At 60.8% G+C, this 110664-nt stretch carries 111 protein-coding genes and 4 tRNA genes (2 of these 115 only partly in view); 72 read left to right on the top strand and 43 right to left on the bottom strand.

The features are described from left to right. On the top strand, window positions 1-26 hold the 3' end of the coding sequence (gene pspG / locus PG898_RS07495) for an envelope stress response protein PspG (RefSeq protein WP_005331057.1). Its footprint begins 193 nt before the window's first position; only the last 26 of its 219 coding nucleotides appear in the window; its start codon lies beyond the left edge, outside the window; the stop codon is at window positions 24-26. Window positions 27-96: 70 nt separating this feature from the next. On the opposite strand, the gene PG898_RS07490 is transcribed toward pspG, so the two are convergent. Next, a complete protein-coding gene (locus PG898_RS07490) occupies window positions 97-441 on the bottom strand; it encodes a GIY-YIG nuclease family protein (RefSeq protein WP_270823604.1) in 345 nt (114 codons plus the stop codon). Next, window positions 438-1331, bottom strand: coding sequence for an EamA family transporter RarD (gene rarD / locus PG898_RS07485; protein WP_182786696.1), 894 nt, complete (start codon window positions 1329-1331; stop codon window positions 438-440). The genes PG898_RS07490 and rarD overlap by 4 nt, the downstream gene beginning before the upstream one ends. 102 nt (window positions 1332-1433) lie before the next feature. Between rarD and PG898_RS07480 the strand changes: the two genes are divergently transcribed. Further along, the gene (locus tag PG898_RS07480) at window positions 1434-2015 is read left to right on the top strand and encodes a uracil-DNA glycosylase family protein (protein WP_270823682.1); all 582 of its coding nucleotides are present in this window, start codon (window positions 1434-1436) and stop codon (window positions 2013-2015) included. A gap of 1 nt (window position 2016) precedes the next feature. Here the strand turns inward: PG898_RS07480 and PG898_RS07475 are convergent, their stop codons facing one another. Further along, window positions 2017-2874, bottom strand: a complete 858-nt coding sequence (locus PG898_RS07475; RefSeq protein WP_042649980.1) for a DMT family transporter — start codon at window positions 2872-2874, stop codon at window positions 2017-2019. Window positions 2875-2965: 91 nt separating this feature from the next. On the opposite strand from PG898_RS07475, the gene PG898_RS07470 reads away from it, so the two are divergent. Then, complete coding sequence (locus PG898_RS07470) at window positions 2966-3883, top strand: LysR substrate-binding domain-containing protein (RefSeq protein ID WP_042649979.1); 918 nt, start codon at window positions 2966-2968, stop codon at window positions 3881-3883. 107 nt (window positions 3884-3990) lie between these two features. On the opposite strand, the gene znuB is transcribed toward PG898_RS07470, so the two are convergent. Both znuB and znuC read right to left on the bottom strand, forming a co-directional pair. Beyond that, window positions 3991-4770: a zinc ABC transporter permease subunit ZnuB gene (gene znuB, locus PG898_RS07465; RefSeq protein ID WP_270823605.1), complete on the bottom strand. Its 780-nt coding sequence runs from the start codon at window positions 4768-4770 to the stop codon at window positions 3991-3993. A 20-nt stretch (window positions 4771-4790) separates the two neighbouring features. Beyond that, window positions 4791-5555 carry a zinc ABC transporter ATP-binding protein ZnuC gene (znuC, locus tag PG898_RS07460; RefSeq protein WP_182786690.1) on the bottom strand — a complete coding sequence of 255 codons (765 nt, stop codon included), beginning with the start codon at window positions 5553-5555 and terminating at the stop codon, window positions 4791-4793. A 94-nt stretch (window positions 5556-5649) separates the two neighbouring features. On the opposite strand from znuC, the gene znuA reads away from it, so the two are divergent. Then, window positions 5650-6573 carry a zinc ABC transporter substrate-binding protein ZnuA gene (znuA, locus tag PG898_RS07455; protein WP_182786688.1) on the top strand — a complete coding sequence of 308 codons (924 nt, stop codon included), beginning with the start codon at window positions 5650-5652 and terminating at the stop codon, window positions 6571-6573. 77 nt (window positions 6574-6650) lie between these two features. Next, window positions 6651-7325, top strand: coding sequence for a transglutaminase-like cysteine peptidase (locus PG898_RS07450; protein WP_041206463.1), 675 nt, complete (start codon window positions 6651-6653; stop codon window positions 7323-7325). Here the strand turns inward: PG898_RS07450 and PG898_RS07445 are convergent. Both PG898_RS07445 and PG898_RS07440 read right to left on the bottom strand, forming a co-directional pair. Next, the gene (locus PG898_RS07445; RefSeq protein ID WP_270823606.1) at window positions 7320-8261 is read right to left on the bottom strand and encodes a TAXI family TRAP transporter solute-binding subunit; all 942 of its coding nucleotides are present in this window, start codon (window positions 8259-8261) and stop codon (window positions 7320-7322) included. The two genes, PG898_RS07450 and PG898_RS07445, sit on opposite strands and share 6 nt — an antisense overlap. Next, window positions 8258-9556, bottom strand: a complete 1299-nt coding sequence (locus tag PG898_RS07440; protein ID WP_182786685.1) for a LapD/MoxY N-terminal periplasmic domain-containing protein — start codon at window positions 9554-9556, stop codon at window positions 8258-8260. The genes PG898_RS07445 and PG898_RS07440 overlap by 4 nt, the downstream gene beginning before the upstream one ends. Before the next feature lie 270 nt (window positions 9557-9826). Between PG898_RS07440 and mepM the strand changes: the two genes are divergently transcribed. Then, complete coding sequence (gene mepM, locus PG898_RS07435) at window positions 9827-11164, top strand: murein DD-endopeptidase MepM (RefSeq protein WP_270823607.1); 1338 nt, start codon at window positions 9827-9829, stop codon at window positions 11162-11164. 66 nt (window positions 11165-11230) lie between these two features. On the opposite strand, the gene PG898_RS07430 is transcribed toward mepM, so the two are convergent. Beyond that, complete coding sequence (locus PG898_RS07430) at window positions 11231-12175, bottom strand: D-2-hydroxyacid dehydrogenase (protein ID WP_270823609.1); 945 nt, start codon at window positions 12173-12175, stop codon at window positions 11231-11233. Between the two features lie 161 nt (window positions 12176-12336). Between PG898_RS07430 and PG898_RS07425 the strand changes: the two genes are divergently transcribed. Further along, entirely contained in the window at window positions 12337-12918 is a 582-nt protein-coding gene (locus PG898_RS07425; protein ID WP_042649972.1) for a YjaG family protein, read from the top strand. A 65-nt stretch (window positions 12919-12983) separates the two neighbouring features. Here PG898_RS07425 and PG898_RS07420 read toward each other — a convergent pair whose 3' ends face one another. After that, window positions 12984-13463, bottom strand: a complete 480-nt coding sequence (locus tag PG898_RS07420) for a MarR family winged helix-turn-helix transcriptional regulator (protein ID WP_025325615.1) — start codon at window positions 13461-13463, stop codon at window positions 12984-12986. 163 nt (window positions 13464-13626) lie between these two features. Between PG898_RS07420 and PG898_RS07415 the strand changes: the two genes are divergently transcribed. Together PG898_RS07415 and PG898_RS07410 are read left to right on the top strand one after the other, a co-directional pair. After that, window positions 13627-14154: a hypothetical protein gene (locus PG898_RS07415; RefSeq protein WP_025325616.1), complete on the top strand. Its 528-nt coding sequence runs from the start codon at window positions 13627-13629 to the stop codon at window positions 14152-14154. A 9-nt stretch (window positions 14155-14163) separates the two neighbouring features. Then, the gene (locus PG898_RS07410) at window positions 14164-15762 is read left to right on the top strand and encodes a BCCT family transporter (protein ID WP_171272729.1); all 1599 of its coding nucleotides are present in this window, start codon (window positions 14164-14166) and stop codon (window positions 15760-15762) included. Between the two features lie 74 nt (window positions 15763-15836). Here the strand turns inward: PG898_RS07410 and mutS are convergent, their stop codons facing one another. Both mutS and PG898_RS07400 read right to left on the bottom strand, forming a co-directional pair. Then, window positions 15837-18407, bottom strand: a complete 2571-nt coding sequence (gene mutS, locus PG898_RS07405; RefSeq protein WP_270823610.1) for a DNA mismatch repair protein MutS — start codon at window positions 18405-18407, stop codon at window positions 15837-15839. Window positions 18408-18670: 263 nt separating this feature from the next. Then, the gene (locus PG898_RS07400; RefSeq protein WP_042649970.1) at window positions 18671-19078 is read right to left on the bottom strand and encodes a Spy/CpxP family protein refolding chaperone; all 408 of its coding nucleotides are present in this window, start codon (window positions 19076-19078) and stop codon (window positions 18671-18673) included. A 245-nt stretch (window positions 19079-19323) separates the two neighbouring features. Here PG898_RS07400 and pncC point away from each other — a divergent pair, with 245 nt between their 5' ends. From pncC to PG898_RS07355, 9 genes are all read left to right on the top strand, one after another. Then, complete coding sequence (pncC, locus tag PG898_RS07395; RefSeq protein WP_041207091.1) at window positions 19324-19815, top strand: nicotinamide-nucleotide amidase; 492 nt, start codon at window positions 19324-19326, stop codon at window positions 19813-19815. 80 nt (window positions 19816-19895) lie between these two features. Continuing rightward, on the top strand, window positions 19896-20957 hold the full coding sequence (gene recA, locus PG898_RS07390) for a recombinase RecA (protein WP_005324574.1): 1062 nt from the start codon (window positions 19896-19898) through the stop codon (window positions 20955-20957). A 40-nt stretch (window positions 20958-20997) separates the two neighbouring features. Beyond that, window positions 20998-21498, top strand: coding sequence for a regulatory protein RecX (locus PG898_RS07385; RefSeq protein ID WP_043128912.1), 501 nt, complete (start codon window positions 20998-21000; stop codon window positions 21496-21498). Window positions 21499-21778: 280 nt separating this feature from the next. Next, window positions 21779-24403, top strand: coding sequence for an alanine--tRNA ligase (gene alaS, locus PG898_RS07380; RefSeq protein WP_171275374.1), 2625 nt, complete (start codon window positions 21779-21781; stop codon window positions 24401-24403). A gap of 16 nt (window positions 24404-24419) precedes the next feature. Further along, window positions 24420-25667: an aspartate kinase gene (locus tag PG898_RS07375; RefSeq protein WP_005332431.1), complete on the top strand. Its 1248-nt coding sequence runs from the start codon at window positions 24420-24422 to the stop codon at window positions 25665-25667. A gap of 93 nt (window positions 25668-25760) precedes the next feature. Beyond that, window positions 25761-25949 (top strand): carbon storage regulator CsrA, encoded by a 189-nt coding sequence (gene csrA / locus PG898_RS07370; protein WP_005315760.1) that lies wholly within the window; start codon window positions 25761-25763, stop codon window positions 25947-25949. A 213-nt stretch (window positions 25950-26162) separates the two neighbouring features. After that, window positions 26163-26255 (top strand) — tRNA-Ser (locus PG898_RS07365). A 4-nt stretch (window positions 26256-26259) separates the two neighbouring features. Beyond that, window positions 26260-26336 (top strand) — tRNA-Arg (locus PG898_RS07360). A gap of 10 nt (window positions 26337-26346) precedes the next feature. After that, window positions 26347-26423: transfer RNA gene (locus PG898_RS07355), tRNA-Arg, on the top strand. A 365-nt stretch (window positions 26424-26788) separates the two neighbouring features. Here PG898_RS07355 and pbpG read toward each other — a convergent pair. The 6 genes from pbpG to pepA form a co-directional block, all read right to left on the bottom strand. Further along, the gene (gene pbpG / locus PG898_RS07350) at window positions 26789-27616 is read right to left on the bottom strand and encodes a D-alanyl-D-alanine endopeptidase (RefSeq protein ID WP_270823613.1); all 828 of its coding nucleotides are present in this window, start codon (window positions 27614-27616) and stop codon (window positions 26789-26791) included. A 136-nt stretch (window positions 27617-27752) separates the two neighbouring features. Then, window positions 27753-28418, bottom strand: coding sequence for a DedA family protein (locus tag PG898_RS07345; RefSeq protein WP_005332433.1), 666 nt, complete (start codon window positions 28416-28418; stop codon window positions 27753-27755). Between the two features lie 18 nt (window positions 28419-28436). Next, entirely contained in the window at window positions 28437-29729 is a 1293-nt protein-coding gene (locus PG898_RS07340) for a hemolysin family protein (protein ID WP_043128915.1), read from the bottom strand. Between the two features lie 243 nt (window positions 29730-29972). Further along, window positions 29973-32825: a valine--tRNA ligase gene (locus PG898_RS07335; protein WP_270823614.1), complete on the bottom strand. Its 2853-nt coding sequence runs from the start codon at window positions 32823-32825 to the stop codon at window positions 29973-29975. A 65-nt stretch (window positions 32826-32890) separates the two neighbouring features. Next, window positions 32891-33346 (bottom strand): DNA polymerase III subunit chi, encoded by a 456-nt coding sequence (locus tag PG898_RS07330; protein WP_270823615.1) that lies wholly within the window; start codon window positions 33344-33346, stop codon window positions 32891-32893. Between the two features lie 156 nt (window positions 33347-33502). Continuing rightward, a complete protein-coding gene (gene pepA / locus PG898_RS07325; RefSeq protein ID WP_041206455.1) occupies window positions 33503-35014 on the bottom strand; it encodes a leucyl aminopeptidase in 1512 nt (503 codons plus the stop codon). A 172-nt stretch (window positions 35015-35186) separates the two neighbouring features. Here pepA and lptF point away from each other — a divergent pair, with 172 nt between their 5' ends. Next, a complete protein-coding gene (gene lptF, locus PG898_RS07320; protein ID WP_005332438.1) occupies window positions 35187-36299 on the top strand; it encodes an LPS export ABC transporter permease LptF in 1113 nt (370 codons plus the stop codon). A gap of 25 nt (window positions 36300-36324) precedes the next feature. Further along, window positions 36325-37395, top strand: coding sequence for an LPS export ABC transporter permease LptG (gene lptG, locus PG898_RS07315; RefSeq protein ID WP_171277177.1), 1071 nt, complete (start codon window positions 36325-36327; stop codon window positions 37393-37395). 83 nt (window positions 37396-37478) lie between these two features. Here lptG and PG898_RS07310 read toward each other — a convergent pair whose 3' ends face one another. Then, a complete protein-coding gene (locus PG898_RS07310) occupies window positions 37479-37997 on the bottom strand; it encodes an RDD family protein (RefSeq protein WP_005332441.1) in 519 nt (172 codons plus the stop codon). A gap of 142 nt (window positions 37998-38139) precedes the next feature. On the opposite strand from PG898_RS07310, the gene PG898_RS07305 reads away from it, so the two are divergent. The 4 genes from PG898_RS07305 to PG898_RS07290 all read left to right on the top strand — a co-directional run bounded on the left by PG898_RS07305 (window position 38140) and on the right by PG898_RS07290 (window position 42841). After that, window positions 38140-38224 (top strand) — tRNA-Leu (locus PG898_RS07305). 970 nt (window positions 38225-39194) lie between these two features. Further along, window positions 39195-40622 carry an ammonium transporter gene (gene amt, locus PG898_RS07300; protein WP_270823617.1) on the top strand — a complete coding sequence of 476 codons (1428 nt, stop codon included), beginning with the start codon at window positions 39195-39197 and terminating at the stop codon, window positions 40620-40622. 234 nt (window positions 40623-40856) lie between these two features. Then, window positions 40857-42209, top strand: a complete 1353-nt coding sequence (gene rlmD / locus PG898_RS07295; protein WP_270823618.1) for a 23S rRNA (uracil(1939)-C(5))-methyltransferase RlmD — start codon at window positions 40857-40859, stop codon at window positions 42207-42209. 122 nt (window positions 42210-42331) lie between these two features. After that, window positions 42332-42841, top strand: a complete 510-nt coding sequence (locus tag PG898_RS07290; protein WP_226172973.1) for a GNAT family N-acetyltransferase — start codon at window positions 42332-42334, stop codon at window positions 42839-42841. A gap of 233 nt (window positions 42842-43074) precedes the next feature. Here the strand turns inward: PG898_RS07290 and tppF are convergent, their stop codons facing one another. After that, window positions 43075-43692 (bottom strand): type IVa pilus pseudopilin TppF, encoded by a 618-nt coding sequence (tppF, locus tag PG898_RS07285; protein ID WP_226171262.1) that lies wholly within the window; start codon window positions 43690-43692, stop codon window positions 43075-43077. A 39-nt stretch (window positions 43693-43731) separates the two neighbouring features. Between tppF and PG898_RS07280 the strand changes: the two genes are divergently transcribed. The 7 genes from PG898_RS07280 to deoD all read left to right on the top strand — a co-directional run bounded on the left by PG898_RS07280 (window position 43732) and on the right by deoD (window position 50883). Continuing rightward, a complete protein-coding gene (locus tag PG898_RS07280; protein ID WP_270823619.1) occupies window positions 43732-44523 on the top strand; it encodes a TatD family hydrolase in 792 nt (263 codons plus the stop codon). 209 nt (window positions 44524-44732) lie between these two features. After that, window positions 44733-46007, top strand: coding sequence for a NupC/NupG family nucleoside CNT transporter (locus PG898_RS07275; protein ID WP_042649780.1), 1275 nt, complete (start codon window positions 44733-44735; stop codon window positions 46005-46007). A 123-nt stretch (window positions 46008-46130) separates the two neighbouring features. Continuing rightward, window positions 46131-46301 (top strand): XapX domain-containing protein, encoded by a 171-nt coding sequence (locus PG898_RS07270; protein ID WP_005332215.1) that lies wholly within the window; start codon window positions 46131-46133, stop codon window positions 46299-46301. A 390-nt stretch (window positions 46302-46691) separates the two neighbouring features. Next, on the top strand, window positions 46692-47465 hold the full coding sequence (gene deoC, locus PG898_RS07265) for a deoxyribose-phosphate aldolase (protein ID WP_043128921.1): 774 nt from the start codon (window positions 46692-46694) through the stop codon (window positions 47463-47465). Window positions 47466-47537: 72 nt separating this feature from the next. After that, window positions 47538-48869 carry a thymidine phosphorylase gene (gene deoA / locus PG898_RS07260; protein ID WP_270823620.1) on the top strand — a complete coding sequence of 444 codons (1332 nt, stop codon included), beginning with the start codon at window positions 47538-47540 and terminating at the stop codon, window positions 48867-48869. A 14-nt stretch (window positions 48870-48883) separates the two neighbouring features. Further along, on the top strand, window positions 48884-50092 hold the full coding sequence (locus PG898_RS07255) for a phosphopentomutase (RefSeq protein WP_005332223.1): 1209 nt from the start codon (window positions 48884-48886) through the stop codon (window positions 50090-50092). A 77-nt stretch (window positions 50093-50169) separates the two neighbouring features. Beyond that, window positions 50170-50883, top strand: coding sequence for a purine-nucleoside phosphorylase (deoD, locus tag PG898_RS07250; protein WP_005332225.1), 714 nt, complete (start codon window positions 50170-50172; stop codon window positions 50881-50883). Between the two features lie 353 nt (window positions 50884-51236). Here deoD and PG898_RS07245 read toward each other — a convergent pair whose 3' ends face one another. From PG898_RS07245 to PG898_RS07235, 3 genes are all read right to left on the bottom strand, one after another. After that, window positions 51237-52178: a DUF2950 domain-containing protein gene (locus PG898_RS07245; protein ID WP_081805783.1), complete on the bottom strand. Its 942-nt coding sequence runs from the start codon at window positions 52176-52178 to the stop codon at window positions 51237-51239. Beyond that, a complete protein-coding gene (locus tag PG898_RS07240; protein ID WP_270823621.1) occupies window positions 52178-53869 on the bottom strand; it encodes a DUF3300 domain-containing protein in 1692 nt (563 codons plus the stop codon). The genes PG898_RS07245 and PG898_RS07240 overlap by 1 nt, the downstream gene beginning before the upstream one ends. 506 nt (window positions 53870-54375) lie before the next feature. Next, window positions 54376-55014 carry an AhpA/YtjB family protein gene (locus PG898_RS07235; RefSeq protein ID WP_270823622.1) on the bottom strand — a complete coding sequence of 213 codons (639 nt, stop codon included), beginning with the start codon at window positions 55012-55014 and terminating at the stop codon, window positions 54376-54378. 126 nt (window positions 55015-55140) lie between these two features. On the opposite strand from PG898_RS07235, the gene serB reads away from it, so the two are divergent. Together serB and PG898_RS07225 are read left to right on the top strand one after the other, a co-directional pair. Then, window positions 55141-56145, top strand: coding sequence for a phosphoserine phosphatase SerB (gene serB, locus PG898_RS07230; protein ID WP_270823623.1), 1005 nt, complete (start codon window positions 55141-55143; stop codon window positions 56143-56145). 28 nt (window positions 56146-56173) lie between these two features. Continuing rightward, window positions 56174-57079, top strand: a complete 906-nt coding sequence (locus tag PG898_RS07225; RefSeq protein WP_171272669.1) for an alpha/beta fold hydrolase — start codon at window positions 56174-56176, stop codon at window positions 57077-57079. Window positions 57080-57137: 58 nt separating this feature from the next. On the opposite strand, the gene PG898_RS07220 is transcribed toward PG898_RS07225, so the two are convergent. Next, the gene (locus tag PG898_RS07220) at window positions 57138-59504 is read right to left on the bottom strand and encodes a PilZ domain-containing protein (RefSeq protein WP_268433777.1); all 2367 of its coding nucleotides are present in this window, start codon (window positions 59502-59504) and stop codon (window positions 57138-57140) included. 100 nt (window positions 59505-59604) lie between these two features. Between PG898_RS07220 and radA the strand changes: the two genes are divergently transcribed. Then, the gene (radA, locus tag PG898_RS07215; RefSeq protein WP_043128928.1) at window positions 59605-60969 is read left to right on the top strand and encodes a DNA repair protein RadA; all 1365 of its coding nucleotides are present in this window, start codon (window positions 59605-59607) and stop codon (window positions 60967-60969) included. Window positions 60970-61026: 57 nt separating this feature from the next. Here radA and PG898_RS07210 read toward each other — a convergent pair whose 3' ends face one another. Next, window positions 61027-61410 carry a PilZ domain-containing protein gene (locus PG898_RS07210; RefSeq protein WP_041207087.1) on the bottom strand — a complete coding sequence of 128 codons (384 nt, stop codon included), beginning with the start codon at window positions 61408-61410 and terminating at the stop codon, window positions 61027-61029. Window positions 61411-61512: 102 nt separating this feature from the next. Further along, window positions 61513-61995, bottom strand: a complete 483-nt coding sequence (gene rsd / locus PG898_RS07205) for a sigma D regulator (protein ID WP_270823624.1) — start codon at window positions 61993-61995, stop codon at window positions 61513-61515. 338 nt (window positions 61996-62333) lie between these two features. Between rsd and hupA the strand changes: the two genes are divergently transcribed. Continuing rightward, on the top strand, window positions 62334-62606 hold the full coding sequence (hupA, locus tag PG898_RS07200) for a nucleoid-associated protein HU-alpha (RefSeq protein ID WP_005305063.1): 273 nt from the start codon (window positions 62334-62336) through the stop codon (window positions 62604-62606). 113 nt (window positions 62607-62719) lie between these two features. Beyond that, window positions 62720-63145, top strand: a complete 426-nt coding sequence (locus PG898_RS07195; RefSeq protein ID WP_042649818.1) for a hypothetical protein — start codon at window positions 62720-62722, stop codon at window positions 63143-63145. Window positions 63146-63220: 75 nt separating this feature from the next. Here the strand turns inward: PG898_RS07195 and PG898_RS07190 are convergent, their stop codons facing one another. Both PG898_RS07190 and dusA read right to left on the bottom strand, forming a co-directional pair. Next, window positions 63221-63370, bottom strand: coding sequence for a hypothetical protein (locus PG898_RS07190; protein ID WP_005332250.1), 150 nt, complete (start codon window positions 63368-63370; stop codon window positions 63221-63223). Window positions 63371-63372: 2 nt separating this feature from the next. Further along, window positions 63373-64359 carry a tRNA dihydrouridine(20/20a) synthase DusA gene (gene dusA, locus PG898_RS07185; protein WP_171275398.1) on the bottom strand — a complete coding sequence of 329 codons (987 nt, stop codon included), beginning with the start codon at window positions 64357-64359 and terminating at the stop codon, window positions 63373-63375. Between the two features lie 136 nt (window positions 64360-64495). On the opposite strand from dusA, the gene zur reads away from it, so the two are divergent. The 3 genes from zur to PG898_RS07170 are packed head-to-tail and all read left to right on the top strand — an operon-like array spanning window position 64496 to window position 65638. Next, on the top strand, window positions 64496-64954 hold the full coding sequence (gene zur, locus PG898_RS07180; RefSeq protein WP_041206428.1) for a zinc uptake transcriptional repressor Zur: 459 nt from the start codon (window positions 64496-64498) through the stop codon (window positions 64952-64954). Continuing rightward, a complete protein-coding gene (locus tag PG898_RS07175; RefSeq protein WP_005332255.1) occupies window positions 64944-65405 on the top strand; it encodes a chemotaxis protein CheX in 462 nt (153 codons plus the stop codon). The genes zur and PG898_RS07175 overlap by 11 nt, the downstream gene beginning before the upstream one ends. Before the next feature lie 5 nt (window positions 65406-65410). Then, window positions 65411-65638, top strand: a complete 228-nt coding sequence (locus PG898_RS07170) for a hypothetical protein (RefSeq protein WP_005332257.1) — start codon at window positions 65411-65413, stop codon at window positions 65636-65638. Between the two features lie 88 nt (window positions 65639-65726). Here PG898_RS07170 and brnQ read toward each other — a convergent pair whose 3' ends face one another. Continuing rightward, entirely contained in the window at window positions 65727-66989 is a 1263-nt protein-coding gene (brnQ, locus tag PG898_RS07165) for a branched-chain amino acid transport system II carrier protein (protein WP_270823687.1), read from the bottom strand. A gap of 236 nt (window positions 66990-67225) precedes the next feature. After that, window positions 67226-67936 (bottom strand): tRNA1(Val) (adenine(37)-N6)-methyltransferase, encoded by a 711-nt coding sequence (locus PG898_RS07160; protein ID WP_139743691.1) that lies wholly within the window; start codon window positions 67934-67936, stop codon window positions 67226-67228. A 128-nt stretch (window positions 67937-68064) separates the two neighbouring features. Between PG898_RS07160 and srmB the strand changes: the two genes are divergently transcribed. Beyond that, a complete protein-coding gene (gene srmB / locus PG898_RS07155; protein ID WP_270823625.1) occupies window positions 68065-69288 on the top strand; it encodes an ATP-dependent RNA helicase SrmB in 1224 nt (407 codons plus the stop codon). A gap of 191 nt (window positions 69289-69479) precedes the next feature. Here srmB and yaaA read toward each other — a convergent pair whose 3' ends face one another. The 3 genes from yaaA to tapT are packed head-to-tail and all read right to left on the bottom strand — an operon-like array spanning window position 69480 to window position 72456. After that, window positions 69480-70253, bottom strand: coding sequence for a peroxide stress protein YaaA (yaaA, locus tag PG898_RS07150; RefSeq protein WP_270823626.1), 774 nt, complete (start codon window positions 70251-70253; stop codon window positions 69480-69482). A gap of 32 nt (window positions 70254-70285) precedes the next feature. After that, a complete protein-coding gene (locus PG898_RS07145) occupies window positions 70286-71395 on the bottom strand; it encodes a PilT/PilU family type 4a pilus ATPase (RefSeq protein ID WP_270823627.1) in 1110 nt (369 codons plus the stop codon). Window positions 71396-71421: 26 nt separating this feature from the next. Continuing rightward, window positions 71422-72456: a type IVa pilus ATPase TapT gene (gene tapT, locus PG898_RS07140; RefSeq protein WP_041206426.1), complete on the bottom strand. Its 1035-nt coding sequence runs from the start codon at window positions 72454-72456 to the stop codon at window positions 71422-71424. 39 nt (window positions 72457-72495) lie between these two features. On the opposite strand from tapT, the gene PG898_RS07135 reads away from it, so the two are divergent. From PG898_RS07135 to PG898_RS07115, 5 genes are all read left to right on the top strand, one after another. Then, complete coding sequence (locus PG898_RS07135; protein WP_042649789.1) at window positions 72496-73197, top strand: YggS family pyridoxal phosphate-dependent enzyme; 702 nt, start codon at window positions 72496-72498, stop codon at window positions 73195-73197. A gap of 159 nt (window positions 73198-73356) precedes the next feature. Further along, window positions 73357-74184 (top strand): pyrroline-5-carboxylate reductase, encoded by an 828-nt coding sequence (gene proC, locus PG898_RS07130; protein ID WP_270823628.1) that lies wholly within the window; start codon window positions 73357-73359, stop codon window positions 74182-74184. 23 nt (window positions 74185-74207) lie between these two features. Then, entirely contained in the window at window positions 74208-74759 is a 552-nt protein-coding gene (locus PG898_RS07125; RefSeq protein WP_025325667.1) for a YggT family protein, read from the top strand. Beyond that, window positions 74759-75067, top strand: coding sequence for a DUF167 family protein YggU (yggU, locus tag PG898_RS07120; protein ID WP_043128939.1), 309 nt, complete (start codon window positions 74759-74761; stop codon window positions 75065-75067). Before PG898_RS07125 ends, yggU begins: the two co-directional genes overlap by 1 nt. Before the next feature lie 4 nt (window positions 75068-75071). After that, window positions 75072-75491: a DUF4426 domain-containing protein gene (locus tag PG898_RS07115; RefSeq protein ID WP_041206420.1), complete on the top strand. Its 420-nt coding sequence runs from the start codon at window positions 75072-75074 to the stop codon at window positions 75489-75491. Between the two features lie 78 nt (window positions 75492-75569). On the opposite strand, the gene PG898_RS07110 is transcribed toward PG898_RS07115, so the two are convergent. The 3 genes from PG898_RS07110 to PG898_RS07100 form a co-directional block, all read right to left on the bottom strand. Next, window positions 75570-76400, bottom strand: a complete 831-nt coding sequence (locus tag PG898_RS07110) for a CPBP family intramembrane glutamic endopeptidase (protein WP_270823629.1) — start codon at window positions 76398-76400, stop codon at window positions 75570-75572. A gap of 195 nt (window positions 76401-76595) precedes the next feature. Further along, window positions 76596-76892: a hypothetical protein gene (locus PG898_RS07105; RefSeq protein ID WP_005332293.1), complete on the bottom strand. Its 297-nt coding sequence runs from the start codon at window positions 76890-76892 to the stop codon at window positions 76596-76598. Window positions 76893-76942: 50 nt separating this feature from the next. Then, entirely contained in the window at window positions 76943-77317 is a 375-nt protein-coding gene (locus tag PG898_RS07100; RefSeq protein ID WP_005332296.1) for a YacL family protein, read from the bottom strand. A gap of 348 nt (window positions 77318-77665) precedes the next feature. Here PG898_RS07100 and PG898_RS07095 point away from each other — a divergent pair, with 348 nt between their 5' ends. The 7 genes from PG898_RS07095 (at window position 77666) to PG898_RS07065 (ending at window position 85080) form a co-directional block, all read left to right on the top strand. Next, window positions 77666-78781: a sugar diacid recognition domain-containing protein gene (locus PG898_RS07095; RefSeq protein ID WP_270823630.1), complete on the top strand. Its 1116-nt coding sequence runs from the start codon at window positions 77666-77668 to the stop codon at window positions 78779-78781. A gap of 119 nt (window positions 78782-78900) precedes the next feature. Further along, window positions 78901-80163: a GntP family permease gene (locus tag PG898_RS07090; RefSeq protein WP_025325674.1), complete on the top strand. Its 1263-nt coding sequence runs from the start codon at window positions 78901-78903 to the stop codon at window positions 80161-80163. Window positions 80164-80172: 9 nt separating this feature from the next. Beyond that, window positions 80173-81306: a glycerate kinase gene (locus tag PG898_RS07085; RefSeq protein ID WP_270823631.1), complete on the top strand. Its 1134-nt coding sequence runs from the start codon at window positions 80173-80175 to the stop codon at window positions 81304-81306. A 217-nt stretch (window positions 81307-81523) separates the two neighbouring features. Then, entirely contained in the window at window positions 81524-82087 is a 564-nt protein-coding gene (locus PG898_RS07080) for an NnrU family protein (protein WP_043128944.1), read from the top strand. 59 nt (window positions 82088-82146) lie between these two features. Continuing rightward, window positions 82147-82683, top strand: a complete 537-nt coding sequence (locus tag PG898_RS07075; RefSeq protein ID WP_268422604.1) for a glutathione peroxidase — start codon at window positions 82147-82149, stop codon at window positions 82681-82683. Between the two features lie 82 nt (window positions 82684-82765). Then, entirely contained in the window at window positions 82766-83701 is a 936-nt protein-coding gene (locus PG898_RS07070) for a LysR family transcriptional regulator (protein ID WP_270823688.1), read from the top strand. Window positions 83702-83883: 182 nt separating this feature from the next. Further along, a complete protein-coding gene (locus PG898_RS07065) occupies window positions 83884-85080 on the top strand; it encodes a NupC/NupG family nucleoside CNT transporter (protein ID WP_270823633.1) in 1197 nt (398 codons plus the stop codon). A gap of 328 nt (window positions 85081-85408) precedes the next feature. Here the strand turns inward: PG898_RS07065 and PG898_RS07060 are convergent, their stop codons facing one another. Both PG898_RS07060 and arfB read right to left on the bottom strand, forming a co-directional pair. Continuing rightward, window positions 85409-85903, bottom strand: a complete 495-nt coding sequence (locus PG898_RS07060) for a methylated-DNA--[protein]-cysteine S-methyltransferase (protein ID WP_270823634.1) — start codon at window positions 85901-85903, stop codon at window positions 85409-85411. 27 nt (window positions 85904-85930) lie between these two features. Then, on the bottom strand, window positions 85931-86347 hold the full coding sequence (gene arfB / locus PG898_RS07055; protein WP_270823635.1) for an alternative ribosome rescue aminoacyl-tRNA hydrolase ArfB: 417 nt from the start codon (window positions 86345-86347) through the stop codon (window positions 85931-85933). A gap of 201 nt (window positions 86348-86548) precedes the next feature. On the opposite strand from arfB, the gene glnK reads away from it, so the two are divergent. The 5 genes from glnK to PG898_RS07030 all read left to right on the top strand — a co-directional run bounded on the left by glnK (window position 86549) and on the right by PG898_RS07030 (window position 91837). Further along, window positions 86549-86887: a P-II family nitrogen regulator gene (glnK, locus tag PG898_RS07050; protein WP_005332325.1), complete on the top strand. Its 339-nt coding sequence runs from the start codon at window positions 86549-86551 to the stop codon at window positions 86885-86887. Between the two features lie 232 nt (window positions 86888-87119). Next, entirely contained in the window at window positions 87120-88127 is a 1008-nt protein-coding gene (locus PG898_RS07045; protein WP_270823636.1) for a Fe(3+) ABC transporter substrate-binding protein, read from the top strand. A gap of 39 nt (window positions 88128-88166) precedes the next feature. After that, window positions 88167-89792 (top strand): ABC transporter permease, encoded by a 1626-nt coding sequence (locus tag PG898_RS07040; protein WP_270823637.1) that lies wholly within the window; start codon window positions 88167-88169, stop codon window positions 89790-89792. Between the two features lie 29 nt (window positions 89793-89821). Beyond that, window positions 89822-90853: an ABC transporter ATP-binding protein gene (locus PG898_RS07035; RefSeq protein WP_270823638.1), complete on the top strand. Its 1032-nt coding sequence runs from the start codon at window positions 89822-89824 to the stop codon at window positions 90851-90853. Between the two features lie 78 nt (window positions 90854-90931). Further along, complete coding sequence (locus tag PG898_RS07030) at window positions 90932-91837, top strand: Dyp-type peroxidase (protein WP_270823639.1); 906 nt, start codon at window positions 90932-90934, stop codon at window positions 91835-91837. 78 nt (window positions 91838-91915) lie between these two features. Here the strand turns inward: PG898_RS07030 and argR are convergent, their stop codons facing one another. Further along, window positions 91916-92386, bottom strand: coding sequence for a transcriptional regulator ArgR (argR, locus tag PG898_RS07025; RefSeq protein ID WP_005308670.1), 471 nt, complete (start codon window positions 92384-92386; stop codon window positions 91916-91918). Window positions 92387-92586: 200 nt separating this feature from the next. On the opposite strand from argR, the gene PG898_RS07020 reads away from it, so the two are divergent. From PG898_RS07020 to PG898_RS06995, 6 genes are all read left to right on the top strand, one after another. After that, complete coding sequence (locus PG898_RS07020) at window positions 92587-93327, top strand: ATP-binding cassette domain-containing protein (RefSeq protein ID WP_042649804.1); 741 nt, start codon at window positions 92587-92589, stop codon at window positions 93325-93327. A gap of 24 nt (window positions 93328-93351) precedes the next feature. Further along, the gene (locus PG898_RS07015) at window positions 93352-94089 is read left to right on the top strand and encodes a transporter substrate-binding domain-containing protein (RefSeq protein WP_005332335.1); all 738 of its coding nucleotides are present in this window, start codon (window positions 93352-93354) and stop codon (window positions 94087-94089) included. Between the two features lie 3 nt (window positions 94090-94092). Next, window positions 94093-94743 (top strand): arginine ABC transporter permease ArtQ, encoded by a 651-nt coding sequence (gene artQ, locus PG898_RS07010; RefSeq protein WP_005332336.1) that lies wholly within the window; start codon window positions 94093-94095, stop codon window positions 94741-94743. Between the two features lie 2 nt (window positions 94744-94745). Further along, a complete protein-coding gene (gene artM, locus PG898_RS07005; RefSeq protein WP_270823640.1) occupies window positions 94746-95408 on the top strand; it encodes an arginine ABC transporter permease ArtM in 663 nt (220 codons plus the stop codon). Window positions 95409-95650: 242 nt separating this feature from the next. Further along, window positions 95651-96586 carry a malate dehydrogenase gene (mdh, locus tag PG898_RS07000; RefSeq protein ID WP_041206414.1) on the top strand — a complete coding sequence of 312 codons (936 nt, stop codon included), beginning with the start codon at window positions 95651-95653 and terminating at the stop codon, window positions 96584-96586. Between the two features lie 443 nt (window positions 96587-97029). Further along, complete coding sequence (locus PG898_RS06995) at window positions 97030-97620, top strand: tetratricopeptide repeat protein (RefSeq protein ID WP_139751261.1); 591 nt, start codon at window positions 97030-97032, stop codon at window positions 97618-97620. Window positions 97621-97706: 86 nt separating this feature from the next. Here PG898_RS06995 and hmpA read toward each other — a convergent pair whose 3' ends face one another. Next, a complete protein-coding gene (gene hmpA, locus PG898_RS06990; RefSeq protein WP_042649808.1) occupies window positions 97707-98900 on the bottom strand; it encodes an NO-inducible flavohemoprotein in 1194 nt (397 codons plus the stop codon). A 111-nt stretch (window positions 98901-99011) separates the two neighbouring features. On the opposite strand from hmpA, the gene PG898_RS06985 reads away from it, so the two are divergent. Next, the gene (locus PG898_RS06985; RefSeq protein ID WP_041206413.1) at window positions 99012-99479 is read left to right on the top strand and encodes an Rrf2 family transcriptional regulator; all 468 of its coding nucleotides are present in this window, start codon (window positions 99012-99014) and stop codon (window positions 99477-99479) included. 31 nt (window positions 99480-99510) lie between these two features. Here the strand turns inward: PG898_RS06985 and PG898_RS06980 are convergent, their stop codons facing one another. Next, entirely contained in the window at window positions 99511-100791 is a 1281-nt protein-coding gene (locus tag PG898_RS06980; RefSeq protein WP_041206412.1) for an HlyC/CorC family transporter, read from the bottom strand. 40 nt (window positions 100792-100831) lie between these two features. Continuing rightward, entirely contained in the window at window positions 100832-101623 is a 792-nt protein-coding gene (locus PG898_RS06975; RefSeq protein WP_042649821.1) for a cytochrome C assembly family protein, read from the bottom strand. A gap of 286 nt (window positions 101624-101909) precedes the next feature. Between PG898_RS06975 and ffh the strand changes: the two genes are divergently transcribed. The 5 genes from ffh to rplS all read left to right on the top strand — a co-directional run bounded on the left by ffh (window position 101910) and on the right by rplS (window position 105427). After that, window positions 101910-103289 (top strand): signal recognition particle protein, encoded by a 1380-nt coding sequence (gene ffh / locus PG898_RS06970; protein WP_042649809.1) that lies wholly within the window; start codon window positions 101910-101912, stop codon window positions 103287-103289. A 179-nt stretch (window positions 103290-103468) separates the two neighbouring features. Then, window positions 103469-103717, top strand: coding sequence for a 30S ribosomal protein S16 (gene rpsP, locus PG898_RS06965; RefSeq protein WP_042649810.1), 249 nt, complete (start codon window positions 103469-103471; stop codon window positions 103715-103717). 24 nt (window positions 103718-103741) lie between these two features. Then, window positions 103742-104263, top strand: a complete 522-nt coding sequence (gene rimM / locus PG898_RS06960) for a ribosome maturation factor RimM (protein ID WP_005332346.1) — start codon at window positions 103742-103744, stop codon at window positions 104261-104263. Between the two features lie 34 nt (window positions 104264-104297). Beyond that, complete coding sequence (gene trmD / locus PG898_RS06955; RefSeq protein ID WP_011704631.1) at window positions 104298-105047, top strand: tRNA (guanosine(37)-N1)-methyltransferase TrmD; 750 nt, start codon at window positions 104298-104300, stop codon at window positions 105045-105047. A 32-nt stretch (window positions 105048-105079) separates the two neighbouring features. Next, window positions 105080-105427 (top strand): 50S ribosomal protein L19, encoded by a 348-nt coding sequence (gene rplS / locus PG898_RS06950; RefSeq protein ID WP_005313505.1) that lies wholly within the window; start codon window positions 105080-105082, stop codon window positions 105425-105427. A gap of 93 nt (window positions 105428-105520) precedes the next feature. Here rplS and PG898_RS06945 read toward each other — a convergent pair whose 3' ends face one another. Then, complete coding sequence (locus PG898_RS06945; protein ID WP_025325698.1) at window positions 105521-105850, bottom strand: isoamylase early set domain-containing protein; 330 nt, start codon at window positions 105848-105850, stop codon at window positions 105521-105523. 83 nt (window positions 105851-105933) lie between these two features. After that, on the bottom strand, window positions 105934-106608 hold the full coding sequence (gene mutH / locus PG898_RS06940) for a DNA mismatch repair endonuclease MutH (protein WP_270823642.1): 675 nt from the start codon (window positions 106606-106608) through the stop codon (window positions 105934-105936). A 732-nt stretch (window positions 106609-107340) separates the two neighbouring features. Between mutH and rppH the strand changes: the two genes are divergently transcribed. The 3 genes from rppH to lgt all read left to right on the top strand — a co-directional run. Further along, a complete protein-coding gene (rppH, locus tag PG898_RS06935; protein WP_025325700.1) occupies window positions 107341-107868 on the top strand; it encodes an RNA pyrophosphohydrolase in 528 nt (175 codons plus the stop codon). Window positions 107869-107881: 13 nt separating this feature from the next. Next, window positions 107882-110161, top strand: coding sequence for a phosphoenolpyruvate--protein phosphotransferase (ptsP, locus tag PG898_RS06930; protein WP_270823644.1), 2280 nt, complete (start codon window positions 107882-107884; stop codon window positions 110159-110161). Window positions 110162-110228: 67 nt separating this feature from the next. Continuing rightward, a protein-coding gene (gene lgt / locus PG898_RS06925) for a prolipoprotein diacylglyceryl transferase (protein WP_041207083.1) crosses the window boundary here: on the top strand, window positions 110229-110664 show its 5' portion. It continues 392 nt past the right edge of the window; only the first 436 of its 828 coding nucleotides appear in the window; the start codon lies at window positions 110229-110231; the stop codon falls past the right edge of the window.

Raw genomic sequence — 110664 nt, 5'->3', positions numbered from 1 at the left:
GCAAGCAGTCGAACACCTACCGTTAAGCCTCCCTGCTATCGGATCCTTCCTTGGCCGCTGCTCCCAGCGGCCTTTTTTATGGCGGGAGCGACTGGTTCAGGGGGATGGATTGATGGGGGCCGTATCGGCGCTCAGCCAGGGTTGGCTCCAGTCGTGCCAGAGTCCGGGGTCGAGCACCAGGCGCTCCTTGAATGCCTTGGTCTGCTGCTTGAGGCGATACTCGAGGCGCAGCGCCGCGCCCTTGTCCGCCACCCCCTGGCGCCAGACCAGGGTCAGCGGCCCCTTGCCACGCAGCGCTCGGGCACCCTTGCCGCTCTGGTGCTGGCGCAGTCGCCGCTCGGGATCCGTGCTGATCCCCGCATAGAGCGAGCCCGCGCCGGTACGCACCAGATAGATAAACCAGTTATTTGCAGGTTTATCGGTACAGATGTCCGTTGTCATGACTCTTTCCACTGGACCCGGTCGCGCCTGAGCCGATGCAGGGGCAGCAGGCTCACCAGCAGGCCGGCCCAGACGAAGGCGAAGCCCACCGACTTCACCGGATCCGGGATCTCCCCAAACCAGAAGATGGCGAGCAGGAAGGCGAGGCTCGGCTCTATGTATTGCAGCAGCCCCACAGTGCTCATGCGGGTGCGTGCCACGGCGTAACAGAACAGACCTACCGGCAGCAGGGTCGCGGGGGCGCTGCCCATCAGCAGCAGCTTGTCGCTCCAGTCCCCGGCCATGAACTGGCTCATGCCGTGCAGGCCCAGCCAACCGAGGATCAGCAGGGCGACCGGAAGTTGAACCAGGGACTCGAGATAGAGGCTGACACCGGCATCGTGGCGCACCTTCTTCTTGATGAGACCGTAGAAGGCGAAGTTGGCACCCATGATGAGGGAGAACCAGGGCAGCTCGCCGTAGGAGAACAGCATGTAGGCCAGCCCCGCCAGGGCCAGGGCGACCGCCAGATGTTTCTGGGGGGTGAGCCGCTCCTTGAGGAAGAGCACGGCGAAGGCGATGTTGAACAGCGGCGTCATGAAGAAGGCGAGGCTGGTGGCCAGCACCTGGCCCGTGGTCAGGCACCAGGTGAACATGCACCAGCTGATGGACATGATGGGGCCCGCCAGCAGGATGAGGCCGAGCTGGCGGGGCTCGCTGCGCAGGCGTGCCCAGGGTACCCGTACCCCGAGCAGCAGGAAGAGGCCGCCCAGCAGGACAACAGACCAGAGCACCCGGTGGGAGAGCAGCTCCCACATGTTGATCTCGGGCATGAACTGGTAATAGAGGGGCAGCATGCCCCAGAGCACGAAGGAGAGGGCCGCACTACCGGGGCCCAGCCAGTTCTTCATCGCTTTCCGTTTATTAAATTAAACAAATGTGGCCGCATGATAAGTATCTGCCGCCGGTTCCACAAGCGGGATCCTGCCGGAAAGTCTGTTACCATCGGTACCATGAACCGACTCGATATCCTGTTTGAACAGATCCGGGCCTGCCGCCTGTGCGAGGCTCACCTGCCGCTCGGCCCGAGGCCGGTGATCCGCGGTAGCGAGCGCGCTCGCCTGTTGATCATCGGGCAGGCGCCCGGTACCCGTGTCCATGCCAGCGGCATCCCCTGGGATGACCCCTCCGGCGATCGACTGCGCCAGTGGCTCGGGGTCGACAAGGCCACCTTCTACGACGAATCCCGCATCGCCATCATGCCGATGGGGCTCTGCTACCCCGGCAAGGACAAGTCGGGGGATCTGCCGCCGCGCCCAGAATGTGCGCCCACCTGGCACGACAAGGTGTTGATGCTGTTGCCCAACATAGAGCTGACCCTGCTTATCGGCCAGTACGCCCAGCACTACTACCTGCGTGATGAGGGCAAGGACTCGCTCACCGAGACGGTACGCAACTGGGCTGACTATGGCCCGGCCTGGTTGCCGTTGCCGCATCCGTCCCCGCGCAACACCTTCTGGCTCAAGAAGAATCCCTGGTTCGAGCAGGAGGTGATCCCTCATCTGCAGCAGAGGGTTGCCCCCTTGCTGCTTTGATTCAGACCGCCGGCTCTGCCAGCGGTTTTGACTTGCCGCGCGCCATGGCGACCAGCGGCAGTATGATGCACAGGCACCCCAGCAGCAGCGGCAGACCGGGCTGCTCGTCGAACAGCCAGACCCCGATGGCGACAGCCATCAAGAGGCCGGTGTACTCCGCCGAGGCGATCTTGCTCGCCTCCGCCTTGCGATAGGCCACCACGCACAAGCCCGCATAGACCATGATCAGCGCCGAGGAGCCGAAGGCGGGCCACCACATCTGCCACTGCCAGTTCCCCCCTTCCCACCAGGCCAGCGCCAGAATGAAGGGCATGCTCAGCACGTTGGTGAAAAACAGGGTCTGGGCGATGGGCTGCTTGAGCGGGATCCGCTTGATCAGCAGGTTGTTGACCGCCATGGAGAGCGCCACCCCGAGCGCCGCCAGGGCGGCCCAGTTCACCTCGGTCGGGCGCAACACGATCAGTACCCCTATGAAGCCGATCAGCGCCGTCAGCACCTTCTGGCGCGACAGTGCCTCCCCCGCCAGCCACACCGCCAGCGGCACCATCAGCAGGGGGGCTGCATAGAAGAGGGCGTTGGCGGTGGCCAGTGGCAAGCGGGTGAGGGCGACCACCATCAGGCAGACACCGACCGCCCAGATATGGGCCCGCAGCAGGTGCCACTTGATGGCTACCGGCGGGTTGCGCCGCCAGGACCAGAGCAGCCAGGGCGCCAGCAGGAGGGCGGCGGAGAGCTGGCGGAAGAAGACGAACTGGAACACCGGCTGGCTCGGCTCCAGCACCTTGACCAGCGCATCGGAGAAGACCGCCACCATGTTGCCCAGCACCAGATAGAGGATGCCTATTCCGACTGCGTTCATACCACCTCCAGATTCAGATGAGGTGAGGGTAGCCCGTGCCTAGTTATCCAGTAAAATGATAAAAAATCACCATGCATGAGAATTTTGGATAATGAAGCTGCCCCCCCTGCGTGCCGTTCAATACTTCGAGGCGGTTGCCCGCCTGCTCAGCTTCTCCCGCGCGGCCCTGGAGCTGAATGTCAGCCAGAGCGCGGTCAGCCACCAGATCCGCCTGCTGGAGGACTTTCTGGGGGAGCGGCTGCTGTTGCGCCAGGGTCGGCTGTTGTCGTTGACGCCCCAGGGGGAGATTTATTTCGAGGGGATCTCCGCCGGGCTCGGCCAGATCGCCCAGAGCAGCGAGCAGTTGCGCGGCGGCGGCGAGATGCGGGTGCGGCTCGCGGTCTACAGCTCGTTTGCGGTGAAGTGGCTGATCCCGCGTCTGGCGGGGTTGCGCCAGCTCTACCCAGAACTGGATCTGAGTCTGGAGATGGTGGCGGAGGACCCCGAACTCTCCGATCGGGTGGCGGATGGCTTCATCACCGTCTCCCCCGAGGGGCCCGGCTACCTGCACGATCTGCTTTACCGGGAGCGGCTGATGCCAGTGTGCAGCCGGCGCCTGTGGCAACAGGTGGAGGGAGAGTGGCCCGCGGCCTTGTGGCAACTACCGCTGCTCTCCATCCAGGCGATCTACAAGGAGAAGGGGGAGGACTGGCGGCGCTGGGCCGAGGTGGGCGGGCTGACCATCCCCCCCGAGGCGAGGATGCACCACTTTAGCCACATCCTGCTGGCGCTGGAGGCCGCCAGCTGGGATCAGGGGGTGGCGCTCATCAACGACTACATGTTGCAGCCGGAGGATCCCGGTCTGGTACGATTGCCGCTGCACGCCCTCGAAACCGGCGACAACTTCTATTTCGTTTGCAAACGCTCGCGCGCCCATGAACCCGCCATCAGCCGGCTGCGACAGTGGCTCTGGCAGGAGGCGCAGGCGAGCCTGCGTCCCGGGGAGAGCGAGCCCCTCAGACGTGTTTGACCTGGCTCGGGATAAAGAGGCTGGTGGTACAGACCTGGATCAAGGTGCCGTACTTGGGAGTCTCCTGATAACGTTGGAGAGCCCACCGTTATCAGGAGCTTTGGTGTTTAAGCTCGTTTGAACTGGCTCAGGATGAAGAGGCTGGTGGCACAGACCACCACCGAAGGGCCCGCCGGTGTGTCCTGGTACCAAGAGAGGGTCAGCCCACCCAGCACGGCGAGACAGCCGATCAGGGCTGCGAAGCCGGCCATCTGCTCCGGCGTCTGGCTGAAGCGGCGGGCGGTGGCGGCGGGAATGATCAGGAGCGAGGTGATAATAAGCGCCCCGACAAACTTCATCGCCACGGCGATCACCAGGCCAATCAACAGCATCAGCACGCAGCGCAGCACGTCGACCCGCACCCCTTCCACCCGCGTCAGCTCCTCCGAGATGGTCATGGAGAGCAGGGGATCCCACAGCCGCCACAGGGTGAGCAGCACCAGGGCTCCGCCGCCGTAGATCCAGAGCAGATCCATGGGCTGCACCGAGAGCAGGTCGCCGAACAGGTAGGCCATCAGATCCACCCGCACGTTGTCCATGAAGCTCAAGGTGACGAGACCCAACGACAGGGCGCTATGGGCCAGGATGCCCAGCAGGGTATCGGTCGCCACCTGCTGGTTGCGGCTCATGATCACCAGCAGCATGGCCATGGCGAGGCAGCAGACCACCACCGCCAGGGTGAGATCCACCTGCAGCAGTATGCCGAGTGCTATGCCGAACAGGCAGGCATGGGAGAGAGTGTCGCCGAAGTAGGCCATCTTGCGCCACACCACGAAGCTGCCGAGGGGCCCGGCCAGCAGGGCGATGCCGAGGCCGGCCGCGAGGGCATATAACAGAAAGCTGTCCACTTGAATGTCCTTAACTGCGCTTATGGATTGCGAGACGGCAGGCGGATGACGGGGGCCTGCGGCTCATGATGATGGTGTTCGCCGTCGCAGTGGTGATGGTGGGTATAGACCGCCAGCACCTCCCGCTCCGGCCGCCCGAACAGGCGGGCGAACTCGGGGTGGCGTGCCACGCTTTCCGGCTCGCCGTGACAGCAGACGTGGCGATTGAGGCAGATCACCTCGTGGGTGCTGGCCATCACCAGGTGCAGATCGTGGGAAACCATCAGCACGGCGCAGTGGAACTCTGCGGCCAACTGGCTGATGAGGGCGTAGAGCTCGATCTGGCCCGTGATATCCACCCCCTGGACCGGCTCGTCCAGCACCAGCAGCTCGGGCTTGACCAGCAGGGCACGGGCCAGCAGCACCCGCTGCATCTCGCCGCCGGAGAGCTTCTGCATCCGGTTGTCCAAGAGCTCCTGGGCGCCGACCCGCTCCAGCGCTTCCTCGATGGAGAGGCGGTTGTTCTTGCCGAGCTGCAGGAAGCGGCGCACCGTCAGCGGCAACGTGGGATCCAGATAGAGGCGTTGCGGCACATAGCCGACCCGCAGATCGCGACGGCGAATGATCTTGCCGGAGTCCGGGTTGAGCAAACCCAGTACCAGCTTGCTCAGGGTGCTCTTGCCCGCCCCGTTGGGGCCGACCAGGGTGGTGATTTTGCCTTTGTTCAGGGTAAAGGAGACCTTGTCGAGCACGGACCGTCCGTCAAACGACAGACAGACCTCTTTCAGCTCCACCAGTTGGGTCATGACAGCTCCGGGGTTTACAGCCTGTGAGAGTTATAATATAACAACAGCATTGGTTTGTTATGTTATCACACACTCACTTCCTGACGAGATATCTATGCGAATTCTTACACTGATCACTGCCCTGCTGGCAGTGAGTCTGCCTGTCCGTGCCCTCGAGGTGCTGACCACCATCAAGCCCCTTGGTTTTATCGCGGCCGCCATCACCGATGGCGTGAGTGAGCCCAACGTCTTGCTGCCAACCGGCGCCTCTCCCCATGACTTCTCCCTGCGTCCTTCCGATATTCGCAGCATCAACGACGCCGATCTGGTGGTGTGGGTCGGCCCCGAGCTGGAAGGTTTCATGACAAAGCCTCTTGCAAAGCACCCCCATGCGCTGACCCTGACTCAGGTGCCGGACATGCCCCTGTTCAACTACGTGACTCAGAAGAGCCACAACGACCACGATCATGAACACGAGGCCCAAGCACACGGTGAGCATGATGAAGGGCATGAGGGACATCACCATGAGGGGGTGGATCCCCACCTCTGGCTGGGTCCGACCCAGGCCAAGGTGATTGCCAAGGCGATCGCGACCGAGCTTGGCAAGCAGGATCCGGCCAATCAGGCCCGTTATGCCGCCAACCTCGCCGCATTCGATGCCAAGGTGGACGCCAAGGACGAGGTGATCGCCGGCCAGATGAAGGCGGTGAACCAGAAAGGCTATTTCGTGTTCCACGAGGCCTATGGTTACTGGGAGCGTCACTACGGCATGAGTTCCAAGGGACACTTCACTGTGAGCCCTGAGCGTCGTCCCGGCGCCAAGACGCTGGTAGAGATCCGCAAGGCGCTGGAAGAGAAGCAGGCACGCTGCATCTATGCCGAGCCGCAATTCTCGCCAGCGGTGATCGAGTCGGTTGCCCGCAACACCGGGGCCAAGGTGCTGTTGCTGGATGAAGTGGGCGAGGGGGTTCCGCTTGGTCCTGATTCTTATCTGCAATTCATGCAACAGCTGGCCGACGCCTTCGCTCAGTGCCGTTGAGTCACCCCCAGGCTTGCCCGATGGGGTAGCCGCGGCCAACTATACTGACCTCCAGCGTCTGATATGGAGTGTCAGTTATGAGATGGTTGCTTGTCCCCACCTGCACGCTGGTAGTGTTGAGTGCCAACGTGCAGGCCTCCCGCCTCTCCGAGCACCTTGCCAGCCCTGAGCTGAAGGTCAAAATGCAGGAAGTGTATGGTGCCCGGGCCATCCAGCGCGCCGAGGCCTTTTCACGCCTGCTCACACCCAGGGCGGGTACGACGGATCAGCAGAAGCTGGAACTGGTCAACAACTACTTCAACAATCTGACCTACAGCGAGGATCCCAGGCTATGGGGAGATGAGGACTACTGGGCCAATCCGCTGGAATTTATCGGGGCCAGGGGGGGGGACTGCGAGGATTACAGCATCTCCAAGTACTACACCCTGATGGAACTCGGCGTCGACGAGAAGAAACTGCGGCTGGCCTATGTGAAGGCGATCCGCTACAACCAGTTTCACATGGTTACGCTCTACTTCCCGACGACCAAGTCCGATCCCTTGGTGCTGGACAACATCAACGGTCGTATCCTGCCCGGCAGCCAGCGAAATGATCTGCAACCCGTGTACAGTTTCGATGCCAAGAGCATCTGGGTCATGAAGTCACGTCGTGAGGGAACCCTGGCCGGGAGTGCCGATCGCCTGACCCAGTGGACGTCGATGCAGAGCCGCTTCTCCAGCGAGCATCTGCGTGCTCCCCGTCGCCAGCTATAGCTTGCCTGCGGCTTTCAACTCCTCGAAATACCTCGCTGCCCCCGGATGCTGAGTGACGCTGAGCACCGGGCCTGTTTTGTTGCGCGCCTTGTGAAACAGGTTGGCATAGCCATAGGTCTGCTCGTTGAAGCTGGTCTGCTGGCTCAGCATCGCCTTGGTCAGGCGATAGACATCCTTATCCGGCGTGATGGCATTGGTCACCAGAGTGGCGGCGATGGCAAAGGTGGGGGTGGCTTTTAGATTGCCGGGATAGATGCGGGCCGGTATCTGACTGCGCTGATAATATTTGACGCCTTGCAACAATTGCTCCCGGATTGTGCCCTCGACGGACATGAAACGGATGGCACAGCGCTTGGATGTCTCCAGCACGATCCGGTTGGGGTGACCCATCACCAGTCCATAGGCATCGATCTGTTTGCTGCACAAGGCTTCGGACAGATTGGCCACGCTCTTCAGATCGAGATCCTGTTCCTTTGCCCCCAGCACGCTGAACAGTGCCAATGCTGTTTGACGGGTACCCGAATTCTTCAGCCCCATGTCGATGGGGGCCAGCTTGAGTTGCTCCAGGGTGGTGATATCGCCATCGGCCCGCACCACTATGGTGAAAGGCTCGGCATGGGTGGCAAAGAGGGTTCTCAATTCGGGCTGGGGTTGCCTGGCAAATGGCCCCGTGCCCTGACTGGCCTGATAGAGCCAGTCAGATTGGACGAGGGCGTAGGGGATCTCTCCGGCTTGCAGCAGACGCAGATTTTCGATGGAGCCCGAACTGGCCTGCGGTTTGCACTGCACTGTGGGGTCGCTCTTGTGAGCCAGCCGGCAGAATTCCTTGATGACCTGGTAATAGATGCCCTGTTCTCCTCCCGTGCCAATGGTCACGGATACTGCGTGCAGACTGGGCTGCCACAACAGGGCAAGCAATAGGATGGGGAGTTTCATGATGCCTCCTGGCGGGCATAGCCATCGATACCCCAGCTGCGCAGGGTGTCCACATCGTTGATGTCACCGGCTTCTGCCAGCAGGGTATAGCCGGAGGCGTGCAGGCACTGGGAAAGCAGGTTCCAGTAGAGGGGGGCCTGAGTCAGCTGGCAACTGATGAAGACTGGCTTGATGGGGTCGAGCTTTGTCAGGTTGTCGTTGTTCATGGGCACATTGCTGAATGCCATCTCGATCCCCAGAGCCTGAAGTGCCCCCAGACGCTCCTCAGCCATGGGAGGGAAGCTTGTCAGATCCCAGCGCCAGTCCAGAATTTTTCCCCTAGCGCTGGCCAAGGAGGATGCAAACTGTGCCCAGTCAGGATGATTGAGCAGGCTGAGGGGGAGCTGGATCCCTTCCGTCTTCTGGGTCAGCCAGTCGTGGATCAGCGTCCGGATTTCATCCGGCGAGCTGTCTGTGGTGGGGGGGGTCTTGGGCAGCAACCGGCTATACAGTCGGATGTGTCCTTGAGTGGAGAAAAAGTGTTGCAGATACATGCCGTTGGCGATGTCGGTCAACCCAGTGAGTTTCTGATGAGCCCGAAGACTGTCATGTTTACCGAGCTGGGTGATCTTGAGTCTTTGCTGCAGCAGATCTCGTTTACGCTCGGAGACCAGTTGATTGATGGAAGCCACGACCTCCTGCAGCTCACGAAGCCATGGAGTTGGCAGAGTACCGCTGAACTGGCGTTTGCGGATCTGCACCAGTTGCAGGCTGACTTGTTCGAGAGGGCGCAACAGGCGGTTGCACACCCAGGTGATGACCAGAGTGAATACCAGCAGACCCGCGAGCAGTGCCAGCCCGGTGCGGCTGATGGCGTTCCAGAGGTGCTGGTAGGCATACCCTTCGTGTCCTTCGAGGGTGAGGGTGCCCAGAATGCGCCAGCCATCGGTGAGTTCCTGCTCGACCTTGACCGGTGGCATGTGGACGACAGTCGGCAGCCAGACGGGAATATTTTGCTGGGCCGTGTGGAAGACTTTCTGGAACAGCAACTGGCCATCGGGATCCAGCAGTGTGACCGAGCTGACGAAACCGCCATCGAACATGGCGTTGACGATGGTTTCCGCCAGCACCTTGTCGTCGTTGAGCAGGGTACCTTGCAGCACCAGGCCGAGTGCCGTGATGGCCGTCTCCAGGTTGGCCGACATCTGATCGAGGATGGATTGCCGTACCGTGGTGATCTCCAGCATGAGCAGCAGGATGGCACCTATGGCGAACAGGATTAGAATGATTACATTTAACAATCTTGCCAATGACATACCCACTCCCTGGAAATGTTTTTGCAACATCTGGCCGCCCGGGGGTGAACGCAACCGGACTTGGTTCTTAAAAATAGAAAAAATTGGCTGAAAAAGGCGATCATTTCTGCCCATGCGAGAAGGTTATGCATAAAATGTGAGTTTCGTGCATATCGTGATGAACTTTTTGTAAGTATTTGGGTCTAAAACCCAGATATTCGGTTTTCATAATAAAAAATCATAAAAACAGACCCACAACTACCACCCTTAGATCTAATAACAGGATAGCGGATGAAACGTCTCCGTCCCTTGGTAGCGCAGGCTGCCAACTGGGAACCCCCGGTTCCCCGCAAACATTTTTATGCCATGCTATTGCTCACGGCCATGACGCTGTCAGCGGTAGCCGTATTGCCGGCTCCAGGTGATATCCTTGAGCGGCCATTGCGTCTGGAGTTGCCCATTGCCACCACTGGTACCGCAACCAACGAAGACAACACCGACTTCAACGACATCCCCGACCACGAACTGGTGGAAGCAGCGGCGCCGGAAGATGACATTCCGGCCGACGGCACGCCCCAGTGGCAGGATTATCGGGTACGTAACGGCGAGAATCTGACCACCATCTTCAACAATCTCGGCCTCTCCACCACCACCCTCTACAAGGTGCTGGATGCGGATGCCAAGAATAATCTGGCCCGTCTCAAGCCCGGTCAGACCATCGAGTTGCTGATCGATCAGGACAACATACTGCAGCAGCTGAAGATCCGTCTGAACATCAAGCAAACCCTGGTGCTGGAGCGAACCGATGACACTTACAGCGCCAACATGCTCAATGAAGAGGTTGAGTGGCAGCAGAAGAGTTATGACGGCGTCATCAATGGCAGCTTCTACGTCAGCGCCCGCAACGCGGGGATCCCGGCCAACCACATCCAGAAGATTGCCAACCTGTTCCAGTGGCGCCTGAATTTTGCCAAGGATCTGCAAAGAGGCGACAAGTTCAAGGTGTTGGTGAGACAGGAGACGGTCGAGGGCAAGAGCACGGGCAACACCCAGCTGCTGGGAGTGGAAGTGTTCAGCCAGGGTAAGACGGTATCGGCCTGGCTGTCGGAAGATGGCAACTATTATGACGGCCAGGCGAACAGCCTGGAGCGAGGTTTCCGCCGTTACCCGACCCATAGTCGCTATCGGGTCAGCTCCAACTTCAACCCGGCCAGGCGCCATCCCATTACCGGTCAGGTTCGCCCCCATGAGGGGACTGACTTTGCCCTGCCGGTGGGGACGCCCGTGATGGCGACCGGCGACGGTGTTGTGCTCAAGGCGACCCGTCACCCCCTCGCGGGCACCTATGTGGTGATCAAGCATGGTCGTACCCTGATGACTCGCTATCTGCATCTGAGCAAGCTGCTGGTCAAACCCGGCCAGAAGGTGAAGATGGGAGACAAGATAGCGCTCTCCGGCAACACGGGCCGCTCTACCGGCGCTCATTTGCACTATGAGGTGCGGCTCAACAACCGTCCGGTGGATGCCATGAAGGTCAAGCTGCCGATGGCGGAACCGCTTTCCGGCAAAGACAAGCGCCAGTTCCTTGCCAAGGTGAAGAGCTATCGCAAGGAGATGGAAGCGAGTTAATCCCCTCTCTCCGGATACCAAAAGGCCCTGCCAATCTGGCGGGGCCTTTTTGTTGGAGGCCTGGGCTCAGTAGCCCTTGTCGAAGTCGATGCGGCCATCGAGCTGTTGACCGTCAATGAAGCGGATGTAGTTGCGTATGAAGATCTGGGCCACATCTTCCGGGAAGCTGTAGGCGCTGTTGTGGGGAGTGAGTATGAGATTGGGCTGATGCCAGAGCGGGCTGTCGGCGGGCAGGGGCTCCTGCTCGAACACATCCAGCACAGCCGTACCAAGCTTGCCGCCGCGCAATGCCGCCAGCAGGTCGCCTTCATGGACGGCATTGCCCCGGCCGACGTTGAAGAAAATGGCGCCCGGTTTGCAGTGATTGAACCGATCGGTGGTGAACAGATGGCGGGTCTCGCGGGTCGCCGGCAGTACGCTGACGATGACGTCTGCCTGGGCCAGCATCTTGTTCAGCGCCGGCAGCTGATACACCTGATCAAAGCCCGCGCGCTCATTGCCACCGTGGCTGATGCCGAGCACTCGCATGCCGAAGTGCTTGGCGGTGTGGGCGATGTGCTGACCTATGCTGCCGGTGCCCAGGATCAACATGGTGCGTCCCTTGAGCCCCAGGTAGGGATGGCTCTGCCACAGTCGCTGTTGCTGCTGCTCGCGGTAGAGTGGCAACTGTCGCGACAGGCTGAGCAGGTGGCCGAACACATACTCGCTCATCAGCGGCCCGAAAATGCCGCGCACATTGGTGAGCAGGTAATCACGGCGGCAGCTGGCATCCAGCAGCACGTCGACCCCGGCGTAGGTGGACTGGAGCCAGCTCAGCCTGCCGGCTTTGGCCAGCAGGGGTCTGGCCCGTGCCGGCTCAGCCATCAGGATATGGGCATCACCGATCAGCTTCTCGGCGTCGCTCTGGTTGTCGGCCCGCAGTATGTGCAAATGAGGAAGGCGGGCGGCCTTGAGCAGGCGTTCATAATGGTTGTTGTCCTGGCTGAGCAGAAGCAGGGTACGTTGACTCATACTCTTGTTCCTTATCATGTTTACGGCACGGAGGAGGAGGGGTCTGTCCTCATCTTACCCCAGTTGATCGGGCAAGATAGTCGACCAGGGCGCTTTTTCGTTTTCGCCACGCCCCTCGTGGGCTACAATCTGCCCCACATTTTGCAAAGGATCCGACTCCAGTGTTTGGTGACAAGTTTTATAAGCGACTGGCCGAGCTACAGCCTTGGCAGCAGACCGTCTACACCCTGGCGCTGGCAGAGCGCATGTATCCCAACTATGCGCTGTTTACCCAGGCCTCTGGCTTCGGGGATGCGAAGGCATTTCGCCACGCGTTGGATCAGATGTGGAATTACCTGACGGTTAAAGGTTCCCGCGTCAATCTGGGAGCGATCCTGGAGGCGTTTGAAGTCTATATTCCCGAGCCAGGCAAATTTGAGTCTTACGGCGCCTATCCGGCGCTGGATGCCTGTGTGGCGCTGGGTTGCGCCTACAACTCGGTGATCTGCCGGGTGGGTGAAGAGGCCAATGATGCCAGCCATGCTTCGGTCGGTACCGTGGCCGGTTTCATCGAGATGCTGGAAGAGCGGGATCTCAGTGACGAAGAGCTCTACGAGCATGAATACATGGAAGCCGAGCTGGAGTTCCAGGTCGAGTTGCTCAAACGGGTCGCCCATGAGCGCGACAGTGATCGTATCCTGGCCATTCGCACCTTCGCGGCCCAGGACGGCGTCTCCAACATAGGCATCAGCCTGGAAGAGTGATCTCTCCGCACGCTTCCCATAAAAAAAGCTCCCATTCGGGAGCTTTTTTTATGGCCGTCGTTTGTTCAGGCGCGCTCTTCGGTGAGCGGCCTGACGCTCAGCACGGGTGCCGCGTCGATGCCGTCGGCATTCATCATGGCCGAGATCCGTTGCAGGGAGGAGAGCAGCAATCCCTGTTCCCAGTTCTCCAGGGCCTGGAAGCGCTGGATGAAGCTCTCCTGCAGCGGGGTAGGGGCCTGGGCGAGCAGGGCGCGCCCCGCGTCAGTCAGTGTCGCATGCACCTTGCGCTTGTCGGTCTCGCTGCGGATGCGCTGCACCAGCTGGCGGCTCTCGAGCCTGTCCATGATGGTGGTCGCGGTGGCCTGGCTCATGTTGGTGTGATCGGCGAGCTGGCGCATGGAGATCTGGCCAAGCTCGTTGATCCCCTTTAGCAGCAGGAGCTGTGGCGAGGTCAGCCCGGCCTCCTTGATCAGGCGCTTGGAGTGCATGTCGATGGCACGGATGATCTGGCGCAGAGCAATCAGCACTTCATCATGTTTTTCCATTGAGTCGGGGTCATCGCAGGGCTGTGGAGAGGCGCAAAATTCTCCGCCTAATCCACAACAAGGTCAATATAGTTTTTGGTGTAATCATTTCTGCTCTAATGAATTTTATGTTAGGTTATTAGACAATTGCCGCATTTAAACCCGATATTTGAGGAGTGACATCATGAATGACGACCTGGATATCAAGTCCCTGGTTGCCGACCTTCGCGTGGTCAGGGTCCGCTATGAACTGCCTGACACCTCGGCTTTCGTGCGTTATCAGCCCGCCTATGACGAGGATCCCAACAACCTGCAAGTGCATCACTATGATGGTGAGCTGCCGCTTTCCTGCAGCGACACAGGTTCTTTCAGTCTAAAGGAGTTGGTGAACGAATTGCGTTACGCCTATGTGCTGGTGCACCTCTTCCCCGACGAGAGTGCCATGAACTTCTACCTGGCCGGTCTGGACAATGGTCTGGCCCAGCTCGAGTTCATCGGTGGCTCCTATGACTTCAACCGGCTCTGGATCACCAGCGGGGTCTCCAGCCTGGGGGTGCCCATGGCCATCTTCCTCGGCAAGCGTCACGCCGTGAATGGCCAGCCTTCGGTCACCCTGGTGGATCACCGCGAGCGGGTGGCGGGTCGACTGGTCTATCGCGCCATCGGTGGTGCGGGGGATCACGTGGGTGAAGATTTTTTCAACAATGACTAAGGAGGCCAGATGAGAGCAACCAAAGGGCTATTGAAAGGCCTCAATCCCACCATGGCCATGACGGCCCTGACCGTCGTGACCCTGTTCCTGTTGTTCGGGGTGTTTGACCCGGATACCGCGGGAACCTGGTTCACCGGCGCCAAGGACACCATCATTGCTGGCTTCAAGTGGTACTACATTCTGGTGGTTGCCCTGTTCCTGTTCTTCGCCGTCTACCTGATGTTCAGCCGTTTTGGCAGCATTCGACTGGGCGACGACGACCAGGTACCGGAGTTCGGCTACTTCGCCTGGTTCTCCATGCTGTTCAGCGCAGGCATGGGCATAGGCCTGGTGTTCTGGAGCATCGCCGAGCCCATGTATCACCTGCAGGGCAACCCCTTCGTCACCGAAGGGATGACGCCGGAAGCGGCCCAGATGGCCATGCGCCTCACCTTCTTCCACTGGGGTCTGCACCCCTGGGCCATCTATGTGATCGTCGGTCTGTCGCTGGCTTTCTTCAGCTACCGCCGCAAGTTGCCGCTGGCCATTCGCTCCGTGCTCTACCCCATTCTCGGCGAGCGGATCTACGGCTTCTGGGGCCATGCCGCCGACGTGCTGGCGGTGTTCGGTACCGTGTTCGGGGTAGCGACCTCCTTAGGGCTTGGCGTCTCCCAGATGAACACCGGCCTCAACCAGATGTTCGGCATGGAAGTCTCCCAACACAGCCAGCTCTGGCTCATCGGCGGCATCAGTCTGATCGCCACCCTGTCGGCCATCTCCGGCGTGGGGCGCGGGGTGAAGATCCTCTCCGAGCTCAACATCTGGCTCAGCGCCTTCATCCTCGCTCTCTTCCTGGTGCTGGGACCGACCACCTACATCCTCAACGCCTATGTGCAGAACATCGGCGACTACCTGCAGAACATCGTCAAACTGAGCTTCTGGACCAACACCGAAGCCAACGGTACCTCGGCCTGGCAATCGAGCTGGACCGCCTTCTACTGGGGTTGGTGGATAGCCTGGGCCCCCTTCGTCGGCATGTTCATCGCCCGCATCTCCAAGGGGCGCACCATTCGCGAGTTCGTACTCGGCGTACTGCTGGTGCCCTCCCTGCTCGGCATGTTCTGGCTCACAGTGTTCGGCGGTACCGCGATGCATCTGGAGCTGTTCGGCGGCGGTGGCGTGGTGGCGGCAGTCAATCAGGACGTGACCCTGGCGCTCTACAAGACGGTGGAACTGATGCACTGGGAGACCTTCGGCTGGATTGCCAAGGGGGTGCTGACCCTGCTTATCTGCACCTACTTCATCACCTCCAGCGACTCGGGGACGCTCGTGATTACGACGCTGCTCTCCATCGGCGATCAGGATCCCCCCGTGCTGCATCGCGCCATCTGGGGACTGGGTCAGGGGCTGGTGGCGGCCATCTTGCTGGTTTCCGGCGGCCTGGCGGCCCTGCAGGCGGCCAGCATCATAGCCGCGCTGCCCTTCTCGCTGATCATGCTGGCCATGTGCTATTCGCTGATGCAGGGGCTCAAGCAGGAGAGCCAGCACCAGTTCGAATACCGGCAGAAGCTCAAGCGTCATCCCGGCTCGGTCAATCTGAGCCTGCTGGATCGCATAGGCCCGGGCTGATGGCCCACTGCCAACCAGGAAAAAAAGGGGAACCTCGCGGTTCCCCTTTTGCATGCTTGCGCGGCGGCGGATGCTTACAGCATCTGCTTGAGGCGATAGAGCAGGTCCAGTGCCTGACGGGGGGTCAACTCGTCCGGGCGCACCGCTTCCAGCTCTTCCACCACCGGATGGGGTTGCGGGGCGAGAGGCACCGGAGCCGGGCGGCTTTCACCGGCGGCGACCGGGGTGGCGCTTTCCAGCTCGTGCAGTTTGTGACGGGCCTGCTGGATCACCGATTTCGGTACCCCTGCCAGCGCCGCCACCTGCAGACCGTAGGAGCGGCTGGCCGCCCCTTCCTGCACCGCATGCATAAAGGCGATGGTGTCGCCGTGCTCCACCGCATCGAGGTGGACGTTGGCCAGCCCGCTCATCAGCTCGGGCAGGCGGGTCAGCTCGAAGTAGTGGGTGGCGAACAGGGTGTAGGCGCCAATCTTGCTCGCCAGCTGTTCGGCGCAGGCCCACGCCAGCGACAGGCCGTCATAGGTGCTGGTACCGCGGCCAATCTCGTCCATCAGCACCAGGCTGCGGGCGGTGGCGTTGTTGAGGATGTTGGCGGTTTCGGTCATCTCCACCATAAAGGTGGAGCGGCCTGAGGCGAGATCGTCCGATGCTCCGATCCGGGTGAAGATGCGGTCGATGGGGCCGATGCGGGCGCTGTCGGCGGGCACGAAGGCGCCGATATGAGCCAGCAGCACGATCAGTGCGGTCTGGCGCATGTAGGTGGATTTACCGCCCATGTTGGGGCCTGTGATGATCAGCATCCGCCGCTCCCGTTCCAGCCGGATGGGGTTGGCGATAAAGGGATCGCTCATCACCTGCTCCACCACCGGATGGCGGCCCGCTTCGATCAGGATCTGATCCTCATCTATGAGGGTGGGGCAGCGGTAGTCCAGGGTCTCGGCTCGCTCGGCCAGATTGGCCAGCACGTCCAGCTCCGCCAGCGCGGCGGCGGACTCCTGCAGATCGCCGAGGTGGGGCAGCAGGGCGTCGAGCAGCTCTTCGTAGAGCCGCTTCTCCAGCGCCAGCGCCTGGGCCTGGGCGGTGAGCACCTTGTCCTCGTATTTCTTCAGCTCATCGATGATGTAGCGTTCGTTGTTCTTGAGGGTCTGACGGCGGATGTAGTGGGCCGGCACCAGATGGCTGTTGGCGCGGCTCACTTCGATATAGAAGCCGTGTACCTTGTTGTAACCGACCTTGAGGGTGTTGATGCCGGTCAGCAGCTTCTCCCTCTCCTCGATGCGGGTGAGGCTGGCGGTGGCGCCGTTGGCCAGATCCCGCAGCTCGTCCAGCTCCTGATTGAAGCCGTCACGGATGACGCCGCCATCGCGGATCAGCACCGGCGGCACCTCCATCACCGCGCGCTCCAACAGGTCGAGCAGCTCGGGGAAGGTGCTGGCGCGCTCGGCCAGCTGTTGCACCGCTTCGTGCTCGTTGTCCGCCAGCAGGCGTTGCAACTCGGGCAACTGGGCGAAGGCCTGACGCAGGCGGGTGAGGTCGCGCGGACGAGCCGAGCGCAGGGCGAGACGGGCCAGCACCCGCTCCACATCCCCCACCTGACGCAGCAGGTTACCCAGCTCGTCGTAGAGGTTCTGCTCGATGAGCTCCTTGATGGTGCTCTGGCGACCTTTGAGGATCACCCGATCGCGGATCGGCTGGTGGATCCAGCGCTTGAGCAGCCGGCTGCCCATGGGGGTAGCGGTGCGATCCAGCACCTCGGCCAGGGTATTTTCGTAGCCACCGGCCAGATTCTGGGTCAGCTCCAGATTGCGGCGGGTGGCGGCATCCATGATGACGGCGTGATCGGGCTGCTCGAGGCGCACGCTGCGGATGTGGGGCAGGGCGGTGCGCTGGGTATCTTTCACGTACTGCATCAGGCAGCCGGCGGCGCACAGGGCGGTCTCGCTCTGCTCGACGCCAAATCCCACCAGATCCTGGGTGCCGAACTGTTGGCAGAGCAACTTGCGGGCGGTGCCCAGTTCAAACTCCCACTCGGGGCGGCGGCGCAGGCCGCGGCGGCCCTCGACGTGGCGCAGGAACTCGAACGATTCGGGATAGAGCAGCTCGGCCGGATTGGTGCGCTGCAGCTCTGCTAGTAAAGTCTCTTCCTTGTCGAACTGGTTGATGAAGAAGCGGCCGGAGCCGATGTCCATGGTGCCGTAACCGAAGCGGCGGCCATCGTGATAGACGGCGGCGATCAGGTTGTCCTGCCGCTCGCTGAGCAGCGCCTCATCGGAGACGGTGCCCGGGGTGATGATGCGAATGACCTTGCGCTCCACCGGCCCCTTGCTGGTGGCGGGATCCCCCACCTGTTCGCAGATGGCGGCGGATTCACCGAGCTGCACCAGCTTGGCCAGATACCCCTCGATGGCGTGATAGGGCACCCCCGCCATGGGAATGGGACTGCCCGCGGACTGGCCGCGCTTGGTCAGGGATATGTCGAGCAGTTGGGACGCCTTGCGGGCATCGTCGTAGAACAGCTCGTAGAAGTCGCCCATCCGGTAGAACAGCAGGATCTCCGGGTTCTCGGCCTTGAGGCCAAGGTACTGCTGCATCATGGGGGTGTGGGCGCTCAGGTTGGCGCTGGTGGCTTGGTGCTGTGCTGTCATGTTCTATTCCAGAAGGTGCTCTTGCGGGCAAGCGTCTGCCGTAATGGGTCTGAATCTGGTGGCCATTCTACATGGTCGGGCCGAGATGGTGAGGGGTTATCTCGCTTTGGGGAAGGCTGTCCTGGGGTTTCACTGGCGTGGGAGGGGAGTGACAAGCCGTGTCGGGAGGGCGGGGGCGGGGCATTGTGCGCAAGGCGTGGAAGGGGAAACAAGATCCCCGCCATCAGCGCGGGGATTGGCATCACAGAAACGGGAGCCGTCTCTCAATACATGGCTTCGTTGCCACTGAGCATCTCGTGCAGCTTGGTTTTCTGCTCCGGGGTCAGCACCTTGCTGACTTCGAACAGGTAATGGGCACGGTAGTAGCGGGCCTCGGCCTGCACGTTGCTGATGGTCTGCAACTGCTTCTTGGCGGCCGCCTCGTCCCACTTGCCGGTCTTGATCATGTTGATGATGACGTCCTGACCGATGGCGTCGAGCTTGACCGCGCCGAGCTCTTTGGCCGCCTGCTCACGCAGGCTCTTGATCTGTTCAACCTGTGCGCTGGAGAGGTTCAGCTCTTGCGCCAGGGTGGTTTCGCTCTGCAGCTCGGGGGCGCTCTCGGCGGCGAAGGTATTGGTGGCAAAACAGATCGCCAGGGCAGTCATGGCGACTTTAAATTGATGCTTCATCTGCTTTCTCCAGTATCCAAAAAGATAGAAACCGCATACAGGGCGGTGCCTGCTGATTATAGGAAGCCCCCATGTACTGGAGCTTAAGCGTGGGTGACTTGCCACTGTGGCACGCTTGCGCCAAATGCTCGGCAGGGCCATGCTGGTCGCTGACGCAGCCGCTCCCGGGTAGGTTGCTCGTGATTCGGGGCAACTGCATAATGACCCCCATGTTTCCCCCGAAAGGGATCAGAGAGGGCATGAGGATGGGGCTTGAGGCAGAGATCGACCGTCTATCCCGGGAGCTCGGCGAGGCATTGCTGGCGCGAGGCTGGCTGGCCGCAACGGCGGAGTCCTGTACCGGGGGCGGGGTCGCCACGGCCATCACGGATATTGCGGGCAGCTCAGGCTGGTTCGATCGCGGCTTTGTTACCTATACCAACGAAGCCAAGCAGCAGATGCTGGGGGTGAGCATCGACAGCCTGCTGCGCCATGGCGCCGTCAGCGAGGCCGTGGTGCTGGAGATGGCCAGAGGGGGCCTCGCCCGTTCCGATGCCGGGATCTGCGTCGCCATCAGCGGCATCGCCGGGCCCGGTGGTGGCAGTGACGACAAGCCGGTCGGCACCGTCTGGTTCGCCTGGGCGGATCGCACAGGCCGTCATCACTCCCTGCTAGCCCGTTTCGATGGCGACCGCCATCAGGTGCGCCAGCAGGCGGTCAGGCAGGCCTTGTCCGGACTGCTGGCTCTGCTCAGATAAATTGGGCTTGATACTGTATGCATAAACAGTATACTTAGCCCAACTTCACTTCTTCATCACGATTCCCAGCGGAGATTGGCATGGATCAGAACAAACAGAAGGCACTGGCGGCTGCGCTGGGCCAGATCGAAAAGCAGTTTGGCAAAGGCTCCATCATGCGTCTGGGCGACAGCAAGACCATGGATATCGAAGCTATCTCCACCGGCTCCCTTTCCCTGGACGTGGCGCTGGGCATCGGTGGTCTGCCGTGCGGTCGCATCGTCGAGATTTACGGTCCGGAATCGTCAGGTAAAACCACTCTCACCCTGCAGGTGATCGCGGAAGCCCAGAAGAAAGGCAAGACCTGTGCCTTCGTCGATGCGGAGCACGCGCTGGATCCCATCTATGCCGCCAAACTGGGGGTCAACGTCGACGACCTGCTGATCTCCCAGCCGGATACCGGTGAGCAGGCGCTGGAGATCTGCGACATGCTGGTGCGCTCCAACGCTGTTGACGTCATCATCGTCGACTCGGTGGCAGCCCTGACGCCGAAAGCGGAAATCGAAGGCGAGATGGGGGATTCCCACGTCGGCCTGCAGGCCCGCCTGATGTCCCAGGCCCTGCGCAAGCTGACCGCCAACATCAAGAACGCCAACTGCCTGTGCATCTTCATCAACCAGATCCGGATGAAGATCGGCGTCATGTTCGGCAGCCCCGAGACCACCACGGGTGGTAACGCGCTCAAGTTCTACGCCTCCGTGCGTCTGGATATCCGTCGCATCGGTGCCATCAAGGAAGGTGACGAAGTGGTCGGTAACGAGACCCGCGTCAAGGTGGTCAAGAACAAGGTGGCCCCGCCCTTCAAGCAGGCCGAGTTCCAGATCTTCTACGGTGCCGGCATCTCCAAAGAGGGCGAACTGGTGGACTTGGGCGTCAAGCACAAGCTGATCGACAAGGCCGGCGCCTGGTACAGCTACAACGGCGAGAAGATCGGCCAGGGCAAGGCCAACGTGATGAAGCTGTTCGCCGAGAACAAGGTGATGGCTGCCGAGGTGGAAGCCCGCCTGCGTGAACTGCTGCTCTCTGGCGCCGTGCCGGTCGAGAAGCCGGTGGCCGCGGTCGCCGAAGAGTTTGAAGACGAAAGCGAACAAGAGTTCGAATAAGGAACAAGGAAGGCCGGGTTGATACCCGGCCTTGTCATTTATGGTCGATGAATCTTCCCCCGAACCCGTTGAACTCTCCTTTGAAGAACGGTTTGCCGCCGCCCGCGCCTTTGCCATGCGCAGTCTGGCTCGCCGCGAGAGCGCCGAGTCGGAGCTGGCCAAGCGGCTGCGGCTGCAGGGCTTCAATGAAGAGGTGATCGAGGCCGTTGTCGAGTATTGCCGTGGCTACAACTGGGTCAATGACGATCGGTACGGCGCCATGGCGGTGCGGGCCGGTGCGGCCAAGGGCCATGGTCCCATCAAGATCCGCTTCGATCTGCGCCGCAAGGGGCTGGATGATATGCAGATCGACGCCGCCTTTGACCAGCCCGAACTGGACTGGTTCGAACTGGCGTTCGTCCTGCTCGAGCGGCGTGCCAGAGTCGCCGATCTCGGTGATTTCAAGCTGCGGATGAAATGGCTCAAGTATTTGCTTGGGCGGGGTTTTACCCAGGAGCAGGCGCGTTACGCCATCTCTGCCATGCAGCAGGGGGACGAATAACGGGTTGGTTCTGGCCATGGTGCTGTCTGGTGGCGTGATCCTCCGGCGCGTGAGATGGGAGGGGCATTTCCCCCGTTTTATCCTGCCTCTGAGGGCCATGGCGCCATGATCCGCCACCCAGCCGACTCCCCTTTCCGCCTGCGCTTGTCAGGTGTTCTGCTGCAGCCCCGTCCATTGGGGGCTTTTTCACCCGTGACGGGCCCGCGCGTTTTACTTTACCCCGCAGAAAACTTACATTATTGCGATTAAAAGTCCGTATCCGAATCAAGCAGGATTTTCCATGTATATGTCCACGTCAGAGTTACGCTCAGCGTTCCTCGAGTATTTCCGCTCTCAGGGGCACCAGGTTGTCTCCTCCAGCTCGCTGGTGCCGCACAACGATCCGACCTTGCTGTTCACCAACGCAGGGATGAACCAGTTCAAGGACGTGTTCCTTGGCGCAGACAAACGTGGCTACAACCGTGCAACCACGGCCCAGCGCTGTGTACGGGCTGGCGGCAAGCACAATGACCTGGAAAACGTCGGCTATACCGCTCGTCACCACACCTTCTTCGAGATGCTGGGCAACTTCAGCTTCGGTGACTACTTCAAGCAGGACGCCATCCGTTTTGCCTGGGAATTCCTGACCGGTACCCTCAAGCTGCCCAAAGAGCGCCTGCTGGTGACCGTCTATGAAACGGACGACGAAGCCTTCAACATCTGGGCCAATGAAATCGGCGTGCCCACCGATCGCATCGTGCGCATCGGTGACAACAAAGGCGCCGCCTTTGCCTCCGATAACTTCTGGCAGATGGGCGATACCGGCCCGTGCGGCCCCTGCACCGAGATCTTCTACGACCACGGCGACCACCTCTGGGGTGGCCCTCCCGGCTCACCGGAAGAAGACGGCGACCGTTTCATCGAGATCTGGAACGTGGTCTTCATGCAGTTCAACCGTCAGGCCGACGGCACCATGGAGCCGCTGCCCCGTCCTTCCGTGGACACCGGCATGGGTCTGGAGCGCATCTCCGCCATCATGCAGGGTGTGCACTCCAACTACGAGATCGACATCTTCCAGGCGCTGATCAAGAAGGCGGCCGAGATCGTCGGCACCGAGGATCTGAGCAACCAGTCCCTGCGCGTCATCGCCGACCACATCCGCTCCTGCGCCTTCCTGGTGGCTGACGGCGTCATGCCTTCCAACGAAGGCCGCGGCTATGTGCTGCGCCGCATCATCCGCCGCGCCGTGCGTCATGGCCGCAAGCTGGGGGCCACCGAGATCTTCTTCTACAAGCTGGCTGCCGAACTGGCGGTGCAGATGAAGGACGTGGCTGCCGAACTCATCGCCCAGCTGCCGCTGGTCGAGCGCGTGCTGCGCATCGAGGAGGAACAGTTCGTCCGCACCCTGGACCGCGGCCTGCTGCTGCTGGAAGACGTGCTGGCGAACCTCGGCGATGCCAAGGTCATTCCGGGCGAGGTGGTGTTCAAGCTGTATGACACCTATGGCTTCCCGGCGGATCTCACCGCCGACGTGGTACGCGAGCGCGAGATCGGTATCGACGAGGAAGGCTTCAAGGCCGAGATGGAGAAGCAGCGCGCCCGTGCCAAGGAAGCCTCCAGCTTCGGGGTGAACTACAACGAGGTGTTGAAACTCGATTTCGAAACCCCATTTACCGGTTACAAGCAGCTCAGCGAAAAGACGACCGTGGTCGGCATCTACAAGGATGGCGTCGAGGTGAACGGTCTCATCGCTGGCGAAGAGGCTGTGGTGGTGTTGGCGGAGACCCCCTTCTACGCCGAATCCGGTGGTCAGGTGGGCGACAGTGGCATTCTGAAAGTGGATGACGGCATCTTTGCCGTGACCGATACCCAGAAAGCTGGCAAGGCCATCATTCACAAAGGTTATCTGGAACTGGGCACCCTGGAGAAGGGCGCAGAGGTGGAAGCCGTGGTCGATGGCGAGCGCCGTCAGGCCATCGCCCTGAACCACTCGGTCACTCACCTGCTGCACGCCGCCCTGCGCCAGGCGTTGGGGGACCATGTGACCCAGAAGGGTTCCCTGGTCGGTGCGGAGCGCATGCGTTTCGACTTCTCCCACTTCGAAGGCCTGACCATGGCGACCATTCGCCGGGTCGAGGAGCTGGTCAATGCCCAGATCCGTGCCAACCACGATGTCAGCACCGAGCTGATGGATCTGGAGGCCGCGAAGTTCGCCGGCGCCATGGCCCTGTTTGGCGAGAAGTATGAAGATGATGTCCGCGTCGTGCGTATGGGGGATTACTCCACCGAGCTGTGTGGCGGTACTCATGCCAAGCGCACCGGCGACATCGGCTTCTTCAAGATCATCGCCGAGAGCGGCATCGCCGCAGGGGTGCGTCGTATCGAAGCGGTCACCGGCAAAGGTGCCATCGATTTCATGCACCAGCTGGGCGAGCAGATCGAAGAGGCGGCAGCCCTGGTGAAGGGGGATCAGTTCTCCATCGCCGACAAGGTTCGCCAGATGATGGACAAGGCAAAGCTGATGGAGCGCGAGCTGGAACAGCTCAAGGCCAAGCTGGCGGCGCAGGCCGGCAGCGACCTGCTGAGCCAGGTCATCGAGATCAATGGCCAGAAGGTGCTGATTGCTGCGCTGGAAGGTGCCGATCCCAAGTCCCTGCGCGGCATGCTGGACGAGTTGAAGAATCAGATGAAGTCCGGTGTCGTGCTGCTGGCAACCAGCAGCGAGGACAAGGTCAACCTGATCGCCGGTGTGACCAACGATCTGACCGCCAAGGTGAAGGCTGGTGAGCTGGTCAATCTGGTGGCCCAGCAGGTGGGTGGCAAGGGTGGTGGTCGTCCTGACATGGCGCAGGCGGGTGGTACCCAACCTGCTGCGGTGCCGGCGGCCCTGCAATCCGTTCACTCCTGGCTGGAAGAGCGCCTGTAAACGGGCGAGGTGATCTGTGGCACTCTATGTACAGAAGTACGGCGGCACCTCGGTCGGCACGCTGGAGCGGATCGAGGCGGTGGCTGATCGCGTTCAGCTGAGCCGCGCCCAGGGGCATGATGTGGTGGTGGTCGTCTCCGCCATGTCGGGCGAAACAAACCGGTTGCTGGGCATGGCCCAGCAGCTGGATCCGGATGCCAACCGGCGCGAGATGGATGTGCTGGTCTCGACCGGTGAACAGGTCACCATAGCGCTGCTGGCCATCGCGTTGAACAAACGGGGTTGTCCTGCGGTCTCAATGACCGGTGATCAGGTTCGTATCCACACTGATTCCGCCCATGGCAAGGCGCGCATCACCCAGATCGACACCGAGCAGGTTCAGGCCGAGCTGGGTGCGGGCAAGGTGGTGGTGATCGCCGGCTTCCAGGGCCGTGATGAGCACAACGCCATCACCACCCTGGGGCGAGGTGGTTCGGACACCACGGCGGTTGCCGTGGCGGCCGCCATCAAGGCCGATGAATGCCAGATCTTTACCGATGTGGATGGGGTCTATACCACGGATCCGCGCATCGAGCCCAAGGCACGCCGCCTCTCCACCATCACCTTCGAGGAGATGCTGGAGATGGCGAGCCTGGGGGCCAAGGTGCTGCAGATCCGTTCGGTGGAGTTCGCGGGCAAGTACCGCGTACCGCTGCGGGTGCTGTCGAGTTTTGTCGACGGAGAGGGAACCTTAATCACATATGGAGGTGAGAGGATGGAAGCACCCCTGGTATCCGGCATTGCGTTCAACCGCAACGAGGCTAGCCTGACCATTCTGGGTGTGCCGGACAGGCCGACGGTGGCCGCGCAGATCCTGAATCCGATCAGCGACGCCAACATAGATGTCGACATGATAGTGCAGAACACCATGGGGGATGGCACCGCCGACTTCACCTTCACGGTGAATCGCGATGACTATCGCCGGGCCCGCGCCCTGCTGGAGGAGACCGCCACCCTGTTGGGGGCCGCCTGTGTGCAGGGTAACGGGGAGATCGCCAAGGTCTCCATCGTCGGGGTCGGCATGTGGAATCATCCCGGGGTCGCGCGCACCATGTTCAAGGTATTGGGCGAGGAGGGGATCAACATGCAGTTGATCTCCACCTCTGAAATCAAGATATCCGTGGTGATTGACGAGAAGTACCTGGAGCTGGCCGTGCGTTCGTTGCACTCAGCGTTCGGGCTGGATAATGAGCCTCATGAGCAGCCCTTGGGGAACAATCCCTGATTGATTTAGTTTCAACCATTTACCATATCGGTATCTTTGTAAGATAATGGCGCATATCGATATAAATACAAAACAGGATACAGGAGCAAGCGAATGCTTATTTTGACTCGTCGTGTAGGGGAAACCCTGATGATCGGTGACGAAGTGACAGTCACCGTGCTGGGCGTTAAGGGTAACCAGGTTCGTATCGGTGTGAACGCACCCAAAGAGGTCTCCGTGCACCGCGAAGAGATCTACATGCGGATACAGGCCGAGAAAGTACCGGGCCAACCGAATTTCTAAGCCATCCCATTGGCAGCCTCAAGGCGACATCTCAGGTGTCGCCTTTTGTTTTTCCGGGCCCTGCAAATCGGCTTGCGAGGCGCGGAACCAGGGGGTAAGTGTCGATATTGCTTGAATATTCCACGCTTTGGCCAAATGCTGAGCGAACACGCTGTTTTCTCCAAAAAAGTGTTTGACTAAAAATCCCTGTGAAGTATTATCAGCCCCGCAAACGGAGAGGTGGCCGAGAGGCTGAAGGCGCTCCCCTGCTAAGGGAGTATGCGGCTTATACCCGCATCGGGGGTTCGAATCCCCCCTTCTCCGCCATTTTGCGCCCGTAGCTCAGCTGGATAGAGTACCTGGCTACGAACCAGGTGGTCAGAGGTTCGAATCCTCTCGGGCGCACCATTTAAAGTGAGCGCCCGTAGCTCAGCTGGATAGAGTACCTGGCTACGAACCAGGTGGTCAGAGGTTCGAATCCTCTCGGGCGCACCATACAGACAGCCTCGACGTCAGTCGGGGCTGTTTTTTTTATGGGCGCCATTTCCCCGGTCGTGGGGATCTGCTGCCCTGATGGCGACCGATGTGTCGCCGCATTGAACGATGCTTGCTGTTCCCGCCACACGACTCTCCGTTATCGCCTTATCTTTCCTCCGATCCCTATCAGGCCCGGCTACTCGGCGTCTTGTCATCACCTATGACACCTTCAGCCACTCACAGGCGCTGTTGCAAGCACGCTCTGTGCTCGTTGGCATATGAACCCAGGCTCTGGACGTTGAACGCTTTGGTGGCCAACAGCAGCCTGTGGCAGGCAATAAAAAAGGATGCCGCGGCATCCTTTCTTGTCTTCGTGGAGAGAGTCAGCTTTTCAGCCACTTGCGAATGCGGTTCGCATCGCCGACAGGGGTGCGTTTGCCCACGGAGTTGAGCAGCACTATGGCGAGCTCCTGCTGGTCCGGCTTGGCGCGCATCAGCAGGCAGCGGCCCGCCTCGTCGGTGTAGCCGGTCTTGGAGAGGCGTACGTCCCAGTCCGGGTTCTTCACCAGGGGGTTGGTGTTGTTGAACATCAGGCTGTAGGCGGGCGTGCTGAAGCGCATCTCCTTGTTGGTGTCCTGGGTGAACTGGCGGATCAGCGGCTGGCGATAGGCGGCGGCGATGAGCTTGGCGAGATCCCGGGCGGTGGAGACGTTGCGGGTCGAGAGGCCGGTGGAGTCGTAGAAACGGCTGTTGCGCATGCCGAGCTGCCTGGCCTTGTTGTTCATGGCGCGAATGAAGGCCGAGCGGCCACCCGGATAGTGGCGGCCGAGGGCAGAGGCCATACGATTCTCGGAGGACATCAGCGCCAGGTGCAGGGCGTCACGGCGGCTCACCTTGGTGCCCATACGCACCCGGGAGTAGGTGTGCTTGATGTTGTCCCTGTCGTTCTGATCTATGGTCAGGGTCTGATTGAGGTTCTGGCGGGCATCCAGCACCACCAGGGCCGTCATCAGCTTGGTGAGGGAGGCGATGGGGCGCACCTGGGCAGGGTTCTTCTGGTAGAGCGTCTTGCCCGTGTTGATGTCCATCACCAGGGCACTGCCCGATTTCAGTTGCAGCTTGGCCGGGTTGGGCGCCGCCAGGGTTGCTTGCGATCCGAGCAGTCCCATCAATCCACATACCAGCGCGATTGCGCGAATCCGACACCCCATACAACCGACTCCATCCACAGCGAAAAAAGGCGCTAGATTCACTCATTTTTGCCCTCGCTTTACAAGAGCGTGACGATGGAATTCGTCACTATTTCCATAAAAAAGGGCCGCCTGCCGGCGACCCCTGTGATTTGTCTCAATCCCTTGAGACGTGGACCTTGCGTTTGCTCAGCCAGCGCCAGACCAGCGCTATCAAGCCGCCCACCAGCAGCACCAGCGGCAGGCAGAGGATGATGCTGAGGAACTGGGACTCATACTGCGCGGCCAGCTTGGTGTGGCTCAGATAGTAACCCAGCCCGACCAGAGGGCAGATCCACATGATGGAGCTGATGAGGTTCACCACCAGGAAGCGACCCTGGGGTATCTCGTTGGCGCCGACGATGTAGGGATAGGCGGTGCGCACGAAGGCAATGTAGCGGGCGGTGATCAGGGTGATGATGCCGTACTTGTTGAGCAGGTAGTGCACCTTCTCCTTGTGCTTCTCGTCCAGATGGGACATCAGCCTGTGGTACATCTGGGTGTGGCCGAGGAAGCGCCCCTGCATGTAACCGAGCCAGGTGCCGAAGAAGGTCGCCAGGATCAGCAGCGGGATGACTGCGAGCGGCAGTACCCCCTGATAGATGAGCACGCCGGTCAGGATCAGCAGGGTGTCACCGGGCAGGAAGGCGGTCGGGATGAAGCCATTTTCCAGCACCAGGAAGGTCAGCAGGACTATGTAGACCATGAAGACCATCTTGGGGTCGGACAGGGTCGCCAGATCCTGATGAATGAAGGCGTGAGCCAGGTGGTAAAACTGCTCCATACATGCAAACTCCGCAGGTTAGCTGGGTTGGTCGGTCAAGGGCATGGCAAGCACCTTGTCGATGCGCAGGCCGTCCATATCCACGATTTCCAGTTGCCACTGTTCCAGGGTGACCAGGTCTCCGGTCTGGGGAAGGCGGCCAAGGAGCAGCATGATAAGCCCTCCGAGGGTGTGATAGTGATGTTTTTCTTCTTCCGGCAGGCGAACCAGCTCCAGACAGTCCTTCAATTCCGGCAGCGGGATCAGGCCGTCGAGCAGCCAGCTGCCATCGGCACGCTGGAAGGCCCAGTTGTTCTCCCCGTCTTCCTGCTGGAAGTCGCCCGCCAGCGTCTCCAGCAGATCCTGCTGGGTGACCAGCCCCTGCAGCTCGCCATATTCGTCCACCACCAGCACCATGTGTTCGGCGTGGGCGCGGAAGTGGTTGAGCAGCTCCAGGCCGTTGAGGGTCTCCGGCAGCAGGCTGCCGTCCTGGGTGAGGGCCGCCAGATCGATGGGCTCCCCCTTGATGTAGGCGTGCAGCACCTTGCTGACGTTGAGGATGCCCACCAGGTCAGAGAGGCTGCCGTCACAGACCGGGAAGAAGCTGTGGCGATACTCCACCAGTCGCTGCAGGTTGGTCTCGAGCGGCAGGGAGAGATCCAGATAGCGGATGTCGCTGCGGGGCACCATCAGGGAGGAGAGGCTGCGTTCGTCGAGGCGGAACACGTTCCGCAACATAGTGTGTTCGTGATCCTCGATGATGCCGGCCTCTGAGCCCTCTACCAGGATGGCGTGGATCTCCTCCTGGGTGACGTTGTTGCTGCTGCTCTGATCGACTCGCAGCAGGCGCAGGCTGGCGTTGGTGGAGGCGGACAGCAGCCAGACGAAGGGGCGGGTCAGGGTCGCCAGCCACAGCATGGGGCGTGCCACCAGGCAGGCGATGCGTTCGGCATTGAGTTGGCCAAGGCGTTTGGGCACCAGTTCCCCCACCACGATAGAGAGGTAGGTCACCAGTACCACCACGATGACGGTGGCGAACAGGCTGCTGCTCTTGGGGGAGAGACCCCACTCCTGCAGCCAGAGGGCGAAGGGTTGGGCCAGCAGTGACTCACCGTAGATACCGTTGAGCAGGCCTATGCTGGTGATGCCGATCTGGACGGCGGAGAGGAAATGGGTCGGATCCTCTCCCAGCTTGAGGGCGATGGCGGCAGAGCGGCTCCCCTCGCTGGCCATCTTGCTGAGACGAGCCTTGCGTGCGGTGACGATGGCGATTTCCGACATGGCGAAGACGCCATTGAGCAAAATCAATCCAAACAGGATCAATATTTCCATACTGCAGCAGCACTCCCGGTAGAAAAGATCGCTGGCAGTGTAATGAATTTGCGGGCGATGCGCTTGTGAAAGGAGGTGATGTGGCTCGTGAATTTTTCAATTCAACGTTGGGCTGCGGGGCATCCGTCCATCACGGACTCGTCGTCATCCAGGCATCGGGATGATAGCCACGGGTTTGCCATCAGGGGGCGGAAAATGAAAAGCCCCCGATGGACGGGGGCTTTTGGGACTGGCGAAGGGCACTTAGAGGGCGGCGATCTCGGCCTGCTGGGCCTCAAGCTTGGTCAGCTGGAGACGGTAATCTTCCAGCTTCTCGCGCTCCTTGGCGATGACGGCATCCGGTGCCTTGGCGACGAAGGCCTCGTTGCCGAGTTTGCCTTCGATACGGCCGCATTCACCCACCAGACGGGCCACCTCTTTGGCCAGACGGGCCAGTTCGGCATCCTTGTCGATGAGGCCCGCCATGGGGATCATCAACTCGGTAGCACCGATCAGCTTCTTCACCGACAGGGGGGCGACTTCACCGTCCGCCAGCACGCGGATAGATTCCAGACGAGCCAGGGACTTGAGGAAGGCCTCGTTGTCACCGGCGCGCTGGGCGTCCTTTCCATCGCACTTGAGCAGCACGTTCAGGGCTACGCTCGGAGCCACGTTCATCTCGGCGCGGATGTTGCGGATGCCGACGATGAACTCCTTCACCCACTCCTGATCCGCCATCGCGGCGTCGTCTACCTTGGCGGCATCGAACTCCGGGAAAGCCTGAATCATGATGGTGTCGGCGTGCACGCCGGTCAGCGGAGCCACCGACTTCCAGATGGTCTCGGTGATGAAGGGGATGATGGGGTGCGCCAGACGCAGCAGGGTCTCCAGCACAGTCACCAGGGTGTGACGGGTGGCGCGCTGCTCGGCCTCTGAGCCCTTGCCCAGCACCGGCTTGGTCAGCTCCAGATACCAGTCGCAGAACTGGTTCCAGATAAATTCGTACAGCACGCCGGCCGCGATATCGAAGCGATAGGTATCGAGCGCGGTGCGGAAGTCGCGGATGGCGACCTGCAGCTGGGACTGGATCCAGCGATCCGCCAGGCTGAACTGCATCTCGCCGCCGTGCAGGCCGCAGTCCTGATCTTCGGTGTTCATCAGCACATAGCGGGAGGCGTTCCACAGCTTGTTGCAGAAGTTGTTGTAGCCGTCCAGGCGCTTCATGTCCCAGTTGATGTCACGGCCGGTAGAGGCCAGCGCCGCCAGCGTGAAGCGCAGGGCATCGGTACCGTGTGCCTCGATCCCTTCCGGGAACTGCTTGGCGGTGCGCTTGCCGATCTTCTCGGCCATCTGCGGCTGCATCATGTTGCCGGTGCGCTTCTCCAGCAGATCTTCCAGCGAGATGCCGTCGATCATGTCGAGGGGGTCCAGCACGTTGCCCTTGGACTTGGACATCTTCTGGCCTTCTTCGTCACGGATAAGGCCGGTGATGTAGACGGTCTTGAACGGGACTTGCGGCTGACCGTTTTCGTCCTTGATGAAGTGCATGGTCATCATGATCATCCGGGCAATCCAGAAGAAGATGATGTCGAAGCCGCTCATCAGCACGTCGGTCGGGTGGAAGGTCTTGAGCGCCTCGGTGTTGTTCGGCCAGCCCAGGGTGGAGAAGGTCCACAGGGCGGAGCTGAACCAGGTGTCGAGCACGTCTTCGTCCTGACGCAGGGTGGTCACGGACGGGATGCTGTGCTTGGCACGCACTTCCGCCTCGTCACGGCCCACGTAGACGTTGCCTGCGTCGTCATACCAGGCCGGGATGCGGTGACCCCACCACAGCTGACGGGAGACGCACCAGTCCTGAATGTCGCGCATCCAGGAGAAGTACATGTTTTCGTACTGTTTCGGCACGAACTGGATACGGCCATCTTCCACCGCTTCGATGGCGGTCTTGGCCATGGGGGCCACGCGCACGTACCACTGGTCGGTCAGCATCGGCTCAATGGGCACGCCGCCGCGATCGCCGTAAGGCTGTTGCAGCACGTGATCCTTGATCTCGGCCAAGAGGCCCAGCTCGTCCAGCTTGGCGACGATGGCCTTGCGGGCGGCGAAGCGCTCCATGCCGGCAAACTCGCTCGGCAGGGCGGCGTCGTAGGCGGTGCTGGGGTTGCCGTTGGTGTCGACCACTTCGGCCTCGGCACGCACGTGGGCGTCCAGGGTGAAGATGTTGATCATCGGCAGGTTGTGGCGCTTGCCCACTTCGTTGTCGTTGAAGTCGTGGGCCGGGGTGATCTTCACGCAGCCGGTGCCCTTCTCCATATCGGCGTGTTCATCGGCGACGATGGGGATCAGGCGGTTCACCAGTGGCAGCAGAATGTGCTGGCCGATCAGCGCCTTGTAACGGGGGTCTTCCGGGTTCACGGCCACGGCGGTATCGCCCAGCATGGTCTCCGGACGGGTGGTGGCGACGATCAGGTGATCCTGACCTTCGGTTGTCTTGGCGCCGTTGGCCAGGGGGTAGCGCAGGTGCCACATGTGGCCCTTGATCTCGCGGTTTTCCACTTCCAGATCGGAGATGGCGGTGTTGAGTTTCGGATCCCAGTTCACCAGGCGCTTGCCGCGGTACATCAGGCCATCTTCGTAGAGACGGACGAACACTTCCTGCACGGCGGCGGAGAGGCCTTCATCCATGGTGAAGCGCTCGCGCTCCCAGTCCACGGAGTCGCCCAGGCGGCGCATCTGGCGGGTGATGGTGCCACCGGACTCTTCCTTCCACTGCCAGATCTTGTCGATGAAGGCTTCACGGCCGTAATCGTGGCGGGTCTTGCCCTCTTCGGCGGCGATCTTGCGCTCAACCACCATCTGGGTGGCGATACCGGCGTGGTCGGTACCCGCCTGCCACAGGGTGTTCTTGCCCTGCATGCGGTTGTAGCGGATCAGGGTATCCATCAGGGTTTGCTGGAAGGCGTGACCCATGTGCAGGCTGCCGGTGACGTTCGGCGGCGGGATCATGATGCAGAAGGAGTCTTTGCTGGTGTCGCCGTGGGGCTTGAAGTAACCCTGGGCTTCCCAGTGCTGATAGAGCGCCTGTTCGATGGCATTGTGATTAAAAGTCTTTTCCATGGTCTCGCCGTATTCTGGATGGATGGAGTCTGGTGTTGAGTCGTCGTGGATCGAGGGTGGCGCAGTCAGGGCTGCGCCGGATCCGGTGCGGCAAGGACGGGCTGATCCCTCATCTCGAGGGCATGACCCGCCTGGCGATAGTGCTTGTAGCGCTCGCGGGCTTGCTGCTTTTGCGTTTCGTCAGTGGGGACAAAATCTACCACTTGAGCGAAGTGTCCTGCAAACAAAGGTGTCTGCTCGGCCAGGTTGATGAGGCGGGCATAGCGCCGCTTCGGTGGCTGATGGCCTATCTCCACCGGGGCCTGGCCGCTCTCCCCCTGCAACTGGTGCGGCACGAAACGATCCGGCGGCAGTTGCCACAGCAGTTCGTCCAGGCGCAGAGCCTGGGCCTCGTCGTTGCAAAACAGATAGAGGTGGCCGGCACTCCAGCCATCGGCCACCAGCTGGCAGGCGAGGTGTTCGACCGCAGACGCCTGAGCGTCGTCAGGCTCACTCATCAGGTAAAAGGTCACTTGGCTCATCAGGTTGGTCCCGTTTGGCTGTGACGGACAGCGATTGGCCGTCTGCGGGGCGCCGTGCCAGGCACGGTCTTCCCGGATTCTCTCAATGAAACAAGGAAGAGGCGAGCCTCTTCCTTGTGGTACCACTCCCCTGATGCGGGCATCTGAAGAGAGGGGTTACTCCTTGTCTTCGACGTCCGCCACGCCGGCTCGATTGAGCAGGAACTGGGTCAGCAGGGGCACGGGGCGACCGGTGGAACCTTTATCCTTGCCGCTCTTCCAGGCGGTCCCTGCGATGTCCAGGTGGGCCCAGTTGTACTTCTTGGTGAAGCGCGACAGGAAGGCGGCGGCGGTGATGGTGCCGGCCGGACGGCCGCCTATGTTGGCCATGTCGGCAAACGGGCTCTCCAACTGCTCCTGATACTCGTCGAACAGGGGCAGGCGCCAGGCGCGATCGCCGGCCTGCTCGGAGGCGTTGAGCAGCTCGTGGGCCAGCGGGTTGTGGTTCGCCAGCAGACCCGAGGTGTGGTGACCCAGGGCGATGATGCAGGCGCCGGTCAGGGTCGCCACGTCGATCACGGTTTCGGGATCGTAGCGGTCCACATAGGTGAGGGCATCGCACAGCACCAGGCGACCCTCGGCGTCGGTGTTGAGCACCTCGACGGTCTGGCCGGACATGGTGGTGAGGATGTCACCCGGGCGATAGGCGTTGCCGCCCGGCATGTTCTCGCAGCCTGCCAGCACGCCGATGACGTTGATGGGCAGCTGCAACTGGGCCAGGGCGTGCATGGTGCCGAGCACGGAGGCGGCGCCGCCCATGTCGTACTTCATCTCGTCCATGCCGTCCGCCGGCTTGATGGAGATGCCGCCCGAATCGAAGGTCAGTCCCTTGCCCACCAGTACGATGGGCTTGGCGTCGGCGTTGCCCTTGTATTCGATGATGGCCATCATGGCTTCGTTCTCGGAGCCGCGGGCCACCGCCAGGTAGGAGTTCATGCCGAGTTCTGCCATCTCCTGCTCGCCGATCACCTTGGTGGTGATGTTGTCATAGGCATCCGCCAGACGGCGGGCCTGGGAGGCGAGGTAGGCCGGGTTGCAGACGTTGGGCGGCATGTTCGCCACGTCGCGGCAGATGCGTACCCCTTTCGCCACGGCCAGGCCGTGGGTGATGGCGCGCTCGCCTATGGTCAGTTCCCGACGCGTCGGCACGTTGAATACCAGCTTGCGCAGCGGACGGCGCGGTTCGGCCTTGTTGGTCTTGAATTGATCGAAGCTGTAGAGGCCCGCCTTGGTGGTTTCCACCGCCTGGCGCACCTTCCAATAGGTATCCCGGCCCTTGACGTGCAGCTCGGTCAGGAAGCAGACCGCTTCCATGGACCCGGTCTCGTTCAGGGTGGTGATGGTCTTGTTGATGATCTGCTTGTACTGGCGTTCGTCGAGTTCCCGCTCCTTGCCGCACCCGACCAGCAGCACGCGCTCGCTGAGCACGCCCGGTACTTGATGCAACAACAGCATCTGGCCTGGTTTGCCTTCCAGATCGCCGCGGCGCAGCAGCGAGCTGAGGTAGCCGTCGCTGATCTTGTCCAGCTGTTCGGCAACCGGAGAGAGGCGGCGAGGCTCAAAAACGCCGACCACGACGCAGGCGCTGCGTTGCTTCTCAGGACTGCCACTCTTTACACTGAACTCCATGGAATCTCCTACATCCTAAAGACAAAAGGCACCATTTATTGAATAATGCGGTGCTTGTTGGGGTATCAGAGGCGGAGCGAACAGCCACAGGCTCCGCAGTTCAAACTGGTAAAAATCCAATATAGGGCCCTATTTTTCAGGCATTCGACTAAAAACACAAGTTTACTTGGGAATGACTGTGATCGTTTTCCGATATTTGTTCAGGGAGACCCTGAAAACCCAGCTGGCGGTGCTGTTCGTACTGCTGCTTATCTTCGTCAGCCAGCAATTTATCCAGATCATCGGCGATGCTGCCGATGGTGAGGTGCCGACGCGCCTGGTTTCCACCCTGCTGCTGCTCAACCTGCCGAATATGGCCCTGTTGATGCTGCCTATCAGTCTGTTTTTAGCCATTCTGTTTGCTCACGGTCGTTTGTATGCGGAAAGCGAGATGACGGTGATGCATGCGGTAGGCTTCAGCCACCGCTTCGTGATGGGCAGTGCCCTGCTGCTGGCTCTGCTGACAGCAGCCGTCGCCGCATTCAATACCGGCTGGATCGCCCCCCAGGCCAAGGAGCGCGAGTATCAGGTGATCGACGAGTTCAAGGCCGATCCTGGCATCTCCTTCCTGCAGGCCGGCCGTTTCATGGAGCTCGACAAGGGGCGCCTGGTTGCCTACATCCAGGATCTGAACGACAAGGGATCCGAGTTGCAGAAGATCTTCGTGCTACAGCGTGCCGAAGGGAGTTCGCCCCCTTCCGTGGTGGTGGCCAACGAGGGACAGGTGACCGCCGACAGCAATGGCCTGCAATGGCTGACTCTGAAGGACGGTTCCCGCTATGAAGGTCAGTTCACCGGCAAGCAGTTCCAGGTCTCCGAGTTCAGCGAATACAGCCTGGTAATCCGTCAGCAGGAGATGGAGCGCTCCAACCGCAAGGCGGCGGCCAAGCCGACCATGGCGCTGCTGGGTACCCAGGACAATCAGCTGATGGCCGAGCTGCAGTGGCGTCTGTCGCTGCCCTTCTCCATCCTGGTCCTCACTGTTCTGGTGGTACCGCTGGCCCGGGTCAACCCCCGCCAGGGGCGTTACGCCAAGCTGTTGCCGGCCATCCTGCTCTATCTCTCCTATTTCCTGCTGCTCAGTGCCGCCCGTTCAGCCATCGACAGCGGGCGTCTGCCTCACTGGCCAGGCATGTTCCTGGTGCCGCTGGTCTATCTGCTGCTGATCGGGGTGCCGCTCAACCTGCAGGGCACCAGCTGGTGGAACGGGGTCAAGGGCCACTTTTTCAAAGGCAAATCAGCATGATGCTGCAACATAGGAGTTTCTGTTGATGTTCGGCATTCTCGATAGATACATCGGCAGGGTCATCTTCATGTCGATCCTGCTGTGTGAACTGACCCTGGTCGGGCTGGCGGCGCTCATCAAATATGTGGAGCAGTTGAAAGCCGTGGGGGAGGGCAATTACGACATGCTCAACGCCCTCTATTTCGTGCTGCTCTCCATGCCCAAGGAGGCGGTGCTGTTCTTCCCCCTGGCGGCCCTGCTGGGTGGCCTCATCGGCCTGGGTCAGCTCGCCACCAGCTCCGAGCTGGTGGTGATGCAGGCATCGGGTCGCTCCAAGATCAGCATCGTGATGGCGGCGCTCAAGACGGCGATCCCCCTGATGCTGCTGGTCGGTCTGATGGGCGAGTACGTAGCCCCGGCCGCCAAGCGGATGGCGGATGACATCAAGGCGGGTGCCATGTCAGAAGGGCGACTCACCGTCTCGGCCTACGGTGTCTGGGCGCGGGATGGCAACAACTTCGTCAATATCAACGGGGTGCGCAACGACGGCGCCCTGACCGGTATCACCCTGTATCGTTTCACTCCGTCCCGCAACCTGATCGACGTGGTCCAGGCGCAGGAAGGGGTGTTCGAGCAGCATCACTGGCTGCTCAAGCAGGTGCACATCACCCGCTTCGACGATCCCAAGCAGATCCTGGACGAGAAACATGCCCAGATGCAGTGGCAGTCCGAGCTGACTCCCAAGCAGCTGGGGGTGGTGAGCATTGATCCCGAAAACCTGCCCATCTCGGGACTGCGGGATTACATCGGCTATCTGGACGCTAACAAGCAGGACGCAGGACGCTACAAGCTGGAGATGTGGCGTAAGCTGCTGTCGCCGCTGTCGGTGGTGGCCATGATACTGCTTGCGTCTTCCTTCATTTTCGGCCCGCTGCGCTCGGTGAGCATGGGGGCCAGGATGCTGATGGGGATCATGACCGGCTTCGCTGTCTATGTGAGCGATCGGGTATTCGGCCCGGTCAGCCTGGTGTATGCGGTACCGCCCATCCTGGCTGCCATTGCACCCAGCCTGCTGTTTGGTGGCATCTCCTTCTATATCCTGAGCCGCAAGCAGTGACACTGGCTGTGGTGTGAGACGACAAGAAACAAGAAGGGCACCCAGTGGGTGCCCTTCTTGTTTCTTGTCTCGTACTCGGCTGGTCACTTGTTCAGCTGCTCCAGGTTCTCCTGCTTGCTCAGCACCACCACTTCACATTCGGCCCAGATGTCCTGGAAGGCGCGGGGCCGTGCACGATTGAACACGCACATCAGGTTGCCGAGACCGAAGGCCGAGGTCGCGAGCCGGATCAGGGCCTGGGTGATGCGAATGTTGCTGCCGTCCAGATTCTGGATGCGCAGGCGCCAGGCGCGCATACCGATGGTCTGGCCGGCGCGGGTCCAGAACCAGGTGTAGAAACCGCAGATCACCAGGGCGAGCCAGGCGCTGTAGAGGGGACTGGTCAGCAGCCAGGCCGCATCCTTGCCCTCGGGTACGGTCGCCATGCCGGTGGCCAGCAGCAGTTGCGCCACCCCCATGCCGATGAAACCGGCGATGATCAGCAAGGCGATGACCACCAGGTAGTCATAGAGCAGGGCACCCAGGCGCCGCAGCAGCCCAGCCGAAGGGTGCTGGTGCTGGGGGGGAGGCTGGAGAGAGGAGGGGGTCTTGCGCTTGGCCATGATGATTATTCCATTAATATGATGCGGGCATTCTATGTAACTGGCCGAACATCGGCAAGGCGTTGAATAATTGAGCAAACGGTGGCCGTGCAAGAAAAACACCTTGCATGCCAAAACGCCATTCGTATAATCCCTCGCAGTTGCCCGGGTGGCGAAATCGGTAGACGCAGCGGATTCAAAATCCGCCGTTGCAAGACGTGTCGGTTCGAGTCCGACCCCGGGCACCATCAACTAATTCAATGACAAAAGGCCATCCTCGCGGATGGCCTTTTGTTTTTCAGCACTCGCGGCCCCTCAATCGATGCTCTGGCTGATCCGTCACAGCACGTTTGAGAGGTCGTAGGGACAGCACTCCTTCATGTGCCACGGCTGGGTGGCGATCTCCGTGACCCTGATGCCGTAACGGGGGTGATCTGGCTTTCCTCTCCGTGAGCCCACCAGGCGGCCACGTCCTCCATCAGGATGAGCATCATGAAGTGCTCGGCCAGCGCCTCGTGGTAATGGTCCTGCAGCAGGAAGCTCACCGCCCCGAAATGGAAGTAGGCCGGAGGCCAGGGTGAACCCGAGATCCTGATAGAACTGCCTGGAGAGGCTGACGTCGCGGGCAGGCACGAACACCTTGATTTTGGGCATGGCGAGACAGGGCATGGGCTCCTCGTTCGGGTGACAGGGCAAACCTGGTCGCGCCGGTATGGTCAGGAAGATCGGGCTCAGACCAGATCAGGCGGTGAATCCCCTTCTGCGCTCCCATCCTCTCCCTCAGAGGAATGATGCCCAACCTACGCCATCATGTGACTTCGTCATGCAAAGGCGTTTTTCATTTGTTCAATAAATGAGCGTCAGGGCCAGCCGGGCCCCCGTTGCCCCGGGATTTTTCCCGTTTGGTATGCCCAGGTGCCATCCTGGTGCAACGCCCGGCACTGCACAGCCGAAGTGCGCCTCCCTGCCTGATTGTGGGCGGGATGCGCCAATATGGTGCATCAGATCGCACAATCAAATTCAAGTAATTGAAAATAAAGAATTATATTTTCTGGCCTGCTTTATGCTTTAGATAAATCAGGTCGCCATGAAGAGCCCGCAGAGTCATGCCCGAGGGGGTGGCACGCTGGATGTGACGATGCGTGCAAGTGGCCAAGTTTGACATTCATATCAGGAAATGGACCCGGCCGGGTGCCGGGACGACAAGGAGAGGGCTGTATGTTCAAGAGACTCGTAGTGACTGGCCTGCTGGCGCTGAGCGCCACCATGGCCACCCCAGGTTGGGCAGAAGAGGTAGCCGCTCAGGCCGACGTGGTGCAGGCTGCCGCGACCGTGACCATCAACAAGGGAGACAACACCTGGTTGATGCTGGCGTCCGCCCTGGTGATCCTGATGTCTATTCCGGGGCTGGCCCTGTTCTACGGTGGCCTGGTACGCGCCAAGAACATGCTGAGCGTGCTGATGCAGGTGTTCACCCTGTTCTGCCTGATCACAGTGCTCTGGGTCATCTACGGCTATTCACTGACCTTCACCGAGGGGAGCGCCTTTTACGGTTCGTTCGACAAGCTGCTGCTGGTCGGGGTGACCCCCGAGTCTATTGCCGCCACCTTCAGCAAAGGGGTGGGGATCAGCGAGTTCATCTATGTGGTGTTCCAGGGGGCCTTTGCCGCCATCACCTGCGGGCTCATCGTCGGTGCTTTCGCCGAGCGGATGAAGTTCTCGGCCGTGCTGCTGTTCGCCGTGATCTGGTTCACCTTTGCCTACATTCCGATGGCGCACATGGTGTGGTACTGGGCCGGTCCGGATGCCTACACGGATGCCGCCGCCGCCGAGGCTGCCGGTGCCACCGCAGGCTATCTGTTCCAGCACGGCGCCCTCGATTTCGCCGGCGGCACTGTGGTGCACATCAACGCGGCGGTCGCCGGTCTGGTCGGTGCCTTCATGGTCGGCAAGCGGGTCGGCTACGGTCGTGATCCCATGGCTCCCCACAGCCTGACCATGACCATGATTGGCGCCGCCCTGCTCTGGTTCGGCTGGTTCGGCTTCAACGCCGGCTCCGCGCTGGAAGCCAACGGCACGGCCGCCCTGGCCTTCGTCAACACCTGGTTGGCGCCGGCAGGTGCCGCGCTCTCCTGGACCTTGGCCGAATGGATGATGAAGGGCCGTCCCTCGCTGCTGGGCGCCGTGTCCGGTGCAGTGGCGGGTCTGGTGGCCATCACTCCTGCCGCCGGTTTCGTCGGTGTCGGTGGTGCCCTCATCATCGGTCTGCTGAGCGGTGTGGCCGGTCTGTGGGGGGTGCATGGTCTCAAGCGCCTGCTGAGGGCCGATGACAGCCTGGACGTGTTCGGCCTGCACGGGGTGTGCGGTATCCTGGGAGCCGTGCTGACTGGGGTGTTCGCCAGCCCGGATCTGGGTGGCACCGGGGTGTGGGACTATGTGACCAACCAGGTGGCCGAGGGCTACTCCATCCTGACCCAGGTGAAGATCCAGGTCATCGGTGTGCTGGTGACTGTGGCATGGACTGCCCTGGTCTCCGCCGTGGCCTACAAGCTGGTGGATCTGCTGATTGGCCTGCGGGTCAAGGAAGATGCCGAGCGGGAAGGGCTGGATGTCACCAGCCATGGGGAGAAAGCCTACAGCCTGTGATCCCCTCAGGCTCCCGTTGACTACCTGCCGCCGGCCTTGTCCGGCGGTTTTTTTATGGTGACCCATGAGGCGCCCCCCATCCAGCGAGCTCTGATCCTGCCTGCCGTTATTTCCTTCAAGGGGCGTTTTATGCCTGCAATTTGGCCGGATCTCCGCTAAACTCTGCCACCCTTTATTTGGGGTAGCTGGGTCATCCCTGCTTCCACCCTTTCTTCTATGCCTTCGGAGCCGCTCATGCCGTTAGTGGGACACCAACATCAGATCGATATTCTGGAACTGACCGACAAGGGGGATGGCAAGGGTCGCCTGTTCGATCGCCCCCTGTTTGTCGAGGGTCTGCTGCCCGGTGAGCAGGCGCTGGTCGAGTTGACCGAGGTCAAGCCGAACTATCTGCACGGCAAGCTGGTCGAGCTGACCCAGCCGTCCGCCGACAGGGTTCCCGATTTCTGCCCCAACACCGAGTGCGGCGGCTGTCAGGTGCGCCCGCTGGCCTATCCGGCCCAGCTCAAGCTGAAACAATCCCTGGTGCAGAGCGCGTTGGAGCAGGTTGGGCTGGGTGAGACCCAGGTCAACCCCATCCTCGGCATGGACAGCCCCTTCGCCTACCGCAACAAGGCGCAGTACGCCGTGCGTGGCAGCGAGGCCGGCGCCGAGATCGGCTTCTATCGCAAGCACTCCCATGATCTCATCACCGCCGACGACTGCGCGGTGCAGGACTCCCTGCATGTGGAGCTCAATGCCCGGGTGCGTGGCTGGATGCGTGAGCACGACATTGCCGCCTATGACGAGGTGGCCCACACCGGCTGCGTGCGCAACCTTATGACCCGCAAGGGCTTCAAGAGCGGCGAGCTGATGGTGGTGCTGGTGACCCTGGGCGAGGCGCTGCCCTTCGAGGCCGAACTGCTGGCGGCCCTGAGGGATCTGCCCATCACTACCCTGGTGCAGAACATCAATGACGAGCGCACCAACCGCATCCTGGGGACGAGCAACCGCGTGCTGCTGGGGGAAGGAGTGATCCGCGACAAGATCCACGAGCTCGCGTTCGAGATCTCGCCGCTCTCCTTCTTCCAGAACAACCCGAGCCAGACCGATGTGCTCTACTCCAAGGCGCTTGAATACAGCGAGCTGACCGGCAACGAGACGGTGTTCGACATCTATTGCGGCATCGGCACCATTTCCCTGTTCCTGGCTGGCAAGGCCGCCAAGGTGGTGGGCATCGAGTCGGTGGAGAGCGCCATCAGCGATGCCCGTCGCAACGCAGCTCTCAACGGCATAGAGCACACCGAATTCCACGTGGGCAAGGCCGAGCAACTGATGCCCGAGCTGCACGCCCAGGGCGTGACTGCCGATGTGGTGGTGATGGATCCGCCCCGCAAGGGCTGTGACAAGGCGGTGCTGCAGACCCTGGTCGCCATGGCGCCGCGCCGGCTGGTCTATGTCTCCTGCAACCCCCAGACCCTGGCCCGGGATCTCGCCTGGCTGGTCAAGCAGGGCTTCGTGCTGGACGAGGTGCAGCCGGTGGACATGTTCCCGCACTCCATGCACGTGGAAGCGGTCGCCCGCCTGAGCCTGCCAGCGAAAGCCTGATCGGGCTGCTGCGCCATAAGGGCATGGCATTAGCCAGATGGCTCTGATAAAAACGACTCCAAATGGAGTCGTTTTTTTATGGCCGTGGACCGGCATGACAACCAGGCAGGGAGAGCGGGGTGATGATTCGTTTGGCGGACGTGGAGGATGCAGCGGCGCTGGATCACTTCTTTGGGCAGCTGGATCGGGAGACCCGCTTCATGCTCTATGAGGTGGGGGAGCGACCCTCAAATATCGAGGGGCAGCGCCAGCGGCTCGAGGCCATGGCGGCGGTCCCCAATCAGGCCATGTGGCTGCTGGTGCTGGCCGGAGAGGTGCAGGGGTTTGCCGTGCTCATCGGCGGCGGCCTGGCGCGCAACCGGCACTGTGCCCAGGTGGTGATGGGATTGCGGTCGAATGCGCGCGGCCAGGGCTGGGGCGAGCGGCTGCTGCGTACCCTGATCGCGAGTGCGCCGGATTGCGGCATCAGCAGACTGGAGCTGGGGGTGATGGCCCATAACGAGGCGGCTCATTCACTTTATCGCAAGTGCGGTTTCCTGGATGAGGGGTTGCGGCGACAGGCGTATCGGCTGGACGAGGGCTATGTCGACGAGATCAGCATGGGGCTGCTGTTGCCGTTCACGGCCCCATGACGCCGCTGGGCCCGTGAGGCTGGCCCGGCGCGCGCGATTGGGGCAGGCTGTAGCGGGAGAATAATAGAGACGAGGAGGGCCCATGAAGGGGATTTTGCTGCGTTGGCTGGCTCGCTACGATGCCTGGTGCCAGGAGTGGGGACTCACTCCGGAGAACCGGCGCTGCTGCGCGCCGGTGCGACATGATGAGGACGAGCAGGAGGAGCCTACGTCGGAGGGCGATGCCTCGCCACTCAATCAAAATTGCGCGTCACGGCCCCGGTAACGCTGTTGTACTCAAATCCCAACCCGTCCGGATAAGCGGGGAAGCGGCCGATGGAGTCGCGCAGGGTATAGCTGCAGTTGCTGTGTTCTAGGCCTCCAGCCTCTGTTTGATCGTATGCAGGGATGAGTTGCGAAATATAATCTGGTTCGGCACCTGTTTTATCTTCATCCGCCACTGTTTGTTCTGTATCGAGTAGTCCGGTGAAGAGAAGCTCGCAGTCTGCTCTGCTGTTGACAGATATTTCATTGCTTTTTCCGCCAGGGAAAATGGTGTCAATCCCCATACCAGGTCGATTTTCATCGGTCCCTACTGGCCAGCCATAGTGGTTGATGTCGAGATCCTGCTTGCCCATGCCGCTAAAGTTATAGAGTGCCAGCGGTTCCCCCTTCACCTTGACCGCCCAGCCCGCATGGGCGAGCTGCACGGCGCTGGCAAAACCGCCCGCGGTCGCCGAGACGCTGCTCTTGAGCCCGTCGTCCTGGATATTGATGAAGCGGGGCAGGGCGGTGACCGCCAGGATGGCCAGCACGACGATGACCAGCACCAGTTCGAGCAGGGTAAAGCCGTGGGAAAGGTGTTTTGGCATGGAATCACCCATTGAGTACGACAAACAGGTAAGCGCGACATGGAACTGATAGACACCCACTGCCACCTGGATTTTCCGGTGTTCGATGACGATCGGGAGGCATTGCTGGCCCAGTGGCGCCAGCTGGGGGTGGGCGAGTATATCATCCCCGCCGTGGGAGAGGAAAACTGGGGGCGCGTGATGGCGCTGGCCGAGCACCATCAAGGCATTCGTTATGGTCTGGGGGTGCATCCCTGGTATGTGGGGGCCCAGACGGAGGGGGCGCTGGCAAGGCTGGAGGCCCTGCTGGCGGGCAAGCCCAGGGGGCTGGTGGCCATCGGCGAATGCGGGCTGGACTTGCGCACCCAGGTGCCCCAGGAGGGGCAACTCGCGCTGTTCGAGGCGCAAGTGAGGCTGGCCATGGCTCATGATCTGCCCCTCATCGTCCACTCGGTGCGGGCCAACGACACTGTCGCCAAGATCCTGCGGCGCTTCAAACCGGCGCGAGGCGGTGTCATTCACGCCTTCAGCGGCTCCCTGCATCAGGCCGAGGCGTTCTGGCAACTGGGTTTCAGGCTGGGGATCGGAGGTGTCATCAGCTATGAGCGGGCCAACAAGACCCGGGAGGCGATCCGCGCCATGCCGCTGGAGGCCTTGCTGCTGGAAACCGATGCCCCCGACATGCCGCTGCAGGGGCGCCAGGGGGAGATCAACACCCCGGCCAGCCTGCCGAGCATAGCCCTGCTGTTGGCGCAATTACGGCAGCAACCGCTGGCGGATGTTATTTCGGTGTTACATGAATCCACTCTGCGGCTTTTCCCGCGTGCGACCATGAATTTAACAGCGGATTAACGACTGATGCCGGTGTGATAAAAAACAGGACCCATAAAAATCGTTTGCGGTCTAATTAAACGACGTTCAGCCCATTTCAGGCTTATAAAATGTGACCAGTATTCTATTTTGTCGCACCGTAATTAGTATAATGCGCACCCTTGATTAGCGGCTTTCATACACAAAACGTTAACAAGCTGGCAGGTGCTACCAAAGAGGAAGTGTTAATAATGAATCTGATAATGGGTCTGGTGGGGATGGCAACGCTCATCCTTATCGCGGTGCTGTTCTCCAGCAATCGCAAGGCAATCAAAATTCGTACCGTGGGCGGTGCCTTTGCCATTCAGGCAGGCCTGGGTGCCTTCGTGCTGTATGTCCCGGTTGGCCGGGATATTCTGGTGAGCGTGTCCAACGCCGTCTCCAGCGTCATCGGTTATGGTCAGAACGGTATCGAATTCCTGTTCGGTGGTCTGGTCAGCAACAAGATGTTCGAAGTGTTCGGTGGCGGTGGCTTCATCTTCGCCTTCCGTGTCCTGCCTGTCATCATCTTCTTCTCTTCCCTGATCGCGGTTCTTTATTACCTCGGCATCATGCAGTGGGTGATCAAGCTGCTGGGTGGTGGTCTGCAGAAGGTGCTGGGTACCTCCCGTACCGAATCCCTGTCTGCCACTGCCAACATCTTCGTCGGCCAGACTGAAGCCCCGCTGGTGGTGCGTCCCTTCATCTCCAAGATGACCGACTCCGAGCTGTTCGCCGTCATGTGTGGTGGCCTGGCCTCCGTTGCCGGCTCCGTGCTGGCCGGTTACGCCTCCATGGGCGTCAAGATGGAATACCTGATCGCCGCCTCCTTCATGGCTGCCCCGGGTGGTCTGCTGTTCGCCAAGCTGCTGGTACCGGAAACCGAGACCCCGAGCTACGACGAGAACTCTGCCGATGGCGATCTGGACGACAAGCCTGCCAACGTGATCGACGCCGCCGCTGCCGGTGCCTCCGCCGGTCTGCAGCTGGCCTTGAACGTGGGTGCCATGCTGCTGGCCTTCATCGGCCTCATCGCCATGATCAACGGCATCTTCTCCGGCGTGGGTGGCTGGTTCGGCATGCCTGAGCTCTCCCTGGAGCTGCTGCTGGGCTGGTTGTTCTCCCCGCTGGCCTTCCTGATCGGTGTGCCCTGGAGCGAAGCGGTCGTGGCCGGTTCCTTCATCGGTCAGAAGCTGGTAGTGAACGAGTTTGTGGCTTACCTGAACTTCGCTCCCTACCTGAAGGATGAAGTGCTGATCAACGGCGTGGCCATGTCTGACCACACCAAGGCCATCATCTCCTTCGCCCTGTGCGGCTTCGCCAACCTGTCCTCCGTTGCCATCCTGCTGGGTGGTCTGGGGTCCATGGCACCGAACCGTCGCGGCACCATCGCCAAGTTCGGTCTGAAGGCCGTACTGGCCGGCTCTCTGTCCAACCTGATGTCTGCCACCATCGCAGGCTTCTTCCTGGCACTGACAGCCATGTAATGCTTGTCTGACAGACAAGTTGAAACGAGCGCCACAGCGAAAAGCTGTGGCGTTCTCGTTTGGGGCGGTGACAACCGTTTTCCTTTCTAGACTAATAATAAAATGAGTCAAATCGGAGGTTTTATGAATGAAGTGCTACTGGCGATTGCTGCCGGCTTTATCGTTGGCGTGTTGTTTTCTTTCCTCAAGTTGCCGATCCCGGCACCTCCCGTACTGTCCGGGGTAATGGGGATTGTGGGGGTCTATCTGGGGGGGATTGCCTACTCCTGGATCCTGACCCGCTTCTTCTCTTAAGCACCTACCAGTGCTGGATTTGCCGGGTGTGAGGTACCTCTGAAATTGGCAAATCCGGCTTGCAAACAAGGGGTATCTCGGCTGAAATAGGCGATGCCAGCAGGGTGCTGGCATTGACTAATGCCCACATGAAGTGGGTGTTGGCGGTCAAATGGAATTGATTGGGAAGTCGGGTCTGCGGTTGTCGGCCTTTCTCAAGTCTTCATGGAACCAAGTCCGCACTTTTGTAAGAAAGTGACAGGGCTCTTGCCTTATTTGCAGCCGTATTGCCTGTGCATTTGCGCTGTAATTCCATATCCCGTTCGTCCGGGATCTTTCCTCGCCGATCCTGTGTGTTCGGTGGCGGCGGATCGTGGGTGAGGGGACTTATCGAGACTTTGGAGACATAGCATGACTGATCTGAAACTGGCCGCCCAACGCGCCCTGAACCTGATGGACCTGACCACCCTGAACGATGACGACACCGATCAGAAAGTCATCGACCTGTGCCGCAAGGCCAAGTCACCGGCCGGCCTCACCGCCGCCGTTTGCATCTACCCCCGTTTCATCCCCATTGCTCGCAAGACCCTGCGTGAGATCGGTGCCGCCGACGTGCGCATCGCCACCGTGACCAACTTCCCTCACGGCAACGACGACATCGAGATCGCCGTGGCCGAGACTCGTGCTGCCGTCGCCTACGGTGCCGATGAAGTGGACGTGGTGTTCCCGTACCGCGCCTTCATGGCCGGCAATGAACAGGTCGGCTTCGATCTGGTCAAAGCTTGTAAGGAAGCCTGTGGCGACAAGGCGCTGCTGAAAGTGATCATCGAGACCGGCGAGTTGAAGGAAGAGGCGCTGATCCGTCGCGCCTCCGAGATCTCCATCGACGCCGGTGCCGACTTCATCAAGACCTCCACCGGCAAGGTGCCGGTCAATGCGACCCCGGAAGCTGCCCGCATCATGATGGAAGTGATCAAAGCCAAGAACCCGAAAGTCGGCTTCAAGCCTGCCGGTGGCGTGAAAGACGCAGCCGTTGCCGGTCAGTACCTGGCCATGGCCGAAGAGATCCTGGGCAAGGAGTGGGTCTCCCCGCGCACCTTCCGCTTCGGCGCTTCCAGCCTGCTGGCCAGCCTGCTGGCGACCCTGGGCCACGGCGACAAGCCAGCCAACACCAGCGGTTACTAAGCGGTGACAGGGGGCTGCATGCCGTCCCCTGTTCGGTCTGTGTTCGTGCACGGCGCACGGAGGGAATGAAAGATGTTTTTGCCTCAAGAAATCATTCGCAAGAAGCGCAACGGTGAAGCGCTCAGTACCCAAGAGATTCAATTCTTCGTCCAGGGCATTACCAACAACACCATAGGCGAGGGCCAGATTGCGGCGCTGGCCATGGCTGTTTACTTCAAAGACATGACCATGGATGAGCGGGTGGCCCTGACCTGTGCCATGCGCGACTCCGGCATGGTGCTGACCTGGGATCATCTGAACCTGGGCGGCCCGATCGTCGACAAGCACTCCACCGGTGGCGTGGGTGATGTGGTCTCCCTGATGCTCGGTCCCATGGTCGCCGCCTGCGGTGGCTTCGTGCCCATGATCTCCGGCCGTGGCCTGGGCCACACCGGCGGTACCCTGGACAAGCTGGATGCCATCCCCGGCTACCAGACCTCGGTCGACAACGATCGCTTCCTGAAAGTGGTGAAAGAGGCCGGCGTGGCCATCATAGGTCAGACCGGCGATCTCGCCCCGGCCGACAAGCGTATCTATGCGGTGCGTGACATCACGGCCACCGTCGAATCCATCGCCATGATCACCGGCTCCATCCTCTCCAAGAAGCTCGCCTCCGGGCTGGAAGCCCTGGTGATGGATGTCAAGGTGGGCTCAGGCGCCTTTATGCCGACCTTCGAAGCATCTGAGGAGCTGGCCAAGAGCATAGTCGCCGTGGCCAACGGTGCCGGCTGCCGCACCTCGGCGCTGCTCACCGACATGAACCAGGTACTGGCCTCCAGCGCTGGCAACGCGGTGGAAGTGCGTGAGGCGGTACGCTACCTGACCGGCGAGTATCGCAACCCGCGCATCCACGAAGTGACCCTGGCGCTGTGTGCCGAGATGCTGATCTCCGCGGGCCTCGCCAGCGATGAGCATGACGCCCGTGCCAAGTTGCAGGCGGTGCTGGACAACGGCAAGGCTGCCGAGATCTTCGGTCGTATGGTGACCGGCCTCGGTGGTCCGGCGGACTTCATGGAGCGTTACGACAGCTATTTGCCCAAGGCTGGCATAGTGCGCCCCGTGTATGCCGCGCAGGCCGGTTTCGTGACCGCCATGGATACCCGCGAACTGGGCCTGGCCGTGGTCGCCATGGGCGGTGGTCGCCGCGCTGCCGGGGACAAACTCGATTATGCGGTCGGTCTGACCGACTTTATCCGCCTGGGGCAGAGCGTCGAGGCTGACAAGCCGCTCGCGCTGATCCACGCTCAGAAAGAAGCTCAATTTGCCGAGGCCGCCCGCATGGTGCAGGCAGCCGTCAAGATCGGTGACACTCGACCAGAGGCACTGCCCGAGGTTTACCGTCGCATCGGTCTGGCCGATTTGTAACAAGGGGAAGACCCATGAAACGTACCTTTATTCTGATGATGGACTCCTTCGGTATTGGCGCTGCCGCCGATGCCGAGAAGTTCGGAGATGTGGGCGCCAACACCCTTGGCCATATCGCCAAGGCCTGCGCCGCCGGTGAGATCGAAGGCCGTGGTGCCCTCAATCTGCCCAACCTCAACAAGCTGGGCCTGGGCCACGCGGGGGAGCAGGCTTCCGGCTACTTCCCGGCTGGCTTGAAGAAGGATATCGAGGTGGTCGGTGCCTACGGCTTCGCCCAGGAGCTCTCCTCCGGCAAGGACACCCCGTCCGGTCACTGGGAGATCGCCGGTGTGCCCGTGCTGTTCGAGTGGGGTTACTTCCACGATCACCACAACAGCTTCCCGCAGGCGCTGCTGGACGCCATCGTCGAGAAGGCCGGTCTGCCGGGCTACCTCGGCAACTGCCATGCCTCCGGCACCCAGGTGCTGGACGACCTGGGTGAAGAGCACATGCGTACCGGCAAGCCCATTCTCTACACCTCTGCCGACTCCGTGTTCCAGATCGCCTGCCACGAAGAGACCTACGGCCTCGAGAAGCTCTATGAGTTGTGCCATATAGTGCGTGAGCTGCTGGAGCCCTACAACATAGGCCGCGTCATCGCCCGTCCGTTCGTGGGCAGTGGCAAGGGCAACTTCAAGCGCACCGGCAACCGTCACGATTACTCAGTGCTGCCGCCGGCGCCGACCGTGCTGGACTACATGAAGGATGCGGGTGGCCAGGTGGTCTCCATCGGCAAGATCGCCGACATCTATGCCCAGCAAGGCATCACCAAGCAGGTGAAGGGCACCGGCCTGACCGAGCTGTGGGACAGAACCCTGGAAGAGGTGAAGGCGGCTGGTGACAACACCATCGTCTTCACCAACTTCGTGGACTTCGACTCCTCCTACGGCCACCGTCGTGACGTCAAAGGCTATGCCGATGCGCTGGAGTATTTCGACTCCCGCCTGCCGGAGCTGTTCGAGATACTGCAAGATGGCGACGTGGTGGTGTTGACCGCCGACCATGGCTGCGATCCGACCTGGAATGGCACCGATCACACCCGTGAATACATCCCCGTGCTGTTCTACGGCAAGCCAGTCAAGGCGGGTTCCGTCGGCCGCCGCGAGACCTTCGCCGACATCGGCCAGAGCATCGCGGCCTATCACGGTCTGCCCAAGCTGCAATACGGCACCAGTTTCCTGTAACTTACCCGCCCGCCACTTCGGCGGCGGGCAATTTTATAAAACAATAAAACTCAACCTAGTGTGAAGGAATCAAGAGAATGGCAACTCCTCATATCAATGCGAAAGATGGCGCCTTTGCGGATACCGTGCTGATGCCAGGGGATCCCCTGCGTGCCAAGTACATCGCCGAAACCTTCCTGGAGAACGTCGAGCAGGTGTGTGATGTGCGCAGCATGCTCGGCTTCACCGGCACCTACAAGGGCCGTCGCATCTCCGTCATGGGCCACGGCATGGGCATCCCGTCCTGCTCCATCTACGCCACCGAGCTCATCAAGGACTATGGCGTGAAGACCCTGATCCGCGTGGGCTCCTGCGGCGCCGTGCGTGAAGATGTGAAACTGCGTGACGTGGTGATCGGCATGGGTGCCTGCACCGACTCCAAGGTCAACCGCCTGCGCTTCAAGGATCACGACTTCGCGGCCATCGCCGACTTCGGTCTGGTGGCCAATGCCGTGCAAGCCGCCAAGAACAAGGGGGTGGCCGTGCGCGTGGGCAACATCTTCTCCGCCGACCTGTTCTACACCCCGGATCCTTCCATGTTTGACGTGATGGAAAAATACGGCATCCTGGGTGTCGAGATGGAAGCCGCCGGTATCTACGGCGTGGCCGCAGAGTACGGTGCCAAGGCACTGACCATCTGCACCGTCTCCGATCACATCCGTACCGGTGAGCAGACCACCTCCGAAGAGCGTCAGCTGACCTTCAACGACATGATCGAAATCGCACTGGACTCCGTGCTGCTGGGCGACTGATCCCGCGGCTTCGGCTCCATGCAAAACGGCGACCCTGGGTCGCCGTTTTTTATGCCTCATTGGAGAAGGAAGCCCAGAGGACTGGGTGTGCCGTTTATCCTTTCTGGCCGCCCACCACGAGATTAGCACCATGAAACGACGGCATATTCTGACTCAGCGGCGCTTCATTCTGATGCCGAACATCGCGTGGGCCAGCGAGAGGTGAGGCAAGGGTTGGCAGATCCGCAGATCGACAACGATGTCCTTTCCGTTGGCCGATGACGGAACCGGCTGGCCCCGCATCACCTCCTGTGATCTCAATCACGCCGCGCTCGCCATGCTAGTCGCCAAGATCCAGTGGTAGATAAAGAACCCTAATCACCCTCTTCGCTAACCACCAGCGACCAGCTCTTGTCGGGATCGAACAGCTGGATCGCCTCAACGACAGTTGCCGTTTCGGCGCCGAGATCCTTTTGGTAAACCCGCCCCTCGTGATTCACCATGAAGGTCATCACCCCGCTGTTGGCATAATCGGCTGGCCAGGCGATCAGGGCGACACCGTCTCTCAATTGTCCTTCGACAAAGTACTCTTTACTCCCCCCATTGGCTGCGGCCCCCTGGGCATACAGGATACGGTAGTAGTAGCCATGATAGGGTGTGCGTTGACCGACCACGGTCTTGTAGCCCTCTGCCGCGGCACTGACGACTTCCTCTCCGGCCGGGCTTGCTGGTTCCCCCTCGCCTACAGGCCAATAGAGTCCATTTTGTTGTCCTGCATCACTACGCAGTTTTGCCGCAAAGAGCCCCGCAGTTTGGCCATCATGCCCCATGGCGGCGTATTCTATCTGCGCGTCGATAAAGCCACGGCACACCGCAATCGCCCCCAGCTCATTGCGACCGATGCGGCGGTAGGCGATCTCTTTGGCACCAGCGGCACCATCGAGATACCACTTGCCATCTGCGGCCACGAGGGGGATGGGCAGTGGCCAATCCGACTCCCCCACGACCAGTATCATTTTATCCTTACCTTCGGCCATCAGCTGGTGCTTGCTCTTGAAGCTCGCGACGAAGGCGGTGCGATCATTGGCATCGGCCACCTCATCCCCCGAGGTAATGGCCTCCTCACTATTTTCGCCGAGCAACAGCGTCAGTGCGGTGACATCATTCCGCTCCAGGGCCGAGATCAGGGCCTGCACCGCTTCATCCGGGGTGGCGAAGGTACGCTGTGCCATGGCGCTTGCGTCGCAGGCAACGGTCAGAGCCAGCAGGGCCAAACCCCATGAGGGGGCCCAACTCCATTTCAACAAACGCTTCATTATCGCGTACTCCGTCTGGGTTGAGTGGTGCGCCCGGCACGCGCGCTGCTAGCCACACTTTCACGCCCACGTTGGCTGGCGGCGCGCTCGGTTCTACCCGAATTCTGTACCCCTTGGAAGGCACTCTTTGAGGCAGCAGGTGCTCTGCGCGTCGCCGTCTGTGCTGTGCTCTTGCTGTGAGTGGCGCGTGGCTGGACATAGCCGCGATCACGGGCTCCAGCGGTCTGTGGCGTGATTTGCTGTCGCCTGACCTTGTCTCCTGCGTAGTCGCCCTGGCGCGACGTGCGTTGGGCCACATTTGCTTCCCTGTTTGCCTGTCTGGCGTCGCGCGTCACCTTGGCATTGTCGCTCTTGGGTTGGCGGTTGGCTCCTGCGTAGCTCCCCTTCGGCGCGGTTGCGCGAGCCTCCCTGTTCACCTCATTGACAGCGCGCGGTGCGCCGGCATATTCGCTTTTTGGTTGGCGATTGGCCCCCGCATAACTCCCCTTCGGTGTAGCATCTCGTCGCCCCCCTCCTGCCTCGTTATTCAGCGAGCGTTGTTCCAGGGTAGCCAGCTCAGCGCGCTGGGGGCGCGCCGCCGTGATGGGGCTGTCGGCTTGGCGCAGGTAGTTGTTGGGGCCGCGCTCAAACTTGTTGAAGTAATCGTTCCCCTTGGCGTTGATATAAATATTGTTGTTAGAGCCCCGCTGATAGTTGACCGGACGGTTGTAGCCATTGGTGGGACGAAAACCATTGCCATAGTTGGGGTTATAACGATAGGGAACATAACCGTCGGGATAACCCGATCCCCACCGCGGGTAATAGTAATCGCCCTCATCATCATCGTCGTTGAAGACCTCGTTGACCAACATGCCCGCACCAAAGGCGAGCAAGCCCGTCAAGACCATATCACCGCGGTCGTATTCATCATCGTCGTCATGTTCCACCACTGTCGTGGTCGTTGTCGCAGGCACGGTCGTTGTCGTGGTTTCCGTGGTCACCGGCGCGGGAGCTGGCCCGGCAGCTGGCCCGGCAGCTGGCGCGCTATAGGCGGCGGTTGGGTCGTATTGCGGGACGTAAATGACGTCAGGGTTGGCAGGCGCAATGGTGATGATCTGCTGATTGTTCTGTTCATCCTTGGCCACTTTCATCTGCTCTGAGTCTTTCAGGTTGCCCACCTCCATCGCCTGTTGGCGCAGGCGCTGAACGGCTGCCAATACGCCCGGTTCATCGGCCAGGAAGGCACTGCCCAGCTCGGTCGTCCACTCCATCTTCAAGCACATCATGTCCATGACGGTTGGGAAGTGCATCAGCGACATGGTGGGCGGTGTAAAGCCCAGCGGCGCGATGGCAGCGGTCAGCTCTTTCCCTTTGAGATCGGGGTGGGCGACCAGCCAGTTGCCGGCATCGAGCACCTCTTGCGGATTGGTGGCGCTGGCCAACACCTGAGCCAATACCGCATCAGGGTAAAGGGCTATGGGCGCAAGCAGGGTCTCGAGCGCCTCTGGGGTATATTTCGATGCTGGTGCGTTAACGGGCTGCCCTTGCGGTGCGACCGCAGGGCTGGCAGCATTGGTTGGGTTGGCAGCCGAGGCTACGTTGGGCGGAACACTATGCGTGACGGGGGGGGGCTCCTCCTTGCAGGCAGCCAATACCGTGCCGAGGGCAATCACGGCCGCCAACACGCCATGGCGAAATAGGGGTTGCTTCATGACCTTGTTTCCTTCTGCTGGAGTGGCTGATGCGCCTCTTGCCTGAAGATTTCCACAAATGTTGTCTCTCATTGCATTCAATGCGGGCGTCTCATACCGAAAACATAAACCACTAATCGAGATCACACCCCAAACCGGCTGGAAAGGTGTGAAAAATTCGTTTGCTTCAGTCTCAAGCTACGCCTGAACCCCAGGATGTCACCAAAGTCAGGTGGGCAGACCTGAGAAGTTAAGGGCTATGGGATACCGCCTTCGGTGGGCTCGAGATTCAATCAATGCACTTGGGGATGGAGAAGAATTAGGCGCAGCACAGTTGGATGTCGATACAGCGAAAATGGCTGGATAGGCTGCTCAAGCAACTGCGGCATGAGATGATCGTGGATCGTCACTTCGTTAACGAGCGCCTCAGCGATGACGCGATGCCAAGTGTCTCGATACTCTGTTCGATCAGAAGCTCGAACAGCTGGGGTGGAATAACATGAGCAACGCGTTTTGCGAACTGCGCCTTATTCGATGCCGGGCGGCGGGGCGTGATCGGTGGAGGCCTGGCTCTGCACCGATCTCTTCTTGTGCTTGCGTACCCGCATGTAGTTGCGGCGCACCCCGTAGGAGATGAGCAGGCCGGCCAGCAGCATCACCAGCAGCATCAGCCGCTGTTTCTCCTGACTCACCTTGAGATGGGTGTCTTGCGCGGCGATCAGCGTCTGCTCCTCCAGCGTGATCCTCAGGTAGCCCAGGGTCAGGTTACCCTCCTGGATCTCCTGCACGAACTGGGTGCGCCCCTTGCCCTGCTGCGGCAGTGACTTGTTGTCGGTGCCGATGGGCAACAGGCTGTCCAGAGGTACCGCTTGATCCGATTGGGCGAGCGGGATACCACGGGCATCGTAAAGTGTGACATCGAGGATCTCGGGTTCGGCGGCGAGATCCTGTGCCAGCCGCTCCAGCTCGCTCTCCTTGTCCTCCTTGATCCAGCGCCGCATGTCCCGGGCGGCGTAGGCGACCAGCGCCTGGGCTCTGTCCCGCGCCGCGCTGTGCAATGCGGCCTGGCTTGCTCCCTGCATGTGGATCATCAGCGCCAGCACCCAAAGGGCGAGCAGGATCCCTGCTGCCAGGCTGATAACACGTTTGATGGGGAGATGACGCACAGCGCTGAGCCTCTTGCGGTGAATGAACAATGGTGGGGGATCTTGGCGCTTGCCTGTACAAAAAGCAATACGCTACTCTGGGCCCGCATGATGAACCCCGTGATCTCCAAGGAAGGCGTCTCTCTTATGTTGTTGTCCCAACTCCCCCGTTCCCCGCATGACTGGGCCAAGGCCCTGTGCAGTGTTCCCTGCTGGCAGCTTACCCCTGAAGCCCTGTTGCCCGCAGCCAGTGCCCACGACGGCGCCTGGCTCGTCATGTTTGGCAAGGCGTTGAATGCTCGCCACCTGGCACAGGTGGCGAGGCTGCTGGCAGACCATGGGGTCGAAGCCAGCCTCTATCCCCTGGGGGAGCAGGCCGGTGTTCCTCTGCTTCTGCTCGGCGCGAACCGCTTTTCTCCCGAGCTGGTGCAGGCCATCAAGGGGCAGGAGTGGGACATCGATGTCTGCCATCTCGCCATCCTGCCGACCCTGGGAGAACCCGGGTTGCTGGTGATGGACATGGATTCCACCGCGATCCGGATCGAGTGCATCGACGAAATAGCCCGTCTGGCCGGAGTGGGCGATCAGGTGGCGGCGGTGACGGCGGCGGCAATGCAGGGCAAGCTGGAGTTTGCCGACAGCCTGCGCAGCCGGGTCGCGCTGCTGGAAGGTGCACCGGTCACCATCCTCGATGAGGTGGCGGCCGCCATGCCCTGGATGCCCGGCTTGCAACTGATGGTCGATACCCTCAAGCAGTCGGGTTGGACCGTGGCGATTGCCTCGGGCGGCTTTACCCGTTTCGCCGGCGAACTACAACAGGCGCTCGGGCTGGACGCCATCTTTGCCAACGAGCTGGCGGTGGAGGGAGGCCTGCTGACCGGCCAGGTGAGCGGGCGCATCGTAGATGCCGCCGTCAAGGCCGAGGTGCTGCAGCAACTGGCGCGGCAGCATGAGATCCCCGTAGCCCAGACGGTGGCGGTCGGCGATGGCGCCAACGATCTCAAGATGATGGGGGTGGCCGGGCTCGGCATTGCCATCCACGCCAAGCCCTTGGTACGTGCCCAGGCGGCCGCCACCCTCAATCACCATGATCTGGAAGGGGTGCTCTGCCTGCTCGGCGCGCTGGCCTGCCGCGACCGGCGCTGGTGTTGAACCCGCTCAAGGAGGAGCAAAGAACAAGATGGAACTGTTGCAACAATCCCTGTTTGTCCCCTGTGGCGAGCATCGGCTGCATGTGCGCCATATTCAGCCCGGTGTCGCCGTGCATGCCGATCCCATCCTGATGGTGCACGGCGCCATCGAGAACGGACGCATCTTCTACACCGAATCCGGCAAGGGGCTGGCCTGTTTCCTGGCACGGCACGGTTATCAGGTGTATGTGGCGGATCTGCGCGGGCGGGGCCAGAGCACGCCGGCCATCGCCGAGCGGGCCGGCCACGGCCAGCATGAGCTGATCACCGAGGATCTGCCGGCCCTGCAACACTGGGTCGGTGCTCGTCATGCCGGCGCCAGGGTGCACTGGATGGCCCACTCCTGGGGCGGGGTCATCATGGCCTCGACCCTGGTGCGCTTCCCGGAGCTGGCCGACCAGATAGCCAGTCTGGTGTTTTTCGGCACCAAGCGGGGGGTCTCGGTACAGAACCCCGAGCGCTGGTTGAAGGTGGATCTAATCTGGAACCGGCTGGCACCCTGGCTGGCACGAAACCGCGGTTTTCTGGCCGCGCGCCGGTTGCGGATTGGGGCGGACGATGAACCCTTGCGTTACCTGCAGGAGACCATCCCCTGGGTGAAATGCGGGCCCTGGCAGGATCCCCACGATGGCTTCGCCTACGGGGAGGCCGCAGCCAGGGTCAACTGGCCGCCGCTCTGGATGATCTCGGCCAAGGCGGACAAGGTGCTGGGTCACCCGACCGACGTGCGCCGCTTCAGCGACGAGATGGGCTCCGCCGCGCGTCATACCCGCCTCGGCCGGGACAACGGCAACCGGCTCGACTACGACCACATCAACATGCTGACGGCCCCCCAGGCCCAGGAGGATCACTTCCCCGAGATCCTGGCCTGGCTGCGTAACCCGCAGGCGGCCTGACATGACAAGGGCGGCCACATGGCCGCCCTTGTCATGGATGGCGCTCGTCCCGCCAGGGTCAGAGCGCCGGGATGCCGAGCCGGAACAGGGTGGCCTCTGTGGTGTCGGTCAGCTCGCCCACCCCCACCACGCTCCACAGCTCCTCCTCCAGTTTCTTGGCCTTGTGAATGGCGAACTTGGCGATGTAGTCCAGCTCGCCCGCGATGAAGCTGGTGTCGGGGCGGCCGGTGCGGGAGATGCCGACCAGCACCGAATAGAACTCACCCTGCTGCCGAGCCAACTCGATGAAACGGCGCTTTTGCTCAACCGATGCAAAACTGCTGGCAAGCTGGCTGCGAAACAGGGGAGTGCCACCCTTGGTGTGCAGTCCGGCGATGTAGACCTCTTCCTCTTCCGGCTTGTCTTCCCGCTCTATGGTGCGCAGGGGGTTGAGCAGCAGGGTCTTGAGCAGCGTTCCCTGGAACAGGGGGTAGAGGTTCAGGTGTTTCTCTTGTTCGGCGCAAGCCTGCAACAGGCCGGCGAGGCTGCGCTGTCTGGGCGCCAGCCCCAGCGCGGCGGGGCGGGGTGGCCCGTTGAGCTTGTTCACATAGACAGGGGTATTGAACAGGTGGTGGGTATAGAGGTTGCGCAGTGCCCTTGCCATGCCACGATAGCGTTTGTGCTCCTTGGTGGGTTTGAGCTTGTTCTGGTTGCTCTCGATCAGCAGGCTGAAAAACTGGTGGCCGATGTGGCGCTCTGCCGTCCCCTCGATGCACAGGTGCAGCACGGTACGACTCAAGTTGAGGCTGACCAGCCGATAGGGGAGGTGCTGCAGATCCATGTTCTTGGCGAGATCCTGCAGGCGGGGCAGGGCGACCTGGATGATGTCCCCCTTCTCGCCAGAGAACGGCTCCTCCAACTCTATCTGCATGCCGTGGGTCGAGATGTCGCGGGTCCAGCCGAGCCAGGCGCGATCCTGGTGGCGGATCACGATCGCCGTCTTGTGGACGTAGCGGGCCTCCTTGCGCAGTTGCACATAGTGCAGCGTCTCTATCTCGAAGGGGATCGCATGGATGTCGTGGCCGAAGCGTTGCAAGGCATTGGCGTTGTGCGTCTGACTGCTGTCGAACCGGAACTCGCCGCGCTGGTTGTCGAGCCCGATCTCCTGCAGCATGCCCACATAGCCCAGCTGGCCGAGCCGCTCGCGCAGCAACATGTCCTGCAACTGGTGCGCCCCTCCCGGCTGGCTGTCGAGATCGGCCTCGGCCAGGGTGCAGGCCTCCAGGCTGAATTTGTAGACACGCCAGCTGGGGCGGCGGGCACCTATCTGAAAGAACAGGGCAGTCAGCCCGCTCTGCTCAAGCTCTTCCCGGGTAGCGGAGAAGAAGTAGAGGTGGCTGCGCACCGAGTGGGTGAAGCTGTAGATCAGGGTTTCGCGAAGCCCCCCTTTGGCGGGCAACAGTGACGGCATGCGCGCTGGCGTGAAGAGGCTGGCGAGCATGTCGCGGTTCTTGGCGTCGCGCCAGTACTCGAGGATGTGCTGGTTGTTCTCGGTACGCAGGGCGATCTCGAGGCCAGGGGTTGCACCCTGGCCGAAGAAGAGCGGCATGCCGGTCATGCGCGGCAGGTAGAACTGTTCGTACCCCTTGATGATGGCGGCCGACAGCAGGTAGTCGACGCTGACCCGATAGCGGCTGCGGTTGCGCTCGATGAAGTCGCGCAGGAACGCATCGAAGGCGGGATGATCGTCACTCTTCACCAGCCGCAGCCAGAATTTTCCCTCTTTCTGCTCCTTCCCCAGGATCTGATAGTCGATCGACTGGCGCAGCATGGGGGTGGGGTGCTCGCGTTCCAGGCCGGTGAAGAAGACCTCGATGTGGTCGCCGGTCTGGTAGTCGGGCAGATAGGGGACCAAGACCCGGATCCCGCCGAGAGAGATGTCCGAACTCTTGGCCTGCAGCTTCTCTCCGCTCGCCAGCTTGAGCACCATGGGTGAGCTGAAGTGCATCCGCTCCTCCTGCCGGCCGTAGTGGCTGGCGAAGGGAATGGCATTGACATCGAAGGGGCGGAACGGGCTGACGGGCAAGGAGAGGCTCTCGCTGCGCCCCTGATTGAGCTTGCACCAGGCTTGCAGCGCCTCGTAGACCCCCAGGGTGTAGCTGTCCCGGTAGAGGTAGCACTGGGACTGGAACTGCTCGATGGCCTCGGCGGGCATGAAGTGGGTGACACCCTCAAACTCGTGTACCTGACAGAGGGGCCCCAGTTCGTTGCGCATGTCGATCACGCGCCGGCAGGGAGTGCACTTGCGCTTGAGCTCCATCTTCAGCAGGAAACGGCCGTTGGTATTCTCGTTCTGGGTCAGGCGGTTGAAGATCTCGTCGAAGTCCTTTTCCCGGAGCAGGGGGACCAGTTGTTCTATCAGGTGAAGTGGTTGTTCTGAATCCATGTATTCCTGCCGCGGAAAGTCACTTTTCCGATTCTGGGTTTGATCTGTCGGTCGCAAACCAGTATATCAAGCAGGAATTCATCCTGTCCCCGAGTTATCCATGGCCAAAAACAAAACCGCCTATGTTTGTTCCGAATGTGGCGCCGACTTCTCCCGCTGGCAAGGCCAATGCAGCGAGTGCAAGGAGTGGAACACCATCACCGAGGTCCGGTTGGGCGTCACGACACCGGGAAAGAGTGCCCGCTATACCGGTTATGCCGGTGCCATCGGCAGCCAGGTGCAGACCCTGGCCGAGGTCGCGACCACCGAGATCCCCCGCTTCAGTTCGGGCTTCAAGGAGCTGGACCGGGTGCTCGGTGGCGGTGTGGTGCCGGGCTCGGCGATCCTCATCGGTGGCAACCCGGGGGCAGGCAAATCGACCCTGCTGCTGCAGACCATGTGTGGTCTTGCACAGCGGATGAAGACCCTGTATGTGACCGGGGAGGAGTCGCTGCAACAGGTGGCGATGCGGGCCGGCAGGCTGGGCTTGCCCACCGACAAGCTGCGCATGCTGTCGGAAACCAGCGTGGAGCAGATCTGCATCATTGCCCAGCAGGAGCAGCCGCAGATCATGGTCATCGACTCGATCCAGGTGATGCATGTGGCGGATGTGCAGTCATCCCCCGGCTCCGTCTCCCAGGTGCGCGAATCTGCGGCCCTGCTCACCCGCTATGCCAAGCAGAATCATGTCGCCATCTTCATGGTGGGCCATGTCACCAAGGACGGCACCCTGGCCGGTCCCAAGGTGCTGGAGCACTGTGTCGACTGCTCCGTGCTGTTGGACGGTGCCCACGACTCGCGCTTTCGGACCCTGCGTTCCCACAAGAACCGCTTCGGTGCGGTCAACGAACTCGGTGTCTTCGCCATGACGGGGCAGGGGATGAAAGAGGTGAGCAATCCCTCCGCCATCTTCCTGAGCCGTGGCGAGGAGCAGGCACCCGGCTCCATCGTCATGGTGATCTGGGAGGGGACGCGCCCCCTGCTGGTGGAGTTGCAGGCGCTTGTGGATTACTCCCAGCTCTCCAATCCGCGCCGGGTGGCGGTGGGCATGGATCATAACCGTCTCGCCATGCTGCTGGCGGTACTGCACCGTCACGGCGGGTTGCAGATGGCGGATCAGGATGTCTTCATCAATGTGGTTGGCGGGGTCAAGGTCGAGGAGACCAGTGCGGATCTGGCGCTGTTGCTGGCCATGGTCTCCAGCTTCCGGGATCAGGCCCTGCCCAAGGATCTGGTGGTATTCGGCGAGGTGGGGCTGTCTGGCGAGATCCGACCTGTACCCTCTGGCCAGGAGCGGTTGCAGGAGGCGGCCAAGCACGGTTTCCGTCGTGCCATAGTGCCTCATGCCAACGCACCCAAGCATCCCATCGAGGGGATGGAGGTGGTGCCGGTGAAGAAGCTGTCCGATGCCCTGGAGGCCTTGTAACAGCGCAAAAGAGAACAAAAAAGGAGCGTATGACGCTCCTTTTTCACTGATGGTGAGTCAGGTGGGAGGATTGTGTTCCTTGTGTTCTTGCAGCAACTGCTCCAGCTCGCGATACAGCAGCTGCTCTTCCCCGATGTTCAACTCCATCATCCGCTTGAGGTGGGTGGCGCTGTCGATGTCGATGTGGTGGCAGTAGAAGCCCAGCTTCTTGCTGGCCTCATGAGTTAGCTCCACTTGCATCCTTATCTCGATGTCACTGCCGCCGAGCATGAAGCAGATCTCGTACTCCTTGTCATCGCTGCCGACCCAATCCTCGGGCCTCAGCAGCAGGGCGCCCTGCAGGGAGACATCCACCAGTTGGGTGTGCCACTGGTGTACTCCCTGCGTCAGTTTGGCGGCGGTCAAATAGAAGACTCGTGTAAAGTGGCGGCGCTCGGCCATGTTCATCTCCGGTCTGCGTGCGAGCACAGTGCTAACCATCCATGCCCCAGAGTGTAATGTAGCTGGCGCATCAGGATGTTGAACTGGCTCCGATATTGGACATCAGACCCGCTGTTTACTGAGGGATTCGACCACCTGAAGTGCCTTGACCAGCCTGTCTTCCTGCTTGAACCTGTCCTCCAGCACGGGCCCCAGCTGATTCAGATCCTCATCGAGCTGCAACAGCTGGGCCTCGTCGGCATTGCTGTATTTGTCGTTGAACTCCAGGGCAAACTCGGTGCAGGCACGAATATGGGGATAGATGCGTTTGGCCAACTCCAGCTTGTCACCGCTGGCTTGCTCGAAGGCGGTGACCACGTGGTTGTAGATCTCGAAATGACCGGCGCTGACGTAGTCGACCAGTTGCTCGCAGAAGCGCTGAAGTTCGACGTGACCGGGAAGGGAGCGCTGCTTGGACTTGGTGGGCATGAGCCCGGCCAGCCGCATGTATTCGACCAACAATGCCTGCCTGGCATCCAGCCAGTCATCGATTGCCCTGTGCTTGCCTGCGAGCGCGCGCTTGGTTTGTTCCAGTTCAGTTAACATAGTCCCTCCATGGGCATGGCATGAAGCGCGATGGCTGCAGGCCTTCGGTCATTCTCATCGACTGACGACACTCCTATAACTAGGGAAAATCCTGTTGACCGTCAATAGGAGTGTGGGGATATTGTTACATCAGGCGGGGGTTTGCATACAAGTCTCCGTCGGTTTCTCGTCCCGTGTCGCCAGTCAGGAGGGCGCGGGGACGAGATATGTGACTATTTCCGCAGATCTTGATGAAAACCCCAGCATTCAAGCCAATCCGGCTGATAAAGCCTTTGCCTGAGTGTTTTTTTTTGAATAGAGTGGCCCGGTGCTAAATGCCCGATCATAAAGGAAATGTTATGAACAAAGCTCAACTTGTCGATGCAATTGCCGCCAAAGCAGACCTGAGCAAAGCTCAGGCCAAAGTCGCTCTGGAAGAGATCATCAATGGTATTACCCAGAGCCTGAAAGAGGGCGATGCCGTTCAGTTGGTGGGTTTTGGTACCTTCAAGGTCAACCATCGCGCGGGCCGCACCGGTCGCAACCCGCAAACTGGCAAAGAGATCCAGATTGCAGCCGCCAATGTGCCGTCCTTTGTGGCAGGCAAGGCGCTGAAAGACGCCGTCAAGTAATCGCGTAAAGTAATCAAATGAAACCCGGCTTATGCCGGGTTTTTTCTTGCCATCTTCGTTAAAATTTGTTTCAGATACACTCAGGATATGGCATGCGCTGTAGTGAGGTGGATATGGAACAGAAGAATGCCATCCGGCAGGTGGCCGTGCCCTGGGCACCCTCCCGCCAACTTCCCCCCGGCCTGGTTGTGGCCGAACTGCATCAGGATATCTGGAGTGACAATCTGACGATCGTGTTGGGCCGCGCCCGCAGCATAGATCTGCCGCCGCAGCCGCTGTGCCGGGTCAGTTTCCGCCATATCTTCGCCGTGAGGGTGATGGAGGATTGCGATCTGGCGGAAGGGCGGGACAGCCACGTCATCGAGGAGCAGATCCAGCTGATAACCCCGTCCCGTTTCGCCAGCTGGTTCCATCAGGAGTCCGATGGCCTGCACCTGGACGAGGACTTGCAGCACTATCGCATCTCGACCTGGGATTATTGCGCCGACGTGCTGACCTCCTCCCCTCCGGAATTGCAGTTTGTGGCGCTGGAGGAGTGAACGGGCGCCATCATCCAGATAAAAAAGCCGGAACATCGCTGTTCCGGCTTTTTCTTGCCTGAGTGGCTGGCGGGATCAGCCGAGCAACTGCTCCCTGTGCAGGCCAAGCACGATCAGCAGCCCGATGAAATAGAAGACGCTGAGCTTGATGCCGAGGATGGCGAGCAGGCCGGCGCAGAGGCGTACCAGCGCCTTGTGTAGCCAGGAACCGGTGAAGCGATACATGGTTACTCCACCGACTCGGCGCTGACGAATTCCGGCACCTTGGCCATGGCGTCCAGCACCACCTGGATGCCTGCTCCCGGTTTGCAGGCATTCTCGCTCAGGTGACGACGCCAGGCACGGGCTCCCTGCATGTTCTGGAACAGGCCCAGCATGTGGCGGGTCATGTGGGAGAGGTAGTTGCCCTTGGCCAGCTCCTGCTCCATGTAGGGCAGCATCATGCGCACCACCTCGTGGCGGCTCGGCACCTCGCCACCCAGACCGAATACCCGGTTGTCGACTTCGGCCAGGATGTAGGGGTTCTGGTACGCCTCGCGCCCCATCATGACCCCGTCCACCTGCTGCAGATGTTCGAGGGTCTGCTCGAGAGAATTGACCCCGCCGTTGAGGGCGATGGTCAGCTCGGGATAGTCCTGCTTGACCTGATAGACGCGCGGGTAGTCGAGCGGCGGGATCTCGCGGTTCTCTTTCGGACTCAGGCCGCTCAGCCAGGCCTTGCGGGCGTGAACGATAAAGGTCTCGCAGCCGGCATCGCGCACCTGCTCGATGAAGGCCTGCAAGAATTCGTAGGAGTCCTGCTCGTCGATGCCGATACGGGTCTTGACCGTCACCGGAATGTTCACCACGTCGCGCATCGCCTTGACGCAATCGGCCACCAGTGCGGGCTCCCCCATCAGACAGGCGCCGAAGCGGCCATTCTGGACGCGATCCGACGGGCAACCCACGTTGAGGTTGATCTCGTCATAGCCACGCTCTTCGGCCAGTTTCGCACAGCGGGCCAGATCCGCCGGGTTGCTGCCCCCGAGCTGCAGGGCGAGCGGGTGTTCCTGCTCGCTGTAGCCCAGATAATCTCCCTTGCCGTGGATGATGGCGCCGGTGGTCACCATCTCGGTATAGAGCAGGGTCTGGCGGGTCATCAGACGGTGGAAATAACGGCAATGCCGATCGGTCCAGTCCAGCATGGGGGCGATGGAGAAGCGCTGCGCCTGCATAAAAATCATCCGGGTTGGCAAAAGAAGGGGCCGGATTCTACCACAACGTGAGACAGCCTCAGAAAATGAATTTTGTCGCCGCGCCAGCGAGGCCCTGTGATAGTATCCGGCTAATTGACAGGGTATCTGCGTGATCATGAATCAAGACCTACTTCTACAACGAGCGGAACGTCTCTGCGACCAGCGGGGGATCCGTTTCACCCCGACCCGGCGCCAGGTGTTCCGGCTGCTTGCCGCCCATGGCAATGCCATCAGCGCCTATGACCTGCTGGCCCAGTTGCAGCAGACCGAGGCCCATGCCAAGCCCCCCACCGTCTACCGGGCACTCGACTTCCTGCTCGAGCAGGGATTCGCTCACAAGGTGGAGTCGCTCAACGCCTTCATCTTCTGCTGTCACTTTGACCATGCCCATCCCATGCAACTGCTGATCTGCGATCGTTGCAAAGAGGTGGTGGAGCTGCATGATCCTGCCATCGACAGCGCCTTTTCCGAGCAGGCTCATCTGCATGGTTTTACTATTACCAACAAGACCATAGAGGCTCATGGCCAATGTGCTCGTTGCTCCGACACTGTAGGAAGTGAAGATGAAGGCTGATTTCGTAAACCCGTTCCTGCTCTCTTTGCTCAACGTGCTCTCCACCATGGCACAGATGGAACTCAAACCCGGTGCTCCCAAGCGCAAGACAGATGAGCTGGCGCGGGGGGATGTCTCCGGCCTCATCGGCATGGTGGGTCCACAGACCCGGGGATCGCTCTCCATCAGCTTCGAGAAGGGGCTGGCGCTGGAGATCATGCGCCGCATGCTGGGGGAGGCGCCGGCCACCATCAATGAAGAGGTGACCGACATGGTGGGCGAGATCACCAACATGGTGACCGGTGGCGCCAAGCGCATGCTGGGGGAGAAGGGCTATGAGTTCGACATGGCGACTCCCATCATCGTCTCCGGCCCCAACCACACCATTACCCACAGGGCCGATGGTGCCAAGATCATGATGCCGTTCGATTCCGAGTATGGCCGCGCCACCATAGAGATCTGCTTCGAGTAACCGCCATGTGGAAGATGCTGAAATGGAGTGTTATCGGGGGGGTAGTGCTGCTTATCCTGTCGGATATCGAGATCAGCACCTCCCTCTACAAGTACGAAGACAACAGCGTGCAGATCAACTTCCCGCGCTGGCAGGGCGAGCAGCCCTGGGGCACCCTGCGCTGGCATGCCGGTCAGGTCGAGAGCCACTGGTACGGCCTGGCAGGCAAACCCAAGCCGGCATCCGTGCTCTGAACACGAAACCACCTTGCAATGCACTCGTTGCACAAATGAAAGAGGCCAGCAAATGCTGGCCTCTTCTTTTATGTTGTTGGGGTAACGATCAGGCGGCTTCGGCAGCCAGCTTGTCACCACCACGTACCATGGTGCCCAGGCCGCAGGCCAGCAGGGTGGGCAGCAACCAAGCCAGGCCCTTGTCGAACAGCGGCAGGAAGGCGAACGCATCCATCTTCATGCCGGCTGCACCCAGACCGTCCAGGCAGCCGAACAGGAAGGCAACCAGCAGGACGGAGCGGAATACCAGACGAGGACGTCCGAAGTAGCTCTTCAGGAAGGTAACCAGCACCAGCGCCACGGCAACCGGATAGATGGCGACCAGCACCGGGATGGAGAGACTGATGAGCTGGCTCAGACCGACGTTGGCCACCACGGCACAGACGACACCCAGCAGTACCACCAACTTCTGGTAGCTCACGCCGGTGAGATTGTGGAAGAAGTCGGAGCAGGCGGAGATCAGGCCCACGGCCGTGGTGAAACAGGCCAGGGTGATGATGGCTGCCAGGATGAACTGACCCGGCTGACCGAACAGGCTCAGCACGTAGGCGTTGACGATGGCGCCGCCATTGCTGACGTCGGTGGCGACACCGGCCGCGGTGTTACCCAGCTGGAACAGGGAGACATAGACCACGGACAGGCCGATGGCGGAGATGATGCCGGCGATGGCCAGGTACTTGAACTGGCTCTGATAGTCGTGAATGCCTTTCTTGCGCAGCAGATCGACGATCAGGGCGCCGAACATCAGGGACGCCAGGGTGTCCATGGTGTTGTAGCCTTCCAGGATCCCTTTCACTAGGGGGCTGTGCTGATAGTCGCCGGACGCGGCGGGCATGGTGCCCTGGGGGGCGACGAAGACGCCGACGGCCAGGGTCAGCAGCAGCAGCATCAGCACGGGGGTCAAGTATTTGCCGATGGCATCCATCAGCTTGCCCTGATTGAGGGAGACCAGGATGGCGATACCGAAGAAGACCACGGTGTAGGCGGCCAGACCGGATTGACCCATGTCGCCGAGGAAGGGCTTGAGACCCATCTCGTAGGCCACCAGGCCGGTACGGGGAGCGGCGAAGGCCGGGCCTATGATGATGTAGATGGCGACGGCCAGCGCGGTGGCAACGCCTGTGGGCAGCAACTTGGTCATGCCGGCCCAGCCGTTACCGGCCTTGGCGACGGCGAGAATGGTGATGAGGGGCAGGCCCACGGCGGTCACCAGGAAGCCCAGCATGGCCAGGGAGAGGTGCTCACCCGCCATGTAACCGGCCAGGGGCGGGAAGATGATGTTGCCTGCGCCCAGATAGAAGGCGAAGGTCATGAAGCCCAATCCGAGTACATCGGACAATGTGAGTGATTTCGTCAAGTTCAACCTCGTCTGTCTTGTAAACTATTGCTTGTTATAGTTTTTTATTGGTCAGTGACCGGCGTTGTTCAGGGGTAAAAAAAAGGAGCCCCGCTGCTTTTTTCATCGCCACCAGTGGTTTGAGCTGGTCTTGAGCGGGCGCTCGTTTGCTAGTCAGCATAATGATGTGAAAAAATAGTTCAAGGCGAAATTTACATCTTCAAATAGAAGGGGTGGGTTAGTTGGATGTATCTGTCGGAATAGCCTCCGGCAGTAGAATGGATCACAATTTCACCCTGCTCACACCTGCTTAATCCTCTGCCAAGTAGCAATAAAACGCGATTTGCCTCTTTCCCCTCCCTGGTGATAACAGCTGTATAACAAAGGCTGTACAGATCATAATCTGCCGAGATGCATAAAATTTCATCTGCCATGGCGGTGGGCAGCACCAGCGCCAGCCGTCCATTCTGACTCAGCAGGCGACGGCTTGCCGCCAGCAGCGCATGGGGATCGAGCGCGCCAGTGTGACGGGCTAGCGCCCTGGCCGGATCGCTAAATACTTGACCTGCCACGAAATAGGGAGGGTTGGAGACGATGAGATCGTAAGGAGCCGCCTGATAATCCTGAATGGCGCTCTCTATGATGCTGACCCGGGTGGCCCAGGGGGAGGCCGCCACGTTATCCCTGGCCTGGTCCGCTGCATCCTTATCCAGCTCCACTCCGTCGATCCGGCAGTCGTTCGTGCTGCGCTGTGCCAGCATCAGGGCGATGAGGCCGCTGCCGGTGCCGATATCGAGCACCCGGTGCGCCTGTTCGACTGGCGCCCAGGCCCCCAGCAGTATTCCGTCGGTGCCCACCTTCATGGCACAGCGGTCATGGTCGATGTGAAATTGTTTGAAGGTAAAACCGCTGCTACGTCCCATCTGACCCTCGTTGCTCGTCTGCCATGGCGAAAATGGTCGGCGATTATAGCGGCTAAGCCACAGTCGCCATAGGAGCCGGCGGCATAATCGCCTATAATCAGCCGCTTCCTTAATGACCGAGTATTGCCATGAGCCAGTCCTTTGATGATTTCGACCTGAATCCAGCCCTCAACCGGGCCTTGGCCGAGATGGGTTTCACCCGCCCCACCACCATTCAGCAGATGGTGCTGGAGCCAGCCCTGGACGGCCGCGATATTCTGGCATCCGCGCCGACCGGTACCGGCAAGACAGCCGCCTTCCTGCTGCCCGCCATGCAGCACCTGCTGGACTTCCCGCGTCGCAAGCCGGGCCCGTGCCGCATGCTGATCCTCACCCCGACCCGCGAGCTGGCGCTGCAGGTCAGTGCCCATGCCAGGGCGCTGGCGGTGCACACCCATCTCAGCATCGAGACCATCATCGGCGGCGTCAGCCATGAAGAGCAGCTGCCGGCCCTGACCAAGACCACCGACATCGTGGTGGCCACTCCGGGTCGCCTGCTGGAGTACATAGAAAAGGAAGAGTTCGAGAGCCACGACATCGAGGTGCTGGTGCTGGATGAAGCGGACCGCATGCTGGACATGGGCTTCATCAAGGATGTGAACCGCATCGTGGAAGAGGCGCGTTACCGCAAGCACACCATGCTCTTCTCCGCCACCCTGGAAGGAGCCGGCTTGACCAAGTTTGCCAACGAGATCCTCAACGATCCGGTCGCACTGCACGCCGAGCCGCCCCGCAGCGAGCGTCGTCCCATCACCCAGTGGGTGCACCTGGCCGATGACGCGGCCCACAAGCTGGCGCTGCTGATCCATATTCTGAAGGATCCGCAGACCCAGAAGGCCATTGTCTTCGTCAAGACCCGCGAGCGGCTGGCGGAGCTATCCGGCCAGTTGCAGGCGGCCGGTGTTTCCTGTGCCTGGATCCGTGGCGAAATGGAGCAGAGCAAGCGCGTCGAGTCGATCCGCAAGTTCCATGAAGGTGAAGTGCCCTTCCTCATCGCCACCGACGTGGCCGCCCGGGGTATCGACTTGCCCAACGTCAGCCACGTCATCAACTACGACATGCCCTACGGCACCGATGTCTATGTTCATCGCATCGGCCGTACCGGCCGTGCCGGCAACCGTGGCTGCGCCATCAGCCTGGTAGAAGCCCACGACATGGCCATGGTGGCCAAGATCGAGCGCTACACCGAGGAGCGTCTCAAGCGCCGGGTGATCGAGGAGCTGCGCCCGAGACACAAGGAGGCGCGGGTGCCGGTGAAGAAGAAAAAGCCGAAGGATGGCAAGAAAAAGAGCGCCAAGAAGAAAAAGAAGTAATGCCCCATTGACGTTGAAACGGCCATCCTCGGATGGCCGTTTTGCTGCCGGTCTTCCGGGCCTGTGCCGGTGTGGTGAGAAGCGCGCAGAAAAAAGCCGACGCATTAACGTCGGCCAACAAAAAGTGCTTACAACAGAGGATTCATAGGTTCAGACCCGGGGATCCCGAACTTGGTTCCCTCCATTTGTAATTAATTTTCAGCGCGCTTGAACATCAGGGTGCAATCGTCGGACTCTTGTGGCACGAAATAGTAGCCAGCCTCATTGAACCCGGTCAGCTGGGTCACCTCGGTCAGCCGGTGCTTGATGATGTGGCGGGCCATCATGCCGCGGGCCTTCTTGGCGTAGAAGCTGATGATCTTGAACTGACCGTTCTTCTCGTCCTTGAACACGGGGGTCACGATGCGGCCCTTCAGGGCCTTCGGACGAACCGACTTGAAGTATTCGTCAGACGCCAGATTGATCAGCACCTCGCTGCCCTGTGCAGCCAGCACCTTGTTCAGGTGCTCGGTGATGATGTCACCCCAGAACTGATAGAGATCCTTGCCGCGCTCGTTGTCGAGGCGGATCCCCATCTCCAGCCGGTAGGGCATCATCAGATCCAGCGGTCGCAGCACGCCGTAGAGGCCGGACAGCATGCGCAGGTGCGCCTGGGCAAAGTCGAGATCCGCCTCGCTGAAATCCTCCACGGCGAGGCCGGTGTAGACATCACCCTTGAAGGCCAGCAGGGCCTGGCGGGCATTGTTAGGGGTGAAATCCGGCTGCCATTCGGCAAAGCGGGCGGTGTTGAGTCCCGCCAGTTTGTCGCTGATCTTCATCAGGCTGGCGATCTGATCCGGGGCCAGTTGCCTGGCCCGATGGATCAGTAGGGCGGAGTGATCCAGCAGCTCGGGCAGGGTGAAACGGGAGGTCACCAGCGGCGACTCGTAATCCAGCGTCTTGGCCGGGGAAACCACAATCAGCATAACTGTCCTTTACTAGCGGTGACGCACGTCCCTCATTCATCCAGGGTCACGTTGTCGAGTGTGCCTGCACCCAGCTGCTCGCGACCCGACAGCTTGATCAGCAGTCGCAGGTCGTTGGCGGAGTCGGCATGGGCAAGGGCCTCACTGTAGCCAATTTGGCCGGCGCAGAACAGGGTGAACAGCGCCTGATCGAAGGTCTGCATGCCGAGCTCGCCGGATTTGGTCATCACCTCCTTGAGCCTGTGCATCTCGCCCTTGCGGATAATGTCGGTGATGAGCGGGGTGTTGAGCAGGATCTCGAAGGCGGCGATCCGGCGGCTGCCATTCACGTTGGGGAGCAGTTGCTGCGCCACGATGGCGCGCAGGTTGAAGGAGAGATCGAACAGGAACTGGCGGTGTTTCGCCTCCGGCACCAGATGGAGGATGCGATCCAGCGCCTGGTTGGCGTTGTTGGCGTGCAGGGTGGCGAGGCAGAGGTGGCCCGTCTCGGCAAACTGGATGGCCAGTTCCATGGTTTCCTGGGTACGGATCTCACCGATCAGGATGACATCTGGTGCCTGACGCATGGAATTCTTGAGGGCCACGTCGAAGGAGTCGGTGTCTATGCCGACCTCCCGCTGGGTCACTAGGCAGCGCCCATGCTGGTGGACGAACTCCACCGGATCCTCCACCGTCAGTATGTGGCCGTCGCCGTGCTGGTTGCGATAACCGATCATGGCCGCCTGGGTGGTGGACTTGCCAGCCCCCGTGGCACCGACGAACAGCACCAGCCCGCGTTTGGCCATGGCCACATCCTGCAGGATGGGGGGCAGTACCAACTCCTCGAAGGTGGGAATACGGGTCTCGATACGACGCAGCACCATGCCCGGCATATCCTGCTGCCAGAAGGCGCTGACCCGGAATCGGCCAAGTCCTTCGCGGTGGATGGCGTAGTTTGCCTCCCGGCTATGCAGGTATCGCTCGAAGTGCGTCTCGTCCAGGCTATCCCTGACCAGGGTCAGCGCCGTCTGCCTGTCCAGCGGCTTATCGCCCAGTGGTACCAGGCGTCCATTGACCTTGAGGGTGGGAGGGGCATCGACCGTGATGAAGAGATCCGATCCCTTTTGTTCAACCAGTGCAGCGAGTAGAACATCCATGTTCATAGTGTCTCCTTGGGTATGAAAGCATCTTAAATGCTGTTGGGATCGGCCGCCTTGGCCCTGGCATCGAGGGCGGCAACCACGCCTCGGTTGACGAGCTGCTTGAGGCTCTGATCCATGGTTTGCATGCCGTGGGTCATCCCGGTCTGGATGACGGAGTAGAGTTGGGCGACCTTGTCTTCCCGGATGAGGTTTCGCACCGCCGGGATCCCCAGCATGATCTCGTGGGCTGCCACCCGGCCACCGCCGATCCGCTTGAGCAGGGTCTGGGAGATGACCGCCCGCAGGGACTCTGAGAGCATGGATCTCACCATGTCCTTCTCCGAGCCGGGGAAGACGTCGATGATCCGGTCTATGGTCTTGGCCGCCGACGAGGTGTGCAGGGTACCGAACACCAGATGACCGGTCTCTGCCGCCGTCATGGCGAGGCGGATGGTCTCGAGGTCGCGCATTTCCCCCACCAGTATGATGTCCGGGTCCTCACGCAGGGCCGAGCGAAGGGCGTTGGCGAAACTCTTGGTATCGCGGTGCACCTCGCGCTGGTTGACCAGGCAGCGCTTGTTCTCGTGCACGAACTCGATGGGATCCTCAATGGTGAGGATGTGGTGGTGGAAGTTGTCATTGATGTAATTGACCATGGCCGCAAGCGTGGTGGACTTGCCCGAACCTGTCGGGCCCGTGACCAGCACCAGGCCGCGCGGAAACTCGGCTATCTTGCGGAACATCTCGGGAGCTTCCAGATCCTCCAGGGTCAGAACGGTACTGGGTATGGTGCGAAACACTGCGCCAGAGCCCCGCGCCTGTTGAAAGGCGTTGACCCGAAAACGCGCCATGCCGGGTACCTCGAAGGAGAAGTCCACCTCGAAATTCTCCTCCAGCTCCTTGCGCTGATAGTCGTTCATGATGTCGTAGATCAGGGCGTGCACTTCACGGTGATCCAGGGCGGGTAAATTGATCTTGCGAACCTCTCCATCAACCCTGATCATCGGGGGAACCCCGGCTGAGAGGTGTAGATCCGAGGCCTTATGCTTTACACTGAAAGCCAATAACTCTGTGATATCCATAGATTTGTTATTCTCCCATCACAAGATCACGAACGAAATATGAGCCAGATTGCCCAGCACCTGCTTCAGGTAAAGGAACGTATTGTACAGGCCGCCAGGCGAGTTGGCCGTGGCGCCGATCATATCCAGCTGCTTGCGGTCAGCAAGACCAAGCCGCTTGAAGACATCCAGGCCGCCTATGCCGCCGGTCAGCGCCGCTTTGGCGAATCCTATGCTCAGGAGGCCGCCCTCAAGATTGATGCCCTGCGTGAGCAGGCTGCCTGCCAAGACATAGAGTGGCACTTTATCGGCCCGCTGCAATCGAACAAATCCAGGTTGGTGGCGGAGCGATTCGATTGGGTGCAAAGCGTCGATCGTGACAAACTTATCGAGCGCCTCAACAACCAGCGTCCAGCCGGGTTGTCACCGCTAAATGTCTGTCTGCAAATCAATATTAGCGGAGAGAGCAGCAAATCCGGTACGTCGGAGCAAGAGATTTTCCGGTTGGCCGCCCTGGTTGCCCAGAGCGAGCGACTGGTGCTGCGTGGCCTGATGGCCATCCCGGAGCACACCAGCGACGAGGCGGTTCTGGCTGTGCAGATGCGGCGCATGCAGGCTCTGTTCACCGAGCTTGCGCAACAATACCCGAGCGTCGACACCCTTTCGATGGGCATGACCGAGGATCTCGAGGCCGCCGTCGCCCATGGCAGCACCATGGTCCGGGTCGGCACCGCCATCTTCGGTGCCCGTGATTACTCATGAACAGAAGCATACGGTGCAGCCCGTCCTCGCCTTCGTCGGCGCCGGCACACCGCAGCATTGGAAGCCATTAACAGGAGTGTGTGATGCAACATAGAACCCTCGCCTTTATCGGGGCGGGCACGCAGGGCTCCGCAGTCATTTCATCAGCAGGAGTGCAAGATGCAGCATAAGAGAACCCTCGCCTTCATCGGGGCGGGCAATATGAGCCGCAGCATCATTGCCGGCCTGATCCAGGCCGGTTATCCGGCCGGGCGGATCATCGCCGCCAACCCCAGTCGGCCCAAGCTGGACGAACTGGCTGATCAGTTCGGCATTCGCATTACCCAGAACAACGCCGAGGCGGCCCGTGAGGCCGACGTCATCGTGCTGGCGGTCAAACCCCAGCTGATGGCGGCCATGCTGGAGGCGCTGGTGGCCGAGCTGGGGTCGCTGGCGGGCAAGCTGCTCATCTCCATTGCCGCCGGTATCAAGGTCGAGCGGTTGCAGGAGATGGCGGGGGGGCATGCCCGCATCATCCGCACCATGCCCAATACCCCCTCCCTGCTGGGCTTGGGAATGACCGGGCTCTATGCTCCGACCGGCATAGATCAGGCGGATCGCGACTTCGCCGAACAGATGATGCAGGCCGTCGGCAAGACCCTCTGGGTCGCGCAGGAGAGCGGTATCAACGGCGTCATCGCGGCGGCGGGCAGTGCCCCGGCCTACTTCTTCCTGTTCATGCAGGGGATTGCCGAGGAGGCTGAGGCCATGGGCTTCTCCCCCGAGCAGGCCCGTCTGCTGGTGCAGCAGACCGCCCTTGGCGCCGCCGCCATGGTGGAGCAGAACCCCGAGCTCTCCCTGCAGGCCCTGCGCGAGCAGGTCACCAGCAAGGGCGGCACCACGGCCGAGGCCGTCAAGACATTCCAGGAGCAGGGGCTGAAGCCGCTGACCTCACGTGCCATGCAGGCGGCCGTCACCAGGGCTGCCGAGATGGAAACCCTTTTCTGAACCTTTTGTAGCAAGGAGCCCGGATGAACACGGCTTACTTTTTGATTAATACGATTTTTGATCTCTACCTCATGGTGGTGCTGTTGCGAGTCTGGTTGCAGTGGGCCCGCGCCGATTTCTACAACCCCATGAGCCAGATGGTGGTCAAGGTGACCAACCCCCTGGTGATCCCGCTGCGCCGCATCATCCCCGGCTTCGGCGGGCTGGACATGGCCTCTGTGCTGCTGGCACTCATCATCGCCTTCGCCAAGCTGGCGCTGCTCAAGAGCATGAACGTGCTGCTGACCGACTGGCTGACCCTCAGCCTGTTTGCTGTGCTTACCATACTGAAGAAGACGGGCTCCATGATCTTCTGGGTGCTGCTGATCCGAGCCATCCTGAGCTGGGTCAGCCAGGGCCGCAACCCCATCGAATACGTGATGCATCAGCTGACCGAGCCCTTCCTGGCACCCATCCGCCGCATCCTGCCGGCGCTGGGTGGCCTGGATCTCTCCGTGCTGGTCGCCTTCATCGCGCTGCAGGCCATAAACTATCTGTTGGGGGATCTGTTCGGCCAGCTGTGGTGGATGATCTGATGCCCGCCGTCCTGCTGGAAGGGGACGAGCTGGTGTTGCATCTGATGATCCAGCCCAAGGCGAGCCGGGATCAGATCGTCGGCTTGCACGGGGACGAGTTGAAAGTGGCCATCACGGCACCGCCGGTGGATGGTCAGGCCAACAGCCATCTGATCAAGTATCTGGCCAAGCAGTGCAAGGTGGCCAAGGGGCAGGTCCGCATCGTGCGGGGGGAGCTGGGACGGCACAAGACGGTTGCCATCGAGGCACCGAGGCAGATCCCCGCCGAGATCGCCGCCCTGCTGGAGAGTGGAACACGAGAAGGATGACATCATGAAAACAGTCTGGATGAGCTGCCTGCTGGCACTCTTGATGACACTGCCACTGCGGGCCGAGCAGATGAAGGAGCTGGGCCCCTGGCAGGTTCACTACAGCGCCTTCAACTCCAGCTTCCTCACCCCTGAGGTGGCCAAGGCTTACGGCCTGGAGCGCAGCCGCTACAATGGCATCGTCAACATTGCGGTGCAGAACAAGCAAGGGGTGGCTCAGGCGGTGGGCATCAGCGGCGAGGCCAAGAACCTCACCGGCACCATCCGTACCCTGAGCTTCCAGGAGGTGAAGGAGGGGGACTCCATTTACTACCTGGCGGTGCTGCCCTACCGGAACGAGGACACCTACCAGTTCACCCTGAAGATCATGGGGGAGGGGCAGCAGCAGACGCTGACCTTCCAGCAGACCTTCTACGTCGACTAGCTGTCTGGATGCGATGAAAATGCCCCGAACCCACAGGTTCGGGGCATTTTTTATCCGGCGAGAACCTGCCTACACAAGTTAGCGGCTGGCCAGCGGGTAGGTGAACAGGGCCAGGTGGGCGAAGTTGAACAGGAAGTGGATCGCGATGGCGACGCCGAGGCGCCCGCTCAGCAGGAAGGCCAGGCCGTAACAGGCCCCCGCCAGGGCGGCAAACAGCACCAGCAGCGGACCGCCGGCCAGGTGGGCGGCGCCGAACAGCAGGCTGGCGACCAGGAGGCCGAGCCAGGGCTTGCTTCGGCTCGCCACCCCTTGCTGGATAAGGCCGCGAAACAGCGCCTCTTCCGCCACGCAGGTGAACAGCAGGTTGTTGAGAGCGAACAACCACCACCAGTGGGGCAGCCCCACTTCGGGCTTGAGGGCCCCCAGTTGCCAGGCGGTGATAAACAAGGCTGCCAGCGGCAGCATGAGCAGAGCCAGCGGTCGCCAGCATATCGCGCCGCCCGGGCCGAGCAGGGCGGGCCAGGCCAGCAGCAGGCCGAAGAAGATGAGCGGCTTGTCCAGATTGAGGTAGAGGGTGAAGGGGACGCTGGCGGGACCGGCCTGCACCCGATCCAGCACCTTGAGGTTGTCAAAGCCCGGCACCAGGTGCAGCGTCAGGGCCAGGACCCACAGCAGCACCAGTGTCAGTGCGACGCCACGCCAGGGCTGGGGGAGGGTGGGCGTGCGGCAGGCCAGCAAGAGACCGGCGAGGCTGACCAGCGCGGCGACCGGGCCGAGTCGCTCCAGCCAGAGTGCGGTCAGCAGGGCAATCCCCAGCAGGATCAGGCCGCTCCGCTGCTGGCGGGCCAGGCAGAGCAGCACGGCCAGTCCCAGGGCGAGCCAGATGAGGGTGTCAGGGAGTGGTAACATTGAGTCTCCTTGTGGGTTGCAAGGGGCGCACCTTAACGAGCCTTCGCCTCTCGCACAAGGCGCAATGGACTGGTCGGAGCCCAGGCGTGCTCCTTCTTGCCGCCGGTGCTGACCGGAGAGGACAATAAAAAAGCCGGAGCAGAGGCTCCGGCTTTGGGGATAGATGGTGGCCCGAATGCACGGGCCCAGGCCAGATTAACGACCGGATTCGGCGATCACGCGGGCTATGATGTCGGCACGCTTGGTGGCTTCCAGCTCGCCCAGGGCGATGAGGCCGGCTTTGAAGATGACGTTTTTCGGCAGGCTGACGTCATCCAGGGTGGTGATGGCTTCGACGTGCAGGCCGTTCAGGCGGCTGGCATCGCGCGGGCTCAGGTTGACCTGGGTATTCATCACCTGCTTGCCTTTCTTCTTGGCAGGCACGGCTGCTTTCTGGCTGGATTCCTGTTCTTCGTCTTCCGGCAGTTCGTCATCAAAATCGTAAATGGACATAGTCAATCCTGTTGGGTTGCAAGGGGCATGCTCGCCCGAAATGTGGGTATTCAGCCCATATCCTCGTTGCGGATAAAGGCGCGCCAGGAGCCGAGCACCTGGGCAAAGTCTTCCAGTCCGCACATGGCCAGCTGCTCATCATCGTAGTAGGCGAGATCGTCGAGATCCTCATCCAGCTCGATATTGAGGACGTTGGCTTTCACCTCGGCCTCCTCAGGGGTGAGCAGCAGTGAATAGTCACCGCCATGACGCTGGTACTCAGTGCGGGTTCGATTGGATAGCTGGTCAATGATGGAGAAGAGCTCGTCGAGCGTCTCCTCATCCTTGCCAACTTCATCGATCAGCCACTGACCGATGGCCTCGTGGCCCATGGAGAACCGGGCGCGATAGCCACCGAACGGGTCGCGGCGAAATTCATAATCCATAGCGGAGTCCCTATCGGAAGGGTGGAGCCACCACAATAGGGAGCGGCATGACGCCGGATCCATGATCCATGGTGGGGCACAGATAGCGTAAAGTGGCCTATTCTAGCGATCCCCCCCCCGCTTGTCTTGATGATGTGGGATCTTTAACGGGTCTGTCCCCCGGATCCAGGCCACCCGGGTGCCCTGTCAACGAATGATATGGAGATATGATGCAACGCAATGACACGCTCCCCCGGCAGATCGTCAGCAAGGTGATGCAGAGACGGTCGTGCTCGGCCAAGGTGATGGAGGCGCGACATCGTCTGGGGATCGCCTCCAGAACCCCTCGGCTATCTATCCGGAGATGTTATGCAGCTCAATGACGCGCTCGCTCATCAGATTGTCAGCCGGGCCATGAAGATACTGTCGTTCTCGGTCAACGTGATGGACGAGCGGGGCCTCATCATCGCCTCCGGCAACCCGGAGCGGCTTCATCAGCGTCACGAGGGGGCCGTGCTGGCACTGACCGAGAACCGGGTGGTGGAGATCAGCGATGCCACTGCCCGGCAGCTCAAGGGGGTGAGGCCCGGCATCAACCTGCCCATCTCCTATCAGGGGGAGTTGCTCGGGGTCATCGGCATCTCTGGGGATCCGGAGGAAGTGCGTGCTTACGCCGAGCTGGTGCGGATGACCGCCGAGCTGATCCTGGAGCAGGCGGCGCTCACCGAGCAGTTGCAGTGGGACAAACGGCACAAGGAGGAGCTGGTGCTGCAGCTCATCCGCGGCGAGGGGCGGGCCGATCAGCTGCTGCAGGCGGCCCGTTTCCTCGACCTCGATCTGGCCCAGCCTCGCGTCGTCGCCGTGCTGGCGCTGGAAGAGGCAGATCCCGCCCGCCTGCGGGAGCTGGTGCACCTCTTGGAAAATCCGGAGCGGGACAACCTGGTAGCCATCAACGGTCTGGACGAGATAGTGGTGCTCAAGCCGGCACAGCTCTGTGACGGCGTCTGGCAATCGGCGCAGGAGCGCAGCCGCATCAAGCAGTTACTGGCCCGCATTCCTCATTTCAAGGTACGCATAGGGGTGGGTGATTACTTCGCCGGGACGGGCGGATTGGCGCGCTCCTACCAGACCGCCCGTGACACCCTGCGCCGTGGCATGAGCCAGGCGCCGCGTAAGCAGGTCTACTTCTTCGAGGATTACCGCCTGCCTGTGCTGCTCGGCAGCCTGGCGGACTCCTGGCAGGCGGATCAGCTGCGGGCCCCGCTGCAAAAGCTGGCAAAGGAGGATGCAAAAGGAACGCTGCAAAAGACGCTGCGCCAATATTTCTTGCAGGATTGTGATCTGCATCCCTGTGCCGAAGCGCTCTTCATCCACCCCAATACCCTGCGTTACCGGCTGACCCGGATAGAGCAGATAACAGGCTTAAATTTCAACAAGTTAGATGACAAGTTCCTGCTCTATCTCGGGCTCAATTTCGACGGATGACTTGTTCATATGAACAAAAATAAAGGCTTTTTAAGCGCAAGCTTTGGCTTTTAAGCCAAAGCATTCCAGGTTGGGATCACCATAATGGCCACCACTCACTCATTTGAAAGGTGCCCGTCATGATCCCTGTATCCGCGCTCGGTGCTCTCGCCGCGCTCTCCATCGCCATCTTCCTCATTCTGAAGAAGGTGCCGCCTGCCTACGGCATGATAGTCGGTGCCCTGGCAGGTGGCCTGATCGGCGGCGCCGACCTGACCCAGACCGTCGCCCTGATGATCGGCGGCGCCCAGGGGATCACCACGGCCGTGATGCGGATCCTGGCGGCAGGTGTGCTGGCAGGTGTCTTGATCGAATCCGGTGCCGCCACCACCATCGCCGAGACCATAGTCCGCAAACTTGGCGAGACCCGTGCCCTGCTGGCCCTTGCCCTGGCCACCCTGATCCTGACCGCGGTCGGCGTCTTCGTGGACGTGGCCGTCATCACGGTTGCCCCCATAGCGCTCGCCATCGCCCGTCGCGCCGATCTCTCCAAGGCGGCCATCCTGCTGGCCATGATAGGGGGCGGCAAGGCGGGCAACGTCATGTCCCCCAACCCCAACGCCATCGCCGCGTCCGACGCCTTCCACCTGCCCCTCACGTCCGTGATGGCGGCCGGCATCATCCCGGGTCTGTTCGGTCTGGTGATGGCCTACTGGCTGGCCAAGCGCCTCAACAAGCGGGGCAGCAAGGTCGCGGCCGACGAAGTGGTGAACTTCGACGGTGGCAAGCTGCCCGGCTTCTTCGCCGCCATCAGCGCCCCCCTGGTCGCCATCCTGCTGCTGGCCCTGCGTCCGGTGGCCGGTATAGTCGTGGATCCGCTCATCGCCCTGCCCCTCGGCGGCCTGGTCGGTGCCCTGATGATGGGCAAGTTCAGCAAGGTGAACCAGTTTGCGGTCTCCGGCCTTGCCCGCATGGCGCCGGTGGCCATCATGCTGCTGGGCACGGGTACCCTGGCAGGCATCATTGCGAACTCGGGTCTGAAGGATGTGCTGATCAGCGGCCTGACCGCCTCCGGTCTGCCCTCCTACCTGCTGGCCCCCATCTCCGGCGCCTTGATGTCGCTGGCGACCGCCTCGACCACCGCAGGCACAGTGGTGGCCTCCAACGTATTCAGCTCCACCCTGATCGAGCTTGGCATCAGCAGTCTGGCGGGGGCCGCCATGATCCATGCCGGTGCTACCGTGTTTGACCACATGCCCCACGGCTCCTTCTTCCACGCCACCGGTGGTAGCGTTCACATGGGCGTCGGCGAGCGCCTCAAGCTCATCCCGTACGAAACCGCGGTCGGTCTGACCATTGCGACTGTCTCCACCCTGATGTTTGGCGTGTTTGGCCTCGCCTAAGGAATTGATATGAAAATTGTTATTGCACCCGATTCATTCAAGGAGAGCCTGAGCGCCATGGCGGTGGCCGATGCCATCGAGGCGGGTTTCAAGCAGGTGTTGCCGGATGCCACCTACGTCAAATTGCCCATGGCCGATGGCGGTGAGGGCACTGTGCAGTCCCTGGTGGATGCCACCGGTGGCCGCATCCTGCAGGTTGAAGTGACGGCTCCGCTCGGCAACAAGGTGCAGGGCTTCGTCGGTCTGCTGGGAGATGGCAAGCGTGCCGTCATCGAGATGGCGGCGGCCTCAGGTATCCATCTGGTGGCACCCGAGCAGCGCAATCCGTTGCTCACCTCCAGCGTCGGTACCGGCGAACTGATCCTGGCGGCGCTGGAGATGGGGGTGAAGCACCTCATTCTCGGCATCGGTGGCAGCGCCACCAATGACGGCGGTGCCGGCATGATCCAGGCACTTGGTGGCAAGTTGCTCAAAGCGGATGGCTCTGCCATCGAGTTGGGGGGGGCCGGCCTGGCCGAGCTGGCGACCATCGATCTGAGCGGGCTGGATCCGCGCCTGAGCGAGCTGGTCATCGAGGTGGCCTGCGACGTGAACAATCCGTTGTGCGGCCCGAAAGGCGCCTCCGCCGTGTTCGGCCCGCAGAAGGGGGCGACTCCGGAGATGGTGGCCCAGCTCGATGCCAACCTGGCCCGCTACGCCGATTGCATCGAACAGGCCCTCGGCAAGCAGGTGAAGGATATTCCGGGGGCGGGCGCCGCCGGTGGCATGGGTGCCGCCCTGGTCGGCCTGCTCGGTGCCGAGCTCAAGCCCGGCATCCAGATCGTCATCGACGCCTTGAAACTGGCCGATGAAGTGGCCGATGCGGATCTCGTCATCACCGGCGAAGGGCGCATCGACAGCCAGACCATCCACGGCAAGACGCCAATTGGTGTCGCACGCTGCGCCAAGCGGTTCGGCAAACCGGTGATCGGCATCGCCGGCTGCCTCACCGACGATTGCGGCGTGGTCCATGACCATGGCATCGACGCCGTGTTTGCGGTAGTCAACCGGGCCATGTCCCTGCCGGAGGCGATCGCGACCGCCACCACCAACCTGCAGCTCACTGCCCGCAACGTCGCCGCGCTCTATCTGCTGCGTCGTTAATCCTCTTCTGGCCGGTGCCCGTCACCGGCCGCACCCAGCCCCGTGTAGCGGATGTGGTTGCTCGCCTGAGGGCGGACCCTCTGACGCACCTTGCCGATCCCAGGATCGGCTTTTTTATTATCCTGCTGTCTTCTATATGGTTTTTGTATTCTGCCGGGGACCTTTGCGGCATAGTGATCTCCCCATCCCGTGAGGGGCAACGTGCGAGAAGACGCCCATGATCCTGCTGACCCTGGGGGTAGTGCTATTTACCCTGATCCATCTCTATCCCTGCTTCGCCGCAGCGCACCGTGTCCGGCTGCGCGATCGGTTGGGGGAGAACCGTTACAAGGGACTCTTCTCGCTGCTGGTGTTCGTCGCCATCGGCTGCATCCTCGCCGGCTGGCGCAGCGCCAGCCCCATGCCGCTCTACTTCCCGCCCGCCTGGGGGCCCATGCTGGTGATGGCGGCCATGCCGGTCGCGCTGATCCTGCTGTGCGCAGGGCAGGGAGCGAACCACCTGCGCCGCTGGCTGGTACATCCCCAACTGCTCGGTACCCTGCTCTGGGCCTGCGCTCATCTGGCGGTCAACAGCGAGGCGCGTTCCCTGGTGCTGTTCGGAGGGATAGGCGCCTGGGCGCTGGTCAGCATCGTCTGGATTTCGGTGCGGGACTGGCGCACCAAGCCCCGGCCGGCGGCCACCTGGCAGGGGACGGGGATCAGCGTGGGCGCCGGTCTGATGCTCACGGCCCTGCTGGTCTTCTGGGGCCACGGCTGGTTGACCGGGATCCCGCTGCACTGATCGCTGAACCTTGTTCAGGAATCGTGCGTATGATGGAGAAAACCCGAGGAGTCACGTCGATGAAATGGTTCACCCTGCTGTTGTTGATCGGTTCGGGCGCAGCGTCTGCCGCCTGCCCTGACTATTTCAATGTGGAGATGCGGGAACTCAACAACACCCAGCGCCACAACCTCTGCCAGCTGACCGAGGGCAAGGTGGTGCTGGTGGTCAATACCGCCTCTTATTGTGGTTACAGCGGCCAGTTCCGGGATCTGGAGGCGCTCTACCAGAGCTACAAGGACAAGGGGCTGATGGTGCTGGGGTTCCCCTCCAACGACTTCTGGCAGGAAGCGGGCAATGAGAACAAGACAGCCGAAGTGTGTCGCCGGGATTACGGTGTGACCTTCCCCATGTTCAATCGGGTTTCGGTGCGGGGCGCCGATGCGGTGCCGCTGTTCAAGGGGCTGGCGGCTGCCGCCGATGGGGATGCACCGAACTGGAACTTCCACAAATATCTGGTGGGCCGCGATGGCAAGCTGATTGCGAGCTATGGTGCCAATCAGAATCCGTCGGATGATCCTCTCAAACAGCAGATCATCGAGGCGCTGGGGCGCTGACCCTACCCCCTGGCGGGCGGCTCTGGAATAATGGAGGCCCGCCACTCACTCTGGTTATCCCGTGCTGCAACGTCTTCCCCAAATGGTGATCTTCGATGCCCTGGTCCGCGAGCAGGGCATCTCTGCCGCCGCGCGGCGGCTCGGGGTCTCCAAGTCCCATATCAGCAAGCAGCTGGCTCAGCTTGAGACCGAGCTCGGCGCCCAGCTGGTGCAGCGTACCACCCGCCGCTTCTCCCTGACTGAACTCGGCCAGGAGTATGCCCGCCACTGCCGAACCCTGGTGGCGGTGGCCCTGGAGGCGGACTCCATGGTGGCGGAGCGGCGCGGCAAGGTGAGCGGTGTGCTGCACCTGGGGGTGGGCCAGTCCTTCGGCCGCTTGCACGTGATCCCTCGGCTCAAGGCATTCCAGGCGCGTTACCCGGATCTTGAGCTGGAAGTCTCCCTGTTCGATCACCGCACCAACCTGGTGGATGAGGGGCTGGATCTCTGGATCACCACCTACGAGGACAAGCCCGAAGCCCTGGTGGGGCAGCGGCTGGCGGACATCGGCTTCGTGCTGGTGGCCTCGCCGGACTATCTGTTGAGCCACGGTACCCCGCTGCACCCCAGGGAGCTGGCCAGGCACAACTGCATCACCTACCAGAGCCGGGAGCGGCGCTACCACGAGTGGTCGTTTCGCCAGGGCAAGGAGCGCCAGACGGTGCAGGTGGCAGGCAACTATCGGGTGGATCTGGCGGAGGCGGTGCGGGATGCCGCCCTGGCCGGGCTCGGCATCGCCTATGTAGCCAACTACCTGCTGGACAAGGAGCTGCAATCCGGCCAGCTCATCCCCCTGCTGCCCCAGTGGCGCCCGAACCAGAAGATGGCGGTGCACGCCGTCTACGCCAGGCGGGAGCACCTGGATCCCAAGATCCGCCTCTTCATCGACTTCCTCAAGGAGAGCTTCGGCCCCGAACCCTACTGGGCGCAGCGGCTGGCTCCCTGGCTGGGGGGCAGATTGTCCGGTGTGGAGGAATAATCGTTTCCATACAGGAACACTGACTTTCGCCTGATACCAAACACGAGCCAAATCAGCCAGTTGGCGCAACCGATATGGTGCAAACGTTTTTGCTAACAGGGTTGTAACCAGGTGGACTTGCAGTGATGGGGGCTGGGGAGCAGAATCCGCGCCCATCTTCAGTCCCAATAGATGGAATCCCTATGATCGCCCTGCTCGGCATCTTGAGTATCCTGGCGCTAGCCGCACTCTGCTCTGATAATCGTCGTCGTATCCCGTTGAGAACAGTGGGCTTCGCCCTCTGTTTGCAAGTCCTCTTCGCCGCCCTGGTGCTCTGGCTGCCAGCCGGTCAGCAGGTGCTCAACGGCGTCAGCGAGAGTGTCAGCAGCGTGATCGGCTACGGCCAGGAGGGGATCGCCTTCCTGTTCGGGGATCTGGCCAAGTTCAAACTGGGCTTCATCTTCGCGTTCAACGTGCTGCCGGTCATCATCTTCTTCTCCGCGGTGATCGCCATCCTCTACCACATCGGCCTGATGCCGCGGGTCATCGCCCTGCTGGGCGGCGGTCTGCAGAAGCTGCTGGGCACCGGCCGTGCCGAGAGCCTCTCCGCCACCGCCAACATCTTCGTCGGCATGGTGGAGGCCCCCCTGGTGGTCAAGCCCTACCTCTCCAAGATGTCTGACTCCCAGTTCTTTGCGGTGATGAGCTGCGGTCTCGCCTCGGTGGCCGGTGGCACCCTGGTGGGCTATGCCAGCATCGGGGTCGAGCTGAAATATCTGATCGCCGCCGCCTTCATGTCGGCACCTGCCGGTCTGGCCATGGCCAAGATCCTGGTACCGCCCGGTGCCGATGAGGAAGATCATCATGAAGATGTGGTGATCCCGCGCGCCACCAACGTAATTGAAGCGGCGGCCGATGGCGCCATGTCCGGCCTCAACATCGCTGTGGCGGTGGGCGCGACCCTGTTGGCGTTCGTCGGGGTGATCGCCATGCTCAACGGCCTGTTGGGTTGGGCCGGTGATCTGGTGGGGCTGGATCTCAGCTTCCAGATCATCCTGGGCTGGCTGTTCGCCCCCGTCTCTTGGCTGATCGGCGTGCCCTGGGATCAGGCTCAGGCCGCCGGCGCCTTGATCGGCACCAAGATCGTCATCAACGAGTTCGTCGCCTTCATCGCCCTGGTGCAGGATCAGACTCTGAACGAGTCGAGCAAGGCAATCGTCACCTTCGCCCTGTGCGGTTTCGCCAACATCTCCTCCATGGCGATCCTGATTGGCGGCCTGGGGGCCATGGTGCCGGAGCGCAAGTCCTTCATCGCCCGTTACGGCATGCGCGCCATACTGGCGGGGGTGCTGGCAAACCTGATGAGCGCCTCGCTCGCTGGCCTGTTCCTCGCCCTCTGAGTGACCTAGAGGCTCGCGGCTTCAGATCAAAGCCCGCTTCAGCGGGCTTTTTTGTGGCCACTCGGGCAAAAAAAAAGCGCCTCAGAGGAGGCGCGGGGAAAAAGACAGATTGGAAGCGTCACATGGGTGCCACTTGAATGAGGGATGAGCCGTGCCATCCAAGTGTGAGGCCATGATGCCTGATGTTGTCTGAAGCCCTTCTGAGGCGATTCTTCATACTCTGTTCATTTTGCTAAACGCCCGAAGGTGTCAGTGCAAAGCCTCCGTTCCCTTGCCCCAGTGTCAGCAAGCAGCGTTGTGAACGGGATGCGGCCGGTTAATCAGGGGCTCAAGGAGCCAGGGTGAATTTGTCGACCGCCTGCTGTTCCAGTGCCAGTAACCAGCGTTTGATGGGAATGCCGCCGGCGTACCCCGTCAGCGCACCGCTGCTGCCTATCACTCGGTGACAGGGCACTATGATGCTCAGGGGGTTGCGGCCGTTGGCCGCCCCGACGGCTCGCACCGCCTTGGGGTTGCCGATGGCCTGGGCTATCTCGAGATAGCTGACGGTCTCGCCGTAGGGGATGTCGCACAGGGCGCGCCACACCGACTGCTGGAAGGGGGTGCCTCTGGCGGCGAGCGGCAGCGTGAAGCGCTGCAGCCGGCCGGCAAAATAGGCCTCGAACTGCTCGAGGTAGGGGGCCAGGGCCACATCGTCCCGTTGCCATTCCGCTGTGGGGGTGACCGGCTGCTCCCCCCGCACGAACTCAACATAACGCAGGCCATCCTGGTCGATGGCGACGAGCAGGGGGCCCTGGGCGCTCTCACAAAAACTGTATCTCATGGGTCTCTCTTCCTCGGCCTGAACGGCTCACTCCATCCCGGGCTTGCCACGGGCCGACTTGATCTCGCCTTTGCGCTTCTTGGCGTCGACCCGTTTGCGCTGGGAGCTGCGGGTCGGCTTGGTGGCGTGGCGCGCCTTGGGACGCCAGGCGGCTTTTTTCAGCAGTTCAGTCAGGCGGCTCATGGCCTCCTTGCGGTTCATGTCCTGGCTGCGGTGGGTCTCGACCCTGATCTGGATGAAGCCATCGTGGACCCGGCTGTCGCTGAGCTTCTCCAACCCCTCCTTATAGAGGTCCGGCAGGCTGGGGGAGTCGCGGTAATCGAAGCGCAGCCAGACGGCGGAGTCCGTCTTGTTGACGTGCTGGCCCCCGGTGCCCTGGGCACGCATGGTCTGAAACTGCAGCTCATGCCAGGGAATGATCACGCTGTTGGAGATGACTAACATGGGGTGATGCTCTCATTTGGTGCATCAAGGGAGTCTGGTGCAGCTTGGTGCCTCATTATGGGGCGAGATGCGCTTCCTTGGTGATCCTGAGCCGAAACGGCTCAAGGGTTAACGGCTATCTTTATGAAAATAAACAATAAAAATACTTGGCACAAGAATTGATGACCTCTTCATGACATACCATGGATTGGGAGCAACCAGATGAAGCTGATTACTGCGATTATCAAACCTTTCAAGTTGGACGATGTGCGCGAGGCCATCGCCAACCTGGGGGTCGAGGGTCTGACCGTGTCCGAGGTCAAGGGCTTCGGTCGCCAGAAGGGGCATACCGAATTATACCGGGGGGCCGAGTACCAGGTCGACTTCCTGCCGAAGGTAAAGCTGGAGATCGCCACCGCCGACGAGAACGTGGAAGGGGTGATCGAGGCCATCTGCAAGGCGGCTTATACCGGCAAGATAGGGGACGGCAAGATTTTCGTCTATGACTTGCTGCAGGCAGTGCGCATCCGTACCGGCGAGAGCGACGACGAGGCACTGTGATCCCGCGCCATGGAGCCGGTGGCTAAGCCCGAGTAGCACTCAGGCAGACCCGGCAGAAAAAGAGAATACGTGGTCATGGAGAGACTGGGTGGGATTCCATCCGGTCTTTTTGTTTTAGCGGCGATTAAATATGTGGCCCTACCTCTGTAAACCACCTTGATCCTCTCATCCTGATTCATGCAGAATGCAAACGAAAATAGTTATCACTTTATGCACAGACAAGGAATGGATGATGAAAATGAAGATGCTGGCGCTGGTGTTCTCCTCGCTGATCGCCCAGTCGGCCTTTGCCGCTGCGGAAGTGAATGTCTACTCCACTCGGCAGGATGAGCTGATCAAGCCCATCATCCAGCAGTTTGAGAAAGAGACCGGTATCAAGGTCAACGTGGTGTTTGCCAAAGAGGGGCTGAACGAGCGTCTGGAGCGCGAAGGCAAGCTCTCCCCGGCGGATCTGATGCTGACCGTCGACATCAGCCGCCTGACCGATCTGGTGGAGAAGGATCTGGTGCAGCCGGTGGACAGCAAGACGCTGCAGGAGAACATCCCGTCCATCTATCGGGATCCGGACAACAAGTGGTTCGCCCTGACCACCCGGGTACGCGCCATCTACTCCAGCAAGGATCGCCTCGGCAAGCTCGACACCATCAGTTACGAAGATCTGGCCAAGCCTGAATTCAAAGGAAAAATTTGTACCCGCAGCGGCAAGCACGAGTACAATGTGGCGCTGGTTTCGTCCATGATCGCCCATCACGGCATGGCGGACGCTAAAACCTGGCTGGAAGGGGTCAAGGCCAACCTGGCGCGCAAGCCGCAAGGCAACGACCGGGATCAGGTCAAGGCGATCAAGGATGGTATCTGTGACCTCTCTCTGGGCAACAGCTACTACCTGGGTGCCATGTTGAAAGACCCGGCACAGAAATCCTGGGCAGATGCGGTCTACATCAACTTCCCGAACCAGGGTGATCGCGGTGCCCACGTCAACGTGAGCGGTGTGGCCATGACCAAGTACGCCAAGAACAAGGACGCGGCCCAGAAGCTGATGGAGTTTCTCTCTGGCGACACCGCCCAGCACATGTACGCGGACGTGAATGCCGAGTACCCGGTCAAGGCCGGGGTCGAGCCTTCCGCCATGGTCAAGTCCTGGGGCAGTTTCAAGTCTGACCCCATGCCGGTCAGCGACTACGCCAAGCACCGCAAGGACGCCTTGCAACTGCTGGATGAAGTGAAATTCGACTTGTAATCAGATGGGGCCAAGGGCCCCATCAATCTCTGTGGTCTCATGAAAAATTTTGGATGGATTGCCGGCAGCTGGGCCACCGCCCTGCTGCTGGGTTTACCGGTGCTTGCCCTCATCTTCTCTGCCTTCTCGGCAGACGGAGACCTGTTTCGCCACCTCGCCGATACGGTGCTGCTCGATTACCTTGGCAACACCTCAGGGTTGGTGCTGGGGGTAGTGCTGCTCAGCCTGCTGTTCGGGGTGCCCACCGCCTGGCTGGTCGCCATGTGCCAGGTGCCGGGGCGCCGCGCCCTGCAGTGGGCGCTGATGCTGCCCATGGCCATGCCCTCCTACATAGTGGCTTATGTCTATACCGACCTGCTCGACTACTCGGGCCCGCTGCAGGCGGGGCTGAGATCCCTGTTTGACTGGCAGAGCCCGGCCGATTACTGGTTCCCGGCCATCCGCTCCCTCGGCGGTGCCGCCTGGGTGCTGGCGCTGGTGCTCTTCCCCTATGTCTATCTGCTGGCGCGCGCCTCCTTCCTGGAGCAGTCGGTCAGCCTCATTCACTCCAGCCGCTTGCTCGGCTGCACCCCCTGGCAGAGCTTTCGTCGCCTCAGCCTGCCCCTGGCCCGTCCTGCCATCATGGTGGGGGCGTCGCTGGTGGCCATGGAGACTCTGGCGGACTTCGCCACCGTCCACTTCTTTGCCATCAACACCCTGACGACGGCCATTTACGACACCTGGCTCGGCTATGGCAGCCTGGCCACCGCCGCCCGTCTCTCCTGTCTGATGTTGCTGGCGGTGGTGCTGCTCATCGCCCTGGAGCGCCGCTCCCGCCAGCGCCAGCAGGTGTTCCAGAAATCCATGGGTCATGAGCAGCCCCTGCGCTACCCCCTCAAGGGGGCCAGCCGTCTGCTGGCCGGGCTCTGGTGCTGGGGGCTGGTGCTGGCCGGTTTCGGCCTGCCGTTCGTGATACTGCTGGACTACGGGGTGCGCTATTTCGCACTGTCGTGGACGCCGGAGTTCGTGCGCTTCGCTGGCAACAGTCTGCTCATCTCGGCCCTGACTGCCCTGCTCGCCATGGTCATCGCCCTGCTGCTCGGCTTCTTCCGTCGCCTCGATGGTGGTACCCGCAGCCTGCTCCCCCTGCGCATCGCCGCCACCGGCTATGCCATGCCGGGTACAGTGCTCGCCATAGGGGTACTGGTACCGCTGACGGCGCTGGATTTTGGTCTCAACGATCTGGCCGAGTGGCTCGGGATGCAGGGGCCCGGTCTGCTGCTGACCGGTACCCTCACCGCCATAGTATTCGGCTACCTGGTGCGCTTCGTGGCCATCGCCATCGGCTCGGTGGAGAGCAGCATGGGCAAGATCTCCCCCAGCCTCGACATGGCGGCCCGCACCCTGGGACAGGGGACGGGGGGCATGCTGCGGCGGGTGCATCTGCCGCTGGTACGGCGCGGCCTCTTTGCCGGCGCCATGCTGGTGTTCATTGAATCCATGAAGGAGCTGCCCGCGGCCCTGCTGCTGCGGCCGTTCAACTTCGAGACCCTGGCCACCCACGTCTACCAGTTTGTCTCGGACGAGATGCTGGAGCGGGGGGCGCTCGGCGCCATCGTCATCGTGCTGGTGGGGCTGGTGCCGCTTATCTGGGTCAACCGCAGTCTGGACAGCCCGGGCCATTAGGTCTGCTGCGAAACGAGAGGAACTGAGTCGTGTCTTGCTTGCAAGTAGAGAAGGTAAGCTGCCGTTACAACGGCCAGAACGTGCTGGAACAGCTCTCCCTGACGGTGGCCGACAACGAGATCGTCTGCCTGCTCGGAGCGAGTGGCTGTGGCAAGACCACGCTGCTCAAGGCGGTCGCCGGCCTGTTGCCGCTGGCGGAAGGCAGCATTCGTCTCGGGGATACCCTGCTGGACGGGCCCGGCGTGACGGTGTCGCCTGAGCGTCGCCACATCGGCATGATCTTTCAGGATTACGCCCTCTTCCCCCATCTGACGGTGGCCGAGAACATCGGCTTCGGGCTGACCCAGGTGCCTCGCGATAGCCGCCAGCAGCAGATCGAGGAGGCGCTGACCTTGGTCAATCTGCAGGGGTTGGGGGAGCGCTATCCCCATCAGCTCTCCGGTGGCCAGCAGCAGCGGGTTGCCATCGCCCGCGCCCTGGTGTGCAAGCCCAGATTGATGCTGCTGGACGAGCCTTTCTCCAACATCGACACCCAGGTGCGGATGAAGCTGATCCTCGAGATCCGCGCCCTGCTCAAGCGTCAGGGGATAGGCGCCATCTTCGTCAGCCACAGCAAGGAGGAGGCGTTCGCCTTCGCCGACCGGCTGGCACTGTTCCGGGCCGGTCATATCGAGCAGGTGGGGCAGCCTGAGCAGCTCTATCGCCGCCCCGAGAACCGCTTCGTGGCGGAGTTTCTCGGTGGGGTCAACTATCTGGCGGCCGAGGTGGTGGACAGCCACTGCGTGCAGACAGCGCTCGGGGTCATCTGTGGCCATGAGCCGCACGGTCGCGCCCCGGGAGAGCGGCTGCAGCTGATGCTAAGGCCCCAGCAGCTGGTGTTGACGGCCGCCACTGACGGCGACTTGCTGGTGCGGGAGCAGCAGTTCCTCGGTCATCACTGCCGGGTGTTGGTGGAATGTGCCGGTCAGCAGCTGGAAGCCAGCATAGGGGAACCCCTTGAGGGAGAGAGGGCGCGCGTCACTGTGGCCCCCCATTCGCTGGTGTTGTTTGACCCTATATAGTGATGTGAAATCAAGGAATTGACCCCGTTCCGGTTTATAATCGCGCCACGCCCATAGCCAATGTCTTTGGAGAGAGAAATGAAAGCCCAAGCCGGGATCTGCGCAGAGCCGAATCTGCATGCCCTCTATCTGATGTTCAATCGCACCGGTGACGGTGCCGAGCTGGCGGCCCGTCTGGCCAAGCTGCCGGTTCTGTGGGATGCGGTGAGTGCCGATTTCCCCGACGCCGGTTTCAGCGGCCTGGTTGCCGTCGGCGCCGAGGGTTGGGATGCTATCTACCCTGTCGCCCGTCCGCCCCTGTTCCGTGGCTTCATGGCGCAGGAGGCCAATGGCCAGGAGGCCCCGAATACCCCGTTCGATCTCTTCGTGCAACTGCGTGCGGATCGGGTCGACGTGCTCCATCACGCCGGGCAGCGGGTGATGGCGCTGCTGGCCGGGCTGGTGGAGCTGGCCGAAGAGGTGCGTGGTTTCCGCAATCTAGATTGCCGCGACCTGACCGGTTTCGTCGACGGCACCGAGAACCCCCAGGATGAACACAGGGCCGAGGTGGCACTGCTGGAGGGGGGCGAGTTTGCCGGCGGATCCTATGTCCATGTCCAGCGCTGGGTGCATGCCATGAGCGACTGGGAGAAGCTGGCCCTGAAGGAGCAGGAAGACATCATTGGCCGTACCAAGGCAGACAACATCGAGTACGAGTCTGCCGACAAGCCGCTGACCTCCCACATCAAGCGGGTCAACCTCAAGACCCCGAAGGGGGAGTCCATGGAGATACTGCGCCAGAGCATGCCCTGGGGCACCATGACCGAGCAGGGGCTCTACTTCATCTCCTGCTGCCGCACCCCGCAGCACTTCAATGCCATGCTGGCCAGCATGTACAAGGGGGAGGGCAGCCACTTCGATCACCTGCTGCGCTTCACCAGGGCGGTGACAGGGGCTGCCTTCTTCGCCCCCTCCATCGATTTTCTGGTCGCCCAGGGTAAGTAACGACTTGCCGATCGTGCAGAAACAAAAATCCCGGCCTTGGCCGGGATTTTTCGTTCAGGTGGCGCGAGCGCGACCCGATCAGGGGGTCTGTTCGAACAGCTCGAGGGCGGAGAGGTAGAGCTCTTCGATGTCGGTGTCGCTGGTCGGGGTGATGAAGATGGTGTCATCACCGGCTATGGTGCCGAGGATACCTTCGGCCTTGCCGAGGGAGTCGAGCAGGCGGGCGATGAGCTGGGCCGCACCCGGGCTGGTGTGGATCACCACCAGGGCGCCGTTGTGGTCGACATCCAGTACCAGATTCTTGAGCGGGCTGGAGGTGGTGGGCACACCCAGCTCCACCGGCAGGCAGTAGACCATCTCCATCTTGGCGTTGCGGGTGCGAACGGCGCCGAAGCGGCTCAGCATGCGCGAGACCTTGGACTGGTTGATGTTCTCAAAGCCCATCTCTTGCAGGGCAGTGACTATCTCTGCCTGGGAGCCAAAGCGCTCCTCTTTCAGCAAGGCTTTAAAGGCCTTGGCCAGTTTTTCTTGCTTGTCGTTATGTTTCATCTTGGACTCACGAATGAGGGAGGTGACCGCCTGTCACGCTCAGGCGGCAGATACGAACAGCGCTGCTATTTTGCATTCATATGCCTGTTTTGGCAAGGAAGCGGCGCTTGTTCTGCATATTGATTCAAATATAGCTTGCATCAACTTATGCTGGCGCTAGAATCAGGACGAAATTTTGAAAACTTATTCAATTGGGCTGTATGGGTATCGAATTAATCGGCATCGAAAAATCCTGGCACAAGGTGCCGGTACTGCAACAGGTCAGCTTCCGGACTGCACCCGGCGAGACCTTGGTATTGCTGGGCCCGAGCGGTGCGGGCAAGAGTTCGCTGCTGCGGATGATGAACCTGCTGGACACCCCGGATGCGGGTGTGCTGCGCATAGCCGACAGTGAATTTTCTTTCCCGTCCAACCTTTCCGCCGCCGAATTCAACCGTCAGGCCCAGGCCTTGCGCCGCAAGGTGGGCATGGTGTTCCAGCAGTACAATCTGTGGCCCCATCTCACCGTGATGGAGAATCTCATCGAGGCGCCCGTAAAACTGCTCGGCATGAGCAAGGCGGCCGCCATCGAGAAGGGCGCCTACCTGTTGGCCCAGTTGCAGCTGGCCGACAAGCGGGATGCCTGGCCTGCGCGCCTCTCCGGCGGTCAGCAGCAGCGGGTGGCCATAGCCCGTACCCTGATGATGGATCCCCAGGTGCTGCTGTTCGATGAACCGACCGCGGCCCTCGATCCTGAAATAACCAAAGAGGTGGCGGAGATCATCCGCACCCTGAGCCAGACCGGCATCACCCAGGTGGTGGTGACCCACGAGGTGGAGTTCGCCCGCAAGGTGGCCAGTCAGGTGATTTATCTGGAGAAGGGGCGGATCATCGAATCCGGCACCGCCGCCATCTTCCAATCCCCGCAAACCAGCCGGTTTGCCGAATTCTTGATGCATTGATACTGAATCGATAAGGAAGCTGTCATGAAAAAGAGTCTGTTGCTGGTTGCTGCCATGGGTCTGCTGAGCACCTCGGTGCTGGCCAAGGAGATCAAGTTCGCCACCGAGGCCACTTATGCGCCGTTCGAATACCTGGATGACAAGAACGAGTTCCAGGGCTTTGACATCGATCTGGCCCGCGCCGTCTGCGAGCAGGCCAAGCTGGAGTGCAGCTTCCACAACCAGGCCTTCGACAGCCTGATCCCCAGCCTCAAGTTCCGTCGCTATGACGCCGTCATTGCCGCCATGGACGTAACCCCGGAGCGGGCAGCCCAGGTCGACTTCTCCGACATCTATTACGAGAACTCCGCGGTCTTCGTGGCCAAGAAGGGCGCCTTCAAGGGGCCTGAAGAGCTGGTGGACAAGACAGTCGGCGTGCAGAACGGCACCTCCCATCAGTCCTACCTGGTGGACAACTGGGTGAGCAAGGGTCTGCTGACCGTGCCCTACGCCAGCTACCAGAGCGCCTTCCTCGACATGATGAACGGTCGCACCGATGGCGTCTTCGCCGACACCGCCGTTGCCGCCGACTGGCTCAAGCAGCACAAGGAGTACGGTGTCATCGGCACGCCGGTGACCGACGCCAAGTACTTCGGTACCGGCTTTGGCATCGCCGTGGCCAAGGGTAACCAGGAGCTGCTGACCCAGCTGAACAAGGGGCTGGCCGAGATCAAGGCCAACGGCACCTATCAGAAGATCTTCGACAAGTACTTCGCGCAGTAAGCCATGCTGAGCCTGTTGTTGGATGCAGCCTGGATGACCCTGGGGCTGGCCTTGGCATCACTGGTCGGGGGCATGGCGCTGGCGCTGGCATTCAGCGCCGCCGAGCTCAGCAAGCAGCGTTGGCTGGTGTGGCCTGTGGCCACGCTGACCACGCTCATTCGTGGTTTGCCCGAGCTGCTGGTGGTGCTGTTCATCTACTTCGGCTCGACCCAGGTGTTGTTCCTCATCACCGGCGAGTATGTGGAGTTCAGCCCCTTCGCCTGCGGCGTGCTGGCGCTCTCCCTGCTGTTCGCCAGCTATGCGACCCAGACTCTGCGGGCGGCGCTCAATGCGGTGCCCGCCGGGCAGCGGCTGGCTGCGCTGGCGCTGGGTCTTGGCAAGAGCCATATCTTCTTTCGCATCGTGCTGCCCCAGGCCTGGCGTCACGCCCTGCCGGGGCTGGGCAATCAGTGGCTGGTGCTGCTCAAAGACACGGCCCTGGTGTCGCTCATCGGGGTGAACGAGATGATGCGCCAGGCCCAGATGGCCTCGGCCAGCACCTATGAACCCTTCACCTGGTACGCCGCCGCCGCCCTCATCTACCTGGCCATCAGCCTGGTGAGTGAGTTTGGCTTGAAGCAGGCTGCCCGTTACACCCGCCGTTACGGAGGCTGACCATGCAGGATTACCTGATGACCCTGCTGGGGGGGCTGGCGATTACCCTGCAGCTCACCGCGTTCAGCCTGCTGCTTGGCGTGCTGATGGCGGCTGGCATGACCTGGGTGCTAGAACGCCGCCTTCCGGTGGTGACCCAGCTTGTACAGCTGTGGGTGCTGGTTTTTACCGGCACGCCTCTGCTCATCCAGATCTTCCTCATCTACTACGGGCCTGGCCAGTTTGAATGGCTCAAGGCGGGGCCGCTCTGGCCGTTGCTCAAGCAACCCTGGTTCTGCGCCGTGCTGGCGCTCGGGTTCAACACCGCGGCCTACTCCACCCGGCTGTTCAAGGGGGCGCTCGACGCCATCCCCGCCGGCGAGGTGGAAGCCTGCCGCGCACTCGGCTTCTCCGCCGGGCAGACCCTGTGGATGAAGACCCGCCACGCCGCCCGTCGGCTGGTGCCTGCCTACTCCAACGAAGTGATCCTGGTGCTCAAGGGCAGCTCGCTCGCCAGCACCATCACCATCATGGACATCATGGGGCTGGCCCAGCGTCTCAACGCCCAGACCTATGACACTCTGGCGGTGTTTACCGTGGCCGGGGGCCTCTACCTGACCATGAATGGATTGTTAACAATTGGTTTCCGCTGGTGCGAGAAGCGGGCACTGGCATTCCAGTCCTGAAGCAGTCGTATTTACCTCTTAATGGTGAGGGAGACACAGGAAATCTGTGTCTTTCCTCCCATTTATCGCATATTCCTCTCCGCTTTCGTCACCGCTTGCTCTCTGGCTCACAGAACCCGTGATTACAACTGTTATCAGATTGTTTTTTAGCAGGGGATCCTTTAAGGTGAGGCGCACAATAAGAAACAGCGTTAACCCAACTAGAAACAACCTTAAACCTACGCTTAGACATGGAGTTGATCATGAAAGTTGCCGTTCTGGGTGCCGCCGGTGGCATCGGCCAAGCCCTTGCTCTGCTGTTGAAAAATCGCCTGCCTGCCGGTTCCGAGTTGAGCCTGTATGACATTGCCCCGGTCACTCCGGGCGTGGCGGCGGACCTGAGCCATATTCCGACTGACGTGAAAGTAAAAGGTTTCTGCGGTGAAGATCCGAGCCCGGCTCTGGTCGGCGCCGATGTCGTGCTGATCTCTGCCGGCGTGGCGCGCAAGCCCGGCATGGATCGTTCCGATCTGTTCAACATCAACGCCGGTATCGTCAAGAACCTGGTGGAGAAGTGTGCCGCCTCCTGCCCGCAGGCATTGATCGGCATCATCACCAACCCGGTCAACACCACGGTCGCCATCGCCGCCGAAGTGCTGAAGAAGGCCGGCGTCTATGACAAGCGTCGTCTGTTCGGCGTGACCACCCTGGACGTCATCCGTGGCGAGACCTTCGTGGCCGAGGCCAAGGGCCTGAACATCGACAAGATCCGCGTCAACGTGATCGGTGGCCACAGTGGCGTGACCATTCTGCCGCTGCTGTCCCAGATCGAAGGGGCCAGCTTCACCGCGGAAGAAGCGGCTGCCATGACCAAGCGCATCCAGAATGCCGGTACCGAAGTGGTGGAAGCCAAGGCCGGTGGCGGTTCTGCCACTCTCTCCATGGGTCAGGCTGCTTGCCGTTTCGGTCTGTCCCTCATCAAGGGTCTGCAGGGCGAAGCCAATGTCATCGAGTGCGCCTATGTGGAAGGCAACGGCGAGCACGCCACCTTCTTCGCGCAGCCGGTGCTGCTGGGCAAGAACGGTGTCGAGAGCGTGCTGGACTACGGCAAGCTGAGCGCCTTCGAGCAAGAGTCCATGGACAGCATGCTGGCTACCCTGAAGGCCGATATCCAGCTGGGTGTCGACTTCGTCAAGTAAGCCGCAGCGTCGATCATGAGGGGAGCCCAGGCTCCCCTTTGTCATTTCCGGGGTTTGCCATGGCGGACTAAGGAGATGGACCCGGCTGCCGATAAAGAGGGCAGCAGGAGATCCCTATGATGAAACCCAGTACCCTCATCGGCCTCGTCGGTTTGTGCAGCCTCCCCTTGCAGGGGGCCGAGCCGATCTCGGCGGCCACACAAACCCAGTCGGTGGCGGCCACCACAGTCCCGACCCCCTCGGCGGCTTTGCCATCGACCGCCCCGTCATCAGCACAGGTTGCATCAGCGACTCTACCGGCCATCGCACCTGTACCGTCAGCTGCCGTTGCCCCAGCGCCGGTGGCGTCGGCAGCGTTGCCTACGGCTGCCGCTGCTCCGACCCCTGTGCTGTCGAGCGTTGATGCACCCGCTCCAGTGGCATCAACCCCGGCGGCTGCTCCGCTGCCCAGGGCGGTGAATCCTGGATCCCTGGCCAAGGGAGAGCTGCAGGCTGTGCCGCTCTATCGGCAGGACGAGCTGCTCAACTGGATAGAGCAGGGACGTCATCTGACCCGGGTGAAGCAGGACAGGTGCCAGCTGACCCAGGACATAGAGGCACGCGCCTCTGTGATGAAGATCCCGGCCTATCAGTTCCTGTGGGGGGACATGCTGGCCTGGGGCGTCTGCACCAAGCCGGATGCCCAGGTAGGCGTGCAATACATGTGGGAGGCGGCCAATCAGGGCCTGGCTCCCGCACTGGAGCAGCTGGGGCGCTACTACTGGAAAGGCATCCTGGTCCAGAAGGACCTGGTACGGGCCGAGACCCTGATGCGGGAGGCTGCCAGCCTGGGTTTCCAGCGGGCCCAGATAGAGTGGGTCGAGATGCTGTTGCAGGGTATGGGCAGTCCGCTGGATTACGAGGAGGCCTACCACTGGCTGCACGGCGCCGTCATCGGCGACAAGGCGACCCACCAGAAGGCGGCTAGCCTGCTGAGCCGACTCGGTAATCGCATGCCCGCCAATGCCATCGCCCGCGCCAAGGCGATGCACTAAGTCCGGCAAGCCAGGCCACTCGATACAACAAGGCCCGCGAACCTGCGTTCGTGGGCCTTGTTCATTTTCCCTGTCAGGAGGCGGGATCAGAGATCCTGATGGGGGCCGAACACCTCGTAATGCATTCTGTCTGCGGGGACGCCCAAACTGCTCAGCTGATCTTTCACAGCCTTCATAAAGCCCAGGGGGCCGCAGAAGTAGTAGTGAGCGTTGGCCGGGATGAGGTCAGTGACCTGTTCCAGCGCCAGGGTGCCGCTGAAGTCGTAATCTTGCCCCTGCACGTCCTGTTCGGCAGGTGTCCTATACCAGACCCGGCTCTGCAAGCTGGCGTGCTGGCTGCTCTTTATCTGGATCTCTTCCTTGAAGGCATGCTGGGCGCCATGCTCGCAAGCGTGCAGCCAGCGGATTTCAGTCCCCGCTTGTTCAGCCAGCAACTGGTTCAGCATGCTCAGCATGGGGGTCAGACCCACTCCGGCGGAGATCAGTACCACTGGGGTGGCCGTCTCGGTCTGCAGGAAGAAGTCCCCCGCCGGTGGCATCAGCGCCACCTCGTCACCGATGTGAAGCTGGTCATGCAGCAGGTTGGAGGCCTGGCCCTGGGGCTCGCGCTTGACGCTGATGCGGTAGTCGCGGCCATTAGGGGCATCGGAGAGGGAGTATTGGCGGATCTCCTGATGCTCCAGTGTCGGGTGATTGAGCCTGATGCTGATATATTGCCCCGGCTTGAAGCGCAGTACGGGCTTGCCGTCGACGGGGGCCAGCACGAAGGAGGTGACAAGCTCGCTCTCCTGGCGCTTCTCCTTGATGAGGAAAGCGCGAGCACCTTGCCAGCCGCCGATCTCGCTCGCCTTCTCCCGGTAGAGCTCGCCCTCCCGGCCGATAAAGATATCGGCCAGCACCCCATAAGCCTTGCCCCAGGCCTCCAATACCTCGTCAGTCACCGCGCTGCCACCCATTTCTTTGAGCGTGGCCAAGAGATGACTACCCACAATGTGATATTGTTCCGGCTGGATCAGGAAACCCGTGTGCTTGTGGGCGATGCGTTCCACGGCACCGGCCAGGGCCCCCAGGTTGTCTATATTCCTGGCGTAGGCCGCCACTGCGCTGAACAGGGCCAGGGGTTGGCCGCCACTGCGCTGATGAGCCAGGTTGAACACATCCTTCAACTCGGGGTTGTGGCTGAACATGCGCTGGTAGAAGTGCTGGGTAAGGGCAGGCCCCGCCGATTCGAGCAAAGGAATGGTGCTCTTGATGACGGCGATGGTGGCTTGGTCTAACATAGGAGGTCCTTTCTAATTGAACATCTGGAATGTCACTTAATAAGTTGCATCCTAAATGTTTAATTGATCTGGATCAATCATCAATTCTTTGCGCTATGCGCCACAGGCACTATGAGACTAACAAGCTATACCGATTTTGGATTGAGAGCCCTGCTCTATCTGGCCACGTTGCCGGAGGGGGAATTGTCGAGCGTGGCCAAGGTGTCTGCCTTGTATGACGTCTCTCGCAATCACATGGTGAAGGTGGTGAACCAGCTGGTGAAGCTGGGTTATCTGCAGTCCCAGCGTGGCAAGAATGGCGGGATCCGCATGGCCTGTTCCCCTGAGAGCGTGAACATAGGCCAGGTGATCCGGGCGCTGGAAGGCAATCTGGATGGGATCGACTGCGGTTCCCCCGTCTGCCATATTGTCTCTGTCTGCCTGCTCAAGAGTGCACTGAAGGAGGCGATGAACGCCTTCCTGGCGGTGATGGACGGCTATACGCTGCAAGACTTGCTGGCCAACCGCGACGAGCTGCAGCAGGTGTTTGGCGAGTTGATCCCGACCCTGGTGCTGGAGCCGGATGACGAGAGCGAGTGAGACAAAAAAGGCTGCCATCGGCAGCCTTTTTTCAATCCTCGTAACCTGACTCGTTACGGTAGAGGTGTGGCATGATCCTCGCCATCTTCACCATGTTGTTTTCCACTTCGAGGATTTCGATGGGGTAACCCGCCAGCCTGACACTGATGTTGGGCTGGGGGATCTCCTCCAGGTACTCCAGAATCACCCCGTTGAGGGTGCGCGGGCCGTCGATGGGCAGGTGCCAGTGCATCTCCTTGTTCAGCTCGCGGATGCTGGCGGAGCCTTCCACCAGGAAGGATCCGTCCGGCTGGGGGTGGATCTCGTCGCTCGGCGCCGGGGCCATGGAGGTGGTGAAGTCGCCCACTATCTCTTCCAGGATGTCATCCAGGGTGATCAGCCCCTGAATATCGCCATACTCGTCGACAATCAGCCCGATCCTCTCCTTGTTGCGCTGGAACTTGGCCAGCTGCACGTTGAGCGGCGTGCCTTGTGGAATGAAGTAGATGGGATCGACTTCCCGCAGCAGGCTGGACTTGCTGAACTGGTCCCTGGCGACGAGCCTGAGGGCGTCACGAGAGTGTAAAAATCCGACAACGTCGTCAATATTGTCGCGATAGAGCAGGATCTTGGTGTGGGCGCAGTGGGCCAGCTGGCGCAGTATGCTCTTCCAGTCGTCATTGATGTCGATGGCAGAGATCTCGCTGCGCGGCACCATGATGTTTTCCACCGTCATCTTGTCCAGATCCAGAATGCTGATCAGCATCTCCTGATGGCGCTGGGGGATGAGGCTGCCCGCCTCGTTGACTATGGTGCGCAGCTCTTCGGTGTTGAGGGAGTCATCCTTGCGATGTTCGAGGCGCAGCAGCTTGAGCAAGAGGTTGGTGATGCTGTTGATGAGCCAGACCAGCGGGGCGAAGGGCACCATCAGCCCCTTGAGGACCCAGGAGGCGGGATAGGCGATGCGCTCGGGAAACATGGCCGCCAGTGTCTTGGGGGTGACTTCCCCGAACACCAGCACCACCAGGGTGAGGCCGAAGGTGGCGATGGCGACGCCGAGATCCCCAAACAGCCGGATGCAGACGATGGTGGCGATGGCGGAGGCCAGAATGTTGACCAGGTTGTTGCCGATGAGGATGAGGCCAAGCAGGCGATCCGGTCGGGCCAGCAGCTTTTCGACCCGACGGGCTGCCTTGTGTTTGGTTTGGGCCAGATGCCGCAGCTTGTAGCGGTTGAGGGACATCAGACCGGTTTCGGAACTGGAGAAGAAGGCTGACAACACAATCAAAATAACGAGAACAATCAGTAATGTGCTCGTTGAGATACTGTCCAAGAAGGGCTCCTGTTGGGGTGGTTTTTGGGGTGCTGAACCGTCAGCTCAGCAAGACTTCCTTGACGAAGCGGCTGCCAAAGTAAGCCAGGGTCAGGATGACGCTGCCGATGAGGCTCAGCATGATGACCTTGCGACCACGCCAGCCACGGGTGTGGTGACCCCACAGCAGCAAGGCGTAGACGCACCAGGCCAGGATCGAGAGGATGGCCTTGTGGGATTTGCCCTGGGCAAACATGTCTTCCAGGAAGAACAGACCCGAGGCGATGGAGAGGGTCAGCAGCAACAGGCCCGCGGAGATGAGCTGGAACAGACGCTTCTCCACCGTCATCAGGGGCGGCATGGCGGGCAGATGGCTTATCTTTCTGGACTTCAGCTGCCGATCCAGACAGGCAAGCTGCAGCGCAAACAGGCAGGCGATCATCAGTACCGAATAGGCCATCAAGGCGAGCCCGATGTGCAGCAGCAGTTGGGGGTGCGCTTCCAGATGAGTGATGTAGCGGCCCGGAATCAGGGCGCTGGCGGCGAGCAGCAAGGCCGAGAAACTGTAGACCACGGGCAGCAGGATCCAGCCGTTGAAACGGCGGGTAACGCAGGTCATGAAGCCGCTGATGATGAGGCTGACCAGGGAGGCGACGTTCAACATGCTGAGATTCTGGCCGGAATGGGTGGCCAGCACCTCGCTTCCCACCGCCACACCATGTGCAGTCAGGGCCAGGCCGACACAGGCAAACAGCGACACCTGCCCGACGGGCTTGGCGCTGAGCAGCAGGTGCAGAGAGGCGATGATGGCCAGCAGGTAAAACGCCAGGGCCAGAACAGAGATCACGATCATAACCAGGTCGTTGTCGAACAAGCTTTTATGGATAAGAGGGGCAGTATACCTTGCACAAGATATGCTCGCCAGTTGTGCCAGGGGCTAACTGCCCATATATAAGTAGCAGCTGACAGCCCCGTGCGGCGAATAATCGTCCTCCGGCGTTGACTGGGGTATAATGCCCTCCATTTGTTACACCCGCTCATTCGATGGCGGGTCACCGCCTCAAGCGGTGAGTAATCGTCCCCACAGTGCTGACTGGGGTATAATGCCCCACTAGTTACGCCAAGAATCGGAATGCGTCATGTTTGAGAATTTGACTGAACGACTCTCGCGCACCCTGCGCAATGTCAGTGGCCGTGGCCGACTGACCGAAGAGAACATCAAGGATACCTTGCGTGAAGTACGCATGGCGCTGCTCGAGGCGGACGTGGCCCTGCCGGTGGTGCGTGACTTCGTTGCCCGCGTGAAAGAGCGTGCAGTCGGCCAGGAAGTGGCCAAGTCCCTGAGCCCGGGCCAGGCCTTCATCAAGATAGTGCATGGCGAGCTGGTCTCCGTCATGGGAGAGGCGAACGAGCAGCTCAATCTGGCCGCACAGCCGCCGGCCATCATCCTGATGGCGGGCCTGCAGGGTGCCGGTAAGACCACGACTGTGGGCAAGCTCGCCAAGCTGCTCAAGGAGCGCCACAAGAAGAAGGTGCTGGTGGTCAGTGCCGACGTCTACCGCCCGGCGGCGATCAAGCAGCTCGAGACCCTGGCCAATGACATCTCGGTCGATTTCTTCCCAAGCGATGTGACCCAGAAGCCGGTGGCGATCGCCACCGCCGCCATCGATCAGGCGCGCAAGAAATTCTATGACGTGGTGATCGTCGATACCGCCGGTCGTCTGCACGTGGACACCGAGATGATGGCGGAGATCCAGGATCTCCACGCCACCATCAAGCCGGTCGAGACCCTGTTCGTGGTGGATGCCATGACAGGTCAGGATGCTGCCAATACCGCCAAGGCGTTCAACGAAGCGCTGCCGCTCACCGGCGTCATCCTCACCAAGGCGGACGGCGACGCCCGCGGCGGTGCCGCCCTGTCGGTGCGCCACATCACCGGCAAGCCGGTCAAGTTCATCGGTATGGGCGAGAAGACCGATGCCCTTGAGCCCTTCCACCCGGATCGACTCGCATCCCGCATCCTCGGCATGGGGGACGTGCTGTCGCTCATCGAAGAGGTGGAACGCAACGTCGACAAGGAAAAAGCCGCCAAGCTGGCCAACAAGGTCAAGAGCGGCAAGGGCTTCGATCTGGAAGATTTCCGCGAGCAGCTGGCCCAGATGCGCAACATGGGCGGCATGATGGGCATGCTCGACAAGTTGCCCGGCATGTCCGGTCTGCCGGATAACGTGAAAGATCAGATGGATGACAAGATCACAGTGCGGATGGAGGCCATCATCAGCTCCATGACGCCCAAGGAGCGTGCTCATCCCGATCTCATCAAGGGCTCCCGCAAGCGTCGCATCGCCGCGGGTTCCGGCATGCAGGTGCAGGACGTGAACAAGCTGCTCAAGCAGTTCACCGAGATGCAGCGCATGATGAAGAAGATGTCCGGCAAGGGTGGCATGCGCAAGATGATGGGCCAGATGAAGAACATGTTGCCACCCGGATTCGGTGGTGGCGGACGCGGTCCGTTCTGATTTTCCTGCTTGTCAGGCAAAAAGGCTCACTTCGGTGAGCCTTTTTCATGCCAACTCCTGCGCAAAAAATAGCAGGCTTGGTTGCAATTATTACGAATCCAAGTAGAATTACGCGGCTTATTTTAAGCTAGGGTCTGCGTATTTGCAGGCCTTGTTCATTAGATGTTCATGAGGACGATATGGTAACCATTCGTTTACAACGTGGTGGCGCGAAAAAGCGTCCGTTCTACCAGGTAGTAGTTTCTGACAGCCGTTGCGCCCGTGACGGTCGCTTCATCGAGCGCGTTGGTTTCTTCAACCCGGTTGCTGCTGGTAACGCTGAAAAGCTGAACCTGGACCTGGCTCGTATCGAGCATTGGGTTGCTACTGGTGCCACTGTTTCTGACCGTGTTGCCAAGCTGATCAAAGACGCTAAAAAAGCTGCTTAATCAGCCAAGCGGTAAGGAGTTAAGGTGGAAAAACCTATAGTTCTGGGCACTCTGGGTACCGTCTACGGCATCAAGGGCTGGCTTAAAGTGAACTCCTTCACCGATGTTGCCGAAGCGATTTTCGATTACAACCCCTGGCTGATCAATCAGAACGGGGTATGGCGTGAGATTCAGGTTTCGGCCTGGAAGCGTCACAACAAGGGTCTGATCTGCAAGCTCGATGGTATCGATGTGCGCGAGGATGCCCTGGCATTGACCAATGTCGAGATTGGCGTAGCCGCCGATCTGTTGCCTGCGTTGCCTGAAGGTGAGTTCTACTGGCGTGACCTGATTGGTTGCTCCGTGATGACCACCAAGGGATACGACCTGGGCAAGGTGACCGAATTGATGGAAACCGGCTCCAACGATGTGTTGGTGGTTGAGGCCAATGTAAAAGATGCCTTTGGTGCAAAGGAGCGGCTGATCCCGTTCCTGGAAGAGCAGGTGATCAAGAATATTGATCTGACTGCTCGAACAATCGAAGTTGATTGGGATCCTGGTTTCTAGTTTCCCGCGCTAACACGGGTGCCGGAGGTTTCTTATGTGGATTGGGGTGATCAGCCTCTTCCCGGAAATGTTCCGAGCCATTACCGAGCACGGGGTAACGGGTCGGGCCGTCAAGAGTGGCCTGCTGCAGATTGAGTGCTGGAACCCTCGGGATTTCACCCACGACAAACACCGTACGGTCGATGATCGTCCTTATGGTGGTGGGCCTGGGATGCTGATGATGGTTCAGCCGCTGCGTGATGCGATTCATGCAGCCAAGCAAGCGGCGGGAGACGGGGCGAAAGTCATCTATCTCTCTCCTCAGGGGCGCAAGCTGACTCAAGCGGGCGTAACCGAGTTGGCGACGAATCAGAAACTGATTCTGGTCGCCGGTCGATACGAAGGTATCGATGAACGCGTGATACAAACCGAAGTCGACGAAGAGTGGTCTATCGGGGATTACGTGTTAAGTGGTGGCGAGTTGCCTGCCATGACCCTGATCGATGCGGTTTCGCGTCTGGTCCCCGGGGTCTTGGGCGATCAGGCCAGTGCCGAGCAGGACTCCTTCACGGATGGCCTGCTGGATCATCCCCACTACACTCGGCCGGAGTTGTTGGATGGATTGGCGGTGCCCGAGGCGCTGACAAGCGGCAATCACGAAGTGATTCGGCGCTGGCGTCTCAAGCAGTCGCTCGGACGAACCTGGCAGAGAAGGCCGGAACTTATTAACAACCTAGCTCTGACTGACGAGCAAGAATCACTTCTTGCCGAGTATGTCCGCGAAGTGCGTGACAGCGTTAAGTAGAGTTTTCAGTTTATCCTAGGTAAGGAAAGACAATGAGCAAGATTATTCAGCAGCTTGAACAAGAGCAACTGCGTACCGACATCCCGGCATTTGCCCAGGGCGACACCGTACGTGTTCAAGTTCGTGTTAAAGAAGGTGGTAAAGAGCGTCTGCAGGCTTTCGAAGGCATCGTCATTGCCAAGCGTAACCGCGGTCTGCACTCTGCTTTCACCGTTCGCAAGATCTCTAACGGCGAAGGTGTTGAGCGTGTATTCCAGACTCACTCTCCGCTGATCCACAGTGTAGAACTGAAGCGTCGTGGTGATGTTCGCCGCGCCAAGCTGTACTACCTGCGCAACCTGTCCGGCAAAGCTGCTCGTATCAAAGAGAAGCTCAACTAATTCGATTCGAATTGGTGTCGAATTCTCGACAGGTAGTGAAAAGGCTCGCCAATGGCGAGCCTTTTTTGTATGTGCGTTTCACACAGACTGGCTTCAACCAGGCTGGCTGACCCGCACCACAGAGTTGTCGCGCCCGAAGGGGCCGGGCACGTAGTCATCCGCTTCCCAATCGTTGTCATAACGGGTCTCCCCGTCCGGCTGCACCAGTTGGTAGCAATACTCGAAATGGCTGGGGCCATCGGTGGGAAGGTTGAGGGTTGCCTTGAACTCCCCGCTCTTCATTCTTTTCAATTCAATGGGCTGCCACTGGCTGAACTCCCCCAGCAGCAAGACCTGTTCGGCCTCGCCCGCGGCCTCTTTTTCCACTGCGAAGGTCACCTTGACCTCGGGGCGGGACTTGAGAAATTGCTTGTTGATCGGCATATGGACTCCTTGTCACTGACTGCGAAGAAAGTAGCGCTGGTCATTTTTATATCACTTTATGACAAGGATGTTGATAGCAATCGTCAGGCAGGCAGGGCGAAATGACGCCGAAGCAGCTGGTGAGTGAACTCAATCTTGAGATAGAAGCCCCTTGGCAGTGTCTGGATCGGCTGGCCATTGCGGCCGATGGCGCGGGTCAGTGCCTTGCTGTTGGCCGCCTTGGGGCGCAGCTGCATGACCTGGCCGTGGCGGGCGCTGATCTGCTCCACCTCCCCCAGCACTATCATGTCCATCAGCTCCTCCCAATCCTGACGCAACAATCTGTCTTCTTCTTCGTTCGGGCTCCACAGCAACGGCATGCCGACCCGGCGCTCACCGACGGGGATGGTGCGGCTGCCCTCCACCGGGATCCAGAGTACCCGCGACAGCTTGTTGCGCACATTGGACTCCTCCCAGCGCTGGCCGCTGATCCCGATGAGGGGGGCGACGCAGACGAAGGTGGTTTCCAGTGGTTTGCCCTGAGGATCGATCGGGATCGTCTTGAGCTCTATACCGAGATCGGGGAAGTCCTGCTCCGGCCGGCTGCCCGCGCTGGCACCCAGCTGCCACTCGATCAACTGGCCGATCCAACCCTTGTCCCGCCGGAGATCCCGTGGCACCGGGATGCTGGCCGTCGCTGCGAGCTGGGCCAGGGTGAAGCCCGCCATGGCGTAGGCGCGCGCCAGCAATTCCTGCTCTGACTGTGGGTTGGCGGGCATGAGGGGCTCCTGTTGGCGAGAAGGGGGGGACAAGTTTGATCCTGACAGAGGATCGCTGATTTTGTAACCGATCCTTGCCCGGCTATACACAGGGGGGGCAAGATTGTGAGTTATCATCTATGGCAATGATTTTAAAGGAATTTGACTATTTTTTCCAGCCTGGAGAACGGGAGGATTTCGGTTGCTGCGAGTTGTCCAAGGGTTTGGCCTGGCTGTTGCACATAGTTATCCACAGAAATCTTGGATAACTGACATAAAGTGGTGATACAGGGCCCGGCATCAGAAATAAATGTGAGAGCACGCCGATTTTTCTCGCCATATCGGTGCAGATAATGCGCCATCCTTGTGGATAAACTAGCCTTGGTGGATCTTTGAACAGTCGAACTTGTTCACAATTGACAGCCAGGATCCTCGGGCGTAAAAGACATGGATCTTGATCCAGTCTTTAATTATTAACTCTATGTATTTAAATGAATATTTTGTTTTTATATGAATCGGGTATGATACGGCATGATTTGAAGTCGTAGTATAAAACTACTGTATATACCCGCTTGATCACAGGCTTATGCACAGTCTGGGTGGGCAACTTGCGGAGCTTGTCCTTCCGGTTTGTTTATAACTTTGCTTGAAATGCCAAGTTATTCATGAGTGGAAGATGACAGTCCCTGTTTGCCGCCACGGGGTGAATGTGGAACAATCTCTTTATAGATTCAGCCTTTATAAGGTGATCACGTGATAGATGGCGACGGATTTCGTCCCAATGTCGGCATCGTGATCTGTAACCGTGACGGGCAAGTATTGTGGGCTAAGCGCTATGGGCAGCACTCCTGGCAGTTTCCGCAGGGGGGAGTTGATGATGGTGAATCGCCGGAACAGGCCATGTATCGCGAGCTGTATGAGGAAATAGGCCTCAAGCCCGAGGATGTGACCATACTGGCGACCAGTCGCAACTGGCTGAAGTATCGCTTACCCAAACGACTCGTTCGCTGGGACAGTTCACCGGTCTGTATTGGCCAGAAGCAGAAATGGTTTTTGTTGCAGCTCGATCCTGGCAAAGAGTCCAGGATCCAGTTCGGCTGTCATGGTCACCCGGAATTTGATGATTGGCGTTGGGTCAGCTTCTGGTACCCGGTTCGTCAGGTCGTCTCCTTCAAGCGGGAAGTTTACCGCCGGGTGATGAAGGAGTTTGCCCCGCTGGCCATGCCGGTGCCGGTGGTGCAGGTTAATCGGAAGGATGGGCGGCGCAACCGCTCGCGCTAAGGAGCACAATTAGTTGCTGACGGAACTCAGACGTATCGTCGAGAGCATGGCCGAGGCCAACACCCTCGAACAGGCCTTGCAAGCATTGGTGAGCCAGACCCGGCTCGCCATGACGGTGGACTGCTGCTCCGTTTATGTCGCCGAGCCCGACATGCGCCGCTATCGACTGGCTGCGACCGATGGCCTGGCCGAGTCGGCGGTGGGCAAGGCCACCTTGCCGTTCGAGCAGGGCATAGTCGGTCTGGTGGGTCAGCGGGAAGAGCTGATCAACCTGGCCGATGCGCCCTCCCATCCCAGTTTCAAGTTCCTGCCCGATGTCGCGGAAGAGGCGTTTCGCTCCTTCCTCGGCGCCCCCATCATGCACCAGCGCCAGGTGGTGGGCATTCTGGTAGTGCAGCAGAAAGAGAGTCGCCTCTTCGATGAAGGGGAAGAGTCCTTCATGGTCACCCTGGCGGCGCAGCTGGCGGCCCGCATCGCCCAGGCTCAGGCCAAAGGGTGGCTGCAGAAGACCGACTGGAGCAAGCCGCTGCGCGGCATCGCCGGTGCCAGCGGCATCGCCATCGCCAAGGCCTGGGTGTGGCGCCCGCGCAAGGCGCTCAACAGCATCACCCCGCGCAAGGACGAGGACCACGGCAAGCAGCTGGCCCGGCTGGAGCTTGCGGTGGAAGAGGTACGTCACGATCTGGAGAGCCTGGCGCTGCGCTTTCGCGAGAGCTACAGCCAGGATTCGGTCGCCATCTTCGACATCTATCTGCACCTGCTGAACGACCCCGGCTACATCAAGCCCATCCGCAACAAGGTCGGCAAGGAGCACTGGACCGCCATCTCCGCGGTCAAGATCATCAGCGATCGGCTGATCGAGCAGTTCAAGGGAATGAAGGATCCCTACCTGCGGGAGCGCTCCACCGATGTGAAAGACATCGCCCAGCGGCTCATCAGCCGGCTGGTGCAGGACGAACCCGAGCAGCTCACCATAGGGGAGCCGGTGGTACTGGTTGCCGACGAGGTGACCGCCACCATACTCGCCGAGATCCCGCGGGAGTTTCTGAGCGGCGTGGTCTCCCTCAAGGGGGGAACCAACTCCCATGCCGCCATCCTGGCCCGCGCCATGGGGGTAGCGGCCATCATGGGGGTGGATCTGCCCCTGGGTGACATAGGCGGGCGCACCCTGGTCATCGACGGCTACAGTGGTGATCTCTTCATCGAGCCCAATCAGGTGATCCTGACCGAGTACCGGCAACTGCTCAACGAGGAGCGGGCGCTCGATACCCTGGTGCGCAGCGTCGACAATCAACCCTCGGAGACGGCGGACGGCACCCCTGTCTCCTTGCTGCTCAACGCCGGCCTCAGCGCCGACACCGAGATCTCCCTCAATCATCTGGCGGATGGGGTCGGACTCTATCGCACCGAGATCCCCTTCATGCTGCAGGACAGCTTCCCCTCCGAATGGGAGCAGACGGCGCGCTATCGCGGGATCCTGGAGACCTATCGGGATCGCCCCGTCTGCATGCGCACCCTGGATGTGGGGGGGGACAAGCAATTGCCCTATTTCCCCATCGTGGAGGAAAATCCCTTCCTTGGCTGGCGGGGGATCCGGCTCACCCTGGATCACCCCGAGTTGTTCCTGGTGCAGCTCAAGGCCATGCTGCGCGCCAGCGAAGGGCTGGACAATCTAGCCATCATGCTGCCGATGATCAGCAGCGTCAGTGAAATCAAGGCCTCCCGCCGGCTGCTGGATCAGGCCTGGCGTGAAGTGTCGGAAGAGGCGGCGAGCCGCGATGCGGTGATCCGCTACCCCAGCCTGGGGGTGATGATAGAGGTGCCCTCCGCCCTCTACATCCTGCCGGAGATGGCCCCCCTCATCGACTTCTGGTCGGTGGGCAGCAATGACCTGACCCAGTATCTGCTGGCGGTGGATCGCAACAACGCCCGGGTCGCCAGTATCTATGACGCCTTCCACCCCGCGGTGATCCGCGCCCTGCAACTGCTGGTCGATGCCTCCCATCGCTACCAGAAGCCGGTCTCGGTCTGCGGCGAGCTGGCCGGGGATCCGGTCGGCGTGCTGCTGTTGCTGGCCATGGGCTATCGCCGTTTCAGTATGAACACCCACAACATTTCCCGCATCAAGTACGTGTTGCGTCAATCCGATCTCGGCGAGCTGAAGGCGCTGATGGCCGATGGCCTCAAGCACGACAATCCCCATGTGCTCCGTGGCCTGTTTGCCCGCTACCTGGAAGAGCACGGTCTTGGCGGTTTGCTGCGCGCGGGTCACAAGACCAAGCTGCCCGATTGATATTCAGTCTTGTTCCTGCTGACGAATGATCGGAGAATGCGGCTTTTCTTATGACTGGGGCCGCGCCATGCAGCACGACGGATATTGGGTTTTCTCGCAGATTGATCCCGTAGCATTCAGTTTGGGACCACTATCGGTACGCTGGTATGGTCTCATGTATTTGTTTGGTTTCGCCTTTGCCATGTGGCTTGCGGGCCGCCGCGCCGATGCGCCGAACAGTGGCTGGACCCGCAACGAGGTGTCTGACCTGCTGTTCTACGGCTTCCTCGGGGTGATCCTGGGCGGTCGTATCGGCTACGTGCTGTTCTACAACTTCGATCTCTTCCTGGCCGATCCCACCTACCTGTTCAAGATCTGGACCGGGGGCATGTCGTTCCACGGCGGTCTGATCGGGGTCATCACCGCGATGATCTGGTTTGCGCACAAGACCAAGCGTCACTTCTTCACCGTGGCGGACTTTGTGGCACCGCTCATTCCATTCGGTCTCGGCGTCGGCCGTATCG

The sequence above is a fragment of the Aeromonas sp. QDB31 genome (genome assembly GCF_027707605.1).
GTDB classification, from domain to species: domain Bacteria; phylum Pseudomonadota; class Gammaproteobacteria; order Enterobacterales; family Aeromonadaceae; genus Aeromonas; species Aeromonas media.
The sequence above is the reverse complement of the archived record's forward strand: the minus strand, read 5'-3'. Positions and strand labels throughout refer to the sequence as shown.

Bases quoted from the DNA above. Each gene is read 5' to 3' on its own strand.
- PG898_RS07490 (WP_270823604.1), bottom strand. From the start codon at position 441: ATGACAACGGACATCTGTACCGATAAACCTGCAAATAACTGGTTTATC.
- rarD (WP_182786696.1), bottom strand. From the start codon at position 1,331: ATGAAGAACTGGCTGGGCCCCGGTAGTGCGGCCCTCTCCTTCGTGCTC.
- PG898_RS07480 (WP_270823682.1), top strand. From the start codon at position 1,434: ATGAACCGACTCGATATCCTGTTTGAACAGATCCGGGCCTGCCGCCTG.
- PG898_RS07475 (WP_042649980.1), bottom strand. From the start codon at position 2,874: ATGAACGCAGTCGGAATAGGCATCCTCTATCTGGTGCTGGGCAACATG.
- PG898_RS07470 (WP_042649979.1), top strand. From the start codon at position 2,966: ATGAAGCTGCCCCCCCTGCGTGCCGTTCAATACTTCGAGGCGGTTGCC.
- znuC (WP_182786690.1), bottom strand. From the start codon at position 5,555: ATGACCCAACTGGTGGAGCTGAAAGAGGTCTGTCTGTCGTTTGACGGA.
- znuA (WP_182786688.1), top strand. From the start codon at position 5,650: ATGCGAATTCTTACACTGATCACTGCCCTGCTGGCAGTGAGTCTGCCT.
- PG898_RS07450 (WP_041206463.1), top strand. From the start codon at position 6,651: ATGAGATGGTTGCTTGTCCCCACCTGCACGCTGGTAGTGTTGAGTGCC.
- PG898_RS07445 (WP_270823606.1), bottom strand. From the start codon at position 8,261: ATGAAACTCCCCATCCTATTGCTTGCCCTGTTGTGGCAGCCCAGTCTG.
- PG898_RS07440 (WP_182786685.1), bottom strand. From the start codon at position 9,556: ATGTCATTGGCAAGATTGTTAAATGTAATCATTCTAATCCTGTTCGCC.
- mepM (WP_270823607.1), top strand. From the start codon at position 9,827: ATGAAACGTCTCCGTCCCTTGGTAGCGCAGGCTGCCAACTGGGAACCC.
- PG898_RS07430 (WP_270823609.1), bottom strand. From the start codon at position 12,175: ATGAGTCAACGTACCCTGCTTCTGCTCAGCCAGGACAACAACCATTAT.
- PG898_RS07420 (WP_025325615.1), bottom strand. From the start codon at position 13,463: ATGGAAAAACATGATGAAGTGCTGATTGCTCTGCGCCAGATCATCCGT.
- PG898_RS07415 (WP_025325616.1), top strand. From the start codon at position 13,627: ATGAATGACGACCTGGATATCAAGTCCCTGGTTGCCGACCTTCGCGTG.
- PG898_RS07410 (WP_171272729.1), top strand. From the start codon at position 14,164: ATGAGAGCAACCAAAGGGCTATTGAAAGGCCTCAATCCCACCATGGCC.
- mutS (WP_270823610.1), bottom strand. From the start codon at position 18,407: ATGACAGCACAGCACCAAGCCACCAGCGCCAACCTGAGCGCCCACACC.
- PG898_RS07400 (WP_042649970.1), bottom strand. From the start codon at position 19,078: ATGAAGCATCAATTTAAAGTCGCCATGACTGCCCTGGCGATCTGTTTT.
- pncC (WP_041207091.1), top strand. From the start codon at position 19,324: ATGGGGCTTGAGGCAGAGATCGACCGTCTATCCCGGGAGCTCGGCGAG.
- recA (WP_005324574.1), top strand. From the start codon at position 19,896: ATGGATCAGAACAAACAGAAGGCACTGGCGGCTGCGCTGGGCCAGATC.
- PG898_RS07385 (WP_043128912.1), top strand. From the start codon at position 20,998: ATGGTCGATGAATCTTCCCCCGAACCCGTTGAACTCTCCTTTGAAGAA.
- alaS (WP_171275374.1), top strand. From the start codon at position 21,779: ATGTATATGTCCACGTCAGAGTTACGCTCAGCGTTCCTCGAGTATTTC.
- csrA (WP_005315760.1), top strand. From the start codon at position 25,761: ATGCTTATTTTGACTCGTCGTGTAGGGGAAACCCTGATGATCGGTGAC.
- pbpG (WP_270823613.1), bottom strand. From the start codon at position 27,616: ATGGGGTGTCGGATTCGCGCAATCGCGCTGGTATGTGGATTGATGGGA.
- PG898_RS07345 (WP_005332433.1), bottom strand. From the start codon at position 28,418: ATGGAGCAGTTTTACCACCTGGCTCACGCCTTCATTCATCAGGATCTG.
- PG898_RS07340 (WP_043128915.1), bottom strand. From the start codon at position 29,729: ATGGAAATATTGATCCTGTTTGGATTGATTTTGCTCAATGGCGTCTTC.
- PG898_RS07335 (WP_270823614.1), bottom strand. From the start codon at position 32,825: ATGGAAAAGACTTTTAATCACAATGCCATCGAACAGGCGCTCTATCAG.
- PG898_RS07330 (WP_270823615.1), bottom strand. From the start codon at position 33,346: ATGAGCCAAGTGACCTTTTACCTGATGAGTGAGCCTGACGACGCTCAG.
- pepA (WP_041206455.1), bottom strand. From the start codon at position 35,014: ATGGAGTTCAGTGTAAAGAGTGGCAGTCCTGAGAAGCAACGCAGCGCC.
- lptF (WP_005332438.1), top strand. From the start codon at position 35,187: ATGACTGTGATCGTTTTCCGATATTTGTTCAGGGAGACCCTGAAAACC.
- lptG (WP_171277177.1), top strand. From the start codon at position 36,325: ATGTTCGGCATTCTCGATAGATACATCGGCAGGGTCATCTTCATGTCG.
- PG898_RS07310 (WP_005332441.1), bottom strand. From the start codon at position 37,997: ATGGCCAAGCGCAAGACCCCCTCCTCTCTCCAGCCTCCCCCCCAGCAC.
- amt (WP_270823617.1), top strand. From the start codon at position 39,195: ATGTTCAAGAGACTCGTAGTGACTGGCCTGCTGGCGCTGAGCGCCACC.
- rlmD (WP_270823618.1), top strand. From the start codon at position 40,857: ATGCCGTTAGTGGGACACCAACATCAGATCGATATTCTGGAACTGACC.
- PG898_RS07290 (WP_226172973.1), top strand. From the start codon at position 42,332: ATGATTCGTTTGGCGGACGTGGAGGATGCAGCGGCGCTGGATCACTTC.
- tppF (WP_226171262.1), bottom strand. From the start codon at position 43,692: ATGCCAAAACACCTTTCCCACGGCTTTACCCTGCTCGAACTGGTGCTG.
- PG898_RS07280 (WP_270823619.1), top strand. From the start codon at position 43,732: ATGGAACTGATAGACACCCACTGCCACCTGGATTTTCCGGTGTTCGAT.
- PG898_RS07275 (WP_042649780.1), top strand. From the start codon at position 44,733: ATGAATCTGATAATGGGTCTGGTGGGGATGGCAACGCTCATCCTTATC.
- PG898_RS07270 (WP_005332215.1), top strand. From the start codon at position 46,131: ATGAATGAAGTGCTACTGGCGATTGCTGCCGGCTTTATCGTTGGCGTG.
- deoC (WP_043128921.1), top strand. From the start codon at position 46,692: ATGACTGATCTGAAACTGGCCGCCCAACGCGCCCTGAACCTGATGGAC.
- deoA (WP_270823620.1), top strand. From the start codon at position 47,538: ATGTTTTTGCCTCAAGAAATCATTCGCAAGAAGCGCAACGGTGAAGCG.
- PG898_RS07255 (WP_005332223.1), top strand. From the start codon at position 48,884: ATGAAACGTACCTTTATTCTGATGATGGACTCCTTCGGTATTGGCGCT.
- deoD (WP_005332225.1), top strand. From the start codon at position 50,170: ATGGCAACTCCTCATATCAATGCGAAAGATGGCGCCTTTGCGGATACC.
- PG898_RS07245 (WP_081805783.1), bottom strand. From the start codon at position 52,178: ATGAAGCGTTTGTTGAAATGGAGTTGGGCCCCCTCATGGGGTTTGGCC.
- PG898_RS07240 (WP_270823621.1), bottom strand. From the start codon at position 53,869: ATGAAGCAACCCCTATTTCGCCATGGCGTGTTGGCGGCCGTGATTGCC.
- serB (WP_270823623.1), top strand. From the start codon at position 55,141: ATGTTGTTGTCCCAACTCCCCCGTTCCCCGCATGACTGGGCCAAGGCC.
- PG898_RS07225 (WP_171272669.1), top strand. From the start codon at position 56,174: ATGGAACTGTTGCAACAATCCCTGTTTGTCCCCTGTGGCGAGCATCGG.
- PG898_RS07220 (WP_268433777.1), bottom strand. From the start codon at position 59,504: ATGGATTCAGAACAACCACTTCACCTGATAGAACAACTGGTCCCCCTG.
- radA (WP_043128928.1), top strand. From the start codon at position 59,605: ATGGCCAAAAACAAAACCGCCTATGTTTGTTCCGAATGTGGCGCCGAC.
- PG898_RS07210 (WP_041207087.1), bottom strand. From the start codon at position 61,410: ATGGCCGAGCGCCGCCACTTTACACGAGTCTTCTATTTGACCGCCGCC.
- rsd (WP_270823624.1), bottom strand. From the start codon at position 61,995: ATGTTAACTGAACTGGAACAAACCAAGCGCGCGCTCGCAGGCAAGCAC.
- hupA (WP_005305063.1), top strand. From the start codon at position 62,334: ATGAACAAAGCTCAACTTGTCGATGCAATTGCCGCCAAAGCAGACCTG.
- PG898_RS07195 (WP_042649818.1), top strand. From the start codon at position 62,720: ATGGAACAGAAGAATGCCATCCGGCAGGTGGCCGTGCCCTGGGCACCC.
- PG898_RS07190 (WP_005332250.1), bottom strand. From the start codon at position 63,370: ATGTATCGCTTCACCGGTTCCTGGCTACACAAGGCGCTGGTACGCCTC.
- dusA (WP_171275398.1), bottom strand. From the start codon at position 64,359: ATGCAGGCGCAGCGCTTCTCCATCGCCCCCATGCTGGACTGGACCGAT.
- zur (WP_041206428.1), top strand. From the start codon at position 64,496: ATGAATCAAGACCTACTTCTACAACGAGCGGAACGTCTCTGCGACCAG.
- PG898_RS07175 (WP_005332255.1), top strand. From the start codon at position 64,944: ATGAAGGCTGATTTCGTAAACCCGTTCCTGCTCTCTTTGCTCAACGTG.
- PG898_RS07170 (WP_005332257.1), top strand. From the start codon at position 65,411: ATGTGGAAGATGCTGAAATGGAGTGTTATCGGGGGGGTAGTGCTGCTT.
- brnQ (WP_270823687.1), bottom strand. From the start codon at position 66,989: ATGACCTTCGCCTTCTATCTGGGCGCAGGCAACATCATCTTCCCGCCC.
- PG898_RS07160 (WP_139743691.1), bottom strand. From the start codon at position 67,936: ATGGGACGTAGCAGCGGTTTTACCTTCAAACAATTTCACATCGACCAT.
- srmB (WP_270823625.1), top strand. From the start codon at position 68,065: ATGAGCCAGTCCTTTGATGATTTCGACCTGAATCCAGCCCTCAACCGG.
- yaaA (WP_270823626.1), bottom strand. From the start codon at position 70,253: ATGCTGATTGTGGTTTCCCCGGCCAAGACGCTGGATTACGAGTCGCCG.
- PG898_RS07145 (WP_270823627.1), bottom strand. From the start codon at position 71,395: ATGAACATGGATGTTCTACTCGCTGCACTGGTTGAACAAAAGGGATCG.
- tapT (WP_041206426.1), bottom strand. From the start codon at position 72,456: ATGGATATCACAGAGTTATTGGCTTTCAGTGTAAAGCATAAGGCCTCG.
- PG898_RS07135 (WP_042649789.1), top strand. From the start codon at position 72,496: ATGAGCCAGATTGCCCAGCACCTGCTTCAGGTAAAGGAACGTATTGTA.
- proC (WP_270823628.1), top strand. From the start codon at position 73,357: ATGCAGCATAAGAGAACCCTCGCCTTCATCGGGGCGGGCAATATGAGC.
- PG898_RS07125 (WP_025325667.1), top strand. From the start codon at position 74,208: ATGAACACGGCTTACTTTTTGATTAATACGATTTTTGATCTCTACCTC.
- yggU (WP_043128939.1), top strand. From the start codon at position 74,759: ATGCCCGCCGTCCTGCTGGAAGGGGACGAGCTGGTGTTGCATCTGATG.
- PG898_RS07115 (WP_041206420.1), top strand. From the start codon at position 75,072: ATGAAAACAGTCTGGATGAGCTGCCTGCTGGCACTCTTGATGACACTG.
- PG898_RS07110 (WP_270823629.1), bottom strand. From the start codon at position 76,400: ATGTTACCACTCCCTGACACCCTCATCTGGCTCGCCCTGGGACTGGCC.
- PG898_RS07105 (WP_005332293.1), bottom strand. From the start codon at position 76,892: ATGTCCATTTACGATTTTGATGACGAACTGCCGGAAGACGAAGAACAG.
- PG898_RS07100 (WP_005332296.1), bottom strand. From the start codon at position 77,317: ATGGATTATGAATTTCGCCGCGACCCGTTCGGTGGCTATCGCGCCCGG.
- PG898_RS07095 (WP_270823630.1), top strand. From the start codon at position 77,666: ATGCAGCTCAATGACGCGCTCGCTCATCAGATTGTCAGCCGGGCCATG.
- PG898_RS07090 (WP_025325674.1), top strand. From the start codon at position 78,901: ATGATCCCTGTATCCGCGCTCGGTGCTCTCGCCGCGCTCTCCATCGCC.
- PG898_RS07085 (WP_270823631.1), top strand. From the start codon at position 80,173: ATGAAAATTGTTATTGCACCCGATTCATTCAAGGAGAGCCTGAGCGCC.
- PG898_RS07080 (WP_043128944.1), top strand. From the start codon at position 81,524: ATGATCCTGCTGACCCTGGGGGTAGTGCTATTTACCCTGATCCATCTC.
- PG898_RS07075 (WP_268422604.1), top strand. From the start codon at position 82,147: ATGAAATGGTTCACCCTGCTGTTGTTGATCGGTTCGGGCGCAGCGTCT.
- PG898_RS07070 (WP_270823688.1), top strand. From the start codon at position 82,766: ATGGTGATCTTCGATGCCCTGGTCCGCGAGCAGGGCATCTCTGCCGCC.
- PG898_RS07065 (WP_270823633.1), top strand. From the start codon at position 83,884: ATGATCGCCCTGCTCGGCATCTTGAGTATCCTGGCGCTAGCCGCACTC.
- PG898_RS07060 (WP_270823634.1), bottom strand. From the start codon at position 85,903: ATGAGATACAGTTTTTGTGAGAGCGCCCAGGGCCCCCTGCTCGTCGCC.
- arfB (WP_270823635.1), bottom strand. From the start codon at position 86,347: ATGTTAGTCATCTCCAACAGCGTGATCATTCCCTGGCATGAGCTGCAG.
- glnK (WP_005332325.1), top strand. From the start codon at position 86,549: ATGAAGCTGATTACTGCGATTATCAAACCTTTCAAGTTGGACGATGTG.
- PG898_RS07045 (WP_270823636.1), top strand. From the start codon at position 87,120: ATGAAAATGAAGATGCTGGCGCTGGTGTTCTCCTCGCTGATCGCCCAG.
- PG898_RS07040 (WP_270823637.1), top strand. From the start codon at position 88,167: ATGAAAAATTTTGGATGGATTGCCGGCAGCTGGGCCACCGCCCTGCTG.
- PG898_RS07030 (WP_270823639.1), top strand. From the start codon at position 90,932: ATGAAAGCCCAAGCCGGGATCTGCGCAGAGCCGAATCTGCATGCCCTC.
- argR (WP_005308670.1), bottom strand. From the start codon at position 92,386: ATGAAACATAACGACAAGCAAGAAAAACTGGCCAAGGCCTTTAAAGCC.
- PG898_RS07020 (WP_042649804.1), top strand. From the start codon at position 92,587: ATGGGTATCGAATTAATCGGCATCGAAAAATCCTGGCACAAGGTGCCG.
- PG898_RS07015 (WP_005332335.1), top strand. From the start codon at position 93,352: ATGAAAAAGAGTCTGTTGCTGGTTGCTGCCATGGGTCTGCTGAGCACC.
- artQ (WP_005332336.1), top strand. From the start codon at position 94,093: ATGCTGAGCCTGTTGTTGGATGCAGCCTGGATGACCCTGGGGCTGGCC.
- artM (WP_270823640.1), top strand. From the start codon at position 94,746: ATGCAGGATTACCTGATGACCCTGCTGGGGGGGCTGGCGATTACCCTG.
- mdh (WP_041206414.1), top strand. From the start codon at position 95,651: ATGAAAGTTGCCGTTCTGGGTGCCGCCGGTGGCATCGGCCAAGCCCTT.
- hmpA (WP_042649808.1), bottom strand. From the start codon at position 98,900: ATGTTAGACCAAGCCACCATCGCCGTCATCAAGAGCACCATTCCTTTG.
- PG898_RS06985 (WP_041206413.1), top strand. From the start codon at position 99,012: ATGAGACTAACAAGCTATACCGATTTTGGATTGAGAGCCCTGCTCTAT.
- PG898_RS06975 (WP_042649821.1), bottom strand. From the start codon at position 101,623: ATGATCGTGATCTCTGTTCTGGCCCTGGCGTTTTACCTGCTGGCCATC.
- ffh (WP_042649809.1), top strand. From the start codon at position 101,910: ATGTTTGAGAATTTGACTGAACGACTCTCGCGCACCCTGCGCAATGTC.
- rpsP (WP_042649810.1), top strand. From the start codon at position 103,469: ATGGTAACCATTCGTTTACAACGTGGTGGCGCGAAAAAGCGTCCGTTC.
- trmD (WP_011704631.1), top strand. From the start codon at position 104,298: ATGTGGATTGGGGTGATCAGCCTCTTCCCGGAAATGTTCCGAGCCATT.
- rplS (WP_005313505.1), top strand. From the start codon at position 105,080: ATGAGCAAGATTATTCAGCAGCTTGAACAAGAGCAACTGCGTACCGAC.
- PG898_RS06945 (WP_025325698.1), bottom strand. From the start codon at position 105,850: ATGCCGATCAACAAGCAATTTCTCAAGTCCCGCCCCGAGGTCAAGGTG.
- mutH (WP_270823642.1), bottom strand. From the start codon at position 106,608: ATGCCCGCCAACCCACAGTCAGAGCAGGAATTGCTGGCGCGCGCCTAC.